The organism is Cylindrospermum stagnale PCC 7417, assembly GCF_000317535.1.
GTDB lineage: Bacteria > Cyanobacteriota > Cyanobacteriia > Cyanobacteriales > Nostocaceae > Cylindrospermum > Cylindrospermum stagnale.
The window spans coordinates 4,957,188-5,072,530 of the sequence record NC_019757.1 but is presented as its reverse complement, the minus strand read 5'-3'; the positions used below and the strand labels follow the sequence as shown (position 1 = coordinate 5,072,530).

General features: G+C 43.2%; 76 protein-coding genes and 2 pseudogenes (2 of these 78 cut by a window edge). 44 read left to right on the top strand and 34 right to left on the bottom strand.

Annotated features, from left to right (window positions below):
• Nucleotides 1-57: the start of a hypothetical protein gene (locus CYLST_RS21185; RefSeq protein WP_015209792.1), read on the bottom strand. 159 nt of this gene lie to the left of the window's left edge; the window shows 57 of its 216 coding nt (coding positions 1-57); its start codon is at nt 55-57; its stop codon lies beyond the left edge, outside the window.
• Nucleotides 58-177: 120 nt separating this feature from the next.
• On the opposite strand from CYLST_RS21185, the gene CYLST_RS21180 reads away from it, so the two are divergent.
• The 4 genes from CYLST_RS21180 to CYLST_RS33595 all read left to right on the top strand — a co-directional run bounded on the left by CYLST_RS21180 (nt 178) and on the right by CYLST_RS33595 (nt 6,013).
• On the top strand, nt 178-2,685 hold the full coding sequence (locus CYLST_RS21180; protein WP_015209791.1) for a tetratricopeptide repeat protein: 2,508 nt from the start codon (nt 178-180) through the stop codon (nt 2,683-2,685).
• Between the two features lie 619 nt (nt 2,686-3,304).
• Nucleotides 3,305-4,960, top strand: coding sequence for an ArnT family glycosyltransferase (locus tag CYLST_RS21175; RefSeq protein WP_015209790.1), 1,656 nt, complete (start codon nt 3,305-3,307; stop codon nt 4,958-4,960).
• A 436-nt stretch (nt 4,961-5,396) separates the two neighbouring features.
• Complete coding sequence (locus tag CYLST_RS21170) at nt 5,397-5,663, top strand: ribbon-helix-helix domain-containing protein (RefSeq protein ID WP_015209789.1); 267 nt, start codon at nt 5,397-5,399, stop codon at nt 5,661-5,663.
• A 71-nt stretch (nt 5,664-5,734) separates the two neighbouring features.
• Nucleotides 5,735-6,013: a type II toxin-antitoxin system RelE/ParE family toxin gene (locus tag CYLST_RS33595; RefSeq protein WP_342663892.1), complete on the top strand. Its 279-nt coding sequence runs from the start codon at nt 5,735-5,737 to the stop codon at nt 6,011-6,013.
• Nucleotides 6,014-6,057: 44 nt separating this feature from the next.
• Here the strand turns inward: CYLST_RS33595 and CYLST_RS21165 are convergent, their stop codons facing one another.
• A complete protein-coding gene (locus CYLST_RS21165) occupies nt 6,058-6,555 on the bottom strand; it encodes a pentapeptide repeat-containing protein (RefSeq protein WP_015209788.1) in 498 nt (165 codons plus the stop codon).
• Between the two features lie 59 nt (nt 6,556-6,614).
• Complete coding sequence (locus CYLST_RS21160) at nt 6,615-7,172, bottom strand: GNAT family N-acetyltransferase (protein ID WP_245587414.1); 558 nt, start codon at nt 7,170-7,172, stop codon at nt 6,615-6,617.
• Here CYLST_RS21160 and gcvT point away from each other — a divergent pair.
• The 6 genes from gcvT (at nt 7,161) to CYLST_RS21130 (ending at nt 14,302) form a co-directional block, all read left to right on the top strand.
• The gene (gene gcvT, locus CYLST_RS21155; protein WP_015209786.1) at nt 7,161-8,297 is read left to right on the top strand and encodes a glycine cleavage system aminomethyltransferase GcvT; all 1,137 of its coding nucleotides are present in this window, start codon (nt 7,161-7,163) and stop codon (nt 8,295-8,297) included. The two genes, CYLST_RS21160 and gcvT, sit on opposite strands and share 12 nt — an antisense overlap.
• Nucleotides 8,298-8,410: 113 nt before the next feature.
• Nucleotides 8,411-8,797, top strand: a complete 387-nt coding sequence (gene gcvH / locus CYLST_RS21150) for a glycine cleavage system protein GcvH (RefSeq protein WP_015209785.1) — start codon at nt 8,411-8,413, stop codon at nt 8,795-8,797.
• A 124-nt stretch (nt 8,798-8,921) separates the two neighbouring features.
• Nucleotides 8,922-11,822 carry an aminomethyl-transferring glycine dehydrogenase gene (gcvP, locus tag CYLST_RS21145; protein ID WP_015209784.1) on the top strand — a complete coding sequence of 967 codons (2,901 nt, stop codon included), beginning with the start codon at nt 8,922-8,924 and terminating at the stop codon, nt 11,820-11,822.
• Nucleotides 11,823-12,297: 475 nt separating this feature from the next.
• On the top strand, nt 12,298-13,074 hold the full coding sequence (locus tag CYLST_RS21140) for a DUF928 domain-containing protein (RefSeq protein ID WP_015209783.1): 777 nt from the start codon (nt 12,298-12,300) through the stop codon (nt 13,072-13,074).
• A 24-nt stretch (nt 13,075-13,098) separates the two neighbouring features.
• Nucleotides 13,099-13,548: an AAA family ATPase gene (locus tag CYLST_RS21135; RefSeq protein ID WP_041233798.1), complete on the top strand. Its 450-nt coding sequence runs from the start codon at nt 13,099-13,101 to the stop codon at nt 13,546-13,548.
• A complete protein-coding gene (locus tag CYLST_RS21130; RefSeq protein WP_015209781.1) occupies nt 13,538-14,302 on the top strand; it encodes a tRNA(His) guanylyltransferase Thg1 family protein in 765 nt (254 codons plus the stop codon). Before CYLST_RS21135 ends, CYLST_RS21130 begins: the two co-directional genes overlap by 11 nt.
• Nucleotides 14,303-14,582: 280 nt before the next feature.
• On the opposite strand, the gene CYLST_RS21125 is transcribed toward CYLST_RS21130, so the two are convergent.
• From CYLST_RS21125 to CYLST_RS21110, 4 genes are all read right to left on the bottom strand, one after another.
• Nucleotides 14,583-15,455, bottom strand: coding sequence for an SDR family oxidoreductase (locus CYLST_RS21125; protein WP_015209780.1), 873 nt, complete (start codon nt 15,453-15,455; stop codon nt 14,583-14,585).
• A 167-nt stretch (nt 15,456-15,622) separates the two neighbouring features.
• The gene (locus tag CYLST_RS21120; RefSeq protein WP_015209779.1) at nt 15,623-17,113 is read right to left on the bottom strand and encodes a tetratricopeptide repeat protein; all 1,491 of its coding nucleotides are present in this window, start codon (nt 17,111-17,113) and stop codon (nt 15,623-15,625) included.
• A 171-nt stretch (nt 17,114-17,284) separates the two neighbouring features.
• Nucleotides 17,285-18,406 carry a tetratricopeptide repeat protein gene (locus CYLST_RS21115; protein ID WP_015209778.1) on the bottom strand — a complete coding sequence of 374 codons (1,122 nt, stop codon included), beginning with the start codon at nt 18,404-18,406 and terminating at the stop codon, nt 17,285-17,287.
• 208 nt (nt 18,407-18,614) lie between these two features.
• The gene (locus tag CYLST_RS21110) at nt 18,615-19,358 is read right to left on the bottom strand and encodes a tetratricopeptide repeat protein (protein WP_015209777.1); all 744 of its coding nucleotides are present in this window, start codon (nt 19,356-19,358) and stop codon (nt 18,615-18,617) included.
• Nucleotides 19,359-19,834: 476 nt separating this feature from the next.
• On the opposite strand from CYLST_RS21110, the gene CYLST_RS21100 reads away from it, so the two are divergent.
• Entirely contained in the window at nt 19,835-21,187 is a 1,353-nt protein-coding gene (locus CYLST_RS21100; RefSeq protein ID WP_015209776.1) for a pentapeptide repeat-containing protein, read from the top strand.
• A gap of 56 nt (nt 21,188-21,243) precedes the next feature.
• On the opposite strand, the gene map is transcribed toward CYLST_RS21100, so the two are convergent.
• On the bottom strand, nt 21,244-22,005 hold the full coding sequence (map, locus tag CYLST_RS21095; RefSeq protein ID WP_015209775.1) for a type I methionyl aminopeptidase: 762 nt from the start codon (nt 22,003-22,005) through the stop codon (nt 21,244-21,246).
• A 10-nt stretch (nt 22,006-22,015) separates the two neighbouring features.
• Nucleotides 22,016-23,020 (bottom strand): Gfo/Idh/MocA family protein, encoded by a 1,005-nt coding sequence (locus CYLST_RS21090; protein ID WP_015209774.1) that lies wholly within the window; start codon nt 23,018-23,020, stop codon nt 22,016-22,018.
• 406 nt (nt 23,021-23,426) lie between these two features.
• On the opposite strand from CYLST_RS21090, the gene CYLST_RS21085 reads away from it, so the two are divergent.
• Nucleotides 23,427-23,726, top strand: coding sequence for a ferredoxin (locus CYLST_RS21085; RefSeq protein ID WP_015209773.1), 300 nt, complete (start codon nt 23,427-23,429; stop codon nt 23,724-23,726).
• Between the two features lie 265 nt (nt 23,727-23,991).
• Here CYLST_RS21085 and CYLST_RS21080 read toward each other — a convergent pair whose 3' ends face one another.
• On the bottom strand, nt 23,992-25,659 hold the full coding sequence (locus CYLST_RS21080; protein ID WP_015209772.1) for a SpoIID/LytB domain-containing protein: 1,668 nt from the start codon (nt 25,657-25,659) through the stop codon (nt 23,992-23,994).
• A 113-nt stretch (nt 25,660-25,772) separates the two neighbouring features.
• Between CYLST_RS21080 and CYLST_RS21075 the strand changes: the two genes are divergently transcribed.
• The 4 genes from CYLST_RS21075 to CYLST_RS21060 all read left to right on the top strand — a co-directional run bounded on the left by CYLST_RS21075 (nt 25,773) and on the right by CYLST_RS21060 (nt 31,363).
• Nucleotides 25,773-26,036 carry a ParB N-terminal domain-containing protein gene (locus tag CYLST_RS21075; RefSeq protein ID WP_015209771.1) on the top strand — a complete coding sequence of 88 codons (264 nt, stop codon included), beginning with the start codon at nt 25,773-25,775 and terminating at the stop codon, nt 26,034-26,036.
• A 326-nt stretch (nt 26,037-26,362) separates the two neighbouring features.
• The gene (grpE, locus tag CYLST_RS21070; protein WP_015209770.1) at nt 26,363-27,172 is read left to right on the top strand and encodes a nucleotide exchange factor GrpE; all 810 of its coding nucleotides are present in this window, start codon (nt 26,363-26,365) and stop codon (nt 27,170-27,172) included.
• Between the two features lie 469 nt (nt 27,173-27,641).
• Nucleotides 27,642-30,758, top strand: a complete 3,117-nt coding sequence (locus CYLST_RS32425; protein WP_015209769.1) for a PAS domain-containing sensor histidine kinase — start codon at nt 27,642-27,644, stop codon at nt 30,756-30,758.
• A gap of 278 nt (nt 30,759-31,036) precedes the next feature.
• Complete coding sequence (locus CYLST_RS21060) at nt 31,037-31,363, top strand: STAS domain-containing protein (protein ID WP_015209768.1); 327 nt, start codon at nt 31,037-31,039, stop codon at nt 31,361-31,363.
• On the opposite strand, the gene CYLST_RS21055 is transcribed toward CYLST_RS21060, so the two are convergent.
• The 6 genes from CYLST_RS21055 to CYLST_RS21030 all read right to left on the bottom strand — a co-directional run bounded on the left by CYLST_RS21055 (nt 31,364) and on the right by CYLST_RS21030 (nt 35,750).
• Nucleotides 31,364-32,500 carry a PP2C family protein-serine/threonine phosphatase gene (locus tag CYLST_RS21055; protein WP_015209767.1) on the bottom strand — a complete coding sequence of 379 codons (1,137 nt, stop codon included), beginning with the start codon at nt 32,498-32,500 and terminating at the stop codon, nt 31,364-31,366.
• 154 nt (nt 32,501-32,654) lie between these two features.
• Nucleotides 32,655-33,422, bottom strand: coding sequence for a DUF1350 family protein (locus CYLST_RS21050; RefSeq protein WP_015209766.1), 768 nt, complete (start codon nt 33,420-33,422; stop codon nt 32,655-32,657).
• 156 nt (nt 33,423-33,578) lie between these two features.
• Nucleotides 33,579-34,298, bottom strand: coding sequence for a hypothetical protein (locus CYLST_RS21045; RefSeq protein ID WP_015209765.1), 720 nt, complete (start codon nt 34,296-34,298; stop codon nt 33,579-33,581).
• A gap of 343 nt (nt 34,299-34,641) precedes the next feature.
• The gene (locus CYLST_RS21040; RefSeq protein ID WP_015209764.1) at nt 34,642-35,235 is read right to left on the bottom strand and encodes a Uma2 family endonuclease; all 594 of its coding nucleotides are present in this window, start codon (nt 35,233-35,235) and stop codon (nt 34,642-34,644) included.
• A 25-nt stretch (nt 35,236-35,260) separates the two neighbouring features.
• Entirely contained in the window at nt 35,261-35,518 is a 258-nt protein-coding gene (locus CYLST_RS21035) for a hypothetical protein (protein WP_015209763.1), read from the bottom strand.
• Between the two features lie 4 nt (nt 35,519-35,522).
• The gene (locus CYLST_RS21030) at nt 35,523-35,750 is read right to left on the bottom strand and encodes a hypothetical protein (RefSeq protein ID WP_015209762.1); all 228 of its coding nucleotides are present in this window, start codon (nt 35,748-35,750) and stop codon (nt 35,523-35,525) included.
• A gap of 350 nt (nt 35,751-36,100) precedes the next feature.
• On the opposite strand from CYLST_RS21030, the gene CYLST_RS21025 reads away from it, so the two are divergent.
• On the top strand, nt 36,101-37,387 hold the full coding sequence (locus CYLST_RS21025) for an FAD-binding oxidoreductase (RefSeq protein WP_015209761.1): 1,287 nt from the start codon (nt 36,101-36,103) through the stop codon (nt 37,385-37,387).
• Between the two features lie 102 nt (nt 37,388-37,489).
• A complete protein-coding gene (locus tag CYLST_RS21020) occupies nt 37,490-38,845 on the top strand; it encodes a (Fe-S)-binding protein (RefSeq protein WP_015209760.1) in 1,356 nt (451 codons plus the stop codon).
• A gap of 102 nt (nt 38,846-38,947) precedes the next feature.
• Here the strand turns inward: CYLST_RS21020 and CYLST_RS21015 are convergent, their stop codons facing one another.
• The 4 genes from CYLST_RS21015 to CYLST_RS21000 all read right to left on the bottom strand — a co-directional run bounded on the left by CYLST_RS21015 (nt 38,948) and on the right by CYLST_RS21000 (nt 43,229).
• Nucleotides 38,948-39,160, bottom strand: coding sequence for a hypothetical protein (locus CYLST_RS21015; RefSeq protein ID WP_245587413.1), 213 nt, complete (start codon nt 39,158-39,160; stop codon nt 38,948-38,950).
• The gene (locus CYLST_RS32420; protein WP_015209759.1) at nt 39,117-41,198 is read right to left on the bottom strand and encodes an amidohydrolase; all 2,082 of its coding nucleotides are present in this window, start codon (nt 41,196-41,198) and stop codon (nt 39,117-39,119) included. Before CYLST_RS32420 ends, CYLST_RS21015 begins: the two co-directional genes overlap by 44 nt.
• A 148-nt stretch (nt 41,199-41,346) precedes the next feature.
• A complete protein-coding gene (locus tag CYLST_RS34720; protein ID WP_015209758.1) occupies nt 41,347-41,514 on the bottom strand; it encodes a hypothetical protein in 168 nt (55 codons plus the stop codon).
• Between the two features lie 347 nt (nt 41,515-41,861).
• On the bottom strand, nt 41,862-43,229 hold the full coding sequence (locus CYLST_RS21000) for a cytochrome P450 (RefSeq protein ID WP_015209757.1): 1,368 nt from the start codon (nt 43,227-43,229) through the stop codon (nt 41,862-41,864).
• 152 nt (nt 43,230-43,381) lie between these two features.
• Between CYLST_RS21000 and CYLST_RS20995 the strand changes: the two genes are divergently transcribed.
• Nucleotides 43,382-44,680: a cation:proton antiporter gene (locus tag CYLST_RS20995; RefSeq protein WP_015209756.1), complete on the top strand. Its 1,299-nt coding sequence runs from the start codon at nt 43,382-43,384 to the stop codon at nt 44,678-44,680.
• Between the two features lie 292 nt (nt 44,681-44,972).
• On the opposite strand, the gene CYLST_RS20990 is transcribed toward CYLST_RS20995, so the two are convergent.
• The 5 genes from CYLST_RS20990 to CYLST_RS20970 all read right to left on the bottom strand — a co-directional run bounded on the left by CYLST_RS20990 (nt 44,973) and on the right by CYLST_RS20970 (nt 52,557).
• Nucleotides 44,973-46,088: a saccharopine dehydrogenase family protein gene (locus CYLST_RS20990; protein ID WP_015209755.1), complete on the bottom strand. Its 1,116-nt coding sequence runs from the start codon at nt 46,086-46,088 to the stop codon at nt 44,973-44,975.
• Between the two features lie 517 nt (nt 46,089-46,605).
• Entirely contained in the window at nt 46,606-48,162 is a 1,557-nt protein-coding gene (locus tag CYLST_RS20985; RefSeq protein ID WP_015209754.1) for an HNH endonuclease family protein, read from the bottom strand.
• A 178-nt stretch (nt 48,163-48,340) separates the two neighbouring features.
• Nucleotides 48,341-50,044 carry a beta-carotene ketolase CrtO gene (gene crtO / locus CYLST_RS20980; protein ID WP_281172829.1) on the bottom strand — a complete coding sequence of 568 codons (1,704 nt, stop codon included), beginning with the start codon at nt 50,042-50,044 and terminating at the stop codon, nt 48,341-48,343.
• Nucleotides 50,045-50,375: 331 nt separating this feature from the next.
• Nucleotides 50,376-51,119: an LmeA family phospholipid-binding protein gene (locus CYLST_RS20975; RefSeq protein ID WP_015209752.1), complete on the bottom strand. Its 744-nt coding sequence runs from the start codon at nt 51,117-51,119 to the stop codon at nt 50,376-50,378.
• A gap of 100 nt (nt 51,120-51,219) precedes the next feature.
• A complete protein-coding gene (locus tag CYLST_RS20970) occupies nt 51,220-52,557 on the bottom strand; it encodes a cytochrome P450 (protein WP_015209751.1) in 1,338 nt (445 codons plus the stop codon).
• Between the two features lie 190 nt (nt 52,558-52,747).
• On the opposite strand from CYLST_RS20970, the gene CYLST_RS20965 reads away from it, so the two are divergent.
• The 6 genes from CYLST_RS20965 (at nt 52,748) to CYLST_RS20940 (ending at nt 70,077) form a co-directional block, all read left to right on the top strand.
• Nucleotides 52,748-54,961, top strand: a complete 2,214-nt coding sequence (locus CYLST_RS20965; protein WP_015209750.1) for a phosphoketolase family protein — start codon at nt 52,748-52,750, stop codon at nt 54,959-54,961.
• Between the two features lie 237 nt (nt 54,962-55,198).
• Nucleotides 55,199-55,750: a hypothetical protein gene (locus CYLST_RS33585; protein ID WP_015209749.1), complete on the top strand. Its 552-nt coding sequence runs from the start codon at nt 55,199-55,201 to the stop codon at nt 55,748-55,750.
• Between the two features lie 310 nt (nt 55,751-56,060).
• Nucleotides 56,061-58,949 carry a non-ribosomal peptide synthetase gene (locus tag CYLST_RS20955; protein ID WP_015209747.1) on the top strand — a complete coding sequence of 963 codons (2,889 nt, stop codon included), beginning with the start codon at nt 56,061-56,063 and terminating at the stop codon, nt 58,947-58,949.
• Nucleotides 58,946-65,389, top strand: coding sequence for a type I polyketide synthase (locus CYLST_RS20950; RefSeq protein ID WP_015209746.1), 6,444 nt, complete (start codon nt 58,946-58,948; stop codon nt 65,387-65,389). The genes CYLST_RS20955 and CYLST_RS20950 overlap by 4 nt, the downstream gene beginning before the upstream one ends.
• Before the next feature lie 703 nt (nt 65,390-66,092).
• Entirely contained in the window at nt 66,093-67,505 is a 1,413-nt protein-coding gene (locus tag CYLST_RS20945) for a DEAD/DEAH box helicase (protein ID WP_015209745.1), read from the top strand.
• Nucleotides 67,506-67,683: 178 nt separating this feature from the next.
• A complete protein-coding gene (locus CYLST_RS20940; protein WP_015209744.1) occupies nt 67,684-70,077 on the top strand; it encodes a metallophosphoesterase family protein in 2,394 nt (797 codons plus the stop codon).
• Between the two features lie 67 nt (nt 70,078-70,144).
• On the opposite strand, the gene CYLST_RS20935 is transcribed toward CYLST_RS20940, so the two are convergent.
• From CYLST_RS20935 to CYLST_RS20925, 3 genes are all read right to left on the bottom strand, one after another.
• Nucleotides 70,145-72,829, bottom strand: coding sequence for an NHLP bacteriocin export ABC transporter permease/ATPase subunit (locus tag CYLST_RS20935; protein ID WP_015209743.1), 2,685 nt, complete (start codon nt 72,827-72,829; stop codon nt 70,145-70,147).
• A 309-nt stretch (nt 72,830-73,138) separates the two neighbouring features.
• Nucleotides 73,139-75,388 (bottom strand): CHASE2 domain-containing protein, encoded by a 2,250-nt coding sequence (locus CYLST_RS20930; protein ID WP_015209742.1) that lies wholly within the window; start codon nt 75,386-75,388, stop codon nt 73,139-73,141.
• A gap of 93 nt (nt 75,389-75,481) precedes the next feature.
• On the bottom strand, nt 75,482-76,270 hold the full coding sequence (locus CYLST_RS20925) for a DUF928 domain-containing protein (protein ID WP_015209741.1): 789 nt from the start codon (nt 76,268-76,270) through the stop codon (nt 75,482-75,484).
• Nucleotides 76,271-76,870: 600 nt separating this feature from the next.
• Between CYLST_RS20925 and CYLST_RS20920 the strand changes: the two genes are divergently transcribed.
• From CYLST_RS20920 to CYLST_RS20875, 10 genes and pseudogenes are all read left to right on the top strand, one after another.
• On the top strand, nt 76,871-77,911 hold the full coding sequence (locus tag CYLST_RS20920; RefSeq protein WP_015209740.1) for a cyclic nucleotide-binding domain-containing protein: 1,041 nt from the start codon (nt 76,871-76,873) through the stop codon (nt 77,909-77,911).
• A gap of 92 nt (nt 77,912-78,003) precedes the next feature.
• Complete coding sequence (locus CYLST_RS20915) at nt 78,004-79,446, top strand: NHLP bacteriocin system secretion protein (protein WP_015209739.1); 1,443 nt, start codon at nt 78,004-78,006, stop codon at nt 79,444-79,446.
• Between the two features lie 154 nt (nt 79,447-79,600).
• Nucleotides 79,601-81,727 carry an NHLP family bacteriocin export ABC transporter peptidase/permease/ATPase subunit gene (locus CYLST_RS20910; protein WP_041233787.1) on the top strand — a complete coding sequence of 709 codons (2,127 nt, stop codon included), beginning with the start codon at nt 79,601-79,603 and terminating at the stop codon, nt 81,725-81,727.
• Between the two features lie 491 nt (nt 81,728-82,218).
• Nucleotides 82,219-84,060: a hypothetical protein gene (locus tag CYLST_RS20905; RefSeq protein WP_015209737.1), complete on the top strand. Its 1,842-nt coding sequence runs from the start codon at nt 82,219-82,221 to the stop codon at nt 84,058-84,060.
• Nucleotides 84,061-84,473: 413 nt separating this feature from the next.
• Nucleotides 84,474-84,986, top strand: coding sequence for an MBOAT family O-acyltransferase (locus tag CYLST_RS20900; protein ID WP_157162716.1), 513 nt, complete (start codon nt 84,474-84,476; stop codon nt 84,984-84,986).
• Between the two features lie 174 nt (nt 84,987-85,160).
• A complete protein-coding gene (locus tag CYLST_RS20895) occupies nt 85,161-86,501 on the top strand; it encodes an MFS transporter (protein ID WP_041233198.1) in 1,341 nt (446 codons plus the stop codon).
• A 475-nt stretch (nt 86,502-86,976) separates the two neighbouring features.
• Nucleotides 86,977-87,234, top strand: a pseudogene (locus tag CYLST_RS20890) (transposase); the annotation flags it as partial.
• Between the two features lie 443 nt (nt 87,235-87,677).
• Nucleotides 87,678-88,691, top strand: a complete 1,014-nt coding sequence (locus tag CYLST_RS20885) for a cupin-like domain-containing protein (RefSeq protein WP_015209735.1) — start codon at nt 87,678-87,680, stop codon at nt 88,689-88,691.
• Nucleotides 88,688-89,536, top strand: a complete 849-nt coding sequence (locus tag CYLST_RS20880) for a thiopeptide-type bacteriocin biosynthesis protein (RefSeq protein ID WP_015209734.1) — start codon at nt 88,688-88,690, stop codon at nt 89,534-89,536. The genes CYLST_RS20885 and CYLST_RS20880 overlap by 4 nt, the downstream gene beginning before the upstream one ends.
• Nucleotides 89,537-89,980: 444 nt before the next feature.
• Entirely contained in the window at nt 89,981-90,337 is a 357-nt protein-coding gene (locus tag CYLST_RS20875; protein ID WP_015209733.1) for a Nif11-like leader peptide family natural product precursor, read from the top strand.
• Between the two features lie 114 nt (nt 90,338-90,451).
• Here CYLST_RS20875 and CYLST_RS34715 read toward each other — a convergent pair.
• Nucleotides 90,452-90,559: pseudogene (locus CYLST_RS34715) on the bottom strand (IS1 family transposase); the annotation flags it as partial.
• 353 nt (nt 90,560-90,912) lie between these two features.
• Between CYLST_RS34715 and CYLST_RS20870 the strand changes: the two are divergent.
• Both CYLST_RS20870 and CYLST_RS32415 read left to right on the top strand, forming a co-directional pair.
• Entirely contained in the window at nt 90,913-92,097 is a 1,185-nt protein-coding gene (locus CYLST_RS20870; RefSeq protein ID WP_015209732.1) for a YcaO-like family protein, read from the top strand.
• 8 nt (nt 92,098-92,105) lie between these two features.
• Nucleotides 92,106-93,800, top strand: a complete 1,695-nt coding sequence (locus CYLST_RS32415) for a TfuA-like protein (RefSeq protein WP_015209731.1) — start codon at nt 92,106-92,108, stop codon at nt 93,798-93,800.
• Between the two features lie 34 nt (nt 93,801-93,834).
• On the opposite strand, the gene CYLST_RS32410 is transcribed toward CYLST_RS32415, so the two are convergent.
• The 4 genes from CYLST_RS32410 to CYLST_RS20845 form a co-directional block, all read right to left on the bottom strand.
• Nucleotides 93,835-95,322 (bottom strand): serine/threonine protein kinase, encoded by a 1,488-nt coding sequence (locus tag CYLST_RS32410; RefSeq protein WP_015209730.1) that lies wholly within the window; start codon nt 95,320-95,322, stop codon nt 93,835-93,837.
• Between the two features lie 124 nt (nt 95,323-95,446).
• Nucleotides 95,447-96,874, bottom strand: coding sequence for a protein kinase domain-containing protein (locus CYLST_RS20855; protein WP_015209729.1), 1,428 nt, complete (start codon nt 96,872-96,874; stop codon nt 95,447-95,449).
• Between the two features lie 162 nt (nt 96,875-97,036).
• Complete coding sequence (locus CYLST_RS32405) at nt 97,037-99,694, bottom strand: tryptophan 7-halogenase (protein WP_015209728.1); 2,658 nt, start codon at nt 99,692-99,694, stop codon at nt 97,037-97,039.
• Nucleotides 99,679-101,184: a tryptophan 7-halogenase gene (locus CYLST_RS20845; protein ID WP_015209727.1), complete on the bottom strand. Its 1,506-nt coding sequence runs from the start codon at nt 101,182-101,184 to the stop codon at nt 99,679-99,681. The genes CYLST_RS32405 and CYLST_RS20845 overlap by 16 nt, the downstream gene beginning before the upstream one ends.
• Nucleotides 101,185-101,850: 666 nt before the next feature.
• Here CYLST_RS20845 and CYLST_RS20840 point away from each other — a divergent pair.
• The 7 genes from CYLST_RS20840 to CYLST_RS20810 all read left to right on the top strand — a co-directional run bounded on the left by CYLST_RS20840 (nt 101,851) and on the right by CYLST_RS20810 (nt 114,988).
• Entirely contained in the window at nt 101,851-103,617 is a 1,767-nt protein-coding gene (locus CYLST_RS20840) for an MBL fold metallo-hydrolase (RefSeq protein ID WP_015209726.1), read from the top strand.
• A complete protein-coding gene (locus tag CYLST_RS20835) occupies nt 103,610-105,934 on the top strand; it encodes a lantibiotic dehydratase (protein ID WP_041233196.1) in 2,325 nt (774 codons plus the stop codon). Before CYLST_RS20840 ends, CYLST_RS20835 begins: the two co-directional genes overlap by 8 nt.
• On the top strand, nt 105,931-107,370 hold the full coding sequence (locus tag CYLST_RS32400) for an MBL fold metallo-hydrolase (RefSeq protein ID WP_015209724.1): 1,440 nt from the start codon (nt 105,931-105,933) through the stop codon (nt 107,368-107,370). The genes CYLST_RS20835 and CYLST_RS32400 overlap by 4 nt, the downstream gene beginning before the upstream one ends.
• 489 nt (nt 107,371-107,859) lie before the next feature.
• Nucleotides 107,860-110,151 carry a family 2 encapsulin nanocompartment cargo protein terpene cyclase gene (locus CYLST_RS20825; protein ID WP_015209723.1) on the top strand — a complete coding sequence of 764 codons (2,292 nt, stop codon included), beginning with the start codon at nt 107,860-107,862 and terminating at the stop codon, nt 110,149-110,151.
• An 86-nt stretch (nt 110,152-110,237) separates the two neighbouring features.
• Nucleotides 110,238-111,647 (top strand): family 2B encapsulin nanocompartment shell protein, encoded by a 1,410-nt coding sequence (locus tag CYLST_RS20820; protein WP_015209722.1) that lies wholly within the window; start codon nt 110,238-110,240, stop codon nt 111,645-111,647.
• 197 nt (nt 111,648-111,844) lie between these two features.
• A complete protein-coding gene (locus CYLST_RS20815) occupies nt 111,845-113,251 on the top strand; it encodes a family 2B encapsulin nanocompartment shell protein (protein WP_015209721.1) in 1,407 nt (468 codons plus the stop codon).
• Between the two features lie 480 nt (nt 113,252-113,731).
• Nucleotides 113,732-114,988: an RNA-guided endonuclease InsQ/TnpB family protein gene (locus CYLST_RS20810; RefSeq protein WP_015209720.1), complete on the top strand. Its 1,257-nt coding sequence runs from the start codon at nt 113,732-113,734 to the stop codon at nt 114,986-114,988.
• 36 nt (nt 114,989-115,024) lie between these two features.
• Here the strand turns inward: CYLST_RS20810 and CYLST_RS20805 are convergent, their stop codons facing one another.
• Nucleotides 115,025-115,343 carry the 3' end of an NAD(P)/FAD-dependent oxidoreductase gene (locus CYLST_RS20805; RefSeq protein ID WP_015209719.1) on the bottom strand. 1,031 nt of this gene lie beyond the right edge of the window, so 319 of the gene's 1,350 nt are visible here — the last part of the coding sequence; the start codon falls outside the window, past its right edge; the stop codon is at nt 115,025-115,027.

Genomic DNA, 115,343 nt, shown 5'->3' with positions numbered 1-115,343 from the left:
ATTTTCGACTGATGTTGGTGAAGTGGTGATTAATTGGGAAGTTTGGGTGGTTTTCATAGTGGGAACCTCTTTGTTTACTTTTCAAATAGTATTTCTGCCAGAAAGTGCGGAGATTCCCCGGAAGTAGAGATAAAGTAGAAATTAAGTAGAATCGAAAAGCAATTTTAAAAGCTGTCTATGGAATGGGATGATTTTCTAGCAACAGAAGCTGCGACTCACGGCTTATCCCCAGAACAAACGGAAGCATTTTTAATTCGGTTGAATAAAAAAAACTCAGGGAAGGGTGAAGCGAAACTTGCTGTTGAATTAAACATCGATGTTACTGCGTTCAAAAAGCGAATGACTCAGGTTTATGATAAATTCGCCCAGAGTTGTCCTGAGTTAGCGAATTCTCATCGGGGTAAATTAGAAAAGTTACGGGCTTGGTTGACAGCGAAATATAACGGCGTAGAAAATACACCCCCGACAATTAAAGAAACTCATCATAATCTTCCCCCCGCAGTTCCCTCAGAAAGATTTGTTGGACGAGAGGAGGAATTGCAAAAGCTGCATCAGCAGTTACAAACATCTCAGCAAGTTGCAATTGTCGCAGTTGAGGGTATGGGTGGAGTGGGTAAAACTGAACTCGCTACCCAATACGCTAAACAGCATTTACAAAATTATCCCGGTGGGGTTTGCTGGTTATCTGCACAAGGTATTGATGTGGGTATTCAGATTCTCAGATTTGCAGAATTAAAATTTAACATCATTGCACCCGATGACTGGGAATTAATCGATAGGGTGAAATTTTGCTGTGAAAAGTGGGAACCTGGAGAAGTGTTGCTGGTGTTTGATAATGTCACAGACTACAAACAAGTGCAGTGTTATCAACCAGAATCACCCCGTTTTAAATTACTGCTAACTACGCGCTTTGAGTTTGATAGTACTTTGCAGCAATTACCGCTTGGTGTTCTCAAACCATTAGCAGCGATGAAGTTATTAAAATTGCTGGTGGGTAGAGAACGACTGCAAAATGAAGCTTGGTTTGCGAGAAAAATTTGTAAATTCTTGGGATATTTGCCTTTAGCGTTAGAGTTGGTGGGGCGATATTTGATGAAAATGCCGGATTTGTCTTTAGAGACTTTGTGGAAACGCTTGGATAAAAAGCGGTTGGAACATGAAGCAATAGCTAAGGCTAACCCGTTGATGCTTTATCAATATGGTGTGGCTGAAGCTTTTGAATTAAGTTGGGAAAAGTTGGATGAGAAAGCGCAAGGTTTAGGCTGTTGGTTGAGTTTGTATGCTTTGGCTGATATTCCCTATTCTGTGGAGGGGATGGAAGATGATGAAGAACAAGAACTTTTAGAAAAAGCCATCCGCGATTTACGAGAACTGCATTTAATAGAACGCATCAATAAAGGAATTTATCGTTTACATCCACTAATTCGGCAATTTTTTCAAATGAAGTTGGATGAGTCAAGCAATGCAGATGAGGTGAAAACTGCTTTTGTAGCAGAGATGTTAGAGATAGGAGAAGAAATTCCGCAACAGCCCACCCTTGATGTCATTCAAAAACTCACTCCCTTTATTCCTCATCTAGCAGAAGTTGCTAATGATTTGAGTGAATACATCAGCGATGAAAACTTGATGATACCTTTTACTAAATTAGGCTGGTTTTATCAAGGTCAATGTTTTTATGAACAGGCAGAACCTTGGTTAGAAAAATGTATAGAAGTCATTAAAAATCGTCTTGGTTCAGAACATTGTTATTTTGCCATTAGCAGCAGCAATCTGGCATTACTCTATCAATCTCAAGGACGCTACAAGGAGGCTAAACAAAAGTTTCAACAAGCTTTAGAATTATCAAAATACTGGTCAGTAAAGGATGAAGTATTGTTTGCTATCATCTTGGATAATTTGGCAGTAATATTCTACTTGCAAGGACAGTACAAGGAGGCTGAAGCAAAGTTTCAACAAGCTTTGGAAATTTTTACTACTATTTTAGGGGATGAAAATACCCGTGTAGCTAATACTCTAAACCACCTAGCACAGGTTTACCAAACTCAAGACAATTATAGTAAAGCTGGAACACTGCTTAAGCAAGTTTTAGAAATGAGAAAAAACTTACAGGGAGAGAACCACCCAGATTTTGCTCAAAGCTTAAATAATTTGGCAGCGTTTTACGCAAGTCAAGGAGACTATATTGAAGCCCAAACACTGTGTTGGCAAGCTTTAAAAATGAAAAACATCTTACAAGGAGAAAACCATCCTGACGTTGCTCTAATTCTAACTAATATAGGTGTTTTATACTTTTATCAAAAAAGCTTCAATGAAGCTGAAGCCCTATTAAAGCAAGCTTTAGAAATGAGAAAATGTCTACATGGAGAAACCCATCCTGACATTGCTAACAGTCTTAACCACATGGCACTTTTTTACAGTGGTAGCAGCCGTTACGATGAAGCTGAACCTTTATTCAAGAAAGCTTTAGAAATTAGAAAATCTCTGCTGAGTGAAAACCATCCTGATATAGCTACAAGCTTGTACAATCTAGCAAGATTATATACTGATACAGGATGCTACACTAAAGCTAAATCGCATTATCAAGAACCCTTGGTAATTTATGAACGCACTTTAGGTGTAGGTCATTCTCGTACAATGAATGTGCGGGAAAGTTATGCAATCTTTTTAGAAGAAGTATATCGCTAATTATTTGCACTTTTTACGACTTGTAATCAAATACTCTTCGGTTAAACCTACAATTATTAATCGAGTAGTATTGAATTGCAATCTTGAAGTTATGGGCTAAACGCACTTAAATTTTGCTGGGTAGGATGCGTCCCCTGACGCATCAAAAAAGCTTGAAATTAAGGTGAATTTGTAAAGGAAAGTCAAAGAAAAAGTTATGACAGGCAAGATGCCTGTCCTACGTTTTCTGAACTGATGGTAATTTGGCGAGATCTAAAATTTGTTAGTCTTTTGATATATTAAAAAATTATGGGGAAATGCTAATTGGTGCGTTAGGGAACGCACCCTACGGGTAGAAAAAAAATGAGGGGTAAAATGCCTGTTTTGCTTTTTTTGAACTGGTGGTAATTTGGCGAAATCTAAAATTCGTTAGTTGTTTGATATATTAGAAAATTATTTATTGGAAAATGCTAATTGGTGCGTTGGGGAACGCACCCTACGGGTAGGGTTATTGCAAAAAGCGATTTATACTTTCTTCCTTTGCGCCTTTGCGTGAAACAATCACCCCTCCCCAACGAAGACAAGATATTATGAGGTAGAATTTTTACTTCTGTTAAATCTTGGGTAGGAAATTGAGTAAATGCAAATAGCTCAGAAATGGTTGGCTGAGAAAACTAATCAGTCAGTGGTGTTATTGCTGGTTGGGGGGCTGCTGTTTCGAGCCTTGATTGCTTTCTGCTTTTACCCTACCTTTGATGAGGCTTATTACTATATTTACAGCCTGCATTTAGACTGGAGTTATTTTGATCATCCGGTGCTAGTGGCGCTGACAACTGGGTTTGGCCCGTGGTTGACTGGGGAAGCATCCCAATTTACGATTCGCTTGGGAGCGCTGATATGTCACACAGGCAGTTTGATACTGCTGTATCTAACGAGCTTAAGACTATTTTCTCCTAAAGCTGCGCTTTTGACATTAGCGATCGCCACAATTTGTCCGATTTTTCAAATTGGCTTTGGCATCCTCAGCTTACCAGACAGTCCATTGATGCTTTTTTGGTCGGCTAGTTTATATTGTGCAGTCGCTGAATTTTTACCCCGACAGGAAGATCAAAAACACAGTCTTTTATACCAACCCAGTTACCGATTAGCCATCCTAGGTATTTTGGTAGGGTTAGCCTGTTTAAGCAAATATCACGGTTTTGTTCTTGGTTTCGGGTTAATTGGTTTTTGTTTAACCAGTCCACGTCATCGTCCTGCTATTTTATCCCCTTGGGGATGGCTGGGAATCGGCTTATTTTTCCTCACTATTTCCCCGATGTTGTTTTGGAATATACATCATGATTGGGTATCATTTCGGTTTCAGTCCGAGCGGGCAGTACCCAAGAACGGCTACAATTTGCTGAATGTAACGCTCACCGGTTTACTGGGAGTAGCTTATATGTTCCCTACCATCGGCTTTCCGCTTTGGTGGGTGAGTATGGACTCGCTAATAACTCAAGTTAAGCAAATTTTTTCGCAGAGATCACCCACCAAAGACGGAGATTTAGACGCCACCAAGCTATTGATTTTATGGGTATCTCTGCCTTTAATTTTAGGGTTTACACTCATGGGAGGATATCGGCAAATTTTGCCAGGTTGGACAATGCCAGGATTTTGGGGGATAACTTTGCTATTAGGGCAACAAGCTATAAAATGGTCGCAGCAGTCCCGGCGTTGGGTGCGGCGCTGGCTTTTCGGTTCAGGAATTATGGTTAGCAGCATATTACTCATTCTCTTGCTGCAAGTGACCACAGGAATCATCCAAAAGCCTGGACAATACGCTTTCATGGGAGGGTTCTTAGCTCCCAAAGACGACCCTTCAACAGAATTAATTGATATTCAACAACTGCGGCGCGGTTTTGCTGAATCTCCTGTTATCAGTGCGGCTTTAAAAAAATCTAGCTTTATCTTCACCAATCGTTATTACATAGGTGGGCCAATTGCCATGTCCCTACAACCTATCACGCAGATACCGATTACTTGCTTTGATATTGGCAATAATCAGGGTGTAAAAGATCAGCGTGGTTTTGCTTTTTGGTCAAAAGCTGATCAATGGCTGGGAGAAGATGGGCTGTACATCACTACAGCCCCCTTTAATCTGAGAAAAGACTTGATGGCTAACTATCGAACTTACTTTAATAGCCTCAGTGAAATTGAAACAATCCCGATTCGACGAGGTGGAGTGGTGATTAACAACATTTATGTTTATCAAGCTAAGACACTCCTCAAACCTTATCCCCGATCTTATGGAATATAAGTTTGCTCAAATCACCAGTAAGTGACTTCCAATTAAAAAAATATCCAATCGCTAGGGACACAGCATTGCTCATTGGTGTCAACTTAAGCTCAAAGCGTTGTCCCACAGCCGTTTTACCCCACCCCTCAATCCCTGCCCCTAATCCCCACTCCTTGGGGGCCCCGAGTTCCCCTCATGAGGTTCGGGGAGGTTTTGCGTCAGCAAAACCGGGGTGGGGTTCCGAGAAAGTGATTTGTAATTGAGCAGATTCGATATAACCTGATTACAAGGGTTTCTGCTTAAGTTGATACTCATGAGCATTGCTGTGTCCCTACAAGTCTATGATGACTGGATAATTTATTTTTTGGTATTCCCTTAATTAGAAGAGAGAATTGCGGAAAATGTGGTTTTGTTGTTAGAACAGAGTTAGAAATGTAAATTGGTTGGTGAACAAATCATGAGTATTCAACTCAAACCAGAAACACAGCAATTGATCCAATCTCATATTGCTACAGGTAACTATACTGATGCTGATGAAGTAATACGTAAAGCATTAAAGCTGTTGTCTGAGTGGGAGATAGGTTATCAGCAATGGGTGGAGGAATCACGGCAAAAAGTCACTGTTGGACTTGCTCAAATTGAACGAGGAGAGGTAGTTGATGGAGAAGCGGTGATGGAAAGATTACAGGAAAAAATTATTAAAGCACGCGAAAGCCAGAAATAATGCGCTACATTTTATCTTTAGAAGCAAGTAAAGATTTAGAAGATATTTTAGATTAATTTCTAAATCGCAATATTGATGCGAGGGAAAGATTTACTAGAGAGTTTAATAAGAAGTGTCAAAATCTCGCTAAATTTCCAAACATCGGGCGAAGTTATGCCAATGTTGAGCCTTCACTCAGAGGAATTCCTTTGGATGGTTACATTATTTTTTATCAGTTGTTTGAAAACAGTATTGTAATTGTGCGTGTGGTTAGTGGATATCGAGATTTAGAGAATCAGATAGTAATTAAGTTTATTAGTAATCTATCCCGAACCTCCAACAAAAGTTTTTCCTTTCCCCTCTCCTCTTAGGAGAGGGCTAGGGAGAGGTGGTTCGGGGATTGAGGGGCGGGGTTCTACTTACAGCCTAAAGACTCGCGAGTATTCACACCAGTCTGAGAATTCACACCACTAGCTTTAAGACAAAGTTTTTTCACCTGCTGCATATCTAAAACTGCATTGGTGAAATCCGCGCCAGTGACATTGACATCATCAAAAAGCGATCGCAACATCATCGCATCTGTGAATACCGCATCAGTGAAATCTGCGCCCTTGAAGTTTACCAGATAGGCAATGCCTTGACTAAAATCGACACCATGCAGATTTACCCCCTTCAACAGGGTACCGTTAAACACTACGCCCCGTAAGTCAGCATCGCTAAAATTAGCATTCTCTAAATTGACATTGCTAAACTCAGTCCTAATTAAACTTTGACCGGCGTAATCCTTGCCACTGAGTTCCTCATTACCACCAGAACGGATAACACTGGAAGAACTGGCAGCTTGTGCCGATAGGGGAAACAAAAAAAGCACCATAGCTAAGACAAAGCTAGCTAGTATTTGCCAATACTTCATAACGTCTTCTTAATAAATCTCAACAATTGCACCATCTACCATTAAACCTTAAGAGAGAGCTACTCTGGTTCAGAAAAATGGTTATCCAACTGCTTAGTCATGAGAAAGCGCTGATGACGTTGATAGCCAACTCTGCTATAAAGCCGCTGTGCATCGGGATTGTTAAAATCAACTTCTAGATGAAGTGCTTGCACTCCCAGAACTCGGCAGGCATTTTCTGCAAATGCTAAGGATTTAATTCCCACCCCTTGTTGACGATACTGGGGGCGGAGGTAAAATTCATCAATAAAGGCGTCTCGTCCCCGGAATTCCAGGCTATAACCAAAAGTTAAAATCAGATAACCAATCACCGCACTGTCTTGCTGAATTAGCCAGACTTGCCCCAGAGATTGATCAGCTAAAAAATTTGTTAGGGCATCACCATCACTTTTTTGATCGAATGATAGGTGTTCGTGTTGATGAAACTCTTGTACCAACTCTAGCAAAATCGTCAGATCAGCGATCGCCGCCACTCGGTAGTTAATCGTCACAATCCATCCTGCCTGCCAAACTAGAAGCGATCTCCTAGTATAGATAGATGTTGAGGTGCGATCGCATAAATACCTGTGGCTAATCAAGAAAATATCTCCCAACCCCTGGCGCGAACCCCTTTATATCAAAAGGGTGTAGAACTCAAAGCACGCTTTATCGGCTTTGGCGGTTGGGAAATGCCCGTGCAATTTAGCGGCATTTCCCGCGAACACGAAGCTGTGAGAAATACAGCCGGGATGTTCGATATTTCCCACATGGGCAAATTTACCCTCCAAGGTAAAAACCTGATTTCTCAACTCCAAAGTTTAGTACCCTCAGACTTGAGCCGCTTACAACCCGGTCAAGCTCAATACACCGTACTCTTAAATCCCCAAGCCGGAATTATTGACGACATCATTATCTATTACCAAGGTACAGACAGCAGCGCTACCCAAAAAGCGGTAATCATTGTCAATGCCTCAACTACCGCCAAAGACAAAGCATGGTTATGGCAACACCTTGACCCCGATGCAGTGCAATTTCAAGACCTTTCGCCAGAAAAAGCCTTAATTGCCGTCCAAGGGCCAAAAGCAACAAGCCATCTCCAGTCCTTAGTATCAGCAGACTTAACACCAGTTAAAGCCTTCGGTCATTTAGAAACAACAATTTTGGGTAAACCAGCCTTCCTAGCCCGCACAGGTTACACCGGGGAAGATGGATTTGAAGTGATGGTAGATCCAGAAGTGGCGATAGAATTATGGCAATGTCTTGATGATGCCGGTGTTACTCCTTGTGGACTTGGTGCCAGAGATACCCTCCGCCTTGAAGCCGCAATGGCACTTTATGGACAAGATATCGACGACAGCACCACCCCCTTAGAATCGGGTTTGGGGTGGTTGGTGCATCTGGATACTAAAGGTGATTTTATTGGCCGGGAAGTTTTGGCACAGCAAAAAGCCGATGGAGTAAAACGCCGTTTAGTCGGGTTACAAACCCAAGGGCGCAATATTGCCCGTCACGGCTACCCAGTGTTAGCCGCAGGGGAAATTGTCGGCGAAATTACTAGCGGGACTATATCGCCCACACTCGGTTATCCCATAGCTTTAGCTTACGTTCCCACTCAACTAGCAACCGTGGGACAGCAGCTATTCGTGGAAATTCGCGGTAAAGCTTACCCCACAGTTGTGGTTAAACGCCCCTTTTATCGCTCAAAAAATCGTGCCATCAATTGATTACTATCAAGGTTTTTAAGGAATAATGTGTTGTGGGTTACTTAATCTCAACGTTCATTCCCAGATGTGGCAGGTTGGTAAACTCATTTTTTAACTCGTAAGGGGAATAGTTTATGTCTTTGGAATATCCTCAAGATTTGAGATACTTAGATTCTCATGAATATGTGCGGATAGATGACGATATTGCTACCATTGGTGTTACGCAGTATGCCCTTAATCAAATGGGTGATATCGTATTTTTGGATCTGCTAGAAGTTGGTGTCGCTGTTGCCAAGGGGGATAGTTTGGGCACAATTGAATCAGTGAAAGCAGTGGAAACACTCAATTCACCAGTGAGCGGTACAATTATAGAACGCAATCAACCCTTGATTGATTCTCCTGAAGATATAGGAGATGATCCCTACCGTGATGGCTGGTTTCTGAAGGTGCGCCTCGATGATTTAGAAATTGAAGATACCATGACAGCAGATGAGTATAGCGCCCTGGTAGAAGGCGATTAGGGGAGACAAGGGATACCAGGGGAATTAATTAATAAACTACTTTAACCTGCCTGAAGGCCGAGGTTAAGGTAGTTTCTCAGTATTTGTTGCAAAATATTAAGTAGTAGCGTCTGGAGAGCAATTTGTGGTAGGTTACGCCCCTCGTACTCAGTCTAGCGATCGCCAATTGACGGGCGAAAAAAGTCAAAATTTAACTAATTTTGCCCAAAGACACATCGGCCCAAACTCCGATGACATTCAGCAAATGCTTGATGTATTGGGTTTTTCTAGCCTTGATGCCCTGATTGACCAAACAGTGCCCCAGGCAATCAGGCTAACTCAATCGTTACAATTACCATCGGCACAAAGCGAGTATGCTGCACTGGCTAAGTTAAAGCAAATAGCTGCCAAAAATCAGGTTTGCCGCTCATTTATTGGTACGGGATATTACGACTGTATCACCCCGGCTGTAATACAGCGGAATATTCTCGAAAACCCCGGCTGGTATACGGCTTACACTCCTTATCAGCCAGAAATTGCCCAAGGGCGACTAGAAGCGCTGCTGAATTTCCAAACGATGATTATTGATTTGACGGGTTTGGAAATTGCCAATGCTTCCTTACTCGATGAAGCCACAGCAGCGGCAGAAGCCATGAGTCTCAGCTATGGTGTGTGCAAAAATAAAGCGATCGCCTTTTTTGTCTCCCGTGAATGCCATCCCCAAACCATCGATGTATTGCAAACACGGGCTAAACCTTTAGGAATCAAGATCATTATCGGTGATCATCAGACATTTGAATTTGAACAACCGATTTTTGGGGCAATTCTCCAATATCCCGCCACTGATGGCACAATTCACGACTACCGCGCTTTTATCGACAAGTCTCATGCTCAGGGTGCATTGGTGACTGTAGCCGCAGATCCTTTAAGCTTAACTCTACTCACACCCCCCGGCGAATTTGGGGCTGATATTGCCGTAGGCAGCACACAGCGCTTTGGGATTCCCTTGGGCTTTGGGGGACCTCACGCCGCCTACTTTGCCACCAAGGAAGAGTATAAACGGCTAGTTCCAGGGCGGATTGTTGGTGTCTCTAAAGATGTCAACGGTAAGCCTGCATTACGTCTCGCCTTGCAAACCCGCGAACAGCACATCCGCCGAGATAAAGCCACCAGTAATATTTGTACGGCGCAAGTGTTGCTGGCAGTGATGGCGAGTATGTATGCTGTTTATCATGGGCCAGATGGATTAAATGCGATCGCGCAAAATATCCACAAATTAACTGCAACTTTAGCAGCAGGACTCAAACAACTAGGTTACAGCATCAGTTCTGAATCTTACTTTGATACCCTGCGGGTAGAGTTGGGAACACACAACCTAGAAGAAATTCTCCAATCTGCCACCGCGCGAAACATTAATCTGCGGATTTTTGATACAACCGCAATCGGCATTTCCCTGGATGAAACCACAACCCCAGAAGACTTAATTGACCTTTGGCAAATTTTCGCCGGTGTTGATAAACTACCTTTCACCATAGAAGAGTTAGCTTCCCCCAACCAAATAACCTCCCGCCAAAGCAATTACCTAACTCACCCCGTCTTCAACCGCTATCACTCAGAAACAGAGTTATTGCGTTATCTGCACAAGTTAGAAACTAAAGATTTGTCGTTAACTACATCAATGATTCCCTTGGGATCTTGCACCATGAAGTTAAACGCCACATCTGAGATGATTCCCGTAACTTGGGCAGAATTTGGCAAAATTCACCCCTTTGCACCTTTATCCCAAACACGGGGTTATCAAATCCTCTTCCAGCAACTTGAGGCATGGTTAGCAGAAATTACCGGATTTTCCGGCATATCTCTGCAACCAAATGCAGGTTCTCAAGGTGAATACACAGGACTTTTGGTAATTCATCAATATCACGCCAGCCGTGGAGAAGCACACCGCAACGTTTGTTTAATTCCCCAGTCGGCACATGGAACAAACCCAGCCAGTGCAGTCATGTGCGGCATGAAAGTAGTTGCAGTTACCTGTGACTCCCAAGGTAACGTTGATTTAAATGACTTGAAGGCAAAAGCAGAAAAACACAGCCATGAACTTGCTGCTTTGATGGTGACATATCCTTCAACTCACGGCGTCTTTGAAGAAGCAATTCAAGAAATCTGTGCTGTAGTTCATAGCCACGGCGGACAAGTTTACATGGATGGGGCAAATATGAATGCCCAAGTAGGAATTTGTCGCCCTGGCGATATCGGTGCAGATGTCTGTCATTTGAACTTGCACAAAACCTTCTGTATTCCCCACGGTGGTGGTGGCCCTGGTATGGGGCCCATTGGTGTTGCTTCCCATCTTGTACCCTTCCTTCCTGGACACCCTGTTGTCAAGATAACTGGTACACAAGGCATAGGGGCGGTTGCTGCTGCGCCTTGGGGTAGTGCTAGCATCTTGGTAATTTCTTGGATGTACATCGCCATGATGGGTGCAGATGGTTTGACGGATGCAACTAAGGTGGCAATTCTCAACGCCAACTACATCGCCAAGAGACTAGAGTCTTATTATCCCGTTTTATATCAAGGGAAAAATGGTCTAGTCGCCCATGAATGTATTTTAGATTTGCGCGACCTCAAAAAATCTGCCAGCATCGAAATTGATGATGTCGCCAAGCGTCTCATAGACTACGGTTTCCATGCCCCCACTGTCTCTTGGCCTGTCGGCGGTACAATCATGGTGGAACCCACAGAAAGCGAATCAAAACAAGAATTAGATCGTTTCTGCGATGCCTTAATTGCCATTCGCCAAGAAATCGCCGCAATTGAATCAGGTAAAGCAGATATTCAAGATAATCTCTTGAAGAATGCACCCCACACCGCCGAAAGTCTCATCGCTGGAGAATGGCTTCATCCCTATTCTCGTGAACAAGCTGCCTATCCCGCATCTTGGACAAGAGAATCTAAATTCTGGCCGAATGTAGGCAGAATTGATGCCGCTTTTGGTGACAGAAATTTTGTTTGTTCTTGTCTGCCAATGGCAGCTTATTCACAGTAGACATAGGAGTGAAAAAAATGTAGAGACGTTCCACGGAACCTCTCTACAAACGTTTTTCAGATCAGTAAGGTACAGTTTTCTGTAGGGGGTCTCCCCGCCCTCTTAACTCTCTTAACTCTTAGCAGATGTTTGAAAAGTAGTTTGTGATAAATATAACACTCGTAGATCCCCCTAAATCCACGCCAGTCGCTCATGGGGAGCCACTGCGTTGGGCGGCTCCGCCGACTTGTTCGCGCAGCGTCTCCCCTTGGGAGAAGCATGTGGCGTGGAGACCCCCTTTCCCCGCGCTGGCTCCCCTTCCGGGGGACTTTAAGAGTTTATTGCCCCCCTTGGAAAGGGGGGTTGGGGGGATCTCGATCAATTTTGATACTTTTCAAACATCCTCTTAAATCTCTTAACTCTTAGCAGATGTTTTCAATTGATTAAAACATAATTAAGGACAATTCATCAATTGTCCCTACAGGAGTTTAAATTTATGTGGCGTTCCTTCGCTTTCACAGTCTTTTATTTTAGCAATATATTATCATTAGCATTGCCAGCATTGGCAGAATCTACACTCAATTCTCCTAGCTTTACACGCCCTGCTGCTATCGCCGATAAAGCCTTACAACAGCAAATTATTCGACTCAGACGCCCCGCAGTTACAGCAGGTATGAGATGTATTCGAGAAGGGAAAATGACAGCATTAGTACCAAAGCAAGAAATAGCACTTACAGATGAGCTTAGGGCGACTTTTTTTGTGTACATCCCAGCAAATTACCCCCAGTCTGATATAGAACATTTAGCAGAATTATCCCTCACAGATGACCAGGAAAAAGAAGTTTATCAAACTAGATTTAAGCTCACAGGCAACCCAGGAATTGTTAAATTAGAATTACCACGAACTAAAAATCTTACACCCAACGAACCCGAATCTCTACTTGAACTTAATAAACTGTATCGGTGGAGATTTACAGTTATTTGTGATGATTTTGATTGGAGTTCAAACCCAAGTGTAGGTGGATTTATCAAACGAATCGAACTCAAAAGATTGTTCTATGGTTCTTTCATCAATGCACCTCCAATTGGAATGTACCCTGCTTATCGTAATTTTGGTCTTTGGGACGAAGCAGTACTATCACTTCTCGGAGAACGGCATCGTCTTCATTATGACAAAAAATTTGCCAAAGAATGGTTAGAATTTTGGCAGGCAGAGGGTTTAGAAGATATAGCTCAAGTACCTATAATTTCTTGTTGCACTCTAGAAAAGTGATATGAAAGAAAATTGATGTTTATCATGGAAGCAATCATTTTTATCGGCATACAAGGAGCGGGTAAATCTACTTTTTTTAAAAGTTGCTTTTTTAATACCCATATCCGCATTAATCTGGATATGCTTAAAACCCGTAATCGAGAAAAAATTATTTTTCACGCTTGTTTAGAAGCTAAACAGCGTTTTGTTATTGATAATACTAACCCAACTGTAGAAGATAGACAACGTTATATCCCTCTAGCTAAAGCTAATAACTTTCGAGTTATCGGTTATTATTTTGATGTAAAATTAGAAGATTGCAAAAAACGAAACCAAAAAAGACCTCCTAAACAAGTTATTCCTCTACCGGGAATTTTAGCAACTTATAAAAAAATGACTCCGCCAACTTGGGAAGAAGGCTTTGATGCAATTTACTCTGTTAAAAATTATTTAAATAAACCCTTTGTTGTTGAGGAATGGCTGCGTGAAATTTGATGAACTTGATAGCAGAATGCGGGTATTTGAAACAGCCCACGATTATTGTGTGCTACCTGGAATTTATATAGTTGCTAGATTGGATGGACGTAGCTTTACCCGCTTAACAAAAGAAGTACATAAATTTGATTCTCCCTATGATATTCGTTTTCGAGATATGATGCTGGCAACGGTTGAACATTTGATGAATTGTGGGTTAAATATCATTTATGGTTATACTCAAAGTGATGAAATTTCTCTACTTTTTGCTCAAGACGAAAACTCTTTTGGTCGAAAATTAAGAAAGCTTAATTCTGTTTTAGCAGGTGAAGCCAGTGCCAAATTTTCTTTGCTGTTAGGTGATATTGGTTGCTTTGACTGTCGCATTTCTCAACTACCTAATAAAACAGAAGTGGTAAATTATTTCCGCTGGCGAAATGAAGATGCACACAGAAATTCTTTGAATGCTCACAGCTACTGGTGTTTACGTCGAGATGGTAAAACTATAGGTGAAGCAACCAGTATGATGAAAGGGTTATCTGTTGCTGATAAAAATGAGTTGTTATTTCAGCATGGAATTAATTTTAATGATCTTCCCAATTGGCAAAAACGAGGTGTAGGACTTTATTGGGAGGAGTATGAAAAGTTAGGATTTAACCCTGTGACAGGTGAAAATGTGTCTGCATTACGGCGACGCATTCGACGAGATTTGGAATTACCAATGAAGGATGAATACAGCAATTTTATTTCTCAATTTTTGGATATTGAATTTTGATAGTTATATCTCGTTCCTAGTCTCCGACTGGGAATGCAATCATTGCGGCTCTGCCGCTTATACGGAAGGTGATAGCCCTAAATATGTACGCTGATTTTATTCATTAAAAATCTTAATTTGTGCGTTAGGGAACGCACCCTACAATGCTCCCATGATGCATTGAAAATCTTAAATGCGTGCGTTAGGGAACGCACCCTACAATGCTCCCATGATGCATTGAAAATCTTAAATGCGTGCGTTAGGGAACGCACCCTACAATGCCTCCCCTGATGCATCAAATCTATATATTCAGCAACGCCTGTAATTCTGCCTTTATAGATAGGGGTTGATAACCTAATGCAAAAGCTTGAGAACTATCTAAAGAAACATCAGTTGGTCTGGGTGCTGCCATTTTTACATCTTCTTGTCTGCAAGATTTAAGTTTCTCTATGGGGAGTTGAAATGCTTCGGCTAATAACTGCCCAAAATCATAACGGGAAATTCTTTCTTTTCCACCTAAATGAATGCAACCGTTGACTTTTTCTAATGCTAATAAAAGTCCTTTCACCGCAGTTGTAGCACTTACTGGTGTGCGAAATTCATCTATAAATAAACTTAGCTCTTTTCCCTCTTTTAATATTTGGATAAATGACTGGATAAAGCTTTTGGCTGTTGGTGTTTCTCTGCCAAACATTAACGGCATTCGGCAAACTGCGGTTAGGGGATATTTTGCTAACATACCTTGTTCAGCTTGGACTTTTTGCTCACCGTAAATGTTGACAGGACAAACGATATCTGTTTCGCGATAAGGTGCATTTAAACCATCAAAAACTAAGTCGGTTGAGGTGAAAGCGCAAGGAATCCCATAATCGGCACAAAGTCCGGCAATGTTGCAAGATGCGGTGACGTTAATTATATACGATTCTTGGGGATGAAGTTGACAGTAATTCGGTTGTGATTGGGCGGCTGTATGAATAACTGCTGCTGGTTGAATTTGACTAAATATGCTTTTCAATTCCTGAAAGTCTGTTAAGTTAACTTTCAGCATTTTGACGCCAGGAATTTCTAGATAATGGGAAAAATATGTTCCATAAACTTCCCATTCTTCCTTAGCTAATTGGCAAAGATGCCATCCTAAAAAACCACTAGCTCCGGTGATTAAGAGTTTTTTCATAACACTTAAAATTTATTTAATTAAGAGGATGTTTGTAAGGTATCAAAATTGATCGAGATCCCCCAACCCCCCTTAAAAAGGGGGGCAGAAACTTTTTAAAGTCCCCCTTTTTAAGGGGAGCAAGCGGTGGTAAATAGATTTTGGATGAAGTTAAATTCACCCCTAATTTAACGCCCTAGTTGTTTCAATACAGCTTGGCGATTATTGATTGCTAATTGATCATCAGGGTTAATACTAATTGCTTTATCAAAAGATTTGAGTGCTTCTTCATAGCGTTTTAAGTTAAATAGGGCAATACCTCGGTTATTCCAAGCTTGATACAAGTCAGGTTTGATGGCGAGCGCTTTTTCATATGATGCGATCGCTTCTGAATAGCGTTTTAACTCACTAAGGGCAAGACCTCGGTTATACCAAGCTTCATGGTCGTCAGGTTTGATGGCGAGCCCTTTTTCCCAGGATGCGATCGCATCTGAGTAGCGTTTTAACTCAACAAGGGCATTACCTCGGTTATTCCAAGCTTCATGGTAGTCAGGTTTGATGGCGAGGGCTTTTTCATAGGATGCGATCGCATCTGAGTAGCGTTTTAACTCACTAAGGGCAAAACCTCGGTTATTCCAAGCTTGATGCAAGTCAGGTTTGATGGCGATCGCTTTTTCATAGGATGCGATCGCTTCGGAGTAACGTTGTAACTGACGTAGGGCATTACCTCGGTTATACCAAGCTTGATAGTAGTCAGGTTTGATGGCGATCACTTTTTCATATGATGCGATCGCTTGCTGATAGTTTCCCTGAACAGCGTAATCATTACCCTGATTGAAAAAGTCCTCCGCTTTTTGGACTGTTTCTGACCCTGCATAAACATTTATTGGCATACGCCCTAGTAGTTTCAATAAAGTTTCGCGATTATTGATTGCTATTTGATCATCAGGGTTAATACTAATTGCTTTATCAAAGGATGCGATCGCATCTGAGTAGCGTTGTAAGTTAGCAAGGGCAGAACCTCGGTTATTCCAAGCTTCAGCATAGTCAGGTTTGATGGCGAGCGCTTTATCAAAGGATGCTAGCGCATCTTTGTAGCGTTGTAAGTTACCAAGGGCAGAACCTCGGTTATTCCAAGCATCAGCATCGTCAGGTTTGATGGCGAGCGCTTTATCAAAGGATGCTAGCGCATCTTTGTAGCGTTGTAAGTTACCAAGGGCAGAACCTCGGTTATTCCAAGCATCAGCATAATCAGATTTGATGGCGATCGCTTTTTCATAGGATGCGATCGCTTGCTGATAGTTTTGCTGAACAATGTAATCATTACCCTGATTGAAAAATTCCTCCGCCTTTTGGGCAGCTTCTGACTCTGTGAGAGTAGGGAGAGCATTTGCCAAATCAACGTTTATCGGCATACCCCAGTTGAATATCCCTACTGCATCATCGGCTGGGGAATTTGCACCTGTTGTAGACTGCTGTTGTATTCGGGGTGTTTTACCTTGGAGTTTGGCAATCAGTTCTGTACCTTGTCCTAGTTTGTCGGCATAGTTGATTAAAACTGCGCTTTCTCTGGCTTGTTTAATAATCTCTCGCGCTGTTTTGGGGTGGTGACAACTGCTGAGTGATAGGGCGACAAAACTCAAGCAAGCATTGCCAGTAAATCTGCGCCAAGATATCATACTGTACCTGATAATTTTGATTTAATATCTATTCTAGAGTGTTAGATTTTACTCTTTATAGAGAATAAACTTTTAGCCCTAACGATTAGAAATCACGGCATTTTCCGCAAAATCCGCAAGACAAGGACTAATAAAATCAGGAAAAATTCTCTTTAAATTGACGTTGATCAACTATTGCAGTAATTGCTGAAACCTTTTATCACTACGAATTTTAGCAAAATCTGGGTCAGTTTTCGCTAATTTCTGGTATTTATTAGGAACTAATTGAATGGCTTTGTTTAGGTTCTCAATCGCTTGATCTGCATTGCCTTGCAAAGCATAGGAACAAGCTTTGTTATAATATGCTTCGTCTAAGTCAGGTTCAATGGCGAGGGCTTTGTCATAGGATGCGATCGCTTCGGAGTAGCGTTTTAACTCACCAAGGGCATTACCTCGGTTATTCCAAGCTGGATGCAAGTCAGGTTCAATGGCGAGGGCTTTGTCATAGGATGCGATCGCTTCGGAGTAGCGTTTTAACGCAACAAGGGCAATACCTCGGTTATTCCAAGCTTGATGGTAGTCAGGTTCAATGGCGAGGGCTTTGTCATAGGATGCGATCGCTTCGGAGTAGCGTTTTAACTCATCAAGGGCAAAACCTCGGTTATACCAAGCTTGATAGTAGTCAGGTTCAATGGCGAGGGCTTTTTCATAGGATGCGATCGCTTCGGAGTAGCGTTTTAACTTACCAAGGGCATTACCTCGGTTAATCCAAGCATCAGCATAGTCAGGTTTGATGGCGAGGGCTTTTTCATAGGATGCGATCGCTTCGGAGTAGCGTTTTAACTCATCTAGAGCATAGCCTCTACCGTACCAAGCATCAGCATAGTCAGGTTTGATGGCGAGGGCTTTTTCATAGGATGCGATCGCTTGCTGATAGTCTTGCTTATCAGAGTAATCATTACCCTCGTTCAAAAATTTCTCCGCCTTTTGGGCAGCTTCTGACTCTGTGGGAGTAGGGAGAGCATTTGCCAAATCAACATTTATCGGCATACCCCATTTGAATCTCCCAACTGCATCACCGGCTGGGGAATTTACACCTGTTGTAGACTGCTGTTGTCTTCGGGGTGTTTTACCTTGGAGTTTGGCAATCAGTTCTGTACCTTGTCCTAGTTTGTCGGTATAGTTGATTAAAACTGCGCTTTCTCTGGCTTGTTTAATCATCTCTCGCGCTGTTTTGGGGTGGTGACAACTGCTGAGTGATAGGGCGACAAAACTCAAGCAAGCATTGCCAGTAAATCTGCGCCAAGATATCATACTGTACCTGATAATTTTGATTTAATATCTATTCTAGAGTGTTAGATTTTACTCTTTATAAAGAATAAACTTTTAGCCCTAACGACTAGAAGTCGCGGCACTTTCCGCAAAGTCCACAAGACAAGGACTAATAGAATCAGGAAATTTTGAGTCTGCGGAGGCAGACTTTGTTTGTATAGCCGCGATTTCCAATCGTCTGGCACTTTTGCTATTTTATTAATTGTTGAAACCGCTTATCATCACGTACTTTATCAAAGTCTGGGTCGGTTTTAGCTAGTTTCTGGTATTTATTAGGAACCAATTGGATGGCTTTGTCTAGGTTCTCAATGGCTGCATCTAGATTGCTTTGTAAAGCATAGGAGCAGGCTTTGTTATAATATGCGGCGTGCAAATCTGGCTTGATGGCGATCGCTTGATCGTAGGATGCTAAACCATCTTGGTAACGCTGTAACTTAGTCAGAGCAATGCCTCGGTTAATCCAGGCTTCATATTTTTTGGGTTTGAGCGCGATCGCTTTGTTGTAGGCTGTAACTGCATCTTTGTAGCGCTGCAAAGACGTCAAACTATTGCCACGATTGAACCAAGCTTCGTCTTTGTTCGGTTGGATGGCGATCGCTTTGTCGTAAGATTCTAGAGCATCTTGATAGCGCTGCAAACCTGTTAAAGCATTCCCTCGGTTATTCCAAGCTCCGGCGCTTTCGGGTTTAATCGCGATCGCTTTGTCATAAGATGCGATCGCTTCTTTGAAGAGTCGCGCGTCTAAAAAAGTATTGCCTTGATGAAATAAATCCCTGGCTTTTTGGGTAGACTGTGCTTCTGTGAGAAGTTGGGCAACATTAGTTTCCTGGACAACTTGCTTGGTATTTTCTGTCGATGAGATTGCCAAATCACCACAGCCAAATATAAAAAAACTGATAAAGCTAGAGGCAACGAAGCCGCGCCAAACGACCATGCTATACCTACAGAACTCATACTACAATGCCAAAACCTCTACGGCTTTTCAAATATTAGCAAAATCTCTAAATTTTTATCAATTATTTTCCGAAAATTGTCAGAAAAAATCTATTTATTGTGCAACCATAAAGCACAAATATTATACCATAATTGTCATCAAAAAAGCAATGATTGTGGTTTGAGCTTCCTTACCGAAGTGTGGAAGTAACTGTACCGATTTTAGATTAAGTAGGATGATTAGTTTTGGATGAAGCAGCCAGACAAAATCTAAAAATCAAAATTTAAAATTCTCAATTTAGGGCAGCAAATTTATCTATTCTGGCTGATGAATTTAGCCAAAATTACTTTAAAATCTACTTATGCCCAGATGCAACATGTTTAATATAAACTAAAGATATTTTTGACAACACCCTAGTTATTGGCAATTAAACTCAAACAGATTTGAACTAAGTCTGCTGGGTCACAAGAGAAAGCATGTCGATTGAATCTAACTCAAACAAACCACCAACCCCAGAACCCAGCCCCGAAGATGACTTGCAACCAAATGATTTTGATGGTGATGCAAGTCAAAATAACTTGACCTCAGCAGGACTGGCAAGACAACAAGCCTTAGCGGCAATTGCGTCTTTGCAATCTCCGCAAAATACAGTTGCCCTAAAACAAGCCCGTTCTAGCCTTCAAGAACGCCCTAGCAATCAATTCGCAGCGCAACCAAGGGCATTGCTAATTACCTTAGTAGCGATCGCGATCACGTTCATCGGTTTAGCTATCAATAACTGGATTGTAGGCGTGTTGGGAACCCTGGTAACTTTGCTCTTATCCCTGGCAATGCTGTTACCCTGGTTGCAACAGTCAGTGAAAGAGTGGTTTTCACCCCAAGAGAGAACCATACTTGTAGCCATTTTCGGACTGATAGTCGCCATCATCGGCTTAGTCAAGTTTACTGGTACGAGCGATCGCCTATTAATTTGGGGAAGCAGAATTAACTGGGACGTTGCTGGTACCCTAGCCGATTGGTTTGGTGCCCTAGGGCAAATTCTCATCGCCATCATCGCCGTTTACGTTGCTTGGCGACAATACGTCATTTCTAAAGACTTGACAATTCAGCAAAACCTGCTGACGGTACAGCAAAATATCATCACCCAGCAGCAGACAATTGATTCTTATTTCCAAGGCGTTTCCGACTTAGTCTTAGACGAAGAAGGATTATTAGAAGATTGGCCCCAAGAAAGAGCGATCGCTGAAGGACGCACTGCTGCTATTTTTAGTAGTGTTGACGGTAGCGGTAAAGCGAAAATACTCCGTTTTCTCTCCCGTTCCAAATTACTATCACCGCTAAAACGCGATCGCCGTTTAGGCAGACCGATCCTCGACGGCATGGGGGGTTACGCCGAAGACCGCCTCGAAGGTGTGCGCGTGATTGATTTAGGCGTCATGCTAGCTGCGGCAGACCTTTCTGGCACCGATTTGCGTTGGACTGATCTGAGCGAAGCTAATCTTGTCCATGCAAACTTAAGCGGTTGTGACTTAGTCAAAGCCAACCTTTCCCGCACGATCTTATATGATGCCAACCTCAGCGGTGCTGACCTCAACGGCATTCGTCTATTTTATGGGTTATTAGAAAAAGCATCACCCCGTAGTCGCACTCTACCACCAAACTATGAAACTGGCGAACACACAGGCGCTGTAGTAGAAAATGCCGATTTCAGCAATGTGCAGCGAATGTCTGATGCTGCCCGATTTTACTGCTGCGCCTGGTGTGGAGAAAAAACTAGACTCACCATTCCCGGCGGTTGTGAAGGCATACCCAATAATTTGGGGAGATAATAAAATTATCGGCATCCAACAAAGGTGCAAGGGTTTGAGGCAGGGATATTCGGTGGTTAAGGTAAAGTCAGAATTTCCACGCCATCTTCTGTCACCGCTAAGGTATGCTCGAATTGGGCTGAAAGTAAGCGATCGCGAGTCACAGCAGTCCAGCCATCATTCAGCATCTCAACTTCGTAAGTACCCTCATTAATCATCGGCTCAATAGTAAACACCATCCCTGCTCTCAGACGCTTACCCTTATCCCGCGTCCCATAGTGAGGAACATCCGGCGCCGTGTGAAAAATATTGCTGATGCCATGTCCGACGAAATCGCGCACCACAGAAAAGCCTTGAGCCTCAGCATACTCTTGAATAGCTGCACCAATATCGCCAATCCGTCCCCCTGGTTTAACCTCAGCAATACCCAAGCGGAGACATTCCTCAGTTACCTCTACCAGCTTTCTCGTCTTTGGGGCAGGAGTCCCCACCATGAATGTTTTAGATGTATCACCGTGGTAGCCATCCACAATCGGTGTGACATCGATATTAATAATGTCACCTTCTTTAAGAATCTGTTTGGCATTAGGAATCCCGTGACAGATTACCTCATTCACACTAGTGCAAATTGACTTGGGATAGCCTTTGTAACCGAGAGGCGCACTTTTGGCTCCGTGAGCTTGCGTCCAACGTTCAGCTTCATCATTGAGTTGGAGAGTAGTCACCCCCGGCTTCACCAACGGTTCTAGATGTTGTAGCAACTTCGCCGCCAAGCGTCCAGCCTGACGCATTTTGTCCAGTTCTCGTTGGGATAAAATCACAATTAGTTCGGTTTTCATGGAATTTGATTTACTGGTCTGTTAAAAATATAGTCAATCCTGTCTCTGCTGCTCGTTGTGCAGCATCAGCTACCTTGAGGGCGTACAAACTCTCAGCAGGAGTAACGTACAAGGGAGTGCCATGAAAAAGATGATCTAACACCATATTAGTGTCCTTGGCAAATAAACCCCGACGAGTACCAACCTCAATCGGTGTTGTTTCCCCTGGCTGCACTAAAACACCTGTGTCACCATCAAAAACTAAACCGCCCTGTTCCCCATGAACTTCAAATTTGCGCTCTGACTGCCAAAGGGTTTCGCCTTTACCATAGATCACTTGTGCTAACAACCCACTTTCAAAACACAGTTGAGTCACACAAAAACAGGTTTGGTAATATTCTGCTTCTGTTTCCCAATATCGCTGATGACAGTTAACCGTCAAAACTTTGCCAAACAAATTGGTGAGCCGATGTAATCGGGAAAGCGCTCCTATCAAGGGAAAGCCGAAAAGTTCATGGTGATAAGTCCACTTGCGCGGTGCGGGATGTTGGGGATTGATCGTACTGTAGCGAACATAAAATAACTCGCCAATTTTGGCTAAGTGCTGCTTTAAAGCTTGATGCAAGCCGCCCAAAAGTTCAATGTGTTCGACGTGCAGTAATTTTTTTTGTGTTTTGGCTAAGGCGATCAGTTCTTCAGCTTCGGTTAGATCCACAGAAAGGGGATACTCAACAATCACGTGTTTGCCGCTAGCAAGTGCTGCACGGGCGATTTTACCATGATCTCCATTAATAGTGGAGATCACAACTAGATCCACATCTTCACGCTCTACTAGCTGTTGCCAAGAACTCAGCGCCTCAGTCTGGAATTCTTTGGCAAAAGCTTCTGTCGTTTCCGGAGTATGGCCGACAATCGCTACTATTAGCGTTCTCTGATCATGCAACAATGCCCCAGCCCTTAACTTTGCTGCATACCCAGTACCAACCAAACCCACCCGCACTCTTGAATTAGACAAAAATGCCTCGGAACTATACATGATCGTCTGTTAGCAAAATAGTTACTGTTGATTATCCCTCGCTGGCTGACCGCTGAATCAATTACAGTGCCATCAGTGTCATTCGTATTTTATAAAAAAAGGAGTCAGAGGTAATGTAGGAAAATATTTCTAGCGTGAGCGCCTTTCTTCAAAACTGGCAAAAAATCCAACACCTGCAAGGATTTGATTGCCATTTGGCTAGTTCGGACACATATAAGCAAAACTTATTAGTAATAACTAACTAAATTTCATTACTAATCGGGGTCGATTTCCAGTTACATCCTTTAATTTTTCCCGTAGTATCAGAATTGAAGCAAAATTAACCCAGCGGCTAATTCCATAAGAGTAGCCGTAGCCTTTGCTTTAGGATAACTTATCTGCCGTTTGCAAAAGAGAGGAATACTCAATGGCTACTTATCAAGTAACACTAATTAACGAAGCTGAAGGACTGAAGCAAACCATTGCCGTTGAAGATGATACCTATATTCTAGACGCTGCTGAAGAAGCTGGTCTTGACCTGCCCTATTCTTGCCGCGCTGGTGCTTGTTCTACCTGTGCCGGTAAAATCGTATCGGGTACAGTTGATCAGTCTGACCAGTCATTCTTAGATGATGACCAAATCGAAGCTGGATATGTGCTGACTTGTGTTGCCTACCCAGCCTCTGACTGTACAATCGAAACCCACAAAGAAGAAGACCTTTATTAAGAGTTAGGCGTCTCAACAATAAACCTGCTTTGACAATCAGGCAAACAGCAGGCTGAAAGTCTTCGGACGAGTAAGTCTAGCAAGCTTACTTGCTTTTCATAAAATCTGCCTGCTTTTAGGCGGCAGAATCTCACATTCGTCTAATACAAAAGCAACTTTTCTACTTTTTTGGGGAAGGGTGAAAGCGCCAGGGAACAAGGAAAATTTTGTTCCCTGAAAAGAGCACTCTTCCCCTTGCTCTTAGCGCGGTGTTGGCGATTGGCAGCTATGGCTTAATCTCTCGCTCCAAGATTTTAATTTGAGTGCCAGGATAATAGAACTGAAGAATCTTCGGACTCGACCAACCTAGCTTGGCTAAATTTTGGGCACCAGTTTGACTTAAGCCAACTCCATGTCCCAGTCCACCGCCAATAAAGGCATATCCCCACAGATCTGGTTTGCCTTTATTCAAGGGTTGCAGATAAAAAAGTGTGCTTATAGGAGCCGCAAAGGCACTGCGAACTTCGTCTTTGTGTAAGTTAAAAGTACCGATATTAGTTTTGACTGCGAGTTCGAGAATACGTCCGCTTTGACTGCGTTTGACTACGGCTATCTCCTGAATGGTTTTGAATTTGGCATAGGGACTATTTTTCACCCGCAGAAATTTCTGCAAGTCCTTGGTAATATCTTCTAGGCTGGTTTCTTTCCGCCAACGAAACACACCCCAGCTACTTTCATTAAATCCTGCTTTTAAACTGATAAACTGCTGGAATTTCTGCTCATCTGCTAAACTCTGCCTAGATAAGTCCCAAATATTCGTCGCCGCATCCACTACTGGTCGCAGATAGGGACGATCTTCACCATTCCAAACATCACTGAAGTTCGCCGTAACACCACCTGTGGTTGAAGAATACAGGGCATCCACTAACTCGTTTTGATAAGTTAGTACCATACTTCGTGTCGCGGCGATCGCTCGATCTGTGCTTGTCGCTGCTCCACTTAGTCCATCGTAGACTTGGCAGTGAGTATCAGCACATAACTGGTAGTCATCTATAGCAAACCTACGTAAATTTCGCAGGGCATAGGTGCGGGCAATAATCGCCTGCGCCTCCATCGCCGAAGCAGGAGCATTTGTGCCAATTTCGTAAGGCAAAACCCCGCGCACATAAGTTTCCAGGGGGACTTGATTAACCAGAGTGTAAGTACCGTAGGCGTTTGGCTGCAAGTTCATTCGCCCAGCGTAAAGACGATCGCTTTCCAGTTTTTCGCCTTTATTTACCCGAATCAAGTTTTTGTTAGTACTAATGGACAGATAATTTGGGCTGTAGCGCAAGCCATTCAGTACCCAACTAACTCGCGGCACTTGTTGCAGTATTTTGGTGTCCAGATAGGCAATTTTCTTGCCCGACGCTTCTATACTTTGCACTAGTAAGCGTCGCAGTAAGGGAGTGCTATAGACATCCCGTTTTGCCCACACTTGCCAACGTTCTGGCTGGGCTATTTCTACGGCTATTCCCTGAGCACGCCAATTTTGGGCACTGTCTTCAGCGGTTTCAAAGGTGCGGTAGTTGCCCAAAACCACTACCTCTGTCACTGCTGGTTGAGGCAAAGGCTGCATAGCTGTCTCCAGCTTGATCGGGTTTTGAGTGATTAGGGTTTGCTGCCGAGTGCCTACTGTCCACGTTAACTTTAAGCGATCGCCTTTTGTGGGTGCTAGTTGCAGTTTGGCTGTAGGTTTATCGCCAAATCGCTGCACAATCCCAATTCTCAGTTCCACATCCTTGGAGTTGCTCACAGGACCTGATGCAGCTGTCAGTCCCAATAAGCAAAATGTCGTCAGTACATTGTAGGAACAACGCCAGAATAAGATTTTCATGAAAAGTTGATAACGTCCCCCAGTGCGGCGTTGGGGAGGATTTTCAATTTGCTTTCTAATGTAGTGGTTTTGTCGCATGAACGCTCTAATGATACCGTTACCCGTTTTGTACTGAACGCTTGCAAATCAAAGTCATAATGACTATGATTTATTTAAGGTCATCAAAAAGAACTAGTCGAGCTTTGCTCCTTATGGTTAGGGTACAAGAAATTCCATTAAATCAGATTAACCGGCCCCTGCCGCGTCAGAACGATCCAAATAAAGTGCAAACTTTAATGGCATCGATTGCGGCGATTGGGCAGCAAGAACCCATAGATGTCCTAGAAGTAGATGGACAGTATTATGGCTTTTCTGGTTGCCATCGCTATGAAGCTTGTCAGCGGTTAGGCCAAAAAACCATCTTAGCCAGAGTCCGCAAAGCTACCCGCAGCGTTTTGAAAATGCACTTGGCATGAGTCAAGAGTCCAGTGATCAAAATAAACAACTGACATATAACCTAATTAGAAGAAAATTATGGCATCTGAAACAACAGTCATACCTTTGACATACTCCCCTGGAGTCCAGCACGGGGGCTTTAGGCTTCACGAGTCGTAAAGATCGGCATTGACAACGCCAATAGAGCAAAAATTGTCTTTATGTTGGTCTCATCTGCTGGCTGACATCCATGAAAAAACAGCCTGGATGCTCAGAAGTTTGCTAGAAGATTGATCTATCCTGCATAAAAGCAAAGGAAAATGGTGATAATTAATAGTGCCCTATGCCCAATCACCAATTCCTGACTATGCATAGCAGCTTAGATTCCCAAAATCCCCAAATTGACTTCACCCACCCGTTGCAAAATTTAATGCAACGGGTGGGTGTTTCTAGTTTTAAATCACTGAGTCGCGCTGCTGGTGTCTCAGAGCGGCAAATTTTGCGGTTGCGGCGGGGAGAACTAGAGCAGATGCGGGTGGATGGGGTGCTGAAGCTATCGCAAGTGCTACAAATATCATTAAGTGAATTAGTAGAAACCTTTTCAGTTCCAAATGCTGTAGTCAGTGCAGGGTTTACCCAGCACCGAGTCCTGAGTCTAAAATCAGAACCGAGTGCTGTAGTCAGTGCAGGGCGTAGCCCGTGCCGAGTGCTGAGTATGGAAGAAGAAAAACAGCCAGACTTACAACTGAGCACTCACAACTCAACCAGTGAGCAGGAATTATTACACCGAATTGCAGATTTACAAAGAGAGTACCAGCGAATATTGTTAGTACTAGAACAGCAACGAGAGGTATTACTGCAAGAGTTTCAACAGTCGAGCTTACATTCGCTGGAGACTTTGTTATTACAGTGGCCAACGGCAGCACAGAAAGCGCAGGAGAATCCCCAATTAGCGGCAGTTAAAATAGTACCTTTGGTGCAAAAATCCCTAGAAAACCTGTTACAAACATGGGGCATACAAGCGATCGCACCTGTGGGAGCAGAACTACCATACAATCCCCAATTGCACCAATTGATGGCAGGAAGTTCACAGCTAGGTGAAACAGTTAAGGTACGCTATACAGGCTATCGTCAAGGTGAGAAGTTGCTTTATCGAGCCAAGGTAAGTCCTATGTAAAATTCGAGATTTGGATGCTGAATTTAGTTGAAATCTTGTGATTACTTGTGATTAATTGTTAATCTTACCAATTTAAAAGCCAATTTAACCGAAAAAATTCACTATAATCGGAGAAATATCATAGATATGGAGAATAATAAAATAGCGGGAGCTATAGCCTCAAGGCACTTCTCTTCGAGGTTGATTGCATAACCTCCACTCTTCTGGAGTTGAAAATTCACATTCAGCCTATGTCACTGGCACAGGTGAGAACTTTGGCTAAGGAATCAAGATTTAAATAATTTTGTCAAACCTGACTGTTAATAAAATTTGATGATGAAAATCAGTTTTGTCCACAGGGCTGGGTACTTATATAAAGTAAAATACTTGTTGAGTGAATATCTCAGGCAAATTTTCCTCAAAACTTCTTGAAGTGTAACACCTAAAAGGTGCAAATTGGGGCTAAAGGCTTACAAACAGGAATTCAGGCATGCAAAAGAAAAATCCCCTCCAACAACAAGAAGCCGCCAGTAATTATCCACTCAAAGACCAGCAGGAAAATTTTTCTGTTACCTTTCTACTCCAAATCATCAACGGTGCAGAAGAACCAATTTTTGTCAAAGATAGCCAACATCGTTGGGTACTGCTCAATGATGCTTTCTGTAAATTATTGGGACGTGATCGAGAAGAACTGATTGGCAAGTCAGATTATGACTTTTTGCTGAAAGCTGAAGCTGATGTGTTTTGGGAAAAAGATCAACTAGTTTTGACAACAGGCATTACCAATGAGAATGAAGAGTATTTGACCAATGCGCTGGGTGTGGTGCATTTGATTTCCACTAAAAAATGGTTATTCGTGGATGATGCAGGTAATAAGTTCTTAATTGGTTCTATTCGAGAGAGTACAAAGTATCGGCAAGTGGAAGCGGAACTGCATTCCTCAAAACAGCTGCTGCAACTAGTGATGGACAATATTCCCCAGGCAATTTTTTGGAAAGACCGCGATTCGGTATATTTGGGTTGCAACGAGAAATTTGCGATCGCGGCGGGGGTTGGTTCCCCAGAGAAGATTGTTGGTAAGACAGATCATGACTTGGCTTGGAAAAAGGAGGACGCTGACTGGTATCAAGAATGCGATCGCCGGGTGATCGAGTCTCAGAGACCCGAATATGGTTTAATCGAAACCCAATTGCAAGCAGACGGTAGGCAGCGGTGGGTGGAAACAAATAGAATGCTGCTTTGCGATCAAGGCGGTAAGATCATTGGTATTCTCGGCAATTTTGCAGATATCACCATTCGCAAAGAAGCAGAATTAGCTTTACAGCAATTAAATAACCAACTGGAGGACAGAGTAGAAGAACGCACTGCCGAACTCAGTCGTGCAATTGCTCAGTTGGAGCAGGAAGTTAGCGAGCGTCTGGCCGCGCTGCGGGAACTCACCTTGCTAGAAACTCGACAGCGATCGTCACAACAACTATTACAACTGGTGATGGATAACATCCCCCAGTTAATTTTTTGGAAAGACAGTAATTTAACTTATTTGGGCTGTAACCAGAACTTTGCCCGGGTTGCAGGCCTAGATTCCCCAGAAAATATTGTTGGGTTAACTGACTATGATTTGCCTTGGACAAAGGAAGAGTCAGACTGGTATCAGGAATGCGATCGCCGTGTGATGGAATCAGGCATAGCAGAACTGCACATAATTGAAACGCAACAACAAATTGAGGGCAAGCTGACTTGGGCAGATACCAATAAAATTCCTCTGCGCGACGCTCAAGGCAATGTGGTAGGTATCCTTGGCACTTACGAAGATATCACCGAGCGCAAACGCACTGAGGAAGCCCTACATCAAAGTGAGGCAAACTTCCAAAAGCTATCAGCAAACGTGCCGGGAATGCTCTACCAGTTTAGGCTGCAACCCGATGGCTCTGTCTCCTTCCCCTATGTTAATTCTGGTTCCTATGAACTATGTGGGTTGACACCAGAAGAAATTTTTGCCGATCCTCAGGCGATAATTTCACTCATGCATCCAGATGAACTTCAGGAGTTTCAACAATCCGTTGCTATTTCAGCCCAAACCTTACAACCATGGCTTTGGGAAAGACGAATGTTTTTGCCTGGCGAACAAATCAAATGGGTACAGGCTGCATCCCGTCCAGAACTGCAAGCCGATGGGTCAATTATCTGGGATGGTCTAATGATGGACATAACCCGTAGTAAAGAAGCAGAGGAGGCACTACAGCAAGCTTATGCCGAACTAGAAAGACGAGTAGAAGAGCGAACTAAAGAACTGGCACGAAGCAATCAAGCGCTACAGGCTGAGATTAACGAACGGCAACAGATAGAAATAGAATTACGGGCTTCCCAGCAAAGATTAGCAATGTTAATTCAACAAACACCAATAGGTGTAATTGAATGGAATACCAAACTTGAGATTCAGGAATGGAATCCTGCGGCAGAAAAAATTTTTGGATACAGCAGAAGTGAAGTTCTCGGTTGTTATTTCAAATTTTTAGTTCCTGATATCGCTAGAGAATATGTAGATTTGGTCATGACTGCTCTTTTGGAAGCACCAGAGAAAATTTTGGGCGTCAATGAGAACCTGACAAAAGACAATAGGACAATTATTTGTGAGTGGTATAACAACCCCTTAGTAGCTGACAATGGTGAAGTAATTAGTATTGCATCAATGGTGCTGGACATCACAGAGCGCAAACAAGCAGAGCAGAGGTTAAAGCAGCAGGCATTCGACTTAGAAACAGCCATCCAAGAACTCCAGCACACTCAAATGCAGCTGATTCAAAGCGAAAAAATGTCTGGTCTAGGGCAACTGGTCGCAGGTGTGGCTCATGAAATCAACAACCCTGTCAATTTCATTTACGGCAACCTTACCCATGCCAACGACTACATCCAAGATTTAATGACACTAGTCAGACTCTACCAGCAATACTATTCTGATCCCGCGCCTCAAATTCAGGAAATAGTAGCAGAGATAGACTTAGAATTCTTGATAGAGGACTTGCCAAAACTTCTCAAATCTATCGAAATTGGGGCGCAGCGCATTCGGGAAATTGTCGTATCCCTTCGCACTTTCTCCCGCATGGATGAAGCTGAGATGAAAGAGGTAAATATCCATGAGGGTATTGATAGTACACTGATGATTTTAGATCATCGAGTTAAAGCTACACCTGGCCGCTGCGGAATTCAGGTAGTCAAAGAATACGGTAACCTGCCATTGGTGGAATGTTATGCTGGACAACTCAACCAGGTCTTTATGAATATTTTGGCGAATGCAATTGATGCTCTAGAAGAGTCAATCAGCACTCAAAAAATGAGCAACAATCCCCAGATTCATATTCGTACTCAATTCTTAGAAGCAAATAAGGTCACAATTTCCATTGCTGACAACGGAGTAGGAATTCCAGAGGAAGTTCAAAATCGACTATTTGACCCATTCTTTACCACAAAGCCTATTGGTAAAGGCACTGGCATGGGGCTATCCATTAGCTACCAAATTATCTCCCAACGACATGGCGGTTCTTTGGAATGTTTTTCGCAGCTAGGAAATGGTTCGGAATTTGTAATTACTATTCCTCTGCACCAATGATGAATTACCAAGAATAGTTGTCTTCACAACTCTTCTATTTTTAATGTTTACTGCTAACTTTTATAAGTCTGTTAATTTTGATAATTATAAGTTAACAATTAGTAATTATAAATAAAAATAGGCTTAAATCCTTGAGCAGCTAAAATTGAGGATTCATCTACAAAGGTTTGTACATGAATAATCCCTGACTTTTATCTGGTGAGCTTTTTGAAATGTCTTGTGATTGGTATATACTAGCGAAATCAGCACATTCTTGACGCTAATTAGAGTGACTTATTATGAGACAGCAGGTGAAAGTTATTAAACTCAGCGGAAATTTAAACGCCACCACTTCACAAGAATTTCGGCAAAAAATTACAGAAATTATTGAAATTGGCGTAAAAATTGTGTTAGTTGATTGTCAAGATGTGACATTTATGGATAGTTCTGGTTTAGGTGCTCTGGTGTTAGCTTTTAAAACTTTACGCACAGCAGATATCAAGCTAGTCCTGTGCTCAATTAATGAGCAAGTTAGGATATTATTTGAATTGACTAGTATGGATAAAGTCTTTGAAATATTTCCTAGTCAAGATGCATTTAATAAGATTTTACTCTCCGCAAATTAATTAATCAAATTTAATCTGAAGGATAGATAAATCATCATCAAAAGCCTCTTTGGAGTTTAAAGTGATTAGGTTACTCAGTATATGATCGAGTTGATAATCAAGGGGATGCTGTAAGCTAACTAGTAGCTGAATAAAAGCATCCAGACTCCAAAGTGTGCTATCTGCCAAAGTAATTTCGTAAGCACCGTCGCTAAAAATATAAAGAGTACTGAATTTTTCAATATGACAAAACCCATCAACATATTTTGCTTCTGGAAACATCCCAACTGGCATACCAGGAGTTTTTAAGCGTTGGACTTCGGTACTGCTAGGAGATTTACTAGATACTAATACTGCTGGTGGGTGACCAGCACTGGCATAAATTAATTGGCGATTGACTCGGTTATAAACTCCGTACCAGATAGTAAAGTATTTGTCATTTTGATAATTCATCTGGAACGTGTCATTCAATGCTGCCAGTACATCACTTGGTTGATAGTAATTCAGACCTTTGAGCGCACGAGAACGAAGTAGATTCAGTACTGAAACAGAGGGAAGAGTAGCTCTGAGTCCATGTCCGGCAGTATCCAGCAAGTAAATTGCCAGGTAATCAGAATCTAGCCAGTAGTAATCAAAACAATCACCGCCAAGTTGTCGTGAGGGAATAAATCGAGAATCAATGCCTACGGGTGCGGTGATCGGCAGAGGTAGAAGCGATCGCACATATTCTGCTGCTTCTGCCAGTTCTGTTTCTAACAACAGCTTTTGGGTTTGTAAATCTCGACTTAACTGATGCAGGCGTAATCCTGCTCTTACCCGCGCTTGCAATTCATTTTGCTCGATGGGTTTGGAGATAAAATCATCGGCTCCAGCATCTAATCCCTTGACACGATCAGCGACCGAATCCAAAGATGTTAATAAAATAAAGAATGTGGTGGATAAATTGGGGTCGTTCTTAATGCGATGGCAGACTTCCAGACCATTCAACCCTGGCATAATCCAATCACAGATAATTAGTGCCGGCTGGCTGAAGAGCGCCTGTGCAATTCCTTCTTCGCCGTTACTGGCGGCAACTACATCATAGCCTTGTTTCTCCAACATTCTTTTCAGAAGTATTAGTATGGAACGGTCATCATCAATTACTAAGATTTGAAACATAAAAAATGGGGTAAAGGTTAATTAATATTTAGTGGAAAAATAAAAATTTAAAAAACAGTAAAGACTAATGAGTGGGTAGTATGTGTATAGCAATACCACTAACCCATTCTCAATTAAGGCAGCGACTTCAAGACCAAAGGAGAGGCATCAAAGATTATGGTGGTGAGAGAGGATTCAGCCACAAGAGCATAGCGCGTTTTAGCCCGTTCAAGTCGCGGTAGACTTCTTGCTTGAACCATTGCCCGAAAGCGTCAAAGGCAGTGAAAGATGCTCCTGGTTGCCATTTAATGTCTTGACCTAAGGGTGTGGTGTGATTTCCAGGCAATGTTTGCACACTCACCATCTCAGGAAAGCGTGCTTGTAATATTTTGGTTAACACTGCTGATTGGTCGATGGTATCATTGCTAAATTTTATTAATAAATTGCGCCGGATCTGATATTTTTCTTGCACAAGCTGGTTAGTTTCTAAAGGCGTGGGGGTAAACTCGATTGCCAAAGTTGAATTTAACTGTTCTACTAAAGGGATAGCTTCCTTGGCAGCGTAGTTATTGAAGGATATTAAAATATTACCTGCACGTTCGACTTCAAAGAAGCTACCAATAAGCAAGTGGAGTTTGCAACCCATACTATGACCGACACCGTAAATCGGGAGGTAAAGCTTGCGTAATTCCCCAGTATCCTGTAGGCGTTCTCTGGTGCGCTCAAAGTTTAGCAGTACAGATTTGGCGATCGCTTGATGATCTAAGGTGTTGACAAAAGGGGTAGCAATGATTACATACCCTTTGCTAGCCAAGTGCTCTAGTAACCAGCGGTAAGTCAGGTGGGGTGCGGTGGCGACAAATGCACCTCCTAAGAAATGGATTATACCGATGGGATTTCGGGGAATGACTACCCAGTTGCCTCTGATTTCTTTCCAGTCCATACCGATGTGCGATCGCTTTATTCATCTACTTTAATGTTAGACTGGGGATCGCAACCCTGGGGTAAATCACCGAAAAAGCCTTTGAGGATGGTCAGCTTGTCAACAGTCATCCCTCTCTCCTGCTTCCTGAACCCACATCCACCCGGAGTTTTGATTTTAACCCTGACTTTGCAACCTTCTCATTTCATATTGCACATCTATTGCAATTTGCAAAGCCTCATTTAATAATCTTCCATGCTCAGTCGCCTGCTCATTAACTTGCATTGTTGTTAAAGCTGCTAAATTATTGACAAATAGCTCTGTATTACTCAAAATAAAAGTCTTATTTTCTCGCAAAATCTTTTCTGTCCTTAAAGCGCGAATTAAATCGGCTCTAGTGAGTTTTAGTGCAGCGATAACTCTATCTCTTTCCTGTATACTCACATCTGGGTTGCCAGCTTCTTCTATTTGATCATTAATATCTATTGCTTTAATCACAGCATTATATCTCTCAACATCATTTAGGAGAATTCGCAGAGAATTTGTGATATTAGATTTAAAAAATTTACTTTTATTCTTCCAAATCAAAAATAATATTATTTGTGTAATACCACCAACCCAAAAACCAAATGTAATTAACAGTAGCCAGGACGGAATTGTGATCCAAGTAGCAAATAATTTGATAGTTACCTCAAACAGCAGATAGGTAAAAACAAATGTAGAAAATCCAATAAAAACTACAGTAGCCCCTTCAGTACCTTTGATTTTTGTCAGCAATCTTTTACCAAAGTTTTTGAGAGGATTAGTAATTATAATCAATTCATTATTCACAGGCAAATTAGTCAATTGTTGCAGTTCCTTTTGACTAATCTCCAAGCCTTGTAAATCATCCCGCACAGCTTCCCAATCCTTGCCAGAACAGTAATTTAATACAATATAACAATCAATTTTATGAAATTGTACTCAATCTGGCATTTTGTCCCAGCTTTTTCCAGATAGGCACTGATTTTTTGGAGAATCTGCTACTTTTAACCCTGGATAACTGGTCATAGCTTAACTCTAGAGAGAGATGACAGCCAATCAAGTAGCCTGTGGACGTAAATCACCCGCACCTCCTGTCCTCTAAAATTATTACCAAATAAAGGTTCTCTGTCGAGACAGGGCTAGATAACTATTGTAGCCAGCAGAATATCTAGTAGCAACACTTAGGTTGAGAATAACTTTCAATCATCTGGGTTAACTACTGGCGAATTCCTTGAATAAATACTGTTCTAGCCTCAATTATGGAAGGCATTAAAACACAACTAGCTAATAAAGATACATCTAATGCTGGGAGCAAGTCACTTTGGGTAATTTGCTCATAGTTATCATTTTTGAGGCGATATAGAGATAACTGATTATTTTCCCAAAACCAGACTTCGGTAATTTTAAAGCGCTTGTATTTCTCTAGTTTATCAATGCTACCACTGGTAATATTTACTTCAATTGCTAAATCAGGATTTTCTTTCTTTTCGCCGATATAATAGGATTCATCAGGTTCAAAAGAAGCACCCTTTTCTTTGGCGCGACGGGTGGCACTACCTACGGGTATAAAGTTTATACCTTTTTCAAAAAAGAAAGTTTCTAGCAAGATAGCCAAAATAGTTTTAATAATTTCATGTTGTTCACCAAGAGTCATAAATTCTACACACCCATCAAGATAAGTTATCCGTAAACCTGGTGATTCTGCCATTAAGGCTTCTATTTTCTCAAATTCTTCCCAAGTGTAATAACCGGGTAGGAGGAATCGTTGTTCTGGGGTTGTGATAATCTTATCTAAAGTTTGTAAAGTCATAGCTAAGTGATTGATTCCTACATGATCAATATAGCGCTTTAATCTGGATGAATAGAGAGTAGCCACCTACCGCAAACATGAAAAGGATAGCGACAGAAAAGACTACTACATCCCTGACAATAAATAAAATCCAATCTTTTCTCAGTTCCTGTTTAGCCTTGAGTTCCCGCAGCTTGCACTCAAGTTCTGCGTCTGCTTGTGTGTGTAATTTTACTGGTAACAGAACTAGCGGCTTGTCGCCTTTGTTGGCGATGATTTGGGATAAATCTTTTACATTTGCCATGCTGCTAAATGCCAACAACTTCCGCCTCAAGTTTTTGGTTCTCGTCTGCAATCCAGATATGCTTACCATTCTGCTTGGCTTCGACTGCTAACTCCATGAGTGCGATCGCTTTTAGCAATACATCAGCATTGTCTCCGTTAATCTGTTGCGCCAGATTGTTTAACGTCTCGTAAAGTTCTGGTGACAAATCCAAATTTAGTTGCGTCCGTTGTTTTTTTCTTTGTGCCGTCATTTTGTCGCCTCAGAATACCACTACCTCTATTTTGCCCAAAATCTCAGGCAATGTCTCACGAAAAGCCACTTTGAGTTTCCAGGCTAAGATTTCTCATTAGCTTATCAAGAAAATCATTACAAGGGTAGATTCAAAACTGTATTGAGTGTGTCTTTCATATATGTACTTGATTATTTCCTCAGTTGGGGAATCGTTCAAGATTTCATCATCAATGAAGATAAAGCTTTTGATTTTAACAATACACATTCATTCAACATAATTAGTATCCAAAGCACTCAGTATTGTGTAATACTATATTTCTTTGGTCAGATTAACCAGTAAATTAGATATAAGAAGTCAAAAATAAACTGATGAATTCCATCGCTTCTAGTCTTGCATCTATTGTCAGCGAAGAAAAAGCTGTTTTATCTTGGGAAAATCTCAAACTCAGTCAGCAACAGTGCATCCAGCAGACTATTTCCTCACTTTCCCCTCCCAGTTGTATCGTCTATCCCCGTAGCCAAGAACAACTAGCCGCAGTCATTGCCGAAGCAAACCGTAATAACTGGCGTGTTCTCCCTTGCGGTAGCGGCAGCAAACTCGGCTGGGGTGGTTTAGCTAAGGGTGTTGATATAGTCGTCAGCACAGAACACATGAATCAACTAATAGAACACGCCGTTGGTGATTTGACTGTCACAGTAGAAGCTGGGATGAAATTTGCTCATCTTCAAGCGATTTTGGCAGAATCTCGCCAATTTCTTGCCCTCGACCCAGCTTTACCCAATTCAGCAACCATTGGTGGCATTGTCGCCACAGCTGATACAGGTTCTCTGCGGCAGCGTTATGGTAGTGTGCGCGACCAACTACTAGGCATTACCTTTGTGCGTGCTGATGGACAAATTGCCAAAGCCGGGGGGCGAGTGGTAAAAAATGTTGCGGGATACGACTTGATGAAGTTATTTACAGGATCTTATGGCACATTAGGCATTATCAGTCAAGTAACTTTTAGAGTTTATCCATTACAAGAAACATCAGCAACAGTGGTGTTGACAGGCACGGCAGAAGCTGTATCCCAAGCTGCTGCGACTCTGCGGGGTTCGGCATTAACACCAACCCAAGCTGATTTACTATCAAACAAACTGGTTTCTCATTTAGATTTGGGTACAGGATTGGGATTAATTGCTCGCTTCCAAAGCATTAGCGAGAGTGTTAAGGAACAGTCAAACCGACTTTTGCAAGTGGGGCAACAGTTGGGTTTAAATGGGGCAATTTATGCAGCAGGGGATGAAGCTAATCTATGGCAGAGATTGCAACAACGAATGTATTCTTCTGGCACAGAGTCTGACATTACCTGCAAAATAGGAGTATTACCGACTGCTGCCGTGGATATTTTAACTCAGGTAGAAATAGGTTTAATTCATATCAGTAGTGGTTTGGGGTTTTTGCAGTTTCAAGAACAAAATCAGGTATTGGCAGTGCGTGAGTTATGTCAATCTCATCGCGGCTTTCTGACAATTCTTGAAGCACAAATTACGGTTAAACAAAAGTTAGATGTTTGGGGATACACTGGCAATGGTTTGTCGGTAATGCGTCGCATTAAAGAACAGTTTGATGGCAAGAATATTTTAAGTCCTGGTCGGTTTGTGGGTGGGATTTGATTTTAAATAACCGCCAAGACGCAAAGAAGAGGCAGCGCCTTGCGGGGGTTCCCCCCGTTGTAGCGACTGCCGTCGCAAAAGAAGAGGGGAGAAAAAGAGTTTATGCAAGTTTCGGAAAATTCTGTTAATAATACTGCTAGTTTGAAGAATTTGAAGGGGTTTGATGGGAATAATCCACCTGACCCGAAGTTGATTGATAGTTGTGTGCATTGTGGGTTTTGTCTCTCAACTTGTCCTAGTTATCGGGTGTTGGGTAAGGAGATGGATTCTCCTAGAGGACGCATCTATTTAATGGATGCAATTAATGAGGGCGAAATTGCTCTGAATACGGCAACAGTGCAACATTTTGATTCTTGTTTGGGGTGTCTTGCTTGTGTCTCAACTTGTCCTTCTGGTGTGCAGTATGACAAATTGATTTCCGCAACTCGTCACCAAGTAGAACGGAATTATCCCCGCACTTTGCCAGATAAGTTAGTGCGGCAATTAATATTTACTTTGTTTCCGAACCCTGACTTATTACGCTTGTTTTTGTTTCCATTGTTGGTTTATCAAAAGTTGGGATTTCCTAAATTATTTCGCGCTACGGGTTTACTTAAAAAAGTATCTCCCCGTTTGGCAGCAATGGAATCAATTTTGCCAGAAATTACGCTCAAATCTTTTCAAGATAATTTGCCTGATGTGATTCGGGCGCAGGGTGAGAAGCGCTACCGAGTTGGGGTAATTTTGGGATGTGTGCAAAGGCTGTTTTTCTCTCCTGTGAATGAAGCAACGGTACGGGTATTAACAGCAAATGGTTGTGAGGTAGTGATTCCTAAATCTCAAGGTTGTTGTGCTGCACTTCCTGAACACCAAGGACAAACGGAACAAGCGAAAGCTTTAGCAAGGCAGATGATTGATAGTTTTGCTGATACAGATGTAGATTTCGTAATTATCAATGCTGCCGGTTGTGGTCATACTTTAAAAGAATACGGTCACATTTTAGCAGATGACCCAGAATATCGAGAAAAGGCCAAGGCATTTGCGGCTAAAGTTAAAGATGCTCAAGAGTTTTTAGCAACTGTTGGTTTAACTGCCAAACTGTCCCCGCTAACTGATAAACCTTTGAACTTAGTTTATCAAGATGCTTGTCATTTATTGCATGGACAAAAAATTAGTGTGCAACCGCGTCAGGTGTTGCGGCAAATTCCTGGAGTGAAGTTAAGAGAACCAATAGATGCGGCTTTGTGTTGTGGTAGTGCGGGTGTTTATAATATGCTGCAACCAGAAGTAGCTGAAGAATTAGGTCAGCAAAAGGTGCAGAATTTATTGAATACTGGCGCTGATTTAATTACTTCTGCAAATCCGGGTTGTACGTTGCAAATTACTAAACATTTGCAGTTGCAGGGTAAAGCAATTTCTGTGTTGCATCCGATGGAGTTGTTAGATTATTCGATTCGGGGTGTGAAGTTAGAAATTTAAGAACCTCACCCCCAACCCCCTCTCCGCAAGCAGAGAGGGGGCTAAACACTTTCTCGTTCCCAGTCTCCGACTCTTAATGCCTTAGAGAGGCTCTGCCTCAACTCACAAATCAATCAACTCCACCTGCAACAACCCCGGTTGCCCAATATAATTACGACAACTAGAATAACGCCAGTAAATTGGCTCATCCACATAACCACGTTGTACCGGATTATTGTGTATGTAATCTAACTTTTGCCTAAACATTTCCTCATCCAAAATTACCTGGGGATCAAATCCTTCTTGCCAAACCTGATACTCTTGCTTTGTCTTCAAGTGAATAAATGGGCTGCCCGTCTTTAATGGTTGCAACTACCTCAATATCTTTCATTTCCAATGGCTTTTCTTTTCCTATTACCAGAGGATCTTGCGATAGTATTACCAAGTCTGCTCGTTTACCGACCTCTAGAGTGCCTTTATGGTCTTCTTCAAAATACTGCCACGCGGCATCAGCAGTAATAGCCCGTAAAGCTTCAAACGGTGTAATTTTCTGGTCTTCACCAAGCACTTCGTTAGGCTTATTTTCTTGATCGTAGGTCATCCTGTTCACTGAGGCTGAAGCCACTGCCAACATACTGATTCCCGCAATGGGAGCATCATGATGTAGGGTGATTTTCAGACCACGATCTAGAGCCGACCGAGCGGGGCTGATCCGTTTTGCACGCTCATCCCCAAGGAATAGCGTTTTATGGCGATCGCCCCAAAAGGCAATATGGATCGGGAAGAAAGATGGTATTAAATTATACTTAACAACTTCGTCAAGCTGATCTTCTCGAATAGTTTGGGCATGGATGATAGTAGTTCGTAGATCACGCAATGAATCGACCTTCCGTAGATCCTTGATCGCGTTGATCATAAAATCGGTGGCCGCATCCCCATTGGTATGAATGAGTATTTGGACATTTCTGCTATCGCAATCCCGTACCCACTGTGTCACCTCCTCTTGCTTCATATTGGGGTAGCCGGAGTAGCCTTTGTTATTGTCTTCTTCTTCTGTCAGGCTATTGGCAGTCGTGTTGATATCAATCTTGGTACTGAGAAACATCTGCTCAGTCTTTTGATCCGAACACTTGTCAGCAATTATCGGTGTATCAGGGGAGTTAAGGTAAGGTTCTGTCAGAAAAGCTGTACGGCCTTGGATAGAGCCATCTACCACTAATTTCACGCCACCTACGCGAAAGCGATTTCTGGGGTTGTGAGTGTTTGAATATACTCCCGGAATTTGATTAAGGGTAGCCTGATCTACCCCTGTGAATAAGAGATAGCTAACCACATCAATAGGCAGTTTCCCTGCCTTATCCATTTCTTCTAGCAAAGTTTTTCCACCGAGGCTGGCAGCACCATCTTGGGCAGTAGTGATGCCTGCTGCGGCATAATATTGTAGCCCCTCTTCGAGCATCTTCATTGCATTATTAGGAGAGACAGCTGGGAGGTAAGGCAGAACTAACATCATTGCTTTTTCTTCTAACACTCCGTTGGGTTCGTTAGTACCCTCTTTCCGTCGGATCACGCCACCGGCAGGATCTTCGGTAGATTCATTTATCTTAGCCAATTCTAACAGTGTAGTGTTGCAGGCACATAGATGATTGGAAATATGCACCAGCAGGATGGGATAATCCGTGGAGATAGCATCTAACTCCTCTTTGCAAGGATGTCTCTTTTCCTTAGAGTAGGTGTCATCGTAGCCCCAGCCAATAATTAAGGTGCCGAGAGCAGGCTTCTTTTCTTCAATATATTTCCTTAGCTGTCCCTGAATACTGAATTCTGGCCTTTCTCCGTCTTTTTGAATAATAGATTGCACCGTGCCGATGGGAGCGGGATCGAGATTGACGGTGAAGAACTTAGCTGACTGCATCGTCACATGGGAGTGGGGATCGATAAAGCCAGGCATGAGGCATTTGCCCTTGAGATCCACCATCCCAGTGTTGTAACCTTTCAGTTTCATCACTTCTGTTTCTGATCCAGCTGCTACAATTTTGCCTGCTTTCACGGCCAGTGCTTCCACCCGGTCTTCGTCTGCGACCATGGTGAGAATAGATCCTCCAAAGTAGATAGTATCAGCAGGGTAGTTTTTATCTGGTACGGTGTTATCCTGACTTGGGGTATCAGTAGCAGGTGTCTCTTCTGAAGCAGCAATGCTACTCGCAGTGGCAGCAAAGCTATTACTGGTATCTAGCAGTTCATTAGATCCCATCGATAACTTGAGAAAGTTCCGATACTGTAACAAGTTGTGACCCGCTCTTTCTAGGATATCACCTATGAAAGAGTTGCAGCCACAGCCATTATAGCTAGTATAGTTAGACAAATTAGCCATTTAATTTTTCCTCTTAATTAGGGTAAAAGTAGCGAGTGTGATATGAGCCGCCACGTAATGTCTAAAAGCCTTGCTAAGGAAGGGTTACAAAAATAAAATTGCTCTTTGAACGGAAAAACGCCGAAAAACCTTATTTTTGGCGTCCCAATTAAAGCTTAAACGCTTCTAGATCTACAGAGTCAAAGTTGGCAGTAGGTCTAGTTTTGCCCTTCTCGTATTTGACGCTAACACGCCCCTGCTGTACGTAACGCTCTAGCGCCCGAACACTGACACCAAGAAAATTTGCCAGAACAACTTGGTAAAGATTTGGCGTCATTTTTGATTGTTTTTCCTTGCTTTAAGCAATTAAAAATTCCTCGGTTAGCACTAAGGGATTTTTTATCTTTGCATTATTTTGATTCAGTACCAAATAATTGTACCCCACATTACGCACCCTTAACTGTCACAAAGGGTAATTACTGAGAGAAAGCTCCTGCTCAATCCGTGTCCACTGCTGGAGACTATATATTTCATCTGAGTGAGTTACACAGGGGCTGTCCGGCCCACCCCACAAGATTTATAATATTGAGATGTGTACTTTATTCACTTGTGAAGTGCTGTAGCAATGAATAAAAATGCGATCGCTTCCAGCGGGCGCTTCGCCATCGCTATTTCCATCTTAAACTACACCCCAACCGGAATCCCCACCCTTTGCCGCTGACGGGTTGCAACCAACCACTTACCCCCAGAAGGCGCTAAAGTCACACCCCGGCGGATAGGCTTAACAGGTATATTATCAACCAACGCAAACTCCAAATTTGACAACACCGTAGCTAAAACCAGCTTCATTTCAAACATAGCAAACGCCATACCCAAACAACGACGATTCCCCCCACCAAAGGGGATATATTCATACTGTGAAAACTGCCGTTCTAAAAAACGCTCTGGTTTAAACTGTTGCGGTTCTGGATATAAATCCGGGCGGCGATGGGTTAAATAGATACAAGGCGCAAGCATTATCCCCGGTTGAAATTCATAACCACTGATTTTCATCGGTGTTTTGACAATACGAGGTGACGTAATCATCGCGATAGGATAAATGCGTAGCGTCTCTTGGCAGACTGCTGTAAGATAAGGCAAACGAGCAAATTCAGACAAATCTGCATTATCACCAAAATTATCTAACTCAGCCAGCAGTTTTTCCCGCACTTCTGGCAAGCGATGAATCCAGTACAATGCCCATGTTAAAGCTGAAGCGGTAGTTTCATGACCGGCAACTAACAGAGTCATCAACTCATCGCGCAACTCTTCATTAGTCATCGGTTCGCCCTTTTCGTCCCGTGCTGACAACATTAAAGAAAGGATATCGTTGCGAGATGCATCAGGATGATCTCTGCGTTCCTGAATTTCCAGATCCAGCAGTTTTTCAATTTGCTGTTTTTGACGCAAAAATTTTCCCCAAGGACTCCACGCGCCCAAATCTACTTGTAATGCGGAGAAAAACAACATACTTGCACGCATTGGAGAAGCAGATAAATTTAGCAAAGAACGCAGTCGTTCTTCCAATTGTGCAAACCGCTCTCCTTCATGCAGACCAAACACAGTTTGTAAAATTACCTTCAGAGAGATTTCTTGCATCGCCGAACGGACAGAAAAAGGTGTACCTATTTTCCAATTGCTGATGACTTGATTGGTGATATTAGCAATAGTTTGACCGTAAGCTTTCATCCGCTCTCCATGAAAAGGCGGCGTTAACAACCGCCGCTGGCTTTGGTGAGAGACGCCATCTAGCAAAAGTAACGACTTTTCACCCAACAAAGGTTTGATAATTTGGTTTGACTTACCAGCATCAAAAGTTTCTAGTGAAGCGGTAAAAATTTCCTGAATTGCTTGGGGATTGCTAAACAATACTATTGGCTGCTCGCTAGTCAGGCATAATGCAAAACATTCTCCATGCACCCTTGCAGAGGTTTCCATCAGTTGCAAAGGATTAAAAACCCACTGAATTCGCTGTATAAATTTTGAACTTTGTGGAATAGCTGGGAGTTGCATGACCAAAATTCCTATTAGTTCTTTTCTCACTAAGTTAACAAATCGAGAAACGAATAGAAATTATTTTTATAAAATCTATCTATAGGTTATCTACACTAAAAGAAATCACAACTAAACTGGCAAAGTACAGCCTATTTTTTATACAATCCGCCATGGTAGATATCTATATTATTGACTTACTTGTCATTGGTCTACTCTTGCTGGGAGTAACATTAGGTTCAGGCTGGATTTCGCGTTTACCTCTTTCCTTTGCCCTCATCTATCTAGTGGTTGGTATTTTTTTAGGTCCCTATGGCTTAGGGCTGATTGAATTGCGTCGTGATGAAGTATTTAATGCTGAGTTTTTGGAGCGCCTAACGGAATTTGTGGTGATTATTTCTGTATTTAGCTGCGGGTTAAAGATAGTTATGCCCCTAAACTTAGCTGTTTGGGATATCACAGTGCGGCTGATTGGGTTTTTGATGCCAATTTCAATTTTTGGCTTGGCTGCTGTGGGCAAATTATTTTTAGGAATGGATTGGGGTGCGGCTATTTTATTAGGCGCAATTCTCGCCCCAACCGACCCAGTTTTAGCTTCTGAAGTGCAACTGACTGATACAAATGATCAAGATGAGTTGCGGTTTGGTTTAACTTCTGAAGGTGGGTTAAATGATGCTCTAGCATTTCCTTTCGTTTATTTTGGTCTTTATGCTTTAAAAGATAATAACTGGGATAACTGGTTTAAACAATGGGTGTTAGTTGATTTAATTTGGGCGATTGCATCTGGCATTGTTATGGGAATTATTGTCGCTAAAGCAGTAGTTTGGATTGATAAAAGAATTCAAAAACGCCGTTCTGTTGATGAATTAATGGAAGATTTTATTGCTATTGGGGCGATTTTGCTTACTTATTCTCTAACAGAAATCATTAATGGCTATGGATTTCTGGCAGTATTTGTTGCTGGGTTAGTAGTTCAACAAAGTTACAAAAATCCAGAGCAGCCCTTGGCACAATTGGAATTTCTTGAGCGAGTGGAAAAGCTGCTAGAAGTAGGGACAATTTTGCTATTGGGGTCAATATTATTATGGCCACAAATGCTAAAATATGCAACTCAATCTTTGTTAGTCATAGTTTTGTTATTCTTTGTCATCCGACCTCTAGGGGTTTGGATCAGCACGATTGGTAAGCGTCCTGTTGATTCATCTCGCCGAAGTTTAAATTCAGGAACTCGCTGGTTATTTGGTTGGTTTGGCATTCGCGGTGTTGGCTCTTTATATTATCTTGGCTATGCATTTGGTCACGGATTAAAAGGCGAAATTGGTGAACAAATTGCTTGGATAACTTACACCACTATTGTAGTTTCTGTGATTGTGCATGGCATTAGTGCAACTCCATTAATGAATTGGTATGAACGCAATATTGCCAACCAGATAAAGCCTACTCGTGCTGCTACAATTAATGAATTTAAATAGGTCTAATTAATTAACAACTGAGAAAATATTTTAACAGTTGTTTTTGATAAATTAAACACTCGTAGCTCCTCCTAAATCCACGCCACTTGCTACAACTTTGGGAACCAAAACAACGCAGTGGCTTCCCGAATGGGGGCACTTTCATATCTTTTTGCCCCCCTTGGAAAGGGGGTTGGGGGGATCTCGATCAATTTTGATACGAATCAGACATCCTCTTAGAGAGCAATTCATCGCTCAAGCCAATTAGTTTAAGGACTAAAGTCCTTACTACAAGCTTTTAATTTTTAATTATTTAAGATGGCGATAACCAATTATGATTAATTTGAATTCCTCGGCTTTGCATTACTTGAATAAATAAATTTGTAGGCAATGCTTCTTCTACAGGGAAAACTCCTGGTTTGTTGAGTTTGCCATCTAGCAATAATTGGGCGATGCTTCCTGTGCCGTAGCCTGAAGCGATGGCGGTATTTTCATGTAGCGCAGTTGCACAATAAACGGCTGTTTCGCCATTTTTTTGTCCTGTAACTTCTGCACGTACTGCTACCCCAATACCACTAAAGTTATTGGTGACATCGGTCATTAAATGACTGACATGAGACAAAAATTCAATCATGTAACGACGCTGCATTAACCATTTAGGAAATATATGTGCTGCTATCCAAGTTAGGTGGTTATAAAAATCAGGAACAGAGCCAAATTTAGTTATTACAGTTTTCACTGATGGAAAGGCATGGGGCAGGGTAAAAGTTTCTGGCATATCAAACCAGTAAACGCCATTGCGTCCATAGGGGGAAGGAAAGTTAATAGCTTCTCGGTCGGTGTAAGGTTTAATTAACCGCCAATTACCATTAATCCAAGCTTCAAAAGGATGTTGTAACCCCAGAAAAGTTGTCCGCATCACCGTAATACCAGCACCGCCAGAACCAGAAACTAAATAACTTAAATGTATCTTTTCTGGGATATCAAATTGCTCGATGCCCTGACGTACCATGCTGTTGGAAATGCCGGGAAAAATGCCAGTATTAATGATTGCGGTTACACCAGCAGCGGCAGCTTGCTGATGATAGTTAAGAGCTTTGCTGGTATAGGAACGGTGATCGCTGACATCTACATAGTTAACGCCTTGGGCAATGCAGAGTTCTAGAACATTAGTATCTCGGTAGTGAAACGGCCCAGCGCAGTGAATGACTAAGTCGGAATTTGCGATCGCCTCCCGCAGCTTGTCAACTTCCGCCAAATCCAACACCAGAAACTGTTCTCGCCCTCCCGATGACACATTCACAGCCTGTCCCGTCTCTGGAGAACGCCCAGTGATGGTAATTTGTGCCTGGGTATGGGTGACTAGATCCTGAGCCACACTGCTACCAATTCGCCCCCGTCCTCCAATAATCAAAACCCGGTCTGTCATTACTCTGGTATGGGCAACATCACCTTTATTTGACCAGTTTATTGTCCTGTTTGCCATCAGTAGTAAGTATGACTTACTTCACCAGAAGGAAAGAATTATCGGTCATTAGACATCTGGTGAAAATTAAATATGCGTTATCTGTAACCCTTGTAGAGACGTGACATGTCACGTCTCTACATTCTTTTTCACCAGATGTCTATTAGTCAGCAGGAGGATGCCAACCGCTAATTACCCAGCGTCTTCAACAACTATGACTGGGTTATTCATTCGCAGACGCAAAATTGTAGCCCGGCCAATCATCCCACGCAGGGGGACTACCAACTTGTAAAGCATGAAGCCTCACTTCTTCTAGTGGGCGCTGGGTAGCATGGGCTGTATTTACCAAGCGCTGATAGCTGATAGAGGATTTCAGGAATTTGAAGAGTAACGGTTTCAGCAGGCATATTTAGCAATTAACGACAAGATTAAAAAACAGTTAAATCCAACACCCTAAACCACATTATATATTATTTTATTTTTAGTTTTTCAAAGTTGAATTGCAGTATGGATGAGTTAACTGAGCATTATCTTGAGTACCCGATCCACCATCTCTCTTTCTGAGAATGTGGTCAACTTGAATAGAATTACTATGCAAATAGCCGTGGCATATTTTACATCTTAGTGCTTGAGATAACGCCTCTTTAATAAATACAGCAGACTTTGTTGCTCGTGAAAAATCTTGATTCTCAACGTTGTCAGTACTATCTGTTTCTTGTAATTTTAAGTGTTTAAAATCTGGATCAGCTATGGTTTTACTGATAACAAAGTTATTAGGAGTTCCTTGCAATAATTCATCAATTATTTTTAGATAGAACAATTTCACATATTTAGATCCATCTATCGCACTTCTTTTCCTAGTAACTATTTGAGTAATCAAGTATTCGTACTGCCAAATTATTGATTCAAAATCAGAGCGAACTTTGATGAAATTCGCAAAAGACTTATTAGCTTCAAGATGTAGTATTAAGGCAACAACACCATAAAATGCACCAAGCTTATGACGACCTCCGGGACTGTAAAAATATACAATTGGATGTAGACCTAAAGAGGAGGCATGATCACTATTTATTCTTTTTGCGACTTTTCTTGATTTTGTTAAAAATTGGAGTGTTTCATCTCCAGTCACATCTTTCTCTAAGTTATCTTCATCTTCTACATTATTTACTATATTTACAAATTCTAAAACTAAAGCTAAACTTTGTGAAGAATAATTTTTACCACCAATTGGCACATCTAAAGTTTTTATTGTATTACTAAAATTAGGACTAAAAAATATTTCATTTATTTCTTTAGCAATTGCTTGAATTTTATCCTGTTTATCATTAGAAAATCCTGACCAGTACTTATGACCCTTTCCACTCCTGATAATTGCACGAGTAGCAACCCCATTTGGTTTTTTCCTAGCTCTTAACAAACGAAGCTCGGTTTCGTTTATGGGTGCTGCCTTTTGATTGATCTTGAAAAATGATTCTGCTGCTTTAGATGAGTCACCTACAACCCACTGGATTTGAATAGCAATAGTTCCTAAACGTTTTGCCTTGGCAGCTATATTGGGATTAACATTGTGACTTTCTGTTAAAGACAAGCGGTAATCCTGATAAGAACCTATTTTTCCATTAATTAACTTTCTTGTCTTATCTGCTGCATCAATCTGTTCTTCTGGAATTTTATATTCATAAAACTTCTGGGAGATTTCACCATCGCCATAATCATCATTTATCCATGCTACTAAAGCACTCAGTCTATGCGAACCGTCAATTATAAAAGTATAACTACTGGTACCTTTCCATAGGATAACGGCTGGTATTAAATCCACTTCAAGAAAACTTTCGATAAACTCACATATTCTTTTTTCATCCCAGTCATTAGTTTCTCGTTGAAAGTCTGGCTTGCGTAAATCTGCAAAGAAAAATTCTTTTTTCTCCAAGTCTGTTATACGCAGTGTTGTGGTGTACGTTCCTGTATTTTGATTCAGCTGATTATTTACTTCAAATGCTTCTCGTGGAATCAAAGCATCCATACTGACTTTTGCCATTCTAGCTTCCTTTTAATTTAAACTGAATTAGTTATTAAACGTCATAGCAGTATAATCTAAAACAAAAATCTAGTAAAGTTTTTAACTTTTTTTGTAACAAATAGTGTACTTTGCCCAGCACTATGTAACAAGGCTAGGCAAAGCACACCTTATAAAGTACTTACCCAAACAGAAATACCTAACTAATACCAAACACAGACCCGACAGTTGATTTAATTGAATCCCTTGCATCCCTTAAACCTTGGGTGATGGGATGCTTTGATTGCAAGAATACCCTAGCACAATTGCGACCTGGCATTCCGGAAATCGAACCACCCGGATGAGTTCCCGCACCAGTTAAAAATAAATTTTCAATGGGGGTTTTGTAGTTCGCTAATTCTGGCAGGGGACGGAAGAAAATCATTTGATCTAGGGTCATATCAATATGGTAATAATTCCCTTTACGTGCGCCTAATCTTTCGCCCAATTCTGCCGGACTTTCTACACGACGGGCGATAGTTGCTTTTTTCACATTTGGTGAATAGGTCGCCAACTTATCAATTACCCGGTCTGCTACTTTGTTTTTCAATTCATCTGTCCAACCCGTACCTTTTAAACCTGTGCCTTCTGCACCGGCGATTTGATAAGGGGCAAAAAACTCAATCCATAGGGTATGTTTGCCTGGTGGTGCTAATGTGGGGTCAAGGGCACTAGGCATGACTACATACATCGATGGGTCAGCATCGGGAATCTCTCCCAAAGTACATTTACTATGAGCTTGTTCTACATGAGCCACCGAATCTGCAATTAAGATCGAGCCAATAAGATATTCGTCTTTGTGCGCGTGGAAGGGAAAGCGCAGCGGTTCGTCTAAAGCTAAATCTATCTTGAGAATAGTTTCATTATTATTGACGATGCGGCGTTCTAATCTTTCCCATAAATCAGGATCTACTGCGTCAATGTCGCTTTTTTCGGTCATTTGTAAAAATAACCGCTGGGCATCAATATTAGAAATCACGCCGTATTTAGCACGATATTCTGTATTACCAGCAACTCTTACACCCACGGCTTTTCCATCATCAATTAAGATTTTATCCACGTGCTGGTCTGTGAGGATAACGCCACCTTTACTTGTGACTAACTTCACTAATGCTTGCACTAATGCACCTGTACCACCACGAGGTCTAGCCATACCAGGGTTATGACGCATTGCCATCATAATTGCACCAATGGCAATGGTTTTTTGTGAAGGTGGCGCACCAAGTTCTGAGGATAATCTTGCTAATGGTGCTTTGAGAAATTCCGAATCAAACCACTCGTTAAGTAAATCTTCGGAGCTGGTCATCATGTTGCGAATAAAGTCCAGCGTTTTTGATGGGGAACCAATGACTGAAAATAAATCTTTCAGTTTTTTGACATCGTAGTTACCAAAAATATCTATAATTGACTTTGGCGGTGCATTAAACATGGGAATCATTGCCCCCAGTGCCCGTTGCCAGTAGTCTGTAAATTCGGCATATTTTTGAGCGTCTCGCTCACTGTAACGGGCAATTTCAGCACAAGTTTTTTCTAAGGACTTATGCGCCAAAAAATACTTGCCATCAGGATGGGGACAAAAAACAACTGGATCACATTCTAGATATTCTAAGCCGTATTTTGTCAGTTCTAATTCTTCGACGACTGGCCCCAAGTGAATAAATTCATGGTCAATGGCACAGAGGTTAAATTTAAATCCTGGTGCTTCTTTTGGGATACATTCTTCTGTTGTCGCTGCACCACCGGGGACAGAACGCTTTTCTAGTAGCAAGACGCTATAGCCAGCTTTCAGTAAATAAGCAGCACATACTAGCCCGTTATGTCCTGCGCCGATAATGACCACATCATACTCTTGCATAGTTGTAATTGTAGACTTAGATTTATTTGATGATATTAGAAAGCTGTGGAAAATTTAATGTCATTCGTTAGGTATAAAAATTAGCGTTTTCCTAAATTTATTTGGGGATATTACCCAATATAGGTTTTCGGTAATTTTCACCTTACATACCCAGCTTTTGCGCTCTTTTTTGATGATAAATGGATGATTTAGGGCTGCTAAAGTTAGATTATACTGCTTGGACATTCTCAGAATACCTATTTAACGAACTGCGTACCAAAGAGCAGAAGCCACAGGATAGGAAGTTAAGGGAGAAGATAAACAGTAATTAATATTTAAGGTACTCCCCACAAAGCAAAACTCACATTGAGGGTATTTGCCTGACGTTAGCATCTACTATAACTTTTAAAATACCCTTTTGTACTTCCATCTCTTTGATTTTAAATGCTATGTCATCCCACTCAAAATATGGTAAGTTTAGTAGCTCTTTGACTTTCTGCACAGCAGCTAGAATTAATTCTACTGAAACCCCTTCTCCTTCGGTGCATTGAAAACTTTTTAGCATTGGTGGTTGGGATTGAGTCTGGGGATATATTATCGCTTGATAACCTAAAGGGCGAGTATTTTGTTTTTCTTTAATCAGCACCTTTCCCCTAACTTCTATTTTGCCCTCACCAGCCAAAATTACCTGGGTTTGTTGTGGTTCAAAACTCACAATTTCACTATCTACATTTAATTCTAAGCTTTTGACTAAGCTGAAACTAAGCTCTGAGGTTAAGGCGTGGTTTATATCTGCTTCTGTGAGGACGATTTGAGCAACGGCATTTACTGGTTCAGTGAGTTTAATTTGACCAAAAAGAGCGCTTAGAGGATTGATAGCAATGCTGTTTGTTTGCAGTTTTATTTCCTGTACTCTAAGGTTGTGTTCTTGAATTACTAATCCCTTTCCTGCTAGGGAAACTCCATCAACCTGTCCCTGAACCATCTTCCCGATATCGGTTTGGACATTTATATCTATGTGTTCTATTTCGTCTAGTTCGTTGGATACCGTCTTTTCGGCTACCTGTGAGATTAATTGCTCCTCTAATTTTTGCTGATTGGGCATGAATTTACGGTTCTCCTAGCATCCTATCATTGGTTAATATAAACCTTGAAGATGGAGAAAGTATCTGCATTAGGATATAAGCATTTGGGTAGAATAAATATTAAAATTTGGACGTAGCGATCATTTTCACATCACTGGCGGTTGCTGTGGTGATACCACGACGTATGGGACGCTGTGGAAGATGATTAGTAAGTGAAAGTTGCCAGCGTGATAAAATACTTGCCAGCACTATCTTCATTTCAAATAATACGAAAGCGGAGCCAATGCAACCACGATTGCCCCCCCCAAAAGGCATATATTCATAAGGTAAAAATTTACGTTGTAAAAATCGTTCTGGAATAAATTTTTGGTGTTCTGGATAGATATCTTCACGACGATGAACTAAATAAATACAGGCATATAGTAAGGTGCCAGCCTCCAATTGATAGCCCATCAAATCTATTGGCAAGGTCACAATTCGAGGTAAGGAAACTAAGGCAATTGGATAAATTCTTAAAGTCTCCTGACAAATAGCTGTCAGATATGGGAGTTTGGCTAATTCACTTGGTTCTGAATCATCTGCTTGATTCAACTCTTCCATTAGGGATTGATAGACTTGTGGCTGCTGATGAATCCAATAAAACGCCCATTCCAGTGCTGAAACTGTGTTTTCTGCACCTGCTAGCAGGAGTGTAATTAATTCGTCCCGTAATTCTATATCTGTGAGAGGTTCGCCATCAACATCACGCGCTGCCATCAACAAGCTCAGGATATCTGTTCCTGATTTGTCAAATTGCTGCCGCCGTTCGGAAATCTCTGCATAAATTAAGCGATCAATTTGCTGGCGCTGACGTAAAAAGTTCCCCCAGGGACTCCAAGCACCTAAATCACGTTGCAGTGCTGGTAGGAAAAATATCACAGAGTATGACGGCGAAGATATGGACAGCAGTAACTTTTTTAAAAGGCTTTTGAGTTGTTGAAAACGCTCTCCTTTCTGAATGCCAAATACAGCTCGCAAAATAACTTCGAGGGTAATTTCTTGCATGTATGGACGAATGGAGAAGGGTTTACCGATAACCCATTCATTAGTTACTTCCTGGCTAATATCAAAAATTAGCTTTCCATAGTTACGCATACGTTCGCCGTGAAATGGCGGTAAGAGGATTTGCCGCTGACGTTGGTGGCGATCGCCATCTAGTAAAATTACAGAGCTATCCCCCACTACTGGACTAAAAATTCCGTTTTCTCTACCAGACTCAAACTGTTTAGCGGCGTCTGTATAAATTGCCTGAATTGCCTGGGGATTACTAAAAAACACGATTTTTTTGGAGTCGAACACCTGTACAGTGAAGACATCACCATAGTGTTTACCACATTCATCCAGAAATTCTACAGATTTAAAAATCCACTGTAACTGCTGTAACAAAGCTGGAGTCTGTGGCCCTGGGGGAAGTTTCATAAGTTCTGGTTGCTGTTTTGCTTTTATTATCAGTCAAACTAACTGTCATCATAAATTTTTGAGTTCAGATTTAAACTGCTTATCCTGATGTTGTAAAAAAGCAATAAACTGTTACAACCTGAAAGATGTAAAATTTTTGTTAAGTTAATCGAGCATCTACAGTTTTCCCTCATTTTATAAGGTATTCAGCATGACAGCAATCAGCGCTAAGGCGTCTTCAGCACTTCCCGATTTTTGCGAAGGAATTCAATATTTTGGGGAAGCATTACCTGATTTTAAAATTTATGGTGCAAATCCTGCTATTGAGTCGGGGAAAGTGGCGATCGCATCCCCCACAGATCCAGCAGCCGTTTATCAAACTGTACTCGCTGCCGATGCCCTGCGCTACCTAACGCTACAAGTTACTGCTAGTAAGGCTTCTGGACATCCTGGCGGTTTCGCTAGCCAAGCAGAAGCTTATGCCTCTCTGGTGATGCTGGGATATAAAAACATTATCACGGAAGTTGGACACCACGCCCCCGGTTTTTATAGTGCGATGTTCCTAGATTGTTCTTTGGAGGATATGGGAATTCTGACAGTCCAACAATTGCGCGATCGCTTCCGAGAAAAACACGGTTTGTTAGGGCATCTCTCCGGTTATATCCCCGGCATCTTAGCACCTGCGGGGCCTTTGGGACAAGGACAGCACTTTGCCATGTCTGCTGCACTGCTGCATCAAGATAAGCTGTTTCCCTTCACCGTTGGGGATGGTGGATTGGGTGAACCTTATATCGTGAGTGCGATCGCCCATTTCCATACAGCTTACCCCAGCGTCACCAACTTTTTACCAGTGCTGGTATGGAACGGTTACAGCCAAGAACACCACAGCATGGTATCTCTGAAAACCAACGAACAGATGACAGCCTACTGGAAAGGTAACGGTTTTGACGAAGTTATCTTAGTGGATGCCAAAGAATTTGACGATCAAGATCAACCAGGAGATTACGTTGATAGTACCGTCTTTTCCTTCGAGAAACGCCTAGAATTTACCAAAGCAATACTTGTCGGTGTAGATAAAGCTGCGCGATCGGCACTCAGCGGCCAACTTACCGTATTTATTATTAAACAACTCAAAGGTGCAGGCGTCCACGCTAAAGGTGCAAAATCTCACAACCTTTACCCTAAAGATACCCTCGATGCTCCCCATATCGTCAGTGCTTTGCAAACCCGTGCTTTATCAGCAGAAGCTTGGCAAATAGTGCGAACAAATGCCGAACGTGCCGGCGGTGGACCAGCAGCAAAAACAGTAGTAACAGAATTTGAATTCCCATTACCAGAATTAGGGGAATTGCCATTAGAAGAATATCCCGTTGGGCCTATACCCCATGTTTCCACAACAGCAATGGGAAGATTAGTGGGAATAGTTGGTAAGAAAGATGAAAATTTCCTCGTCACCAACGCCGACGGTAACGAAGCATCAGGAATTGCCAACATTAACCAAGCATTAAAGATTATCCACCCGACAATCGACGACTTATATAACCAAGCACCAGGGGGACAAGTTTATGAACCTTTAAGCGAAGATGCTTGTGCAGGTTTAGCTGCTGGTTTATCCTTAATGGGTGCGAGAACATTATGGTGTTCTTATGAATCTTTTGCCATCAACGGTTTACCAATTTGGCAAACAGTCACCCAATCAATGGCAGAATTGCGCCGTCCAACTCCCTCAACTATTACATTATATACAGCAGGGGCATTAGAGCAAGGGCGTAACGGTTGGACTCACCAAAGACCAGAAATTGAAGCTTATTTTGCAGCGTTGATGCGAAATGGAAATGTCTTCCCATTATTCCCTCCTGATGCTAACAGTATTCAAGTCTGTTATGACTGGGCATTGAAAACTAAGAATAAGGGAATTGTGATTACTGCAAGTAAGTCACCTCTGCCAATTCGCACAACTTTTGCCCAAACTCATAAAGGCTTGCGTGATGGTGCAGTGCTATTGCATGAAGTCGCTGGTAAGAAGAAGGTTGTGTTGGCGGTAATTGGTGATTTAACACTGATTCCCGCATTTGAAGCTGCTTCTTTCTTAGAAGCTGAAGGTATTGGTGTGAAGATTGTTTCGATCATCAATCCTCGCCGGTTGTATCGTCCTGATGATACCGCATGGGAAACTTGTTCTGAACCAGACGGCGGTTTCTTGAGTGATGCCGATTTTGAGCAATTGTTTGGTGGAGATGCCTTAATTGGTGTTACAGGTGGTGCTGCGGCGATGTTAGAACCAATCATGTTACGCAGTAATAGCAAGCGCGATACCTTCGCTTGGAAACGCGGTGAAACTACCGCCAGTGCTGGGGAACTCATGGCCTTCAATGGTTTGACGGCTGATGCGTTGACTAAGCGGGCTATTGAGTTGGTGCATTAAGGATTTTTAACCGCAGATGTACGCAGATAAACGCGGATAATTTTGCGTTTGCTTGCGTACATTTGCTGATTTTTTTTATTGGGAGAACGCTGATGAACGCTGATGGACGCAGATTGGAGTTGAATGGGATTACGGAGCAGATTATTGGGTGCGCTTTTAAGGTATCGGCTCAATAAGTAGGGGTTGCAGAAGAAAATAAGTGAAGCGATGCACACACAGTGTCATAAAATATGCAATATGACGCAAAAGCTTATTTCAAATGAAAAATCAGTATGCGATTTGCTGCAAACCATCGAGCCAAAAGGGATTGCAGACGAATCCATGCGTCAGACAGTAGAGGTATTACTGAACCTAATAGAGCAATTACAATTAAAAGTAAAAGGCTTAGAATCAGAGAATCAACACCTGCGGGACGAAAATAACCTTTTTTCCACAGACAGTGGTTATGAACAGTTGGATGAGCGAAAACGATTAACGCGCCTGAAAATTTCGGAATTGCTCTATGTTTTAGAGCATCCTGAATTACCTTTGCACAATAATCCAGCGGAGTTAGCTGCTCGGACGATGGTACAACGGCGTAATATAAGTTATGCAACTCAGACTCTTGAGGGTACTCAGGCAAGGGATACTTTTATGTCTCTTGTTGCCACTACTCGTAAGTTGGGAATCAGCTTTTTTGAATATGTGCGTGACCGCATTTCTCAGGTTGGGAATATTCCATTTTTGGGGACTATTATTCGCGAAAAATCTGCTCTCAATCCCTTGAGTTGGTCATGGATGCCCGAATAACTCCCTCCCCCGAACTATTGAGCGGATACTATTTAACTGCTATTGCATTTTATTGATAAACATGAGATTATCTGTTTATTAAATTAAATGTAAAAAAAATAGACAAAAATTATAGTTTTAATTTTAATTAGGCTAAATAGATGTTCTTGCCATTAATTATATTTAACTAGCAATATAAGGAAATGAGGTTGCTAAAAATGGACATAATCGTAAACAAACTTGCTGTTATGGGCTTTGCTGGCGTAATTATTGTTATTTTAACGGTTACCTTAGGAGGTAGTTCCGTCGTCGTTGCAACTAACCTTACAATATGATGAACTATAATACAACGCTACTAAATACGCAAATTAATTCAGATGAACAGGAAGCCTACTGGACACAGCAACTTTGTGGTGAGCTTCCTGTTTTAGAAATACCATTAGATCATTCACGAAAACCGAATCAATCACTTACTAAAGCTGAAGAAGTTATTGAGCTTGATGAAAATTTTTGCTTAAAGCTCGATAATTTTTGTCTATGTGAAAATATCACTATCTTTACAATACTCCTAACTGCATTAAAAGTGATTTTACTGCGTTACACAAGACAAGAAGATATTATTGTGGGTTCTTTAATAGTTGATAGTCTTAGGCAAAAAGAAGGAGCAATTACTGAAAAATTCATTAATCCAGTGTTGCTACGAACCAATTTAATAGAAAATCTAACTGTTAAAGAAGTTTTAAAATGTGTTGCTAAGACAGTTGAAGAAGCTACACGTAATCGAGATTATCCTTTTGAAAAGCTGGTTGCAAGACTTAAGGAAGAGCAGAACTTTATAAAAGCACCAATTTTTCAAATTATGCTGGTGCCTTGTGGTCTAACGTTTAGTCTTTCAGAAATAAAGATAATGTTAGAAAGCCTGACAGAAATCCAGACTTTTAACACTAGGTGCGATATATTAATTTTTCCTTCTAAAAAAGAAGGAAGAATAATTATAAATTGTGAATATAATGCCGAGTTGTTCGAGTCAAACTCCATTAAGCGGATGTTGAGTCATATACAGACAATGCTTGTCAACTTCATCTGCAACGCAAATGAGTGTATTTCCACTTTGCCATTGTTAACTGAAGCTGAACAAAATCAGTTATTAAACCAGTGGAATAATACTCAAACAGACGAACTACGAGATAAATGTATTCATCAACTATTTGAGGCTCAGGTGGAAAACACCCCAGAGATGGAAGCCGTAGTTTATGGAGAGCAGCAGCTAACCTACTTAAAGCTGAATCGAAAAGCCAATCAGCTAGCACACTATTTGCGTTCACTAGAAGTAAGACCAGAGATGCTAGTGGGCATTTGTATTGATCGCTCCCTAGATATGTTAGTGGGACTTATAGGTATTCTTAAAGCAGGTGCAGCTTATGTGCCGTTAGACTCTGCTTATCCTCAAGAGCGTTTAGCTTATATGTTGTCAGATTCACAGGTGGGTGTACTACTGACAACTGAGAAGTTACTGTTCGCATTCCCCCAATTAGGTCAGGCAAACGCAGGGTATAAAATAGTCTGTTTAGATAGAGACTGGGAAGCCATTATTCAAGAGAGTGAGGAAAATCCAGTTTTTCAGGTTCAACCTCACAACTTAGCCTATGTCATGTATACCTCTGGTTCTACAGGAAACCCCAAAGGGGTAGCGATGACGCACCTTGCTCTTGCTAATTTGATTAATTGGCAACTCAAAAATACAACAGTTTCTAACAAAGCCAAAACTCTACAATTTTCTCCCTTGAGCTTCGATGTATCTTTCCAAGAAATTTTTTCTACTTGCTGTTCTGGTGGAACATTGGTTTTGATCTCGGAGGAAGTGCGACGAAATCCCATAGCTTTGTTAAATTTCTTGATGGAGAAAAAAATTGAAAGATTATTTCTTCCCTTTGTCGCTTTACAACAGTTATCTGAAGCAGTAAATTCAGCAGCATCAGTGCCTAAGACTCTTCGTGAAGTCATTACTGCGGGAGAACAATTGCAGATATCAAAAGTGATTGCTAACTTATTTAGCCAAATAGATTGCACTTTATACAATCATTATGGGCCAACAGAGAGCCATGTTATTACAGCTTATAAACTGACAGGGGAAGTGAATAGTTGGCCTGTCCTTCCTCCTATCGGTCGTCCGATTGATAATGTCCAAATATATATACTTGATAAGTTTCTCCAACCTGTTCCCATTGGAATTCCTGGGGAACTACATATTGGCGGCGATTGTTTAGCTTTAGGCTATATCAATCGTCCAGAACTGACTCAGGAAAGATTCATTACCAACCCCTTTAGTTCTGGTCGCCTCTATAAAACTGGCGACTTAGCCCGTTACTTAAAAGATGGTAATATTCAATATCTTGGTCGTGCCGACCATCAGGTAAAAATTCGCGGTTATCGCATAGAATTGGGCGAAATAGAAGCCGTATTGACACAACATCCCGCTGTCCGAGAGAGTGCTGTTTTACCTAGAGAAGATATCCCCGGATACAAACGCCTAGTGGCTTATGTAGTTCCAAACTTAACTGCTGCTTTCACCTTGAGTCAGGAATTAGATGTTGAGCAAATTACCCAGTCGCAGTTAATGGGGGATAAAAACCGCAGCCAGCCAACCGCAGACATCTATCCGAAGACAGACAATACTAGCAGCACTTTCCCAAGACAGGTAGCAGACAAACTTAAATCGACATTACGCAGTTATTTACAAGAATCTCTACCTGAATATATGGTGCCAGCAGCTCTTGTTGTACTCGATAAAATGCCGCTGACACCAAGTGGGAAACTAGACCGTCGGGCGTTACCTGTACCAGAAAGGTCTAGACCTGAGTTATCAACAGTTCTGGTCATGCCTAAATCTGATGCCGAAAAAATCATTGCTAAAGTTTGGCAGGAAGTACTGCAATTGGACATTGTAGGAATTCATGATAACTTTTTCGAGTTAGGTGGATATTCTTTGCTCTTATTCCAGGTTGGTAAACAATTAGTCGAAATTTTTGGGTTAGAACTATCATCTGTGGCGCTGTTTCAATACCCCACAATTCATACTCTAGCCCAACATTTAAGTCCAAATAACAAACAAGCTTTTACTATTAAGCACCAGCAAAGCAGTAGAACGGAACGTGATTTGTCCAGACAACAACAACAAAGGCAACTAAGGCAAAACCATCGTGATAGGAGAAAACTATGACTATCAGTGTTAGAGAAACAGATATAGCTATTATTGGTATGTCATGCCGCTTTCCAGGTGCAAAAAATATTGATGAATTTTGGCATAATCTGCGAGATGGAGTAGAGTCTATTGCTTTTTTTGCTAAGAATGAACTGGAGCATATTGACCCAACTTTGCTGCGTAATCCTAATTACGTCAAAGCAGGCGCAGTTCTGCCAAATATTGAAAATTTTGATGCTGCATTTTTCGGCTACAGCACTAAAGAAGCCGAAATTATGGACCCACAACAGCGGATTATATTAGAATGTGCCTGGGAAGCCCTTGAAAGTGCTGGCTACAACCCAGAAACCGATCCTAGCGTAATCGGAGTTTACGCAGGTTCGGGTATGAACACTTACCTAATTAATAACGTTTATCCTAACCAAGGTTTTTCGCGATCGCGCACTTTTTTAACATCAACTAGTGATTTACAAATTAGGCTTGTCAACGAGAAAGATTTTCTGCCTACATGGATTTCTTATAAGCTGAATTTAACTGGCCCAAGTGTTAATATTCAAACGGCTTGCTCAACAGCACTGGTAGCAGTTCATATCGCCTGCCAAAGTTTGCTCAACGGTGAATGTGATATGGCTCTGGCGGGAGGCGTTAGTGTCTGCGTTCCTCAAAAAATGGGCTATTTGTACCAAGAGGACATGATTTGGTCTCCTGACGGACATTGTAGAGCCTTTGATGCACAGGCTCAAGGAACTGTGTTCGGCAATGGAGGTGGAATCGTTGTCCTGAAGTTACTTAGCCAAGCTATTGCTGATGGAGACTGTATTCATGCTGTGATCAAAGGGTCAGCCATTAATAATGATGGTGCCTTAAAAGTCGGTTATACGGCTCCCAGCGTGGAAGGACAAGCAGCTGTAATCTCTGAGGCTTTGGCGATTGCCCAAATTGGGGCTAGCACCATTAATTATATTGAAACCCACGGAACAGCCACCAGTTTAGGAGATTCCATTGAAATTGCTGCTCTTACCCAAGCTTTTGACAAAACTACCGAAAAAAGCGGTTTCTGTGCCATTGGCTCAGTTAAAACCAATATTGGACACATTGTTGAAGCCGCAGGTATAGCAGGGTTAATCAAAACTATACTTGCTCTTAAGCATCAACAGATACCACCTAGCCTGCATTTTCAGCAACCTAATCCGAGAATTGATTTTGCCAACAGCCCCTTTTACGTTAATGCAACATTATCTGAATGGAAAACTGACGGGATTCCCCGCAGAGCGGGAGTTAGTGCTTTTGGCATGGGGGGAACGAATTGTCATCTGGTTTTAGAAGAAACACCAGAGTTAACTAAAAATCCAGACCCCAATGAGCGCCCACTGCATATTTTGACACTATCGGCAAGAACTGAGAAAGCTCTGGGAGAGTTGGCACAGAATTATGTAGCTAATGTGCGATCGCATCCAGATGAAAAACTGGCAGATATTTGTTTTACAGCTAACACAGGACGCAAGCACTTTAACCATCGTTTGGCAGTCACCGCTGAATCTATTGAACAGCTTTGCGCTCGTCTGAGCCATTTTGAGCAAGAAACTACCGATCAAACGCACAATCTTCTACCAACAAATGCGATCGCCTTTCTTTTCACAGGTCAGGGCTCGCAGTACGTGAATATGGGACGGCAACTTTACGAGACTCAACCAACTTTTCGAGAAACCCTTGACAAGTGCAATGAAATTCTTCTTCCTTATCTAGAAAAGCCCTTGCTTGAGGTTCTCTATCCTGCCCAGGTACACTCGCTGGGGAACAGGGAAGCAGGGGAGAAAGAAGAATTTTCCCCTCTGCCTATTGATCAAACTGCTTATACCCAACCAGCCCTATTTGCCCTCGAATATGCTCTGTTCCAGTTGTGGAAATCCTGGGGCATAGAACCTAATGTTGTCATGGGTCATAGTGTCGGGGAATATGTAGCTGCCTGTGTTGCAGAAGTTTTTAGCTTGGAAGATGGCTTAAAACTAATTGCCCAACGGGGGCGTTTAATGCAAGCACTGCCTGAAGATGGTGAAATGGCAGTGCTACAGTTAGATGAACTACAGGCAAAGATAGCCATTCAACCTTATGCCAATGAAGTCTCCATTGCTGCAATCAACGGCGATCGCAGCATTGTAATTTCTGGTCGCCGCGAGGCAATAAATGCCGTTTGTGAAAAGCTCCAGGCATCAGGAGTCAAGACACAAAAATTAAATGTATCCCATGCTTTCCATTCGCCGTTGATGGAGTCGATGCTGGTAGAATTTGAGCAGGTAGTCCGACAAATTAGCTTTTCTGCTCCACAAATTAAGCTAATTTCCAATGTCACGGGCAAGGTAGCAAATTCAGAAGTAGCAACTCCAGAATATTGGTGTACTCATATCCTCAAACCAGTCAAGTTTACTACAAGCATGGAAAGCCTGGAACACCTGGCGATAGAAACCTTGCTGGAAATTGGACCGAAACCAATCTTATTGGGAATGGGTCAATCTTGCCTACCTGACAGTAATAGAATTTGGCTCTCCAGTTTGCATCCTGATCAAGACGATTGGCAAGTGATGTTAACCAGTTTGGCAAAACTATATATGCATGGAGCCTCCGTCAACTGGTTTGGCTTTGATCGAGACTATTTGCGTTATCGGCTGCACTTGCCAACTTATCCCTTCCAAAGACAGCGCTATTGGGTAGAAGCAGATCAGGGATATCCCACTCAAGCATTTTTTCAGAACAATGGTCAGGACAACCAAAAGCTTCATCCTCTATTGGGACAAGAGTTATGTTTAGCAGGAACAGAAGAGATTCGTTTCCAGTCTCAAATCAGTCCAGACTCGCCAGTGTGGCTGAAAGATCATTCTCTTTTTGAGGCAACGATTATGCCAGGAACAGCTTACTTGGAAATGGCATTAGCAGCTGGCTCTATTATTGCCAAATCTGACAATTTTTGCCTGGAAGAGGTTGTCTTACAACAGCCTATGATTTGGCAAGAGAATGAATTCAAGACCGTTCAGATGATTTTAACTCCACAGTCAGATCGTGTTTATTCATTCGAGATATATAGCCTTATATCTACTACAAAAAATAATAATGGGAAGCTATCTTGGATGCTCCATGCTTCAGGTAAATTGTTCTTTAAGGAACAAAAATCAGTAACTGAGTACATGGATTTAGCTGCATTAAAAGCGCAATGTACTCAAGAATTTACCATCGCAGAATTATACAGACGTTTTCAAGAACAAGACCTCAATTATGGTTACAGTTTCCGGGGAATGGAACAACTTCTTAAAAATGAAAAAGTTGCTCTGGGCAAAATAAGGCTGGTGGAAGAATTAGTCTCAGATGCCATAGATTATCAATTACATCCAGTGTTGTTGGACATCGCCTTACAGGTTTTGGAAGCCATCTCCCCTGATAATGGAAAACAAATTAGCTATGTGCCAATAGGTTTAGAGCGCCTACAGATTTACAAGCGTCCTGGTGTCTCCATATGGAGTCATGCCCAATTGCGAAAAGTAGAAGGGGTACAACAAAACAAACAGAACCTGATCGCTGATTTGCAACTGTTCGCTGCTTCAGGAGAGCTAATTGCCACTGTAGAAGGTTTGCAACTTAAGGCTGTTCGCCGTGAAGCCATGTTAGGCACTTCGCAAAAAACTTGGGAAGATTGGCTTTATGAGGTGGAGTGGGTACTCCAAGAACATAATACAGATGTAAAAACTCAGCCCAAGCTAGACACAAAAAGAAATTGGTTAATTTTGGCCGATGATCAAGGGATTGGTCAGCAGTTAGTAGCTCGCCTGCGATCGCAAGGAGAAAGTTGCACGATTATATTCGCAGCAAACGAGTATGAACAGATAGCTGAACACGAATTTCGGCTAAATCCAGCTAGCCCCGAACACTTTCAGCAGCTATGCCAAGCCGTTCCCCATGTGCATGGGGTAGTAAATTGCTGGAGCTTGAATGCAGCATCAATTCAGACAGCAGCAGACTTGGATGTAGCAGCAAAAATCAGTTGTGGCAGTACTTTGCACTTAGTGCAGGCAATGCTTGAGAACTATTCTGAACCTCCTAACTTGTGGTTAGTTACTCAAGGAGCGCAAGCATTAGAAAAAGTAGTGTCTGGCGTTAGTGGACTAGCTCAATCTCCTTTATGGGGTATGGGGCAAGTCATCGCTCTGGAGCACCCAGAACTGAATTGCGTGCTAGTGGATTTAGATCCGAATGTGACAGACGCAGATCGAGTAATTCTGTCAGAAATAAGCTCACAAAGTTCAGAAGGACAAGTTGCTTTTCGTGATGGTAAGCGTTATGTAGCACGACTGGTACGCACCCAACCGATCGCTAGCTGGCTGCGCTCAGAGTCGTTTTCCCTAGAGATACCCGAAAGAGGTATACCAGACAATTTACAACTAGTACCGACGAACCGCCATCAAGCTAGCTCAGGTGAAGTAGAAATTCGGGTACGTGCTACAGGACTAAATTTTATCGATGTCTTAGATGTGCTGGGGGCGCTACCTTTTGAACGAGATAATGAATTGGGTGTTGAATGCGCCGGTGAAATAGTCGCTGTTGGAGAAGGAGTAGAAAATTTCCGCGTTGGAGATGCTGTGATGGCGATCGCATTTGGCAGCTTCAGTAAGTACGTGACGGTAAACTCTAAGTTGGTAGCATTCATACCCGATGGTCTGAATTTTGAGCAAGCTGCCGCTATCCCAGTAAATTTTGTCACCGCATATTACGCTTTACACCAAATAGCTCAGATCACTGCCAAAGACAAGGTATTAATCCATGCGGCGGCCGGAGGAACTGGAATGGCAGCCGTGAAACTGGCATTAGCAAAAGGATCTGAGGTTTTTGCCACAGCCAGCCCAGGCAAATGGGAAGCCCTTAAGTCTATAGGCGTGCAACACGTTTACAATTCCCGGACGTTGGATTTTGCCGAACAGGTGATCAGGGACACCAATGGACAGGGAGTAGATATTGTCCTCAACTCTTTGACTGGTGAAGGGTTTATTGAAAAGAGTATGTGGGTACTTTCACCTAATGGTCGTTTTTTGGAAATAGCTAAACGGGATGTTTGGGATTCGGAGCAAGTCAAACAATTCAAAGCTGATATTTCCTACCATTTCATCGATTTACGGCAAATATGTTTGGAAAAAGCAGAACTGGTGCAGCCGATGCTACATCATCTGAGCCAACAGTTTACCCAAGGTAAGCTCTCGTTACCGCCACAAAAGGTGTTTCCGATTCAAGAGGTAATCAGTGCCTTTCGCTATATGCAGCGAGCCGAACACATTGGCAAAATAATCGTCACACAGCCAAAAGAAATAGGTGATGCCACTTACCATGGTATTAGTTTCCGTGAGGATAGCAGCTATTTGATTACTGGCGGCTTGGGCGATCTGGGTTTACTAGTGGCTCGCTGGATGGTAGAACATGGAGCTAGACATCTAGTGTTAGTAGGGCGCAGTGCAGTTAAGCCTGCTGTCCGCAGCCAGTTGGAGCAGCTAGAACTCTCTGGCGCTAAGGTGGTAGTTGCTCAAGTTGATGTGTCTGACTACGAGCAAGTAGCTCAGTTGTTAGATTCCCTTGTTCCATCCTCACCTCCCCTGCAAGGGATTATTCATACCGCAGGCGTTTTGGATGATCGCTTACTCAAACAGCAAAACTGGGAGTCTTTCAGGCGAGTCATGCCTCCGAAAGTACAAGGAGCATGGAATCTACACACATTAACCCAAAAACTGCCTTTAGAATTCTTTGTGCTGTTTTCTTCTTGTGTTTCCATGTTAGGTGCTGTTGGTCAAGCCAATTATGTAGCAGCCAACGCTTTTCTGGATAGTTTGGCATTTTATCGGCGATCGCTTGGACTACCAAGCACAACTATCAACTGGGGAGCTTGGGGCGAGGTAGGAATGGCAGCGAGAAACCAACAGGTAATTGAGCGTCTCAATCGGGTAGGAATGGGGGCTATAGCCTCTAACCAAGGATTACAGGTTTTGGAAAAGTTGCTTCTAGAGCAACCCATCCGCGTTGGTGTGATACCCCTGAATTGGTCACAGTTCCGGGAAAAACAATGGACAGCCTCGCCATTCTTCACCAATTTCACCAAGGGATCAGAGCAATCATCAAAGCAACAAGGTGCAATCAAATTGGCCCGGCAATTAGAAGCAGTTCCAGTCCGGGAACGCAAAGCACTATTAGTAGCTCATGTTAGCTCTCACTTAGCTCAAGTTTTGGGTTGGAATCCCTCGAATCCTTTAGATCGAAAACGCAGCTTTTTCGAGATGGGAATGGATTCGCTGACATCTATAGAATTACGCAATCGTCTACAAACGAGTTTGGGTTCTTCTCTGCCTTCAACTTTAGTTTTTGACTATCCGACGTTAGAAGAACTTGTTGATTATCTGGCTCAAGAAGTTCTTTCAGCTTTAATTGTATAGGAATAGCCCTCTTTTGTACGGACAAAGATGCACCATTGAGGGAACGGTCTTAACTGTCAAGACACAATGCAAGTATAAGCTTTTTCCGTACTTTTTATTTCGTTTCTTTCATCCATCGCGGACATATCGTCCATCAACCGCTTCTGTCAGAGTGGGGTGATAAAATAGAAATAAAAGGCTAAAACCTATATCCACAGGAGGTTTGCCATGACTTTACCAAGAATTGCATTCAAAACAGTTTCTGTAATCGACGAATAAGTAGGTTGGTAAGAATAACTCAAATTATATTAACTAATGTAAAAAATATGGAAATTAGCTTGTAGTAAGGGCTTTAGCCCTATTTTGAGGGCTGAAGCCCTCACTACAAACCTTTAATTATTTACACCCGGAATGGTTCACCTCACTTGAGATTTATCACCTGAACTAAATCAAATGATCCAGAATATAAAGGTAACGAACTGGTTGTGTGAGTCAAAATAGTATTGGTTTTATTCATTTAAAATCTTAATTCGTGGGTTAGGGAACGCACGCTACAATCGTCAACCTGCCGAATTTTCAAGACACAACAGACTGCACTCTGCTAGAATGCAAAGCTGCGGCATTCGCTCTCAGTCTTTGCGCTACTGCCCATCGAGTCCTTCAAACCGTCCGCCTAAGACTGACGCCGCTACAGGCGACAGGCCGATGTTATATCCGGAGTTTTATGTCTTTTTCCACACTCGGCTTGTCCAATGAAATTGTCCGTGCGGTCACCGAACGGGGGTACACTGAACCCACGCCAATTCAGATGCAGGCAATCCCTGCTGTATTGTCGGGTCGCGATTTGCTAGCTGGTGCCCAAACTGGCACTGGCAAGACTGCCGGCTTCACTCTGCCGCTGCTGCATCGCTTGTCATCCAACAAGAGCGTCAACGGCATCTCTAGTGGATTCCCACCAATCCGGGCGCTGATTCTCACCCCTACTCGCGAACTTGCGGCACAGGTGGAAGAAAGCGTGCGTGAGTACGGCAAGTACCTGAATCTGAACTCGATGGTGATGTTCGGCGGCGTTAATATTAATTCGCAAAAACGGCGGTTGAAGGGTCGCGTGGATATTCTGGTGGCTACCCCAGGGCGACTGCTAGACCATGTGCAACAGGGCACGGTGAACCTGTCGCGGGTTGAGGTTTTGGTGCTGGATGAAGCAGATCGGATGCTGGATATGGGCTTTATTCATGATATCCGCCGCATCCTCTCGCTTCTGCCCAAACAGCGACAGAATTTGCTATTTTTCGCTACTTTCTCTGACAAAATCAAGGCACTCGCCGCTGGGTTGCTCAACCGCCCGGCGATGATTGAGGTGGCACGCCGTAACGTGACTGCTGACACGGTGGCGCAGAAAGTGTACCAGGTAGACCGTGACAGAAAGCGTCATTTACTGACTCATCTGATTCAGCAACATAGATGGTTCCAAGTGTTGGTGTTCACCCGCACTAAGCATGGGGCTGACCGTCTGGTCAAGCAGTTGGGCGAAGACCGGATTCAAGCATTGGCCATCCACGGGAATAAGAGCCAGTCGGCGCGTACCTACGCTCTGGCAAAGTTCAAGAACAACAGTTTACAGGTGCTGGTGGCAACTGATATTGCAGCGCGGGGACTCGATATCAGCGAATTGCCCCATGTGGTCAATTTCGATTTGCCGAATGTACCGGAGGATTATGTTCATCGCATTGGTCGTACTGGCCGCGCTGGGGCGGAAGGTGAAGCTGTATCGCTGGTGTGCGTCGATGAATACCCGTTGCTGGCGGATATCGAAAAACTGATCGAGCAGCGATTGCCTAGAGAAGTGGTTGCTGGCTTCAAACTCAACCCCGATATTAAGCCCGATGCGATGGGCTACGCCCCGCCTAAGGCGAACGCAAATGGACGCGATGGCTCGGAGCGCCGGCTCTCCAGCGATGGCCTACGCCCCGCCAAAGGCGAACGCAAACAGAAATCTGCAAGTGACCAGCGGACGCCTCGTGTGAGTGTGAAGCCGGCACCAAAGACAGGGGCTAAAAAATCGGCAGGGAGAAAGGCCGCAGGTGGCAACAAGTCCGGTACTCGTTCGTCTACATCACGCCGTGGCGATCGCTAAAGGCAAAGCGTCTCGTAAGTTTCCGCGCGTCCCCTGGTAGAGTGTTTTGATTTTTAAGCAAATGCGCTGATTACCAAATGGTGCGCTTCACCGCGTGCCATAACATCTTTTGTGAACAAGATCAGGAATCTGGTTTTTGATCATACTGTTATTTATTAGACAGTTGGTGTGGTTTGCAATGAACTATCAATCTGGGGACGAATTTTTAAACAACCTGCCGCTGATTTTGGCGGGGCCAATGTTACAACATACGGAACCCGAATCAGTTACGGTCTGGGTGGCACTCAAACAGCCTTGCCAGGTAAAACTCAAGGTTTACGAGACAACAAATGACGGTACGGTGTTAGGAAATTGTTTGTTGGCGGGAAGACGCTCTACTGTTGCCTTGGGAAAATCGCTTCATATTGTGGCGGTAACGGCTCGGTCTACGGGTAAAGATCACTTGAGTGGCGATGGCGAAACGCCCGCTGGAAGCGATGGGCTACGCCCCGCCAAAGGCGATGGGCTACGCCCCGCCAAAGGCGATGGGCTACGCCCCGCCAAAGGCGATCGCATCTATGCCTACGACCTCCAGTTCACTGACCAGACCTCCCAAATTCAGCAAACGTTGTCCCAAGCCTTGTGTTCAAGCCGTTTCACCACTGTCAACATCAGCTATTTTGAACATCAAAAACCAACATTTGTCCTGCCGGCGCGCCGTCTCGAAGATTTGCGAATTGTGCATGGTTCCTGTCGCAAACCCCACGGTGATGGGTTCGATGCGCTGCCCATCCTCGACTGCTTAATCGAGAATACTGCAAACCAGCCAAAACAACGTCCCCAACAACTTTTTCTCACTGGTGACCAGATTTATGGAGATGATGTTGCCGACCCGTTATTGTGGGTGTGCAGTAACTTAGGTGATGCGCTGCTGGGCTGGGAAGAACAGTTACCGGTGGCTCAGACTCAAGCTTCAGATGTCGCTTATTACACGCCAAAGCAGCTGCCTCCCGGACATCGGGCTGAGATTGCAACTAACCAAGCTGGCTTCACGGCAGGATTACAAAATAAACGCGCTAAGGTTAACAGTCATCTTTTGGGACTTGGCGAGTATTATGCATCTTACCTTTTAGCTTGGTCGCCAGTCTGTTGGCCAACCACTTGGGCTAAGGGACGGGAAATGATGAATACTCGCAAAGCAAGTCGGCGGTGGGATCGAGAAGTTGGGGAGATGCGGCAATTTATTCACACCCTCTGGAAAGTGCGGCGCGCCCTCGCCAATATTCCTATGTACACCATCTTTGATGACCATGATGTCAGTGATGATTGGAACCTCAACCAGGCTTGGTGTCTACGAGTACTGGGGCGACCTTTGGGGCGACGAACTGTACAAAATGCGCTGTTAGCTTATGCAGTTTTTCAGGCGTGGGGCAATACGCCGGGGCAATTTGAAGCTGGTAAACCTGGTGAAAAATTATTGGCGGCTGCTGAGGACTGGTCTAATTCTCAAGGAATGCAGACCGAGGCTTGTAATGCGATCGCTAACTATGTAGGAATGCCAGCCAACAACCCACTCACTGGACTACCTGAGTTTGTTGAAGACGGACCCGTTTTGGTGCTAGCTCGACACCCTGAGGCACTCACTTGGCATTATACGGTACGCTGCTATTGCCATGAAGTGATTGTTTTAGATACGCGCACATGGCGGGGCTACCCTGCTGATCAAAAACCAACTGCGCCACCAATGCTACTATGCCCGCAAGCTTTCGAGCGCCAACTCTCCCAGCCTCTACAACAATCTCAGATTCCAGCGACATTGGTGATTGCACCGACAAATCTATTTGGCTTGCAAATAATTGATCAGATTCACCACTGGCAGTTGCAGCGCGATCAAGTGTTTTCTACGGATGTGGGAGATTCTTGGAACGTTCATTCTGAAGCATTGGCGCAATTTATCAATACTTTGTTTGAGCAACGCCAACAAGTCGTTGTCCTCTCAGGCGATATTCACTACGGTTCTGTTGTCCGCATGTCTCATGCTAGTACGTCTCCAGATTCTGAAGCCAAATCTGTCTTAGTGCAGTTAACTGCTAGTGCATTAAAAAATGAAGAGACTTTGACTCGACTCGTCCATACAAGACTGAAAGACTGGCTTTTAAGAGAAAAAGTGCGCCGTTGGCTCGGCTGGTCTCATCCACCTAATATGGTAGAGGTTTCAAGGAGACAATCCCGCCGCCGTCAGCCGCAAGTTAACCCCGACTGGAATTGTGCGCTGGAGTGGATTCCTCGACAAAGCGCTCGTACTCCTGATTTTGGCGCCAATGTACCGTGGCTAATGACTCCCCGACAAAAAGCAAAAAACGACAAATGGCGATCGCTACAGTGTCTAATGTTCTGGAAATATCCCTGGTTCCAAGACGGACGAGAAGCGGTCGGATTAAATAATTTAGCTTTAGTTCACTTTGAGTTGGCAGATACTCAGAGCGCTGACAAAGTTATTCAAGATATGTACTGGTTTTCTTCTTGGTATCCTACTCAAATTGTTTATAGCCGCTTTGAGAGCCAACTTTCACCTAACCAGCGTCTAGTTTGAACGTCTTTTGCCTACTACAGAGATAGTTCTTTAAGGTAGATTCTCCCCGGAAAAAATCTGGAAGTCCTTATCCCATTTGCCGCGCCATGAGCGTAGCAAATAAACCATGCCGATTCACTAACTGATCAAACTTACCCTGCTGGACAATTCGACCTGCTTCCAGCACATAAATTCGGTCAGCGTTGCGAATGGTGCTGAGGCGATGGGCAATAACTATCCGTGTTACCTGCAACTCATCTAAGCTTTCACTAACTATCGCTTGGGTGCGATTATCTAAAGCGCTAGTAGCTTCATCAAAAATCAGGATTCTCGGATTTAATACTAAAGCACGGGCGATTAACAGTCGTTGTCTTTGTCCACCAGAAAGGTTTGAACCTCCTTCAGAAATGACTGTATGCATCTCCATCGGCATTGATTGAATATCATCGGCAAATCCAGCCCGCTGTGCAGCTTTCCAAGCTTCGTCCATTGTCACCAATGCACCGCTAGCAATATTGTCATAAATCGAGGCGCTATTAATTCGACCGTTTTGCAATACAACACCAATTTGTCGGCGGACTGCCGAGATATCTATTCCTGATAAGTCTTGACCATCATAGTATACAGAGCCATTTTCTGGAGTTTCAAACCCCAATAATAGGCGAATAATTGTTGATTTCCCGCTGCCAGATGGCCCGACTAAGGCAATAAATTCTCCTGGTTCTGCCTGAATTGTTACATCATCTAAATTCAAGACACCATTTGCCCGATAACGAAATGTGATGTGCTCGATTTTGACTTGACCCCTTAACCGCCCAGGATCGGTTTTGCTGAGGTCGATTTCTGGTTGAGCATCAAGAATCGGCTTGGCCCGTTCCCAGAGAATGCTGATGTCTGCAATGTTGACTAGAGTATTACTCAGCTTCGTGGCGCCGCTGATAAAGATCACAAATGCTGTATTAAATCCGAGGAATGTGCCTGTAGATAATCCTGTTTTTCCCGGAACTTGAGTTTGGGAAATCAAGAATACGGCAACGCAAAAAATCATGATCGAGCTGACGGTTGGCATCATTGTATTAAATACAGCTAATACGTCTTCAATCAACTCTGTACTCAGCTTGAGTTTTAGTTGCCGACTGTACTTTTTTGCCCAATGGGCAAATGCCCTGTCTTCTGCACCGGTGACTCGCAGTTTAGATACTCCATCAATCATCTGCACGGTGAGTCCGAAAATATCTCCTTCTAATTCTTCTAATGGACGCATTTTCTGGCGGGTAAACACGCCGGAGACGGTGGTGATGATGATGGTCAGTGTTGCTACTGCTAGAGCAACTAAAGCCAGCATTGAATTGTAGAAAAATAACAGTCCTAGGTTGAGGAGGGAGAAAAAGCTGGTGAAAATTGTCCGCAGTACAGTATCGCTGAGTTTCTGGCGAATCTGAGTGATGGCAGAGACACGAGATTGTAAGTCTCCAATGGAATATTCTCGAAAGAAGGAGACTTTGAGGTTTAACAATCTATCCCATAGTGCTGCTTGGGTGTCGGTGCTGGTTTTGCTTTCTAATCTCAGCAGGGCAAACCCTTGAGCTAGTTCAAAAACCATTGTGCCAAAACTAGTTGCTAATAGACCAAATCCGATCTGCGTTAATAAGCTTCGGTCGGCATCAGGAATGGCTGAATCGATTAAGATGGCAGTTGCTTGGGGAACTAACATCCCTAACAGAGCAGCGACGACACCTGTCAGCAGGATGATTATTAGTTCTCTAATCTGCCCATGTACGGCAAATTGTAAGAAATCAAGAACTTTTAAGTATTTATCTGGTAGGGGGCGATAGAACATGTAGGCACTGGGAGCCAGCATCCTCGCAGTGCGATCGCTAATTGGGATGCGAGCATGATTCTCTGGGTCAAATATTTCGTACTTGTCTGCTGCTACTGGTAGCACTGCCACAGGACGGTTATCAGCATTAATGTATGCCAGTAGGGGGCCACAATCTTTTTTCCACCATTGGTCATTCAGCAACACCCGTCGGATGCGAATTCGGGATGCTCGTGCGATCGCTTCCAGTGGTTCTTTAATCCGCTGCATATCTTCTGAACGCGCCGGCGGTTGGATCTTAATTCCTAACGCCCGCCCCACGGCTCCTGCTGCCATCAGCAGAGATGTACCTTCCTCGATCAATTCAGCTTGCTTTGGCTTCAGAACTGATGCCAAGGCTCCCAAGGCACTCACTGTTACCTGACGGTTGAGTTTTTCCCGTTCTTGAAATTGAGTCAATTTCGCTGCTAATTCTTCCTGTTGCCGTTGAGCCAGAACTGCAATAAAATCCCTGTGAAGTTCACTCAGTATAGTTTGGATGCTTTCCCAAGTTTGAATTTTGTCAGGATTGAAGATAACTGGTGGGATGACTAGATGATGATCACAGATATGTGCACACCAAGTCCGAACCGACGCTAGCAGTTTTTCTGCCTCATCTTTGCCCACACTCATCCATTGCTCACAGTCTTGGGGCGTTAGCTGCAACAGCACCGTTTCTGCCATCGCTACTGCCAGGATTTGATAGAAATTGCCCTCCGAGGTTAAAGTCCCTGCGATCCCGAACAGCGCTTCCCCAGCTTCCACAGTGAATAGATAACGCCGTGACTCCTCAATCCCTAGTTTACTGGGAACGACAAATAGTGCGATCGCACCCGACTCAATCCGCCAACCTATTTGTGGATCGTCCAATATTAAGGACTGGCTACCTTCGAGCCGTAACTGGGAATCTCTCATCTGGGTTTATTTTCGCAACGGTTGTGTAACAAAATATCAATAAAATTTTGATATAAATTAAGCTTTCTGTTTAAGGTTGTGAGGCAAAAATAACTTAAACATCTTTGACAGCTAACCTCAGAGGATGTTTGAAAAGTTGTTTGTGATAAATATAACACTCGTAGATCCCCCTCAATCCCCCTTTTTAAGGGGGACTTTAAGAGTTTATTGCCCCCCTTTTTAAGGGGGTTTGGGGGGATCTCGATCAATTTTGATACTTTTCAAACATCCTCTCAGCCTAAAGTCTACTTTTTGGCAAACTTATCTAACTTATTTTTCCAATAAACGTATCCTGCTCAATTCTGCTTCCACTGTTGGTGGAATGCTAGTAAAGCGAATATAAAAACTATCAGTTTCATCTGGTTTTTCTAAAATTTTACCATATATATCTTCGCTATCTTCCGCATTTTCAGACATAAAAAAGTTAAGTTTAATGTTAGTTAGTGGCTGTAAAACCACAGCGGATGCAGTCGATTCCGAGCAGATTTGTGCTCCCTTGGCTGAAAGCTTAACTAACTTACCCTTAATTACGGTGCCATCCACATTCTTACCATCCAAGACCGTATAATTTAGCAAAATTGCTGTCGGCAAGTTAAAAAACACTTCTTCTTCTTCTTTAGGAAGATAAAGGTTGTAGTTTCCAGCAATTCCCCCAACATCATAAATTGTTATCGGTAGCTTCACCCCTTTTGCTTGTACCTCCCTTTGTCCAATAATTTCGACAATTGAACCAGCTTCATTAATGGTTGATTCCGAAACAAAAATTTGTCCGCCGACAGTATAAGATTCAATCCGATAAGTCAAATTAACTTGATGACCGATAATCCCATATTTAGTACGTTTATCAGAGCCAATATTACCTACTATCACTTCAGCAGTATTAATCCCAATGCCCATTTCCAATTGTGGAAATCCCAGTTGCTGTATTTTTTCGTTCACAGACTTCATTGCTAACTGCATAGCGACAGCGCAAGCAATGGCTCTAGTGGCATCATTTTCTCTCGCAATCGGAGCGCCGAACAAAACTAAAATCCCATCGCCCATAAACTCATCAATAGTTCCTTGATACTGGGTAATCACATCCGCCATATATCCCAGATAAAGGTTAATAATTTTAATCGCTTCTTCAGCCAGTAATCGTTCAGCCGTAGCTGTAAAACCTCGGAGATCCGAAGTGAGCATGGTAATTTTTTTGCGTTCGCCGCCAAGTTTAAGACCTTCAGGATTTTCCAGCAAATTGGCGACCACTTCTTTAGTTAGATAACGACCAAAAGTTTTACGAATCTCCCCTGCTGTGTGCGCGACATAAGCAGTCACACCGAGTGCCGACCCAATTAATGTTATTAATGGTGGAACTACTGGAATCCACCAACCTGTAAGAAAAGCCAGATAACTAACACTTACAAGACAGCACCCCGAAAGCATTATACTCGCAATAGGTAATAGCGATCGCTTCTTAGAACTGCCACTATATCTTTGTTGCCAAATTAAGGTTGCACCAATCAATGACCAACTCAAAATCCACAACCATTCCTGGGGCTTACTCCAAGTCTTAATTAAAGAACGATTATCTAAAGTAGCGCTGATAATTTGGCTGATAGCATTGGCATGAATCGTTACTCCAGCCATCCGTTTAGGTGCTGTTAAAATAGTGCTACTGTAAGGTGTATAAAATAGGTCTTTCAGACTTTCAGATGTGGGGCCAATCAAAACAATCCGCCCACGTACTAAGTCTTTAGGAATGCGGTTATCTAACACATCCATCACGGATATGCGTTGAAAGCGCTGAATAGAACTGCGATAATTTAGCAGTACCTGATAACCTTGGTCTTCAGCCCGGATATAACCACCATCATTCCCTTGAAATAATGGGAAAATTACATCACCTGTTTTTACTAAATAATCTTCTGTTTGCCCAACAGAAATATTTCGCTCATTGAGATAAAGATAGGCAAGTTTAAAAGCAAAACTAAACACATTTTCGCCATTTTTATCGGCTAAATAAATTAAGCTACGCCGCACTTTACCATCGCCATCTAGCGGAAAATCATTGGCTCCAACTTGTCCCCGCTTTTTTAACACTGGAGGTGGAGCAACAGCAGAACTATCGATACTTTCGGCGACTTTCTGGATACCAATTAAATTTGGTGTAGACTCAAACACTTTGACTAACGACTGATGACCAGGTTGCACTGGTAAATCTCGATAAAGGTCAAGACCAATAGCGCTTGGTTTTTGTTGTTTCAAATTCTCTAAAATTTTTGCCAGCATGCCATCAGGAAGCGGCCACTGTCCACTTTTTCCCAGTGTTTGAACATCTGATTCATTAATTTCCACAATGACAATGCGCGAGTCAACAGCTTCCGGAAACCGCAGCAGAAACATTTGATCCAGCGCTGCCAATTCCAACATTTGCAGCAGTCCAGTTAAGCGCAATATCAGCACAAATGCTCCCATACTCGGAGCAGCGATGAAGATACCGCGCCATTGCCAAAGTTTTCGTTTGAGTTGACTCCACATAAATTACTTAGGGAATACCAAAAAATAAATTATCCAGTAATCATAGATTTGTAGGGACACAGCAATGCTGTGTCCCTACCGATTGGATATTTTTTAAATTGGAAGTCCCTTATTATTGGATGTGCAGCTATTAACCAGCGGTTCTGCAACTACATTTTTTAACCCTACAGAGCTTAATAATGCTTGCCAATTAGCGAATACTGTGCGTTCTTTGGGGGAAGTACAACGTTGCTGGACTACAGTATTCAGAGCTTCGTGCCAAATACCGGCTGTGGCGTAAACGCTTGAAAGTTGCTTTGAATCTGTGGTCGCTAGCTTGATCAACAGTTCTGGAGTGGCTTTGGTTCGTTCTACCCACCCGGAGACAATCAGCTTTTCATCTGTTTCTTCAGGACGGCAAGCGATCGCTAAATACCACTGATACTGTTTACCAACTTCCAGGCTTGGCGCATTGGATGGGAGACTAAACCCGATAATTCCCGGTTTGCTAGGAAGCGCAAAAGTCGTTTCATAGACTATATCTCCCTTGTTATCTAGTAGTGAAAATTCCGCAGTTTGTGCAGTAATTTGTGGCACAAACCAGTAGAAATTTGGGCGCTCACTCAGGGTCAAGCCCAATTTTTTCTGAGGTATTAAGGGGGTTAACACCTTCTTACTTTGTTGAGTACAGGAACTACGGGTTCCTCCTCCAGCAGTAGTCATGGGCGTTCCCCGATTCGGTGGGATAAAATTTTGACTAATCTTCCAGTTCTTAACTGCCGGTGAAACTGTTAAACTTAGCTGCGATTCAGCTTCAGCCAATCCGGGGAAAGCAGAAATAATCGATAATCCTAGAGAGAAGGGAACTGTTGTCAGATGCAGAACTTTATTTATCCAAGTCATATTAAGTCCAGTTAATTATTTGTTAATTATTTGTAAATCTATTTCACTTTTATTCTGGGTATGCTGTAGGAATTGATATTATACGGTAATAATTAGTATTCAGCTTGACATGATATTATAAGCGAACTTTCTTTTGGTTAATAGTATTTGCTGATATAAATTAATACTGATACTTGTACAAGTAGGCTAATAAAAGTTGCAACGACTACCTAGTATCAACAGTATGCCCGCTGTGAAGCAAAAACGGTTGTGTTGAAAACAACTAGGCGGGATAGTCAAGAGAGTACTCTATTCTTCTCAATGCACTGCCGATGTCTTAGTATTATCGGGTGCAAACAGTGTCACTATTAACCCGAAGTCATGCTCTTATTAGATAAGTAGAAAGGCATAAATAAAGATAACTATGTAAACAAATTTGAAATATTCTAAAACCCTCTTGCCCATTACCCATTACCCATTACCCATTACCCATTACCCATTACCCATTACCCATTACCCATTACCCATTACCCATTACCCATTACCCATTACCCATTACCTAATCCCAACGACCAATATTTACGCCCACCTACTTATTCTCTCATAAACAGCTTGAATACTATGCTCAGACAAATTCTAGCTAATTTTCCTAATTTTGCTACCTTCAAGGAAAGTGACATTGATTGGATGCTCCGTGTGGGCAAAGTCATCGAGTGCCATACTGGTGAACTTTTAATTCAAGAAGGTCAATTGACCATTGATCAACTGTACATTTTATTAGAGGGAGAATTAACAGTTTTTGTTTCCCAAGCAGGAGGCGTAGACGATGGGCAAGAAATCGATCGCATATCTCCTGGCAAGATTGTGGGCACTTTATCTTTTATAGATGATCGTCCCTCTTCTAGCACTGTTATTGCTCTAGAAAACTCACGAGTGTTAGCTCTGCCAAAACATTTGTTGCTCAAAAAGCAGGAGCAAGATACAGATTTTGCTGCTCATTTTTATCAAATGCTTTCTGTCTCGCTGTCGCAGCAGTTACGGAGTCTTTCTGATTTCTTGGCAAAGCACAACGTAGTTCCGGGGGAGCCACTACGAAAAGTTTTATTTGTATTTGCCATCTTGAATGATGGTGATATTGATTGGATGATTGCTCAAGGAAAAAGTCAGAAAGTAACTCCGGGTACAGTGCTGATTGAGCAAGGAAAACCCGTTGAGGCAGTGTATATTTTATTAGATGGAACATTGGGAATTTTTGTTTCTACTCAACAGAGTGAAATTGCCCAAAAAGAAATCGCTAAATCATTCAAGGGGGAAATTTTAGGAGAAATGTCTTTTGTGGAAACTGGAATTGCTTCTGCTACAGTTAAGGCATCAGAATTTTCTTTATTGCTGGCATTACCACAGCCAATATTAGCTGAAAAATTGAAGCAAGATACAGGATTTATGGCACGCTTTTATCGAGCGATCGCTGTAGTTTTGGTGGATCGCCTGCGGGACAGACTATTACGGCGTGGGTTTGGCAAGCTGGCTGATCAACTAAACCAACTATTAGCAGAAGATATCGAAGTTGAAGATGAACTCAACTTAGATACTTTAGACAACACAGCCCTAGCTGGAGCTAGATTTGATTGGATGATTAAACGTCTTAACAGACAACGTTAAACAATTCAAAATTCAAAATTCAAAATTTTGTGTGGTGAAGAGAATACATTACCCATTACCAATTACCAATTACCAATTACCAATTACCGTTCATGGCTGAAAATAGAGACAGTATATTTCGCAAGGAGTCACTAGAGCGTTTATCGTCTCCAGAAAGACTGGATCAGCTAATGCAGGTAGTTAGTCCAAAGGATTGGATACCCTTGGCTACTCTGGGCGGTTTAGTGGTGCTTGGGTTAATTTGGAGTATTTTTGGACGCATTCCCATCACGGTGATTGGCAAGGGGGCGCTAATTCGACCTTATCGGGTGATGACTTTTGAGTCCCCGATATCTGGTCAATTGAAGACTTTGAATGTCAAGACTGGTGAATGCATCGAAAAAGGACACATATTAGCCACAATTGACCCCACGGAACTCAAGCAGCAATTGCAGTCCCAGCGTTCAAAAATGTCGCAATTGCAGACACAAGAGCAATATATGCAGTTGATTCAACGACAACGCACCGATACGGAAAAAGTGGCGATCGCATCTGCCAAAGCTAGTTTAAACCAACGGTTGCAGGATACTCAGGCGTTGACACCTGCATTTTATGAAAAAGGCTTAAATGCCATTAGACAACAGCGAATTAGTTTGCAGCAACGCCTAAATGATACATTAGCTCTTGCACCCATACTCAAAGATAGATTGTTTAAGCGTCAGCAACTCTTAAATGCTGGAGCAATAGCCAAAGATACGGTTTTGCAAGCAGAGCAAGAATATAAACAGGGACTCCAAAGTGTATATGATATCAGAGCGCAACTGAAGCAGTTAGACGTGAGCGAGACAGAAGCTCAACAAAGATACTTAGGAAATCTTAGTTCTGTGGGCGATCTTCAAGCTCAATTGAAAGAACTGGATACAAGAAGTAAACGTCTAGAACAAGATACTTTGGTCGATCTCAATATTAGACTCAATCAAATTCAAGAAGTTAATCGTGCGATCGCACAACTCGAAAAACAAGTAGCAGAAAATAGCCAAATTGTCAGCGTTAACAGTGGCTGCGTACTAGAAGTTACAGCTTTTGAGGGACAAGTTGCTAGCCCGGGAACTCGGATTATGACACTGAACACCGGCGGTAAAGACACCTCACTGATTGCTGTCTCCTACTTTGACATCAAAGATGGTAAGCAGATTAAACCAGGAATGACCGTGCAAATCACCCCCGACTCTGTGAAGCGAGAACGCTTTGGTGGCATTGTTGGCAAGATTACCTCTGTTTCCCCCTTACCTGTGACGAAAGAAGGTGCTAATTCTGTTGTTGGCAATTCTGACTTAGTGGCAAAACTCATGCCGACTGGAGGAGGTGAAATAGAAGTACGTGCAGAAATGGAAATAGATGCATCTACATTGAGCGGTTATAAATGGTCTTCTTCCAAGGGACCAGAATTAAACATCTCTGCTGGCACAACTACCAGTGTTCGGGTGAAAGTGACAGAGCAAGCACCAATTACTTATGTCTTGCCTATTTTAAGAGAATTTACAGGTATTAACTAAACTTATTTTAGGGGATGATCTTGTGCAATTGATTCAGAAATTATTATCCTCAATTCAAAATCTTAATCCCTTCATCAAAAAAGCATCTACGTCAAACCTAGGCAAAGAGCAAGGCAAAATTCCCCCACGTGTCAAAACTCCTACCCTGCTACAAATGGAAGCTGTAGAGTGTGGTGCTGCCGCTTTAGGAATTATTTTGGCTTACTATCGAAAAATAGTGCCTCTAGCAGAACTACGGCAAAATTGCGGTGTTTCTCGTGATGGTAGCAAAGCTTCTAATATGATCAAAGCTGCCAGAAACTATGGAATGCAAGCAAAAGGTTTTAAAAAGCAATTGGCACAATTGCAAGAACTACGTCCACCATACATTGTATTTTGGAATTTTAATCATTTCTTAGTAGTAGAAGGATTTAAAAAAGATTGGGTTTATCTCAATGACCCCGCCACAGGTTCACGCAGAGTATCAACTCAGGAATTCGATGAAGCCTACACAGGGGTTGTACTGGTGATGGAACCAGGAACAGATTTCCAAATAGGAGGTCGGAAACCTAGCCTGATCGGCTCACTTTTAGACCGCTTACAGGGTTCTGTGGCAGCTATTTTATATTGCTTATTAGCGGGATTCTTTCTCGTTATTCCTGGTTTAGCTTTACCAGTATTCAGCCAGATTTTTGTTGATAATATTCTGGTAGAAAACCGCACCGACTGGTTGCGCCCGCTGGTTTTGGGTATGACAATAACTGTGATAGTGCAAACATTACTGACATTAATCCAACGGCGCTTTTTGAGACAACTCAATATCAAGTTATCAGTAGAAATGTCTGGTAAATTCCTGCACCATATTCTGCGGTTACCAGTAGGGTTTTATGCCCAAAGGTTTGCCGGAGAAATTAGCAATCGCGTGATGATTAATACTAAAGTTGCAGAAATTCTCTCCGGTCAGTTAGCCAGAACTGTAATTGATGTAGTGATGGTGGTTTTTTATGCCCTGGTAATGTTGGCTTATGATAGCGTTCTCACGATTCTTGGCATCTGCTCGGCAGCAATTAATATTTTGGTATTGCAGGGCATTTCCCAGCAGCGTCGGGATATTTATATGCGAATGATCCAAGATCAAGGTAAAGTTGCGGGGACAGAAATTGCTGCTCTCCAGAGCATGGAAACTATTAAAGCATCAGCATTAGAGTCTGATTTTTTTTCCCGTTGGTCTGGTTACTATACAAAATTTATTAACGGTCAGCAATCCTTAGGTATTACCAATCAAATACTCGGCATTTTACCGACATTTCTCACAAATTTAACTTCCCTTTTAGTTTTAATTATGGGGGGATTACGAGTGATGGATGGACACCTCAGCATCGGCATGTTAGTGGCTTTCCAAAGCTTAATGCAAAGCTTTCTAAATCCAGTCAATTCTTTAGTGATTTTTGGTAGTAGCCTACAAGAACTAGAAGGAGACCTCAATCGTCTTGATGATGTTTTGCGGAATCCCACAGATCCTGAATTAGCAGCCAAACCGCTACAAGATGGATCATTTTTTCAACTCAAGGGATATGTAGAGTTAAAAAATGTCACATTTGGCTATTCTCAGGTAGATGGTCCGTTAATTAAAGACCTGAGTTTTCAACTAAAACCAGGACAGCGGGTAGCCCTTGTAGGTGGTAGTGGTTCTGGTAAATCTACAGTCGCCAAATTATTAGCAGGACTTTACCACCCTTGGTCAGGAGAAATTCTTTTTGATGGTATTCCTAGAGAACAAATTCCTAGAGCGGTATTGTCTAATTCACTGGTGATGGTAGAGCAGGAAATCTTTTTGTATGCTGGTAGCGTCCGAGATAATCTCACCTTATGGGATGAGACAGTGTCGAATTACCAGTTAGTGCGAGCTGCCACTGATGCGGCAATTCATGAAGTTATTCTGGCTTTACCGGGAGGATATGAGGGGAACTTACTTGAGGGTGCTGTCAATTTAAGTGGGGGTCAGCGTCAGCGCCTAGAAATTGCTCGTGCTTTAGTGAATGATCCAGCAATTTTGATTATGGATGAAGCAACTAGCGCTCTAGATACAGAAACAGAAAAAATTATTGACCGTAATTTAAGGTTGCGGGGTTGTTCTTGTATTATTGTGGCGCACCGCTTGAGCACTATCCGCGACTGTGACGAAATCATTGTTCTGGAACAGGGTCAAGTGGTGCAGCGTGGTACTCATCAAGAGATGTTACAGACTGGGGGGTCTTATGCGCGGTTGCTTCAGTCGGAAAAATCGAGTGTGTTGCTGTAGGTTTGTGGCTCGGTTTTTGATGCTAACTTGCTTAAATCCTGGAGATTACAGCTGCGCGATCGCATCCTTGATTGCCCTGAGGACATTTTCAGTTCAAAAGTACTATAAATTTCCTGCTCAAGTTTTGGGTGGGTGCGCTTATATTTAATGTACATCAATCACCATAAAGGTTTGGAGTTTCGCACCGCGAACTAGTCTAAACTCCAGTTATAAAACTTCTGTTAATTTTCTTAAGTATCCTGGCTTTTTGCTGGACTAATCTGGACTAATCTTTAATAATATTTTCATCGAAAATTAACCTTAAATTTACCATCAGCGTTTATTCCACCAATTAATGGCACTAGCTTTAAGTGGTCGTGTAGACAGAACAAATCGTTAAAATGTTACATCGAAGTATCTTCGGAGGGCATACCTGTGTCACAAACCTAATTTTCAACCGGCGAAATGCGAGATTTAACACTGGGTGATGAATAATAAAGGGATAGAAAGTTATGAAGATGATAGATCGACTGAGATCTACAGTTCTATTAAGTCCTAATGACATAATTACTTTACATAAGCACTGCGTACTTGGCGAGAAAGTCTATCCTGAACTTGTTGAGGAACATAATCTCCGTGCTGTACACGTATACAAGCGTTTCTCAGGTAGAGAAAACAAGGATAGCTTTAGAAAATTTTTGCTTGCCAGATTAAGGGCATCATGGACGACAAGCTATGGCAGCGAACAATCTGATAAGTTTACTAAATGGTTCTGCCAGTTGGTAGAGACGGTTAACGAAGAAGGAGCGATAGTATTTGCAAACCTTATAGCAAATACATCCTTCGCAGAATTAGTAAAGCAGTATGATCAATTAATGTCTGAGTGTGGAAGCACTGGTCTAATTCATTCTTACCTGAACCTGAGAAATCATCCGGAGTTTCTTGAGAATCATTTATTTAAAAGTGCTTTTTTACACCCTCTTGTCATCGGGGTTATAGCTTACCAAATCGGTGCACCAATAAGAATCGTCGATGCACGAGCGAAAGATGCAGAGCCAATAGTTGTTTGCGCTCAAGATAATATGTTGCATATCGACAATACGCCCTTCAATGATGAATACAAGGTATTATTAACCTGGGAAAAACACCAAGTATCAGGACCCAAAGGACAAAACTTCGTTTATCTCCCAGGGACGCACAAGGGTGCTAGGAATTGTTATGTAACCGAAGATGGAACGATCTGGTCAACCGAAAACGCTTCTATTTTTGTTACGAATAATTCAATCGAACAAGCTTTAGAATTCCAAAAAAAAATTAAGAATAATCTATTACCTAGCGTAGTAGAAGTGTCCAATGATAATGAGCCAACAACAATTGTTTTTGCAGCAGGCTCTTTAATACATCACAGGTTTCGCACTATTGAAGGACACTCTAGAAGCTCATTAATCATAGCTTTCCACTCTGCTTTCGATAATCCAGGTGGTCTACTAGAAGAGCCTTTACCAAATATGTCCGATTTCTTGCAGCAAATTCTTGTTAGACAAGAGCAGAGCAACGGAGATTTGTTCATCTCTGTGCTCACAGCCCAGTCTCATTCTATTGCTGATGCAATTGAGCAAATTTTTGAACCAGCACTTGATGGTGTAAAACTAATTGAGCAACAAACCAAACAATTATCGAACAAACAAGTTCAAGCGTGGAAAGAAGCTGTGCTGAACTCACCTGAAATTGAAGAACTTAAGTTCTCTTCTGAGTTTATTCTGTTTGGTGAAGAATTAAATATTGACGAATTTGTTCGACTTGTAGTTGAAAACATGATGTTCTATGACAAGCATGGACCACTGGATTTGATCTTGTATGCAAATGCCAAAGAGGAGATCAGAAAGTGGTCTAGGAATAGAATAAGGGAAATGAGACTACCCGACTTGGAGCAGCGGCTTTTCAAGTGGACTGGAGAGATAGCTCAACCCCAAATTTCTCATATCCTGTCTCCGCCTGACTTAGTAAGATGCTCAAAGACTATTCTTCGTTGGTGTAGTGAGGCAGCAAAACAAAATTACTCTTCCGTAAACTTAAATTTTGGTGATCGGATTACTTGTTCTGAAGCTGTTGCTTCATTATCTCAGCTCGTCAGTGATCTTTGTGAGTCCATTATGCGCTGTTACTCGTTTCAAAATTACGTATCAACTAGCCTATTTCTGTTCTGGGCATGCGATGAGTGCATAAAGCTGATTCCCTCCAGTGATTTAGACTTGAGAGACAATGGCGGGACAATACTTAGGAGTTACATTGCTTCATCAATAGTACATCAGCAGATCTACAAATGGGAATGTTCAAAAAAATCAAAGGCATGATAGCTTTTCAGTCACTTCTAGCTTTGTTGTTGTGCTTTGAGGTAAATATTGACCTTTTAGGACAAGATATACCTCACAATTAATAGAGAAGAGTAAGGGACTTCCAGAAATTAAATTATTCAATTTTGGAAGCGAAGATGATTATTAGATTCTTCCCCTACGCCCCCTGCTTCCCATGTTCGCCAAAGCGATGGAATATTTTTTTAGTTGGAAGTCCCTAACGCTCTTCTATCACTCTAGGCAGAGGAAAATAAGAAATCTTCAGATTCTCAGGTATTTGGAATAGCACCTCGCATTCGATTCATCAATGCAATTAGTGTTATAAATCCAATCAATAAATGCGAAACTGGAAAAACTCTGAGCCAAGGTTTTAGTAAATTAAAGAATATGAAAGGTTGAATGACTAAGCGTAAATTGTTGAGTATTCTCTATCTCAATTTTCTCTCAAAGATTACCTGTATATTCCCCAGGGCGGCAACCGCAAAGGAGAAATCCGCCAGTATCTTAATCTGATAATTACCATGCTGCTGGCTGGACTGTGGCACGGTGCCAACTGGACGTTTGTGGTGTTTGGTGGACTGCATGGGGCGTATCTGTGCCTTGATCAGTGGTGGCGTAAGCAGGGGATTTCCTTACCAAAGTGGTTGGCATGGAGCGTGACTTTTATAGCTTTGTTGTTCATCTGGGTGTTTTTTCAGGCACACAGCGTCGGGGATGCGATCGCACTTTGGCAAGCCATAGTAGGGTTGAAAGGAATCGTGCTGCCCTTTAACCCACAGGGTTACTTTTCTGTGTTAACCCACTTCGGGGTACAGTTGCAGGAGTTGAGTTCCCTCACCTACCTGCCGCGCTCTGAGGAACAGGATTTACAACGTCAAGTTGACAAGCAAGTAAACAATAAGTATTCCCTGGCAAAAGGTGGGTAAAGCCGGATAATGCCTTGCCGACGTTAGACCGCAACAACAACGGCACCATTGACAACATCACCTAACTGTTCGGCAGTAATGATTCCTATTGCGCTCCAGAGTCTAATTTTGCGCGGACCATTATTTTTGTCCAAAGTCCAAAAATTAGGTAAAAAAGCAATAAATATTTTTAAAATGAAAACTTTCATATTCGTCTGGGCTGGTCAGTTAATTTCCTTAATAGGCTCTAGTCTGACAGGTTTTGCGCTAGGAGTATGGGTTTACCAAACTACAGGGTCAGTCACCAACTTTGCTCTGATTGCTCTGTCTCAAACTCTACCTTTGGTAGTAATTTCCCTTGTAGCTGGTATTATAGTTGATCGCCACAGCCGACGCTGGGTGATGATTATCAGCGACTTTGGCAGTGGTTTATGTACTCTGGCGATCGCCATATTGCTAGCTACTGGTAATCTGCAAGTATGGCATATATATTTAACTACAGCAATTAGTTCCTCCCTCAGTGCTTTTCAGTGGCCTGCCTATGCAGCGGCTACTACTCTATTGATTCCTAAAGAGCAGTTGAGTCGCGCTACTACAATGGTAGGTTTGGGAAGTAGTATAGCTCAACTCATTGCTCCCTCACTAGCTGGAGTATTACTTGGCATAGTAGGACTGCGGGGTGTTATTGTAGCCGACTTCGTTACCTTCGGCTTTGCAATGATCACTTTACTCTGTGTTAGCTTCCCAGAACTAGAAACTATTACTACAGGCTCACAAGAAAGGCGTTCTTTATGGGAAGAACTAGTCTATGGCTTAATGTATATTACCAACAGACCTGGATTACTGGGACTATTGATTTACTCCGCTACAATTAACCTGTTTTTAGGAATCGTAATGGTACTGTTACAACCCTTAATACTCTCTTTCTTCACACCCATACAGTTAGGCATTATCGAATCTATCCGTGGTTTCGCTATGCTGATGGGCAGTTTCCTGATGATTGCTTGGTCAGGACCAAAGCATCGTGTTATGGGGATGTTTGTTAATATTATACTGTCAGCGGCAGCCATTATAATGTTTGTATGGCACAGTTCTATGTTAGTTATGTGCTTTGGCGCATTTCTGTTCTCTTTCGGTGTGCCGATTTACCGTACTTGCTCCCAAACGATCTGGCAAATGAAAGTTGCACCGGAGGTTCAGGGAAGAGTCTTTTCTTTAAAACGAATGGTATCTTTGTCAAGCCTGCCTTTGGCTGCTCTGATTGCCGGACCGATAGATGAGTATATTTTTGAACCTTTAATGGCTGTCGATGGTTTCTTAGCAGGAAGCCTAGGACAAATTATTGGAGTAGGTTCAGGTCATGGCATTGACTTATTATTTATCGTCTTAGGCTTTTTGTTAATATTGTCAACCTTTTTTGCTTATCTCTATCCCCCTCTGCGGCAAGTAGAAGATGAACTGCCTGATGCTATTTTGGTATCAGAAGCACAAGTCAACTTTCAAGATGGACTTGTAAATAATGGAGAATCTGCGTAGCAGCTTAGAAGCAATTTTGACGCGAATCGGATGCTGTTGGCGAAGTCAAAAGTAGACAGGAGTTCTGTAGAGTGTCACTCTAAGATTGGCACTATATATAGCCAGGATCGTAAGGGATATGTCACTCAAACCGCAACCCATCAGTCCTGTGCCAGAGGAATTAGTTTAGTACAGTAGAAAAGGTTTTCTCGGGCGTTAATGATCTGGTTATGCTTCTAAGAACCCTTTTATTGTCTCGATAGAAATGCCAATGACAGGGTGATCAAATATTGCTTTTAATGCCTCTGTACCTCCTGCTTTTGAGGCACTAATTAGCCGCTGTTTGAGCGTTGGATTCTCCTTAATTTTTTGTTTGATAGCATCAATTGCAATTGATTCCTTGTTAGTTACAGGAATTTTATTAACTGACTCTAGTACAGGTAGGCGGAAATAAACAGACCATATATGTGGGAGAATAAATGATCAGGTTAAAATTATGGATTGCCTGAATACTCACCAGTCTCAATCATTGGTGCGCCTGGTTGCAGAAAAAGAAGGTTTGGATATTGACTTGGGTATTAAGGGTCAAAGTGGCATCCTCAAATCTATGAAATCCCGTGCGGCTTTTTTAAGTGACCCAGCACATCGAATTATTTTTCATTACACACCCAAACATTCTTCGTGGCTTAATCAAATTGAAATTTGGTTCAGTATTTTGGTTCGCAAGTTACTCAGAAGAGCAAGTTTCCTTAGTTAGGATGATTTGAAAAATAGAATCCTCCAGTTTATCGACTATTTTAATCAAACAATGGCTAAATCTTTTAAGTGGACATATAATGGCAAAATTTTGGCTATTTAATAGTCTGTTTATTTCCGCCACCCTGTAATAGTTGGTTTACTTAAACTTTTGAATTAGAATATTTATATATTTACCTAGATTTCAGTTAGTAGATAATTATTAAGGTTCTACTTGATTGCGAGGGCGTTTAAAAAAATACTGCTTCCATAGTATTTTAAAATTTGTAAATTTGCTCTTGATTATCGATTTCATTCACAGGTATTGCGCTTAAATGTATCTAAAATATTGGATTAGTCCACCACCTGTTCTTAATTCCGTAGATGTTAAGTCAAGAAAAGAAAGGTTGACAAGATAAGCTGGCTTAAAGCAGCATTACTGCATATTACCAACAAAAAAACATGGTTCTCAACAACATCGACCGTATCGAAGCACCACCAGCAGATGTGTTTTACCGAGAGTATATCCTGACCCAACGCCCGGTAATTATCACCAACTTCTTTGAAGATTCATCACTGCGTCAGATGGATACCCTAGAGAAGGTAAGAACAGGACTCACTGATATACCAATTCAAATTTGTCCAAATTACATTGCTCATTTGCTAGATTCAACATCAGCCGATGTTCAGCGAATGATGAACTTAGGCGCATATCTTGACTTTTTACAAGCACAACCTACCAGTCTTGATATCTGTGCTGAGTATCCTACACCCCAAAAGCTGCTTGAGTTATTGCCCCTTAACTCATACCAAGACTTAGGTGATGGTAGCGATCTCTACTCCAATATGTTTGTCGCTGGGAGCCATAACTATGCTCATTTACATTATGATGCTGATCAGCGTAATGTCTTGTTGTTTCAAGTTTTTGGCACAAAGCGATTTGTACTGATTCATCCGCGTGAAACTCAAAAGCTAGATGCCATTGATCAGTCTAATCTGTGCCGTACAAGTGGCATTTTTTTAGAGAAGATGTCAGAAGCGGAAAAAACAGATTTTCTCCGATATACCAATGCATTTGATGTGGTGCTTCACCCCGGTGAAACCATTTTTATGCCGATGATGATCTGGCATTATATTGAATATTTGGAACCTGCTATGTCGATTGCTTATCGTTTGGGGCGCAATGCTTATAATCGTCGATTGGCTGAACTTTTTCGAGCACCTTCGGTTGATGTTCAGTCCCTTTCACTGTTACTAAGCGATGAGACAGAAGTTCAGTCACATCATCTAGAATGGTTGAACAGGTTAGAGGCCGTAAGCCATTCATTCTATGAGAGTGAAAGCGATCGCCAGGCGGCTTTAAACTATCTATGCTTAATGATTCGTCAGCAATATCTTGGCCTTGAGCCTGTGAAGAATATTCGGGAGTTGAGAAGACGTGAAGCGATTCTTAAACAAGTTGCTGGTTTGAGATGACTAATAAATTAAATTCAACTCAACAGGACTGGGAAAACGGGCAGTGGGTGCAACTCAATGTGGGACTTGTCAGGCATCAGGAGGGGGCACTACCGAGCGCTCGTGCCCTTTTTGCTCAAATCGCACCCCTGGTGACTCACTGGCGGAACAGTGGTTTGCTGCGCTGGTTCTTCTTTATGAGAAAACCCCCAGATGTCCGGCTGCGGTTTTTTATAAAAGTGGAGCAGCAAGAGGTGATGGGCAAGAGCACCCGCATCGCGATCGCAGAACTCTCCGATCTCATGTATACTCTTGAGCGTGAGAATTTTATTAATCTATTTTTTTTTAGCGACTATCAGCCGGAAACAGAGCGATTTGGTGGGCTTGCAGCCATGAAGTGGGTTCATCAACACTTCGACGTAGACACTTCAATGTGGCTGATCCTTGACTATCTCTATCGAGATAACCTGAGTGTTATCCCCAAAGACTTACTTTTAACAACTTTGTCGAATGATCTGTTTACCCGTGGCCTGTTAGATAAGGTATCTATGCAGGCAGCTTGGCGCAGCTTAGGGGCTTTGATTCCCGCACCTCCTGGAACCACAATTCCCGCAGTTGAACTGTTTTCTATTGAAACTTTGTGTAAATCTCGATGCGTTAAAGGGCAAGAAGCAGATGTATTGCAACTATACGCGACAGCTAACGACGTTCTGGCTAAGGAATTAGTTAATCTCCAGGATATTGGTCAATTGACTCAGAATCTGGCTGATATATTCGCTACAGTGGCGATGTTTAATTTTCACCGCCACGGGTTCGATTGGCGTCATTCAGGCAGGCTGATTGAAGCTATACTCCGAACCCTTTAAACAAAGGGACTTCCAATTAAAAAAACATCCCAAATTTTCTTGTGGGATGGGTGTCCCCACACTTACAATATTCCGGGCGGGCTAGAAGCCCACCCCACAAGATGGATAATTTATTTCTTGGAAATCCCAAAGAAGATAAGAGCATGAAAGTCTTACTTTGTCGCTATTGTTAAATTTTAATGCGCCGACTTTCAAACAAAATAACGCTGTGTATCTGATTTTTATTCCGTCACAAAATTTTACCAAAACTGTCTAGACAGCGGAGTACACTTTAAGTAATTATTGTATTGATTAATCTAAAACTTAAGCAATTAATCTGTTGTACCTGTTGTCTAAGGATTGGGAAATAACACTTATCAAGTTAATTACCCAGGTTTAGATTTAGCTACCTAGCTCCAGATGCTCAGAGAAACGCCAATCATCCTATTTTGAGGAAAGTGCATAATGTCTCAGCAAAGTTTTGTTGAATACCATGAAAATTTTTTAACGCAACCAGCAAATGCGGCGCTGCGTCAGGCTTTGGATGCTACTGAAGCAGATGAGTTTGGTCAATTAGCTGTTGAACAAGGTAAGGCCAACGGTTTTGATTTTACCCTTGATGACGTGAAAGCCGTGATGGTTTCCACCGAAAGAAAGGTTCTAGGTTTGTCAACTTCTGCTCCATCTGTGAATATCCGTTCTCTCAATAGTGTTAACGGTATTAAAGCCAGACCAACTAACCGGGAATTGTCAGAACAAGAGTTGGAAAGTGTGGCTGGTGGAGCAATCGGCACAGGAAGTACAATTATGTGTTGCTGGTAGTTTTGATTTAAGCTTGTGGTCCGAGTCCGAACTCAGGTAGTAACTGAGGGCGTTGCTAAACTAAGGTATGTTCTAGGCTGGTAAAGAAACAGAACGATATTTGAGGTAGTGCAATCACAATTGAACAGAATGCCTCAGCATTTGCTCGGTTTTAGAGTAGCACAATGTTTTCTGATGGATAGGAACCAAATAGGGTCTCAAACGAGTTTTTTCATTAATCACAACAAATGTGATTATGTTAATTTTTTCGGTTCTTATGGTTATCAGAAGACCCACATCTTGGAAAATCCATCAGGATTCGCCTCAATTCATACTGCTATTATGCAACGCCTGACTGAGAAATAAAAGATTAAAGCACTTCCAGAAAATAAATGGAGGTGCTTACATGTTAACTGCAATCTGCTGTAACTTGTATATTTTGGGCGGGCGTTAGCGTAGCGGCACGTAGTGCGACGCCCACCCCACAAGAAATGTAAAATTTAATATTATGCAAACTAGATGTGGTTTAGCTGATTAGATAAAGTGTGAAGCATATAGTGTTACTTGTAGTAATGATTGAGTAACGAAACAAGGGAATGTGGCAAAATCTGACTGCTCCTAAGCTGAATCTTGATGGTACGTTTCGGACTGAAGAACCCGATTCCACTTGGGAGCGGCTACAAAAACTTCTACCTGCTTTCGGCATTACGCGTGTTGCAGACATTACTGGGCTTGACTGCATTGGTATTCCTGTTGCTCAAGCAATTCGCCCTAATGGCAAAGGCTTTTCCGGTTCTCAAGGCAAGGGAATTTCACTGCTGTTGGCAATGATTTCAGCGGTGATGGAATCTGTTGAGTCTTATCACGCAGAAAACTTAAGAGAGCCAGAGATGGTTGCCTCATATGAAGAAATTTGTCGAAATCACCAGGCGATTGATCCTAGAGTTTTAGAGCCTGGTAAGCGATCGCCATTTTATCATCCGACTAAACCGTTAGATTGGATTTGTGGGACTGATTTATTTACGAATCAACCCGTTTATGTACCTCAAGCATATCTTGATTTAGACACCACCACTGAAAACCGTGATACTCATCTCTTCAGCGCTTCTAGCAATGGACTAGCCTCAGGAAACCATTTGCTGGAGGCTCTAGCACATGGATTGTTTGAAGTCATTGAGCGCGAAGCCGAATGGCGTTGGTGGCACCTCCCCCTAGAGCAAAGAATTAACTGTTTAGTTGATAGTCAGAGCATCAACTCTCCGCTGTTGCAATCTTTACTCAATCAAGTTCAACTTGCCGGGGCAACAGCCGTGATTACTGATTTAACCTTAACTGTGGGGATACCTACCTATAAATGCTTAATTAGCGATCGCGAAAATTGGCATCATCGTCCTACAGCCCTGGGGTGGGGATGCCACAGTGCCAAAGAGATTGCCTTAGCACGAGCGATTACCGAAGCGGCTCAGTCGCGGGTGACGATGATTGCAGGCAGTCGGGATGATATTAATTTAGACACCTATGCCCTTGGACAAGTCAAGTTACCGGGTAGCCCAGCCCTGAATTCTAGCAGCAAAAGAGCGATCGCTACCCGCATAGATTTTGAAACTCAGCCTGAGTTGGCCCTTACCTCAAACTTTGCCGCAGAAATTCAACAAATTCTCAATTGTTTGAGCGCTCAAGGGTTTAACCAAGCCGTCTTTGTCAATCATACGCGATCGGAGTTTGACATTCCCGTGGTGCATGTCGTTGTACCTGGAATGCATCTCCCTACGTCTTTGTAAGGCTTAATATGCACGCGAATTCTTTGGAACCTAGTCAAATTTTCATCTATCTTGGCCCCACCCTATCCCTTACCCAAGCTAGTCAAATTTTACCAGCCCGTTACCTTGCCCCTGTCCGTTGCGGTGATATTCTGGCTTGTCTGCGGTTGCAACCCCGCGTAATTGGCATTATTGACGGTTTTTTTGACAGCAGCACTGCGGTTTGGCATAAAGAAATTCTTTGGGCTTTAGAAGCAGGGGTGCGGGTATTTGGTGCCAGTAGCATGGGGGCACTGCGAGCTGCTGAACTGCAAGTGTTTGGCATGGAGGGATTTGGCTCTATTTTTACAGCCTACCGAGAGGGACAGTATATCGGGGATGATGAAGTAGCGATTTTACATAGCAGCGCTCAGTCCCAGTATCAACCCCTGACTGATGCCTTGGTAAACATCCGCGCTACAGTTAACCATGCGCTGTCCAAAAACATCATTGATTCGGCTCAGGCTAATTTAATTATCAGTTGTGCCCAGGGGCAGTTTTTCGCTCAACGACATTTAGCCCAAGCAGTGACTGATGCGGAAACACAAGGAGGAGATCCCCAAGTTTTAGCCCAGTTTAGGGAATTTGTGAAAAATGGCGGATATGTAGATCAAAAACAGTTAGATGCCATTGGACTGCTGAAACATCTAGCCGCTATGGATGGGGAAAGTGGTAACACTGCGGCAAATGAACAGCCAAAATTCAAACTTAACAAGTCCATTTTTATAGAAGAACTTCAGGCTAGAGTAGCGATTCGTCCGTTACCTACAGCATATTCCTGGCTACCGCTGACTGAAAAAATCTGCCAAGAAGCGCGATGTCTCGGCAGAGTTTACATTCAGTTGCGTAATTTCGCTGGGCTACTTCGTTGGTGTGATGCTATAGCCCAACAGCAGAACCTGCAACCCTCAGCGGCTGATTTAGCGGAGGTTGACAGCACTGAAATTTTGGGTTTGGGTTCTCATCCCCATGAGTTGGATTTAGATGCATCAGCAATGCCAGCTTTAGTTGCGCGGTTGGGACACATTCAGGCATTGCTCAAAGTTCATAGCCCAGACGAAGCCTTTGTAAAACAAGTTGAGGAACTGCATCGATTCATTTTGGTGATTGTCGGTAAAAAAGAAAATTTTGCTAGTAACGCAGATATGGAGCTTGTCGCTTTATTAGCAAATTGTGAACGCAGACTATACCGTCAGATTGCCACCCTCTGGGCATTAGCTGAACAGACAAACAGCCAAGCTGAGGGGAATTTGAGAAGCAGCATTATCCAAAAAATCAGCCATCATTTTCTCCAAGAACGGGGAATTACTAACGAGACTGAGTTTCAGGCTTGGCTATCGGTCAATTCCTTTACTCAAGCCGAGTTTTCTGAGATGATGGATGCGATCGCGCGGCTTGAGGGTTTTGTCAATGTCCCCCGCTGGTGGGGACGAGGGATGAGCAAATATTTCTCAGTTGCTGAGAGCTTTTTTGCCGATGCTTTAAGGCTATCTGGGTTTTACCCAATCATCAAAAAAAGAGTTCAACTCTCAACCTCCAACCTACAAAACGAACCTTGGGAAGTCGAACTGAAAAACTGGTGTCAGCTAAATGCCTTTCCTCAAGAATGTAACATTGCCCAAGTAGCTTTCTGGCTAGATTTTAGTACACCAGAAGAATTTGTCAAAGCAGGTGGAAGACAATAATTCTACGACATCAGCCCTTTCTCTTCATACTCTTTCATACTCTTTTTTTGGCAAAGGTATTGTTAACAGAACAGTATTGCCTTATCTGCCACACCAGCCAGTCTTTCTCTTGCTGTGTCAAAAATGCACCAAATCGAAAATATTTCTCAATCTTTTTCGGGTACTCCGAATCCCAAAAGGGTTTACAAGAATAAAAAATTAGAATATTAGAAAATTTATAACGCATGGGATTTTTTAATCCCACACTAATAATATCTGAATTAGGAATTTTGATCCGCTGAATGCACCAACCAAGCAACCATCGTTCTAGGCTGATATAATCTTGGTCGATTTGCAGCAGGATACTTGATGCAGAATTCAGAAAGAAAGTAATAACAAGAGACCAAGGTTTGGAAAATAGTGTCTTGCATAATGATTTTAATGATTTTACTACATAGTTACGTAATATCGGTATGCAAGCTACAAACATTATTACTGGCAACGAAAATATAAACAATAATATTAATGCTGCTAATCCCAAGCCACCAAAGTAATCAACAAGTATAATCCAATAAATCAGCCCCAAAACACCAATAAAAACTATAGAAAAAAATAAAGAGATAAAATTGTAATTGTTGTAAAAACACCCTGGAGGAATCTTGACAATTAAATTATTTTTAGTTCCGGTCACAATTAGATGACTTTTCTTTGATAACCGGGGTATAAGTTCTCTTTGACCTAATAATGTTGCTAAGGCTACCTCTGCTGAAGAAAAACGGTCAGCACTGACTGGTTCCAACATTTGTTCTAACCAGGTTTCCAAATCTTGGGAAGTATTAACGTAAGGACGGAAATCAATTTTGAGTTGACGCTGTGGTAAATCAGTGGGTGATTTTCCAGTCAACAAAAACAGTAGCGTTGTTCCCAAACCATATAAATCAGTAGATGCAAAAGCCTGCCCGCGAAACTGTTCTGGAGCCATATAGCCGAAAGTTCCTACTACTGTACTACCGCCGGTCACAGTATTATGATATGTGTCTGCTACCGCTCCAAAATCTACTAAAAATAACTTTTTTTGATGATCACATAAAATAATATTTTGTGGCTTAATATCACGATGAATAACTGGCGGTGTGAGTGAGTGTAAATAAGTCAATATCCCCAATATTTGACTAGCTATTTGCCTAATTTCTCCTTCACCAGGAAGCCAGCCATTTTCTACTAGCGTTGCTAGAGAATTTCCAGGTGCTAATTGTTGAACAATGTAAAAGGAACGGTTAGAATTAGTATCTATTTGAAAATAATCCAAGTAGCGAGGAATTGCTGGATGATTGAGTTGAGAAAGAATTTGTGCTTCCCTTTCAAACAACTCCATCTTTTTCCAGTCACTCATGCGGTGCAATGATAAAACTTTCAGCGCTACTTGTTCACCGGTTTCTAAGTCAACCGCTGCGTAGGTAATACCGACTCCACCCTGTCCCAATTTATGTAGAATGCGATATCGTTGATTGATAATTTCTTCAGCTTGATGTAATACTTCCATGTTTTTGTTTGTGGTATTTTGTTAGATTTATCGCTACCTAATTAACCCGATAGAACCAATTACATACTGATTCTTTACTAGACAATAATTTCAGCCTACATTTTGTGTAATTAATTGCGTCCGACTATTTACCACCAACAGAACGTGAATTTCTTTCAACTTCTCTCTGTCTCTCACGCTCTTCCCTTTCTTGCACGGGAGTCCTGCTACTGCTGTTCATGACATTGACATCAGCGCCCTTGGCAATCAGCAGTTTTACTAGGTCTGGGTCGTCTGCCAAATGCAGTGGAGTGTTGCCATCGTTGTTCTTGGCATTGACAGCAGCACCCTTGGTAATCAGCAGTTCTACTAGGTCTGGGTCGTCTGCCAAATGCAGTGGAGTGTTGCCATCGTTGTTCTTGGTATTGACAGCAGCACCCTTGGTAATCAGCAGTTCTACTATGTCCTTGTTGCCTTGTTCTGCTGCCACATGCAGTGGAGTGGCGCTATAGAAGTTCTGGGAATTGACATTAGCACCCTTGGCAAGCTGCTGTTTTACAACTTGCTTATTACCTTGTTCTGATGCTATGTAAAGTATATTTTTGCCAGCTAGATCAGTAAATCCAATGCTGCTTAAAATCTCCCACTTATGAGAATTTAACAGGCTAATAGTAGTAACAGCACTAACAGCACTAACAGCAGTAATAGCAACTCCAACTCTTTTTTTCCACTGAACAGAGACATTCGATTTTACAGTTAGCTTTCGTTTGCCCTGCAATACTTCCAAGGCATTTTGTGCCGAAGAAAAACGATCTTCGGTATCTGGCTCTAACATTTTCTCTAGCCAGTCGGCAAATTCTTCACTAATCTGTACGCGGGGACGAAAATTAATTTTTAACTCATCACTTTGCAAATCTGCGGGGGAGCGGTGCGTCAAAAGAAATAGTAAAGTTGCTCCTAAAGCATATAAATCAGTAGCAGGCACGGCTTGTCCGCGAAACTGTTCGGGAGCCATATAACCATAAGTTCCTACTACTGTACTTCCACGCATAAAAGTTGTGTAATAGGTATGTTGTACAGCCCCAAAATCTACCAAAAATACCTGCCCATCGTCACGGCGAATAATATTTTGCGGCTTGATATCTCGATGGACTACAGGAGGCTTGAGGGAGTGCAAATAAACGAGAATTTCTAATATTTGGATAGCAATGCGCCGCACCTGATCTTCACTTGTGCGCCACCCACTCTCTACCAACTCTGCCAGTGTCTTACCTTCTGCCAGTTGCTGGGCAATATAAAAATAACGGTCTTCGAGGGTTTCTATCTGAAAATATCCTAAATATTCAGGAATACCCGGATGATTGAGTTGCGAGAGAATTTTTGCTTCTCGCTCAAACAACTCCATCATTTTCCAGTCAGTCATTCGGTGCAGAGATAAGGCTTTGAGAGCCACTTGTTGAGTGCTTTTTAAGTCTTGAGCAAGGTATGTCGTCCCACTTCCACCTTGTCCCAAGGTATCGAGAATCCGATACTGATGGGCAATGATGTCTTCTCTCTGGTGCAGCAGTTCCATCCGGCTTCAATTTTGTATTGAGGGTGGTGATAATCATATACAACACATTCTACCCTCCCGATTCCGGCTTTGTTGTTAATCGTTGCCCGCTGTCCATCCCCACCCTATGTGTACATTTAGGGTGGGGACTGCCGCGATACAGTTAGCGATTATACCGTTGCTCTAGGCAGGAAGCCAGGTGTGTAACCAACTATCTCGGCGCTTGGCAAAGTCGTAAAGCAAGTCTGGTCGTTTATCGCGCAAGCAAGTTAGGGCTTGGTGTTGGGGCATGGCGGTGCTAGTTAGCCCTTTGAGAATTGCGAGTTGGCGTTGCCAGGTGGCTGCATCTTCGACCGGTTCAACAAAGCGGGCGGGTATTTGTTGCCCAAATAACAGGGTGTCATAGGAGTGATCGTCAGAGAAAAACTCTGGAGGATGCAGTGTATAAAACATGGAATTTTGGTAAGACAGGGGGGCCCGTTCCTGAAATAATGCTACGCGCTCGGCTGCACCGGAGATATCTGTGTCCCGATTGACTGCTTGCCAGAATGGAGTGGATAAGCGGTGATTGAACTTGTAGTGAATTCCCAGAAACCAACGCAGGGAATCCCAACGATGATTGATTTTGCGGTTGAGTACAGACTTAACTGCTTGATCGCGTTTTGATGCAGGAAAGTGGGTGAGCAGGAGTTCTAATTCCTGAACGATCATATGAATTGCTGTTGATTCTAGCGGTTCGACAAAAGCGTAAGAATTACCGATCGCAACAACGTTACCTTTCCAAAAATGCTCATGGCGTCCTGAACGAAATTTGATCAACGACGGTTCGCTCATTCCCGGATTTTTAGCCCGCATTTCTGCGACTGCTTGCTCATCACTACAGAATGCTGAAGAAAACACATAGCCGCGATGATCGGCATCTTCAAAAGGAATATTCCAGCACCAGCCATTATTCATGGTTTCGGCTAGGGTGTAAGGCTTTATCGTGCCATTATGGGGGACAGTGGCGGCGATCGCATGATCAGTGCCGAGAGTACCCGCGTAACTCACGAATTTTGAGCCAAGTTTCTGCTCTAGCAAAAACGAGCGGAAGCCAGAACAATCAATATATAAGTCGTAAGCGAGTTGACGTCCATCTTCGGTGATTAGATGTGTGATATTTTCGCCATCCGCAGACATCTGTGCATCAGAAATTTTCACATCGAGATGATTTATCCCTGCGGCGATCGCTTCCTCCTTCAGGTAGCGAATGAAGCGCCGATTATCCAGGTGATACGCCCAGCGGACTTGGTGGAGTAAAGATAAAGGAGTGCCATCACCCTGATCAAAGACCGGGATGCGATCGCCACTCATCAACATTGCTCCCAATGACTGATTATTCAGCGTTGACTCATAAAGGTGAGATTCTAGCAACCGTCCCCGCTGAAACGGAAAGGTGAATTCATAATCATCGGGTAGTCCCCACTGAAACTTAATTCCTAATTTCCAGGTAGGACGCACCCGCTGATAGAAATCAACAATGTCTAACCCTAAAAAGCGGGGACTGTGGAGAAACTTCACGAGTTCGGGAGTAGTCGCTTCCCCCACACCAATCACCGGAATGGCACTCGATTCTATCAAAGTTACCTTGATATCTGGTCTGAGGGCACGAAAAGCTAAAGCCGTGAGATAACCAGCGGTTCCACCCCCCAAAATGCCCACCGTTTGGTAAGCATCGGCGGCTGGAGGCGTTGTAGATTGGGGTGAAAGCGGCCAGATGCGACTGATTTCTTCAGCAGCAGAAGCGATCGCCTTTCGTTCCAAAACTCCCAACGGTGCATCGAGTCGGGGCGCACATTCATGACATTCACCGCTGGGGAGAAGCCGCTTCACAGTGCGTCCCTGCGGTGTAATTTGCAAAACGCTGGTTGCACGAGTTGCGGTTAAAGTCGAACCGAGAATTGAAATAGCTTCCTCGAGGCATTCTCGCGCCACATTCGCCAGTATGGGACTATCCACCCCAATCATCGGGGTTGAGAGTTGGGGCAAAATCTCCCCAAAGACTGATGGCACCGTTTCCAAAGTAATGACTCGACAGCCAAAACAAGCAGTTGCGCCTCGGATTACCGTTGGGCCGATGAGTGCTGTTTCCTGGGAAGCGGTGACAAATAAACAAGGAGTGCCACTTGCCAACGCCGATTTGTTGACATCGAAAAGCGCCTGAAATGGTACACCCTCCAAAGCACAGATTACAAAGTCGAATTCTTTGAAGAGTTGAGAAAGCCAGGAGACATTAACCGAGTCTAGACTTTCTATATCTGCTGTCGGGGGGGGACAGAGTATCCGTGCTTGCTGAAGGGCGAGAAATTCAGGGGTTTGACAAGATTCAAAGTTATTTAGCCGAAAAGTTTGGCGATGTTGAAAACCTGCGGCTGCAAAGGTTTTGTCGAGAGTGTCGAGTAATTGGTGATTGCCGAGTAAAGCGATCGCCTTTTGCGGGGCGTAGCCCATCGCCTTTTGGCGTATCTGTTCAGGGGCTGCCGGTGGCTCCCAGCCATCGTTTTCGGGTGCGGCTTCAGTTAAAGGAGCTTCCTGAATGATCTGCACCTTACTCAAAGCCAAAATGATCTCATGTAGGTGGTCGAGATTATAGCCATCTGCAAGTTCAGCACAAATTGCCTCAAGGGGACGAACTCCATCAATCAGCGCCAGTAAATCGCGGATACTAGCAGGCTGAATGCCTTCGAGGACAAACACATCACTGCCCACCCAACTATAAACCTCACCTGCCGCACCGACGATCAAATGAGCATTGGGGTTAATGCGGGGCACATTGGGGATAATATCTATGAACTCAGCCATTGACATTTTCTTTCTTTCACAACCTGAATCGCCTCATGGATTGGTAAGGCGTTGTCACAATTTTTGAGGAAATAGTTTTTGACTTGTCGCCAATTATCTAAATCCAATATCTCATTGTTGCCTTGATATTTTGTCGCCACCTGTTGACCCATAAGCAGGTTCAGATAGCCGTTATACTTAAAAACACTATTTTTACGGAGCAGAAGTTGACCAATGGGAGATGGGCCATTGTTTTGAAAAAAGTCTACCACTGCTTCAGCCTCACCAATATCAGTTTGCTGCCAGCAGTGTTGCCAGAAATCAGAGGTCACTCGGCGATTGAACTTAAAGTGAATCGATAAAAAGTCACGAATATCATCCCACTTTTCGGCGATCGCTTGATTCGCCAGATTAATTAATCCTGGAGTTGGTTGCTGGTCTGAATCAATCAACACATCGCATACACATTTAATGGTTTCGCCAATCATGTGTAGTCCTGTTGATTCTAACGGTTCGACAAAACCTGAAGCATTCCCAACCCCAACAACATTATTCACCCAAAATCGTTGATGCCGTCCTGACTTGAACCTGACAACGCTATGATGATCATCACCCATCAGAGGATTCTGGCGTTTCATTTCTGCCAAAGCATCATCATCACTAATAAAAGCCGATGAATATACATAGCCGCGATTGACTTGCTCCGGCAAATCAATTCGCCAACACCACCCAGCCTGCATCGTTTCAGCCGTTGTAAAGGGATAGATCACATCATCTCGCATCCATGTCCCTGTAACAGCGGAATCATTGAACAAGCTGCTAGAGAAACTGCAAAAGGGTTCTTGTAGAATTTCTCCCAGTAACGTAGAGCGAAAACCAGAGCAATCGACGAACAAATCACCAGCCAAGGTAGTTCCATCATCAAGTTTCAGTTGGTGAATGTAGCCATTTTCGGCAACTTGAATATTTACAACAGGTTGATCAATAATCTTAATGTCTAATTCTGCGGCTCTTCTTTCTAAATAAGAGACAAAACTCGCATTTTCAATATGGTAGCCAAACCGTTCGTCAAAGACAAAATCGCCATTTTCTTTCCGAAAGCAAGGCGATTTATATTGCTCCATCAACAGTGAATAAATACTAGATTCTCTCGTTGAATCAAGACAATAATAAGCAGTGCTTTTATCCAAAACACTGAGTTTATCTGCCAGATGAGTTACGAAAGGATAGTTAAAGTGAGACTGATGAGAATTTCCCCAAATAAACTTAATTCCTAGCTTCCAAATCGGTTGTGTTTCTTCATAAAATTGCTGCCGATTTAATCCCAGATACGTATGCAGAAACCAAGGTATCCAGGCAGTAGTCGCTTCACCTACGCCGATAACGGGAATGGTTTTAGAATGAACTACAACTACGTTCAGCGATGGCATCTTGACTTTCAGCGCCAAGGCAGAGAGAAATCCAGCACTACCGCCACCGAGAACTACGACATTGTGTATTGTCTTTTCCACATGAATAACTCAGAAATACTAATGTTACCGCAGGGCTATTTAGTTCAGTCGTCTAAAGACGAATGAGTGCTATTAGAGGATGTTTGAAAAGTTGTTGGTGATAAATATAACACTCGTAGATCCCCCTAAATCCCCCTTAAAAAGGGGGACTTTAAGAATTTATTGCCCCCCTTGGGACTTTAAGAATTTATTGCCCCCCTTGGAAAGGGGGGTTGGGGGGATCTCGATCAATTTTGATACTTTTCAAACATCCTCTTAGCTCGACTTTATCCATTTTTTGGCAACGCTCAAGCTGACGCTGAAAGCTTTGTGGGACGGTAGTTTTACTTTTTCGTTTTCACCGAGAATCAGTGACATGGAAAAAGTTTTTGCCAAAAAGCTAGGGTTTAGCCGATAAAAGAGAACCAAGTTCTTAATTTTGGATAAAGTCGAGCTTAGACTCAGAATTTATTCTGAGGCGGTTGTTGAGAATGAAATAGACCTGAATGTTACCGTCTAGTCTCGGTACTGGTATGTATTCCAGTCAGCAAGCATAATTAGATTTAGAAATTGTTTGCTACCAATCTTAGCAGTAGTTGATCCTTCTTAAATTCTTTAAAGATTTTTATCTGTCACTGCTCAAATCAGATAGGATTTTCTGACAGTACCAGATAGGGAAAAAATTATATGCGTGTCACTATCTGTGGTCATGCTGCTTTATACATCGAAACTATTGATCAACGTATCTTGCTTGATCCATGCTTCTCGGAGACACTTGTCGGAGGCACACTAACTTACTATCCTGGTCGTGTATTTGAGTTAGACAAACTGCCAGAATTGACAGCTTTGGTGGTTACTCATGGGCACTTCGATCACTTTCATCTAGAAACGCTGAAGCAACTTAAGCGTGAATTGCCTGTGATGACTGCGGATGAACCGCAACTAATCGAACAACTTCAGAAGATGGGGTTCTCAAATGTAACAGTTTGTCAACCTTGGGAAGCGATCGCACTTGGACAAACTTACTTACTCCCGACGCCTTCAGACCACGAAGAAGCAGAGTTTGGGCTGTTGGTGCGAGATCCCACTGGTACATTTTGGCATATGGCAGATGCCGAAGTCACAATGGAAATTGGCGATCGCTTGACGCGCGAACAAGGTGCTGTTGATCTCATTTCCACCAAATATCAGCCAGTAGTGCGTGCCAGCATGGGCTATTTTCACAACATGGGGGCAAAATTTGACTCTCAAGGGGTGGTCAATTGGCTAGAAGCAGCCTGTGCCTGCAACCCGGCTTTAGTGTTCCCTTACGCCTCAGGTCTGTGCTTTAGTGGTCGACACGCCTGGTTAAACCGCTATGCATTTCCCTTAAGTTCAGAAGAAACGGTGCGCTTGCTGCAACGTCGGCTTGGTTCCCCAGAACGTGCAACAACGGTGCGTCCCGGTGATGTGATTGAACTCCAGGCTGGACAGCTTCCGCAGCAACATCAACAAGCATCCCCTTTCGTCCGAGAAAAACCATCTCCGGCGTTTCCCTGGGAACCAATCGATCTCAGCACGCTCACAGGACTGTCCGCACCTGAAAAGCGGCGGACTTTACAACAAAAACTGGATATATTTCTAGCCGGGCCGCTGCTATCGTGGCTCAAACAGCAGGTTAAACATCAGAGCATTTGGGCTAGTTTCCCTAAAGAGGAAGTTGTTTGGCAGTTGGTAGTTCATGCTGGAGATGGAGAACGCCTAAACTATGCGATTGATTTTCGCTCACAAGATTTTTCCGTCTTACCAGGTGAACATCCTGAAGCCAACTTCTTTACCCACATTGCGGGACAAGCCCTTGATGATGTGATGTCGGGAAAAATGCCGGGGCTAATTTTTTGGCTGGCTGGGGAAGTTCGTAGTTATGAAAAGGTAATTTGTGTCCGCAATCACCGTTTCGAGTGTCCGCAGTGGCCAGAGACACCCGAAGATTTCCCGTCAGACCCACTAACTTACTATCTCCGTCATTTTGTCACGGGAGAAACTTCTCTCGGTGAGCCTGATTTGGCTGATGTTCAGTCAGAAAAAGTCACGAATTCCCAGGAAATTGCCGATGATATTCAGATTCTCACCAACCTAGGTGAGAACGAAAGAGTGATGGATAAAAAAGTCCTACTGGCTTATTTGGCAATTAAAGAAGCTGAACGCCTGGGGATGGAAATTTCGGCAGCGGAAATTCAAGCAACATCTGACTCCTTTCGAGAGCGGTTTGATTTGCAGGATGGTCAAGACACAGAGCAATGGTTAAGGGACGCAGGATTGAGTCTTGAGGAATACTCAGCCGTGATGGCAGATTTAACCGCTGTAGTCAAGATTGGGGAACATTACGCTGGGGTGATTAAGCTGATGCTGACTAATCATCGCCGTGTGGCTACAGCTCGATATGCGCGCTCACGACCGAATCTCCATGAGTAATCATCCCGAAAAACAATTTGAGTTTGCCCCTGCTGGCGTGTTGCGGGCGGCTGCTTGGCCCATTGAGAAGATTCAGAGTTTTGGCAATCTGAATCTCGCTACCTTGGCGTTGGCAGCAATTGACACAAAAGACAATCGCACCAAGGAGGAATATGCAACAGCTTATCAGCAGGTGCTAGAAGAGGAACGCCAACGGCTTTGGCAGATGACCGCAGCTGATTCCTGGTTTATGAAAGCGCTGCTGTTGTCTAATCCGTCCTTAGTTGTGGAGGTGTTGCGGGGAGTTCCACAATCACAGGGGAAACGGACTAAAAAGATTCGGCATTTGGAGACGGCACTGTATCGTTACCTGGCTCGTGGGGTGGGAAGGACGACACCTTATGGCTTATGGGCTGGCGTGAGTTTAGTCGAGTTTGCCCAGACGGCGCGGCATGATGCGGCTGAGGCTAAGTATTCATTCACACCTGACCTGCGTCCTTTTCAAACAATATTGCGATCGCTCTCTCAACGCTCAATTTATCGTCAAAGGGCAACTTGGCGATTGAATCCCACCTTGAAGCGACAAGCTGATAACTCCTGGCGCTTTTGGTCGCGCACTCCAGACGGGTTAGTTGAGCAGCATGAAATCGAATCACAGGAACTTGTAGACATCATGCTGGAGGAACTGACTAAACTGGATTTGGGTACATTAGACCAACTGACCAAAACAGTGGCAGCTTCACCTCGCTGGAATTATCCATCAGGATTAGAGGATATTCTGCATCTCTTCATCGATGGGGGTGTGCTTTTAGGCGGACTTGACCTACCCTATCGATTTGCAGATCCTTGGGAAGCCTTAGTCGTTGTCGCAGACAAACTGATTTCGCCAGATCGCTGTCTTTGGAATAGTGCTATTCAAGAGTTACATCACCTTTGCGATACTCTCGCGGCAGAACTTGAGGCAATTTCCCTAGATGCACTGACAAATCATCTACAACAAGCTAAGACCTGTATTCAAAATCTTGCCCAGTCCCTGGGTATTTCATCCTTCCAGCTACCTGAACCAGTGCTGTATTGCGATTTGGGGAATATGTGGCAAATAGCCCTTAATCAGGCGCAGCAAACCGTTTTGCTTCAGACACTCGCAGATTATGAGCGCTGCTGGATTAATCATGCCAGTCCAGCCTCGGCATTGCGAATGGTGTTTCGTGAGCGGCTGAAACAGGAATTTGCGGTGGGTATTGCCCTTGGCGATCTCAAATCTACCTTGGTTGTGGAAATGACTTCAGCTGATAGCCATCCCGAAGTTGTCACCCGATTGGCGGCGTGGGAGCGATCGCTATCGCAAAATTCAGCGGAAGTCGTTCTCGAAACCAGCAGCAATTCCCTAAAGTCTGCGTTTACATCTCCTTTCGGTTGCTTGTTCACTGGTTTATTTGAGTCTTTCCAACTCTTAGTTCACGGGATTGGTGATGATTCGGTGCGAATCTTTGCTCGGTTTAAAACACTACTTAATAGAAATGATTTACTGCATTCTTGGTTTCAAGAAAGGCTGGACTGTTTAGCAACTCAACATCAAATTCAAATAGCCGAATTACAAAGTCCCTTTGAATCAAACCCAAATGTGCTAGCTCGTCCAAATTTCCGCATTCTTCCCCTGGAGTTGTGGGGTGCGAGTGCGGATACTCCAGCGCTATCTGGTGCCGAAATCTTTTTAGACCAAAAAACACAGCTACCTTTTTTGAAATTGCGATCGCCTTTGGCGGGGCGTAGCCCATCGCACCCCAAGCCGGTAGCAGTGTTCTGGTTTTCCTCAGCTGCGGTTAATGCCCGTGACCCGATCTGTGAGCAGTTACTTTGGACTACCTTTCAAGATAGCCCTAGGGCGATCTTTCGCGCTGCTACACGAATAATGCCAATGGAACTGACTACACCCCGCTTCACGCCTCGTGTTCGGCTGCCGAAGGGCGCGATCGTCCGTCCCCGACGGACAGTTTTGACTGGTCAAACCTTAGCAGAACTCGCCAAATTACCCGGAACTGAGCGCTTTGCAAAGTGGCAGCAATTAGTTTCTCAACATAACTGGCCGATGCTTCTCTTTCTTCAGATAGAGGGCAAGCCTTCACTGCTTGTGCATCGAGATAGCCCTTTAGCCCTTGAGTCCTTTTTCAAAAATGATGTGCAGGAAAATACGCGATCGCTAATTGTCGAAGAGTTAGTCAATCAACCTTGGTTAGTTGACTCCAAAGGGCAGCATTACATGGCAGAACTGGCCTTACCATTTGCCCGCACTGAACATGGCTGGTCATTGCGTAGAGGAGATAGCCCAGTTATATGACAAGTCGAAGATTAAGCAGCAGCATTAGATTTCAACTCATTTACCAAGACGAAACCCAGTTTGGTAGTGCCGTAACCGGAAAATGCGACACCAATATCCGTCGCTACTGCGCCAGCATCACAGCACACCGAAAACGATCTGGTCTTGCAGATGTAGTGGCTCATTCCCGTGAGTTACTGGCAGCAACAATGGTTCCGGGTGGTCTTGCAGATTTATACGCGCGTCCTGGTGTGCTTTTGGAAGATTGGCTCTATCCCGACGCCAAAGCCGTTAAACCGGTAGCGCTGCAACTGGAACGCAACATAGACGAAAGTATCGTTATCCTAGAGCTATCCCCCGATCTCCTGGCTGATCTGGCTTTGTATTTAGGGGAATGGCAACAAGGAAGTACAGAACCGACTACGATTATCGCCCGCGAGTTATGGAACGCTTTGAGTGACTATGGCGCCTTGGTTCCCGTTAACGAACTATGCGTCAAGCCTCAACTGGGTCATGCCACCTTTGTTGGTCACTCCACCTTGCGAATTAGCGATCGCAATTCTAGTATCCTCTTCGATCCATTTCTATTGCCCAAATCTGAGGTTTATCCGCCAAACTACCAACCCCTCAGCCTAGAGGAAATGGGCAAACCCGACGCAGTATTTATCACCCATTCTCATCCCGATCATTTTGATTTGGGAACGTTGCTGCGAGTTGGTGCTAACACGCCAATTTTCGTCCCCGAAGTTCAGCGAGAATCTGTATTAGCAATTGACATGGCGTTTCGGCTGCGTCAGCTTGGGTTCAACAATATTCAGACAATCCGCCCTTTTGAAGAAACCCAGATTGGTGAAATGCGAGTTATTGCCCTACCTTTCTACGGGGAACAGCCAACGGTTGCTGAAGTTCTCCACCCAGATATTCGGAATCAGGGCAATACTTACCTCGTTGAGTATTGTAAACGCCGAATTGCACTCACAGCAGATTCAGGAAGTGACTGCCTAGGAAATATCAAACAACTAGCAGATATAGCTTTAGAGCGTTATGGTGCCCTTGATACTCTTTTTGGGGGATATCGAGGTTTCGGACTGTATCCGATTCAGTATCTCTTTTCGTCAGTCGCTCGCTATCTTCCTTTTGTGCCTGAGAAAAGTTGGCAAGTCCGCCAAAAGATGATGTGCGATGCCGATGATTTAATTGATGTGGCGGAAATCTGGAACGCCAAACGAATTGTGCCCTACTCCGATGGGGGCGCACCCTGGTTTTGGCAGCGCGGTCTCGGCCCCTGTCTGGATGGATCACAAGCACACATCATGGCAGTTGATCCCACCCCAGATCATGTTTGCGAGGTAGCGGCTCAACGCTCTGGAACCCGTAAAGATGGAATAATCGCCTCTCCTATCGTGATTTCTCTGCTTCGCCCTGGAGATGCCCTGGTATTTGCAGAAGAGCAATAATGAAGCGATACTTTCTCTACGAGACGCTATGCGATAGGCACTCGTCCCACCGTAGGCGATCGCTAAAATACTACAACGAGCTACCCAAAGTCAATAACAATGAATGTGTTAATTAAAATTACCAACCTCAGCAGTAATAGCAGGGTGACAGTATGATTTCCTTGTTCCACAGGTGAAGACCAACACACTATTCAGGAACACTTAAACCAATACAAAGCAGAGATTGATTTTCAATACCTCACCTTTTGCTACAACCGATTTCCATCTGATGAGCTTGATCGAACCATAAGTGTGGCTCGCACTCGTTCCCTAACTGATGGTAAAAAAAACTGGTAATTGTTGAAAATTGCTACCTCAAGCAATTCTGACTTTTTACCGAATCTGGAAAGCCCGAATAATAAATCGCTAAAAATTCATCTCCCAGCATCAGAAATCAGTAATGACTTAAATAGCTTTTTCAAATACCCCATCTTTTGATTTCGATTATAGATGCAACCCTTTGAACTGCCAGAATTTTACATGCCTTGGCCCGCAAGGCTGAACCCAAACCTGGAAGCGGCACGAGTGCATTCCAAGGCGTGGGCTTACCAGATGGGGATACTCGGCTCACAAGAGGAAGCGGAAAGCTCCCCTATCTGGGACGAGCGAACATTCGATGCCCACGACTACGCTTTGCTTTGCTCATATACCCATCCAGACGCCCCAGGTACAGAGCTTGACCTAGTGACCGACTGGTATGTTTGGGTGTTCTTCTTCGACGATCACTTTCTTGAGACCTATAAGCGCAGCGGAGACATGGCTGGTGCCAAGGAATACCTCGACCGACTGCCAGCGTTTATGCCAATATACCCCGCTGACACCCCATCCGTCCCCACCAACCCAGTAGAGCGCGGCTTGGCTGACCTGTGGTCTCGCACCGCATTTACCAAATCTGCGGACTGGCGGCGGCGATTCTCCGAGAGTACCAAGAACCTGCTCGAAGAGTCTCTGTGGGAACTCTCCAACATCAACCAGGATCGGGTCGCCAACCCCATCGAATACATCGAAATGCGCCGCAAGGTTGGCGGTGCACCGTGGTCAGCGGATCTCGTCGAACACGCCGTGTTTGTTGAGATCCCGGCTGAAATCGCCGCAACTCGGCCGATGCGTGTACTCAAAGACACATTTGCCGATGGAGTGCATCTTCGCAACGATCTGTTTTCCTACCAGAGAGAAGTAGAGGATGAAGGGGAGAACGCTAACTGCGTCTTAGTTCTTGAGCGCTTCTTGAATGTGAGTACCCAGGAGGCGGCCAACCTCACCAACGAACTGCTGACCTCGCGGCTACAGCAGTTTGATCACACTGCCATCACCGAGTTGCCCCCTCTTTTCGAGGAACACGGACTAGATCCAGTAGCTCGGATCAACGTTCTGTTATACATCAAAGGACTTCAGGACTGGCAGTCGGGCGGTCACGAGTGGCACATGAGGTCGAGCCGCTACATGAACAAGGGAGCGGACAATTCTCCGACATCTACCCTACTTCTGGGCGGACCCACAGGATTGGGCACATCAGCGGCGCGGCTTGGATCGTTATACGCCACCTTGGGTTTAGGAAGGTTCAAGAGCTTCACTCATGTTCCATACCAGGCTGTGGGACCGGTGACACTGCCGAAGTTTTACATGCCGTTCACTACAAGTTTGAATCCCCATCTAGATGCCGCGCGGCAGCATTCCAAGGAATGGGCGCGTCAGATGGGGATGCTAGACTCACTACCTGGCATTCCTGAGTCCGTCATCTGGGATGACCACAAATTCGATGTTGCCGACGTGGCCTTATGCGGTGCGTTGATCCATCCGAATGCGTCCGTCCCGGAGTTGAATCTAACGGCGGGCTGGCTTGTCTGGGGAACCTATGCCGACGATTACTTCCCGGCGCTCTACGGGCACAGCCGCAACATGGCAGGTGCCAAAGTGTTCAACGCCCGACTGTCGGCATTCATGCCTCTCGACTCCACCCCCACCCCGTTACCGACTAACCCAGTGGAACGCGGCTTGGCTGACCTGTGGTCTCGTACAGCTTCCCCCATGTCTGCAAACGCGCGGCGTCAGTTCCGCCGTGCTGTAGAGGACATGACTGAAAGCTGGTTGTGGGAACTCGCCAACCAAATCCAAAATCGGATTCCAGACCCGATAGATTATGTTGAGATGCGCCGCAAGACATTTGGCTCTGATCTGACGATGAGCCTGTCCCGACTAGCCCAAGGTGATGAGATCCCGCCGGAGATATACCGCACCCGACCAATGCGCCAGTTGGATAATTCAGCCGCCGACTTCGCCTGTTTAACCAACGACATCTTCTCCTACCAGAAAGAAATAGAATTCGAGGGCGAACTCAATAACGGCGTGCTAGTCGTTCAGCAATTCCTCAACTGCGATCTGTCCCAGTCCGTCGAGGTCGTCAACGACCTGATGACCTGTCGGGCGCGCCAGTTTGAACACATCGTCGCCACCGAACTGCCGGCTCTTTTCGACGATTTCGACCTAGACGCAAGTACCCGCAAGAAACTGCACGGATACGTCGAGAAACTACAGCAATGGATGTGCGGCGTACTCAAGTGGCACATAACGGTAGACCGCTATAAGGAATTTGAATTGCGTAATAGTTCGGCAGCAGGGCGGCTGCCTAGCGGTCCCACAGGGCTGGGTACTTCGGCTGCACGTATCAGATCGTTGATCGATGCGGGGAGTCATTTTGTCAATATTCGGTCGATGAGGTCAGATTCTTCGTTCGGAAAGTAGAGTTTGCTGCTGTGAATTCTTTTGTCAGCATTCGGTTAAGTAAGAAGACCAGTTTTTTTATTAACTAGAAAGTAGAGGATTAAGTTGTGACATATTCTAATGATTCCGGTTTAGATGTTGAGGGTCAGCAGCCCCAGTTGAGCTTGAGTACAGCAGCAGCGCGTAATTTGGCGACGACGACCAAGTCTGCACCGCAGATGCAGGAGATTACATCCCGGTGGTTGTTGAAGTTGTTACCGTGGGTGCAGACGAAAGGTGGTGTGTATCGAGTCAACCGTCGATTGAGTTATACCGTGGGTGATGGACGTGTCACTTTCACCAACACCGGAGCTTCAGTACAGGTAATTCCTCAAGAACTTTGTGAGTTGCCCTTGCTGCGAGGGTTTGACGACACCGAGGTGTTGACCGCGTTGGCGAACCAGTTTGTTCAGCAGGAGTTCGCCCCTGGCGACGTCATCGTCGAGATTGGTCAGTCTGCCGATCGCGTATTACTGATTGCCCACGGCAAGGTGAACAAGATTGGTCTTGGCAAGTATGGTGAGCAGATCGTCTTGGATGTGCTAGCCGACGGTGACCATTTTGGTGATGAGGTTGTAGTGGAGTCCCAAGACACCTGGGAGTTTACGCTCAAGGCTATTACCAGATGCACAGTGTTGTCACTGCCCCAACAGGCGTTTGAGCAGCTGATTGACCAATCGGAGGCGTTGCGAACTCATGTTGAGCAGTTCCGAGTCCGCCTGAGACAGCCACAGAATCCCCAGGGTGAAGCCTCGATTGAGTTGGCTGCGGGGCATGTTGGGGAAACCCAATTGCCAGGGACTTTCGTTGACTACGAACTTGCACCTAGGCAATATGAGTTGAGCGTCGCCCAAACTGTGTTGCGGGTGCATACTCGAGTAGCGGATCTGTACAATGAACCGATGAACCAGACCGAACAACAACTGCGGCTGACCATTGAAGCATTGCGGGAACGTCAAGAACACGAATTAATCAACAACCGGGAATTCGGGTTGCTACACAACGCCGACCTCAAACAGCGCATTCACACCCGCAGCGGAGCACCCACCCCCGACGATCTCGACGAACTACTGGCTACAGTATGGAAAGAGCCGGGGTTCTTCCTGGCTCACCCCCGCACGATCGCTGCCTTCGGTCGGGAGTGTAACCGCCTAGGTATCTATCCACAAAGCGTTGACATGGGCGGACACATGGTGCCTGCTTGGCGTGGCGTACCCATCTTTCCCTGCAACAAGATCCCCATCACCAATACCCGCAACAGTTCTATCCTCTTGCTCCGCACTGGTGCAGAAAAACAAGGGGTGATCGGCCTACACCAAACTGGTATCCCCGACGAATACCAACCCAGCCTGTCTGTCCGATTTATGGGCATCAGCGAAAAGGCGATCATCTCCTACCTGATCACCGCCTACTACTCCGCAGCCGTCCTCGTTCCTGACGCACTCGGTATCCTCGAAGATGTGGAAATCGGGCGTTAAATACAGGGTTTCATTAATTCGCTACGAATTAATGAAACCCTGTACTAAACATTCGTGAGGGTTTAAGGCACAATGACTTTTGGTAATCCAAAATCGTTCGACTCAAGCGTTGCCGTAGTCTAAAATCCAAAATGGTATCACCTTAACCTCTCACTTATTGGGTCGGGCACTTTTTTTGTTAACTAGAGGATGAGGTGATGACGGATTCTATTGAATCGAATTTAGATGTTGAGAGTGGACAACCTCAACTGAGTTTGAGTACAGCTGCTGCGCGCAATTTGGCCACGACCACTAAATCTGCGCCGCAAATGCAGGAGATTACCTCGCGGTGGTTGTTGAAAATGTTGCCGTGGGTGCAGACGAAGGGTAGTACCTATCGGGTGAACCGTCGGTTGACCTATACTGTGGGTGATGGGCGGTTGAGTTTCTCCAACACCGGAGCCGTGGTGCAGGTGATTCCCCAGGCACTTGGTGAGTTGCCATTACTGCGAGGGTTTGACGACACCGAGGTACTCTTGGCGTTGGCGGGTCGGTTTGTGCAACAGGAGTTTGCACCTGGTGACATCATAGTGCAGTCAGGTCAGCCAGCCAATCAGCTTTTTTTGATTGCACATGGCAAGGTGAACAAGATTGGTGTTGGTAAATATGACGAGCCGACCGTGTTGGGTATGTTGGCTGACGGTGACTATTTTGGCGATCGCACATTGGTAGAATCCCAAAGCAACTGGCAGTTCACAATCCAGGCTCTCACCCAATGCACAGTATTGGCGCTACCACAGCAGGTGTTTCGGGAGTTGCTCAACCAGTCTCAGGCTTTACAGGCTCATGTTGATCGCTTCAGAACCCGTCCACAAGTGCCACAGAACAAATACGGTGAAGTCTCCATTGAGGTAGCTTCGGGGCATGTCGGAGAGACTGAGTTGCCGGGAACCTTCGTCGATTACGAACTCTCACCCCGCGAATATCAGTTGAGCGTCGCTCAAACCGTATTGCGGGTGCAGACTCGGGTAGCGGATCTGTACAACGAACCGATGAACCAGACCGAACAACAACTGCGGCTGACCATTGAAGCATTACGGGAACGTCAAGAATACGAATTGATCAACAACCGTGAATTCGGGTTGCTGCACAACGCCGACCTCAAACAGCGCCTCTACACTCGCAACGGAGCACCCACCCCCGACGATCTTGACGAACTACTCACCCGCCGGAGAAAGTCGAAGTTCTTCCTGGCTCACCCCCGCACCATTGCCGCTTTCAGTCGAGAGTGCAACCGCCTCGGCATCTATCCACAAAACATCGATCTAGATGGTAGCATGGTGCTTACCTGGCGGGGTGTACCTATTCTTCCCTGCAACAAGATCCCCATCACGAAGACCCAGACTAGCTCCATCCTTGTGCTTCGCACTGGTGAGGAAGACCAAGGAGTGATTGGTCTACACCAAACTGGTATCCCCGACGAATACCAACCGAGCTTGTCCGTCCGATTTATGGGTATCAGCGAAAAGGCGATTATTTCTTACCTCGTCACCGCCTACTATTCCACAGCCGTCCTCGTCCCCGACGCACTCGGCATTCTCGAAAACGTCGAAATCGGGCGCTGAGGGAAGGGTAAACAATTAGACATCGACCGAATTTAAAGCCTCTTTTCGAGACGCTCCGCGTTGGCCAACACGTAGCGTGGCGTTAGATTCTAGATTTTTCTAGACTAGACACTTTTGATACAGTTGTTAGACGTTTGATTAGAAATTTTTTAGCTTAATCAAAAAGAAGCCCCACATCTGACCCGAAGGGCAGTGTGGGATGAATTTTTGGGCGATGACGAATTGACCCACAACCAAATCAATCCGTAGGATTGACAGGACAGTGGGTCGATGAGGAATCGCCATTTTTGACGTTAAGCGAATCGATAAAATCCTCAATTACATTGGTCATAGTTTTATCATGTTGAGCCGAATATAAACGCAGTTTATTTAATCTCCGCTCGGATATTCTCAGATTCAATGATTTGTTTTTCATAAATGCCTATACAACGCCTGTACGTTTATGCTATCGTTTGTATAGGTCGAAGGCAAGGACAAAAAATGAAAATCTCATACCAGTACAAAATTAAACCAACTAAAGAACAGGCGGAAAAAATCAATAAAACACTGGAAATGTTGCGTTGTCAATATAACTATTTGTTGGCTCAAAGATTTGACTGGTATGAGATGAATCGTAGTCCTATTGATAGATGTCCATTAATTTGTCATCTGCCCGAATTAAAAGAACAGCCTAACTATTACAATCAAAAAGCATCTCTAGTTCAACTCAAATTAGATAGACCTTGGTACAAAGATATTCACTCTCAGGTACTTCAAGAAGTTCCTAAGAAAGTTGAATTGGCTTTTGATAGATGGTTAAAAGGTGACATTAATGGCAAGAAATCAGGTAGACCTAGATTCAAGGGTCAAGGACAATACAAAACTTTTACTTATACCCAATTTAAAAGACATCATTTTGTTAACAACAAAATCACGCTATCAAAAATTGGAGATATCAAGGTAATTGTTCATCGCCCAATACCCGTTGGATTTGACATCAAAACTGTATCTGTCACCAAAAAAGCGGATGGTTACTACATCACTCTCAGCCTTGATGACAAATCAGTTCCTACAGTTAAGCCTGACTTTAATCCTGACAATATTGTTGGTATTGATGTTGGCTTAATTGATTTCTATGTAGCTTCTGATGATTCTAGAATCAAAGCACCTAAATATCTACGCAAAGCTGAACGCTTGCTTAAATCATTGCAGCGTATGGTATCAAGGCGTAAAAAAGGTTCTAACAGACGCAAAAAAGCTATTAAAAAATTGGGTAAACAGCATAAAAAAGTGGCTGATACTCGTAAAGACTTCCACTTTAAAACAGCTAAATTACTACTTGATAAGTATGATGTTATAGCTGTGGAAAAATTGAATATCAAAGGACTCGTTAAAACTAAATTGGCTAAAAGTATTAATGATGCTGCTTGGAGTCAGTTTGTAACCATACTTTTAAACAAAGCCGAGAATGCTGGTTTAAAAGTAATAGCTGTAAATCCAAACGGTACTAGCCTTGAATGCTCTAACTGCGGTCACAAGGTCAAAAAGTCGTTATCTCAAAGAATGCACAATTGTCCTGTATGTCATGCAAGCTTGTGTAGAGATTTAAATGCGGCTATAAATATAAAGAACCGTGGGACACACGGTCTTAAAGCTCAGTCAATGTCCGGATTAGGAGTCGCTGAGAAGCCCACACTTACCCAAAGGGAAGTGTGGGAGATGTCACGACAGCTGAGAAGTCTGTCCTGCGGGAGATGAAGATCAATTCGCTTCGTTTTTGAGAGAGGCTATGAACTAGACATTTATCGGTTGTCTGTTGTAAGAACTTTTGCTGTCTTCAATTCCCACCTGTGCCAAAGATTCTTGACCTGTAATCAATCTAGCGCCGCGATTGCGGGTGAAATAATTCCATGCCCACTGAATCATGACTACTATTTTGTTGTCAAATTCAATTAAAAAGTAGATGTGAATCAACAGCCAAAACAGCCAGGCAAAGAAGCCTTTAAGTTTGATAAAACCTAAATCGACAACGGCGGAATTTTGCCCAATTATCGCTAAATTACCATGATCAGTGTAATTAAATTGGGGTAAAGTGTCGCCTTTAAGCCGCTGT

Bases quoted from the DNA above. Each gene is read 5' to 3' on its own strand.
- CYLST_RS21075 (WP_015209771.1), top strand. From the start codon at position 25,773: ATGGTTAGGGTACAAGAAATTCCATTAAATCAGATTAACCGGCCCCTG.
- gcvH (WP_015209785.1), top strand. From the start codon at position 8,411: ATGTCTTTGGAATATCCTCAAGATTTGAGATACTTAGATTCTCATGAA.
- CYLST_RS21110 (WP_015209777.1), bottom strand. From the start codon at position 19,358: ATGGTCGTTTGGCGCGGCTTCGTTGCCTCTAGCTTTATCAGTTTTTTT.
- CYLST_RS21135 (WP_041233798.1), top strand. From the start codon at position 13,099: ATGGAAGCAATCATTTTTATCGGCATACAAGGAGCGGGTAAATCTACT.
- CYLST_RS21020 (WP_015209760.1), top strand. From the start codon at position 37,490: ATGCAAGTTTCGGAAAATTCTGTTAATAATACTGCTAGTTTGAAGAAT.
- CYLST_RS20855 (WP_015209729.1), bottom strand. From the start codon at position 96,874: ATGGAACTGCTGCACCAGAGAGAAGACATCATTGCCCATCAGTATCGG.
- CYLST_RS21035 (WP_015209763.1), bottom strand. From the start codon at position 35,518: ATGGCAAATGTAAAAGATTTATCCCAAATCATCGCCAACAAAGGCGAC.
- CYLST_RS21085 (WP_015209773.1), top strand. From the start codon at position 23,427: ATGGCTACTTATCAAGTAACACTAATTAACGAAGCTGAAGGACTGAAG.
- CYLST_RS20835 (WP_041233196.1), top strand. From the start codon at position 103,610: ATGAGTAATCATCCCGAAAAACAATTTGAGTTTGCCCCTGCTGGCGTG.
- CYLST_RS20825 (WP_015209723.1), top strand. From the start codon at position 107,860: ATGCAACCCTTTGAACTGCCAGAATTTTACATGCCTTGGCCCGCAAGG.
- CYLST_RS21115 (WP_015209778.1), bottom strand. From the start codon at position 18,406: ATGATATCTTGGCGCAGATTTACTGGCAATGCTTGCTTGAGTTTTGTC.
- CYLST_RS20815 (WP_015209721.1), top strand. From the start codon at position 111,845: ATGACGGATTCTATTGAATCGAATTTAGATGTTGAGAGTGGACAACCT.
- CYLST_RS20875 (WP_015209733.1), top strand. From the start codon at position 89,981: ATGTCTCAGCAAAGTTTTGTTGAATACCATGAAAATTTTTTAACGCAA.
- CYLST_RS20910 (WP_041233787.1), top strand. From the start codon at position 79,601: ATGGAAGCTGTAGAGTGTGGTGCTGCCGCTTTAGGAATTATTTTGGCT.
- CYLST_RS20840 (WP_015209726.1), top strand. From the start codon at position 101,851: ATGCGTGTCACTATCTGTGGTCATGCTGCTTTATACATCGAAACTATT.
- CYLST_RS20915 (WP_015209739.1), top strand. From the start codon at position 78,004: ATGGCTGAAAATAGAGACAGTATATTTCGCAAGGAGTCACTAGAGCGT.
- CYLST_RS21025 (WP_015209761.1), top strand. From the start codon at position 36,101: ATGAATTCCATCGCTTCTAGTCTTGCATCTATTGTCAGCGAAGAAAAA.
- CYLST_RS32415 (WP_015209731.1), top strand. From the start codon at position 92,106: ATGCACGCGAATTCTTTGGAACCTAGTCAAATTTTCATCTATCTTGGC.
- CYLST_RS20985 (WP_015209754.1), bottom strand. From the start codon at position 48,162: ATGGCAAAAGTCAGTATGGATGCTTTGATTCCACGAGAAGCATTTGAA.
- CYLST_RS32420 (WP_015209759.1), bottom strand. From the start codon at position 41,198: ATGGCTAATTTGTCTAACTATACTAGCTATAATGGCTGTGGCTGCAAC.
- CYLST_RS21040 (WP_015209764.1), bottom strand. From the start codon at position 35,235: ATGACTTTACAAACTTTAGATAAGATTATCACAACCCCAGAACAACGA.
- CYLST_RS20945 (WP_015209745.1), top strand. From the start codon at position 66,093: ATGTCTTTTTCCACACTCGGCTTGTCCAATGAAATTGTCCGTGCGGTC.
- CYLST_RS20935 (WP_015209743.1), bottom strand. From the start codon at position 72,829: ATGAGAGATTCCCAGTTACGGCTCGAAGGTAGCCAGTCCTTAATATTG.
- CYLST_RS20810 (WP_015209720.1), top strand. From the start codon at position 113,732: ATGAAAATCTCATACCAGTACAAAATTAAACCAACTAAAGAACAGGCG.
- CYLST_RS21080 (WP_015209772.1), bottom strand. From the start codon at position 25,659: ATGCGACAAAACCACTACATTAGAAAGCAAATTGAAAATCCTCCCCAA.
- CYLST_RS21175 (WP_015209790.1), top strand. From the start codon at position 3,305: ATGCAAATAGCTCAGAAATGGTTGGCTGAGAAAACTAATCAGTCAGTG.
- CYLST_RS33585 (WP_015209749.1), top strand. From the start codon at position 55,199: ATGACGCAAAAGCTTATTTCAAATGAAAAATCAGTATGCGATTTGCTG.
- CYLST_RS20870 (WP_015209732.1), top strand. From the start codon at position 90,913: ATGTGGCAAAATCTGACTGCTCCTAAGCTGAATCTTGATGGTACGTTT.
- grpE (WP_015209770.1), top strand. From the start codon at position 26,363: ATGCATAGCAGCTTAGATTCCCAAAATCCCCAAATTGACTTCACCCAC.
- CYLST_RS21140 (WP_015209783.1), top strand. From the start codon at position 12,298: ATGTGGCGTTCCTTCGCTTTCACAGTCTTTTATTTTAGCAATATATTA.
- CYLST_RS20930 (WP_015209742.1), bottom strand. From the start codon at position 75,388: ATGTGGAGTCAACTCAAACGAAAACTTTGGCAATGGCGCGGTATCTTC.
- CYLST_RS20970 (WP_015209751.1), bottom strand. From the start codon at position 52,557: ATGAAACTTCCCCCAGGGCCACAGACTCCAGCTTTGTTACAGCAGTTA.
- CYLST_RS21030 (WP_015209762.1), bottom strand. From the start codon at position 35,750: ATGACGGCACAAAGAAAAAAACAACGGACGCAACTAAATTTGGATTTG.
- CYLST_RS21060 (WP_015209768.1), top strand. From the start codon at position 31,037: ATGAGACAGCAGGTGAAAGTTATTAAACTCAGCGGAAATTTAAACGCC.
- CYLST_RS21170 (WP_015209789.1), top strand. From the start codon at position 5,397: ATGAGTATTCAACTCAAACCAGAAACACAGCAATTGATCCAATCTCAT.
- CYLST_RS21120 (WP_015209779.1), bottom strand. From the start codon at position 17,113: ATGATATCTTGGCGCAGATTTACTGGCAATGCTTGCTTGAGTTTTGTC.
- CYLST_RS20965 (WP_015209750.1), top strand. From the start codon at position 52,748: ATGACAGCAATCAGCGCTAAGGCGTCTTCAGCACTTCCCGATTTTTGC.
- CYLST_RS21125 (WP_015209780.1), bottom strand. From the start codon at position 15,455: ATGAAAAAACTCTTAATCACCGGAGCTAGTGGTTTTTTAGGATGGCAT.
- CYLST_RS32400 (WP_015209724.1), top strand. From the start codon at position 105,931: ATGACAAGTCGAAGATTAAGCAGCAGCATTAGATTTCAACTCATTTAC.
- map (WP_015209775.1), bottom strand. From the start codon at position 22,005: ATGAAAACCGAACTAATTGTGATTTTATCCCAACGAGAACTGGACAAA.
- CYLST_RS20925 (WP_015209741.1), bottom strand. From the start codon at position 76,270: ATGACTTGGATAAATAAAGTTCTGCATCTGACAACAGTTCCCTTCTCT.
- CYLST_RS21100 (WP_015209776.1), top strand. From the start codon at position 19,835: ATGTCGATTGAATCTAACTCAAACAAACCACCAACCCCAGAACCCAGC.
- CYLST_RS21000 (WP_015209757.1), bottom strand. From the start codon at position 43,229: ATGCAACTCCCAGCTATTCCACAAAGTTCAAAATTTATACAGCGAATT.
- CYLST_RS21090 (WP_015209774.1), bottom strand. From the start codon at position 23,020: ATGTATAGTTCCGAGGCATTTTTGTCTAATTCAAGAGTGCGGGTGGGT.
- CYLST_RS21165 (WP_015209788.1), bottom strand. From the start codon at position 6,555: ATGAAGTATTGGCAAATACTAGCTAGCTTTGTCTTAGCTATGGTGCTT.
- CYLST_RS32425 (WP_015209769.1), top strand. From the start codon at position 27,642: ATGCAAAAGAAAAATCCCCTCCAACAACAAGAAGCCGCCAGTAATTAT.
- CYLST_RS20880 (WP_015209734.1), top strand. From the start codon at position 88,688: ATGACTAATAAATTAAATTCAACTCAACAGGACTGGGAAAACGGGCAG.
- CYLST_RS20885 (WP_015209735.1), top strand. From the start codon at position 87,678: ATGGTTCTCAACAACATCGACCGTATCGAAGCACCACCAGCAGATGTG.
- CYLST_RS20940 (WP_015209744.1), top strand. From the start codon at position 67,684: ATGAACTATCAATCTGGGGACGAATTTTTAAACAACCTGCCGCTGATT.
- CYLST_RS20995 (WP_015209756.1), top strand. From the start codon at position 43,382: ATGGTAGATATCTATATTATTGACTTACTTGTCATTGGTCTACTCTTG.
- CYLST_RS32410 (WP_015209730.1), bottom strand. From the start codon at position 95,322: ATGGAAGTATTACATCAAGCTGAAGAAATTATCAATCAACGATATCGC.
- CYLST_RS20975 (WP_015209752.1), bottom strand. From the start codon at position 51,119: ATGCCCAATCAGCAAAAATTAGAGGAGCAATTAATCTCACAGGTAGCC.
- CYLST_RS20990 (WP_015209755.1), bottom strand. From the start codon at position 46,088: ATGACAGACCGGGTTTTGATTATTGGAGGACGGGGGCGAATTGGTAGC.
- CYLST_RS20905 (WP_015209737.1), top strand. From the start codon at position 82,219: ATGAAGATGATAGATCGACTGAGATCTACAGTTCTATTAAGTCCTAAT.
- CYLST_RS32405 (WP_015209728.1), bottom strand. From the start codon at position 99,694: ATGGCTGAGTTCATAGATATTATCCCCAATGTGCCCCGCATTAACCCC.
- CYLST_RS21050 (WP_015209766.1), bottom strand. From the start codon at position 33,422: ATGGACTGGAAAGAAATCAGAGGCAACTGGGTAGTCATTCCCCGAAAT.
- CYLST_RS21180 (WP_015209791.1), top strand. From the start codon at position 178: ATGGAATGGGATGATTTTCTAGCAACAGAAGCTGCGACTCACGGCTTA.
- CYLST_RS20950 (WP_015209746.1), top strand. From the start codon at position 58,946: ATGACTATCAGTGTTAGAGAAACAGATATAGCTATTATTGGTATGTCA.
- CYLST_RS21055 (WP_015209767.1), bottom strand. From the start codon at position 32,500: ATGTTTCAAATCTTAGTAATTGATGATGACCGTTCCATACTAATACTT.
- CYLST_RS20920 (WP_015209740.1), top strand. From the start codon at position 76,871: ATGCTCAGACAAATTCTAGCTAATTTTCCTAATTTTGCTACCTTCAAG.
- CYLST_RS20895 (WP_041233198.1), top strand. From the start codon at position 85,161: ATGAAAACTTTCATATTCGTCTGGGCTGGTCAGTTAATTTCCTTAATA.
- CYLST_RS20955 (WP_015209747.1), top strand. From the start codon at position 56,061: ATGATGAACTATAATACAACGCTACTAAATACGCAAATTAATTCAGAT.
- CYLST_RS34720 (WP_015209758.1), bottom strand. From the start codon at position 41,514: ATGACGCCAAATCTTTACCAAGTTGTTCTGGCAAATTTTCTTGGTGTC.